Source organism: Maribellus luteus, assembly GCF_003576475.1.
In the GTDB taxonomy this organism is placed as follows: Bacteria; Bacteroidota; Bacteroidia; order Bacteroidales; family Prolixibacteraceae; genus Draconibacterium; species Draconibacterium luteum.
Genome location: NZ_QWGR01000001.1, coordinates 173,015 through 288,357, shown reverse-complemented (window position 1 = coordinate 288,357; position 115,343 = coordinate 173,015). Strand labels below are relative to the sequence as shown.

Here is a 115,343-nt window from a genome sequence, read left to right as displayed (position 1 = left end):
CAAAACCCATTGCCCCGTATGCCGGTGCCAATTAACACTACTTTCAGTTTTTCCACACTGGTGCTTATCGCAGCTTTTAAGGGAAATGAAATTGCTGCCCCCGCCGCTATTGCGCCAACAGCTGCTAAAAATTTCCTTCTCTCTAACATTTTGATTGATTTTTATTGTATTTATTCAGCTTACCTTCTTTTTCACGGATAACTATATTCATTTCAGCAAACGATATTTACTGCAGTTTTACTATTTCCGCAATTTTATCCCCTATTTTCTCAGCCAACCGTGTCATACCCAAATCAGAGAGATGTGAGCCATCGACTGTTGCTTCATGGTCAGAACCTATCAGCCCATCTGTTTTAAGATAGTATACATCCTTTATCCCTAATCTTTTGATTCTTTGTAAGTATCCATCAATGCTTTATTCTGGTCTATTATATGCTTTATGCTCCCAGTGCCTTTTACCCTTAAATATGACCTTTCGCGCATAATGCTTTCAACCATTAATATTGGGGTATGAGGCCTGCATTTTTTTATCTGCTGGATAAGCTTTAATGCATTGTTCTGTATAACTTCTGGGGAAGAGTTTGGGGTACAGTCCAACACAAACAGGGCTGCATCAATCTCACACAAGGCCTGCCCTACTGCTTCCTCAAACTTGCCATTCCCACTAAAACCCAAGTTGATAGTCTCAACATTATGCCTCCTTGAAAGGATAGAAGGATAAGCCATCCCTGGTCGGGAGGCACTTGCCCCCTGGGTAATGCTTGTACCATAAAATACAATGGGCTTGGGGTTTGTATACCCTATTTTTCAATGGTACACCCTTCTTCAATACCAATCTCAATATCCTTGATGCCATTGTACAATGGGAGGTGCAAACGGAATTCTTTATAGGTTGTGTCCATGTCGGAAATCAACTCAGCTTCATTTTCTATCTCGTTCCTGGGGATACCTGACCCTACATACTGCCATTTCCCATTGACATGGCAATATAAATCAAGCCCATTGGCCGAGATTTGTGTCATGTTCCTTGGCTTATAAACATCAAGCAGTTCCCATTTTGCCTTGATTATAGGGGAGTTTGTCCTGAAGTTAATGCATACCCCTGAAGAGGCTGTACTCAAATCCCAGACAACAGGCCTTACTTTCCCTTCAAACTTTGCCGGGAGCCTTTGGTAGTTTTTTTCCTGATGGTACCTTCCTTTGATTGAAAAATTAAACCCGTCAAAATATGTTATTTTATCTTTTAAACCCTCACCGGTCCCTTTCTCCACCTTGCCTGTCTTGTCTTCCGGTGTTTCTTTTCCATGGCATGCCAGCGCATTACCCAGGCTAATTACCTGGATAATTGCAAGCATTACTAATAAGCTCTTTATCTTCATGCTTTTACGTTTATTTACAAGCTGCGATCAAATCCCATAACTCTACATCTTCTTTATCGCGGCAGAAAAAGATTGCCGCATCCTTCAATACAGCCTCTTCCTCTGGTATACCTTCATAGGCGATAACCAGTTTATTCATCCCTTTTTTAACTGCTACCTGGTCCAGTTCAAAAATGAAAAGGTTACCTTCTGCCGATTGCTTATACCGTGCAGTTGTCCCGTTAATCTTTACAATAATATTTCCCGCTTTTACCTGGTCTGCTGATATAGCTGCATACACTTCAGCAGGTGTTGATTCATCCCCGATCTCTATATCATAACTAAACGGGGCTGCTTTAAATCTCACGAGCTCGTTTAACGAAGGCGATAACCTGGGCATTTTAAAATAGTTGTTATAACATATACCGAACAGCAGTGTTTTTAAATTTCCTCTGAGGTAAAAGAAGAAGCAGGCAGACCCTCTTTATTGAATAAGCTGGCTTCACTTTCGTTTTTCCATGCATCGCCTACAAACTTGGGCGAAATAATATTAGGATTAAACTTCTACTTTATCACCTGCAATCCATGCTTGAACAGGCATGTGCTTTTTATCTACTCTGGCAATTTCAAAAAGACCAAAAGTCACAATCTGGATCTACCATCCACTACCAATACAGTTAAATACAGACAATAATTTACTTCATGACTTTTCGTAGACCATAAAAAGATCTGAAACAATTAAAAATATTTTCTCAAAGATATCTGCACCAGAAATGGCGGGCATAAACCTATTTTTAAAATCCAAATAACGAGGTCGCTTTGCTAATTATAAGAACACTGTTTAAAGTTTATCCATTATTCAACAATGCATCCTTTTACTTATAGTGAATTGAATTTTCTACAAAAAAATGGTATCATTTGAGTTAAATTCACCTTTTCAAAGCAAAAAAACAACATAAATTTCTCTAAAATAAACTTAAAACAGTGCTCAAATTAAATCTGATTAATATCCTGGATTATTTTCGACAATCCCAGAGTTCCTATCAATTTCTGCCTGAGGAATTGGGAATACCAAATGTTTGCTCACATCGAATTTTACAGGCGACGACAGATTAGTGCTAAAATGTTCATCTCCGCCACTCCAATTTGTGAGGTCTATATATCCAGCTTCATGCCATCGCTTTAGATCCCACCATCTTTGACCTTCTCCAGCCATTTCAACAAACCTTTCATCCATAATCCATTGCATGATGATTGTTTTATTTGTTTCAGTAGCTGAATAATCAGCAGGGGAAATACCGTCGTTTATACCCACTGTTAATGCCCACTTTCTGGCACGCGTTCTTATGTCATTTATTTGCTGAATTGCTGCCTCCATATTATCATTACCTAAATAAGCTTCAGCGGCTAAAAGTTTAATATCGGCATACCTTAATACTCTTTCGTTATTTGCGGAATTAGAATATGGAGGTGTGTGGTGATCCATTCCCGACAATGTATATTTCTGAAATAGTAAACCTTGAAAACCATCATCCTGACTTAGAAATACTTTTATTCGTGGATCTGTTCCGAAATTGTTAAACAATTTTTTCGTAATAATAAATTTGGTTGGAGCGATATTAGCGCAAAATGTACCGTTTTCTGTACTTGCGCCCCTGTATACCCCCATATCTTCAACACCCCTCCATGGGCCATCATTGAATAGCCAGATATTATCGGCAGCTACTGCTTGTGATGCCTGAATTTCAAAGCAAGATTCATCATTATTTTCAACAGCTGCATTAAAATTATCAGTATATATTGGCATTAAAATCGCAGATATTGAATTAAATACAGAAATAGCTTGAGTATAATCGGCTTTATTGTTTGTGTAATTTGCACGAAAAACAAGAGCCTTAACTAACAGTGCCCGAACCGCATTTTTAGTAACACGCCCAGCGTATTCTGAAGACCAACTATCAGGAACAATACCAACAGCTAGTTCCAAATCTGAAATTACCTGATTTAACACTTCAATTTTATCACTTTTAGGAGTATTTGCCCCTTCTTTAGTTGTGATTCTTTCGATAACTATGGGTACACTACCATTAACATTGAACAATTTGAAATAAACATAACTTCTTAAAAATAGACATTCTCCTTCCATCATTGCAATCTCTTCAGCTCCATCAAAATTAGAAAAATCAACAGTCCTTGTTTTTTCTAGTGTAACATTTGCACGAGCAATTAATTCATAAGCCTTATCAAAAAACCACGATATTCGTCCATTATTAGGGTTTAAGCTACCATCAAATAATTCCTCGGCACTTCTTGCTCCTGTTGTCTCGGTAATATCATCGCCAGGTAAGTACCAAAGGCTATGAGTCCAATCGCCTGCCCAATTTGCATTGTAATGGTAAAAGTCATATAGTTTGCTATATGCTGAAACTAAATTATTCCTAAATTCAACCTGATTAGAGAAATATGAGGCTTCGGTATTTGAAGAAGAGGGCATGTCTATTCTTGTCATGTCGCAACTAAATTGCGCAGCCAACAATATAATTAAGAGAGCTTTTATATATGTTTTCATATTGTATAAAAATTAAAATTTTGCTTTTAACCCTACATTAAATGTCCTTGGTAGCGGTTTTCGGTCATTAACCGGGTCGATACCTGACCACTTAGATAAGTAAATATTATTTTGTCCACCAATATACACCCTTACTGATCTAACAGCATAATTTATTTTTTCGAACAAATTGTCGGGTAAAGAATAACCGAGTTGCCAATTATTTAATCTAAAAAATGCAGCACTTTCAATAAATCTGTCAGAATACCTGTTATTTTTAGCAGGGTCTCCAATAACTGCCCTTGGTATATCTGTAGATGTGTTTTGTGGTGTCCACCTGTTGAGAATAGCAGTAGTAAAATTATTACCTAAACTACTCATACCTTCCAGCCTATTTTTAACTTCATTGTATCTGTCAACATCACCTTCACCATAGAAACTCATTGAAAGGTCAAAGTTTTGCCAAGAGGCATTAAGACTTAAGCCATAAGTGTACCCCGGAATGGTATTTCCAATTTCGGTTTGATCATAGTCATTTATGTTTCCATCAGGAGTTTTGCTGTAAAACTTCTCATCTTCAGTTGGGGCACCTCCAATATCCTGAAAGTATAAATCACCAGGAGCAACATAATCAGTATTAATAATTGTTTTATCAGTAATCTGGGTATAATACGCATCAATTTCTTCCTGAGTTTGGAACATACCACCTACTTTATATCCCCAAATATGGCCAATTGACCGGCCTTCTTCCACTCTTCTTGTATTACCAAACTGGTCTGTTACATAAAACGGCTGATCATCGTATATATCAACAATTTCATTTTGAAGGAAGCTTATATTTCCAGAAATTCCATAGGTAAATTCACCTATTTTGTTATTAAACCCAAGAGATATGTCGACCCCCTTATTTTCTAGCACCCCTATATTAAATGCAGGATCCTGAGTTCCAACAGTAAGAGGTAGATTAACAAATTGCTGAATTCCGTCAGTTTTGCGGTTAAATACTTCCACAGTCAAATTTAGCTTATTACCAAAAAACAACGCATCGAATCCAACATAAGTTGTAGATGCAATTTCCCATGTTAATTCAGCATTTGGGAAACCACTGACGGGAACTGCATGGTTGTAATTACCAAGAGGGTCACCACCACCTGATCCCCAACGATAAGATCCAGCACCACTTGCCTGAGATAAATAGGCGTATTTGCCTACTACAGTTTCATCATTGCCAGCTTCTCCCCATCCTCCTCTAATTTTAAGGTCATCTATAAAAGTTAATGATTGCATAAAGGACTCACTACTTATCCTCCAGGCGCCAGAAATTGAGTAAAAATCCCCCCATCTGTAATCTTTTGCAAAACCGCTACTGCCATCCCTTCTATAGGAAATATCAAGGTAATACTTTTCATCATAAATATAATTTGCACGTCCTACTATACCAAACCAGTATTTATATCTTTTGAAATAAAAAGAATTGTTATTGGCTAAATCACCATCATAATTTATTTTGTCAAGGTCATTGAGATTTTCTGTCAGATTATCTCCTTGCATATCTCTTACTTCGCGAACATGGTATTGATCTTGAACTGCTGCAGTTAAAGTAAGCCTGTGTTTTTTAAAAAACTTGTCGTAAGTCGCAGTAAAATCGGATTGATAATTAAAAATATTGTTAACTCTTGAAGAATGCCTTCCTAAACTAAATTTAGCAGTTGGAGCTTCTTCAGCAGGGTTTCGGCCAACCGTTCTGAATACATTTGATCTGGAGTACGTTGTAACAGAGTTCCTGTCTTGGGTCGTATAGTCAATGTTTAAACTACCCCTAAGAGTAAGTCCTTTAATTGGTAATAACTCTATATGAGCATGCCCCATTTGCCTCATAAGGTCAAAGTCATTTTTATCCAGCTCAGATAAAGCCAGATAGTTGTCTCTTGATCCTTGTCCATATATCTTTCTGGCATGCCAATCTTCGGTGCTATGGGCATCAATTACGGGAGCAAATCCATATTTATTATTGGGGTCTTTAAGTGGTTGCCAAGGAGCTACACCTGCAATTCCCGGTAAATCATCATAATCATCCATTGATATTTCTTGCAATGCAAATTTATAGTTGACACCTGTTTTAAGCCAAGGTTTTACTTCTGTATTTAAGTTGAATGCAGCGGTATATCGTTTAAGATTGTTCCCGTGAAAAGCTCCATCCTGATTTTTGTATCCTGTGGACAGGTAGTAGTTGGTTTTTGGAGTGGCTCCCGATACCTTAAGGTCGTAGCTTTCATCAATAGCATTGGAACGAATTAATTCATCCTGCCAATTGTATGTTTTTCTGGAACTTATGTAAAAAGGGCTTTGAGAATCGAACTGAGGAGAATAACTAATTAGCCTGACATTCTCATCATTTTGATTTCTGCCGTATAGTTGATTCTCAATTGTAATATCTGGATTTAAATTATTGGAATACATTTCCTCAACAATATCGATATATTGCTGTGTATTAAGCATCTTGAAGGTTGGTATGTTTTGAATTCCCCTGTAAGCTTCAAATTCTATTGTCGGCCCTCCTGATTTACCTTTTTTTGTTGTAATAAGGATAACGCCGTTTGCACCCCTGCTTCCATAAACAGCTGCAGCTGATGCATCCTTTAGCACAGAAATTGATGCAATGTCATTTGGGTTGATAAGTGTCCACAAGTTTGGAGGAGTATCCCTATTGGGGGCTGCAAGAATGTCCATGTTTCCATCGTCTGGAGGTGTGATTATTTGCCCATCGATAACATATAAAGGTTGGCCTGAACCTTGCCAGGTTCCAATACCTCTTACATAAATTTGTGGAGCAGCATTCGGATCACCACTGGTATTGACAATACGGACTCCTGTTGTGTTTCCTTGTAAGGCAAATTGTGGTGAAGCGGTAGAGAGTTTTTCCATCACCCCAGCACCAACTGTTGAGATGGAGCCTGTCAAATCCTTCTTTCTTCTTTCTCCAAATCCCACAACCACAACTTCTTCAACTCCTATTGTATTTTCTTCTAAAACAATTGAAATAGTTTTTTCCCCTTGAATTGAAATTTCAACTGTTTTCATTCCAATAAAAGATACTGAAAGTATTTGTTTTGTGTCAGAAACAGTCAATTGAAAATTACCATCAGTATCGGTAATGGTGCCAGAGTTAGTTCCTTTAATTATAATAGAAGCCCCAGGAATGGGTTCTCCCAGTTGATTGGTTACATTTCCTTTAATTGTATTTGATTGTTGCTGGATACCTGGTAAAAATACGATAAGGTTATCTTCTAAAACTTTATAAGAAATTGATGAATCTGTGAAAATACCATTAAGGATATCTTCAATTTTTTGATCCTTCACATTGAGTGTTATTTTTCTTTCTAAATCGAACAGATCGTTGAAATAAACAAAACGGAAGTTACTTTGATTTTCTATCTCTGTAAAAACCTGAGAAATAAAAGCATCTTTCATATCCAGGCTGAGTTTTGTGCTTTGAGAATAAACGGATGCCTGAACCCATAACCCTGAAATTAGAATGAAGGCAATAGTGATTTTCATAATTAATAACAATTTACAAAGGCTTCTATAAAATATAAGAAGCCTGTTTAATCGATTTTTTTTCATACTTTTAAATGTTTGATTAATATTAAATTTATGACCTGTATCAACAGGTTGTAAAGGAATAAATTACCAGAGGATTGCCGTCCTCTGGTTTTTTTGTGGCGATTTAGCCTGATTTTAAAAATATTCTTCTCATTTGTCGGTTTTTAATTTATTATTCATTGGTAATTCCTTGAATGTATATAGTGTTTTTATCGATGCTGTATTTAAACGATGCAGTCAATTGAAGTGCAAACATTACTTGTTCAATGCTTTCATTTTTGAAATTGGCTGTTATCTTTATCTGGTTAACGTGCTTATTATCTGACACAATGGTGACGTTGTATTTTCTTTCAAGAACTTTAATAATCTTCTCTAAAGATTCGTTCTTGAAAATTAGTTGCCCCTCTTTCCATGAAGTATAATGAGATGTATTTACATGACTTGCAATAATAATATTGGCTTTTCTATATTCAATTACCTCATTTTTGTTTTGTATTTCAGTTATTTCTTTTTTGATGTCGGATGTCAGAATTTTACCTTTTTCTTTAATGTAAGAAGCTTTTTGGTTAGGTTCTAATGTCAATAATTGTTTGTCTGCGTTTTTAGTATCAAAAATCTGTATACTCCCTTCTTTTAGGGTGGTTTCAATTATATTATCGTCGGGGTACGATTTTATATTAAACTGAGTTCCTAGTACCTTGATAAAAATATTGGACGTATGTACAATAAAATGTTGTTTTTTGTTTTTTTTAACATCAAAAAATGCTTCGCCTGAGAGATATACTCTTCTTGATTTCTGATTAAAATCAGGCGCCAATTTTAGTTTACTCCCGGCATTTAACCAAACAATGCTGCTGTCTGCTAATAAAATACGCGAAGTTGACCCCATTGATGCTTGTACTTCATACCAAGGCACAGACTGATTTCGGTTCGAAATAGAGTTAATAAGGAAAGCTGTCAGGAGTATCATAACAATAATTGCTGCAATCTTGAAGAAATTTACATATGCCGCATTGGTGTTTTTTTTGCGAGTTATTTTAGTCAGGCTTTTTAATTCCTGCCATATTTTTTCTTTATTATACCTTGAGTTAATATGTTGAATCCCAACCGAAAGGTAAATGTCTTTACACTGATTGAATAAAACGATGTTTTCAGGATCATTGTTCAACCAATCTAAAAACTGTTTGTTTTCAAATTCTGTCGTTTCATTGGAAAGATATTTATTTAACAGGATGTAATCTTTTTCATTATTCATAGTAAAGGCTTTTCATATTAATGACGAGATTTTATTGCCTTACCACAACAGCTTGATGTTCTTTTTTTAACATAAGTATAAATAGTTAATTTTGAACATCGTTTTTTTTTGTAAATTGATGCTTCGGACAACTTACAGAACAATGAAGAATTAGACACTATATCGCCCGCACTATATTGAAAATATAATTAAGAGCCTACTGAAAGTGGAATAAAGAAAATCTTGAAAATTGACTACCTCCGTGGCAAAGCCAAGGGGTATTTCGCCATGTGGTTTTTCAGTTTATAAACTGAAAACCAGATTTTCTTTATTTTATGCCTCTGCCAGCTATTAGGCTAGACATCTCCCCTGAAATTCAGAGGAGAATATATGCAACCCTCATGGCAAGCCACTAGGAATTAGTTGATTAAAACGTGTAATATGTTAGAGAATATGAAACACATGAAAAATATATAGAGCAGCAACTAAAAAAAACAGGAATTTCAGGTATTCATTCAATGAAATTCTGAGTTTTTTTAAGGCACGCCCCATTTGCATTTCTACAGTATTAACTGAAACATTCATACGCAAGGATATTTCTCTATATGTTAAATCCTCAAAACGGCTCATTTGGAATGTTTTCCTGCAAGCTTCAGGTAATTGATAGATAGCTTGATGTATCTTTGAGTTTAATTCTTGCAATTCAATGGCGCCATTTGCAGTATAACATGAAGTGCTTAATCGAAGCATTGATAGGTCCGCAAATTCTTCAATTTGGCAAATAATATTTGATGATTTTTTTCGGAGATGGTCGATACATTGATTGTGAACTGACCGTAACATATACGACTTAAGATTCGAATTAATATGAATATGCTCGCGTTTCTCCCATATCTTTATAAAAAACTCTTCTACAATATCTTCTGCATCATGCTTATTTTTTAATATATTTTCAGCATAATAGCAGAGGAAAGAAAAATTCTGTTCAAAAATTTCATGGAAAGCGACTTTATCTCCTCCCTTTACTTTATTAAAAATATTATGAGAATCTTTATCCATCTAATGAAACTAAATCAAATGTAAAGAAAGGAAAATCCTCTGATAATCATCATGTTTCCAACAAATTATTTATTTCATAATAGCTTAGGAAATATGCAGGGATAAATCATACTAAATTTAAGTAGTTTAGTATGCAGATTTAAATGGGCTTTGACTATTATTTTGGTTTATTATGTTTATTTGACATAAGCTATTCCTGCAATACTAAGAATCAGCAGATTAAAAAAAATAAACATTCCGTTCTATCCAAGTACTATAACTCAAGTATATTCTATTGTAAATAAATCAATTACCTTCCGAGTTAAAAGTTGAAGCTGGCAGACCCTCTTTATTAAATAAGCTGGCTTCGCTATCGTTTCTCCATGCATACCGGACAAATTCAGGCGAAGTAATATCAGGATTAAAAACTTCCACATTATCACCAACTATCTTTGCTTGGGCAGGAAGGAAACTTTTATCTTCTCCGGCAATTTCGAACCCGAAAAGCCCCTTCTCTGATGCAATTAATCCGCTTCCGATATAGTCGAATTCAACAAAAAGTTTATTGCCCGATTTTTCTACTCCTTTATACAATGGACCTGAAGTAACCAGATTTCTACCATAATCGTTGGCAAGAGCAAGTCCTGCAAGCCGGTCACCCACTTCCTGTTTTTTGGCAGGATGTATATTTGTTGGATTACCAATATCCAGGGTAACTACCATGCCTGTATTTGGTGCTTTTAAAGCAAGCCTTTGGGCTTCTCTTAATTCATAAGAAAATCGTCCTTCTCTGTAGTTATATGGCGCAATTTGTACATAATAGAACGGGAAGTCGCAGTTCCACTTGTTTCTCCAATCCTGAATCATTGCCGGAAATAACCGTTTGTATTGCTCATATCGGTCTACATTGGATTCCCCCTGGTACCAAATTGCTCCTTTTATTTTATAGTCAACCAACGGGTTGATCATTCCATTGTACAAAAGAGTTGGTAGATTTGGATGAAATTCAATCAAATCAGGACGCTCAGAAAAATCAGTATCCAGCTTGTAAACATAGATGTTGTCCATAAAAATTTCGGCAATCAGTTTGCATTTCCATGTTCCTTCAATTGAAATAGTATCTCCTTTGCCATTCGATATTATCATTGGACCACTGAAAGTGCCTTTACCGCGCCGATCGATTGCACGAATGGCAATCGTATTGGTTCCGGAAACCAGTAAACTTTTAGGAATAAGCATTTCCCGGGGAGTTTTCCAGAAATTCTCACCTGCCAGTCCTCCAATTTTTTGCCCGTTCACAAAAGTGGCATCCATATCGTTTATCGGACCCGTTTGTAGCACATAATCAAGGTCTGCATTTTCAATCGTAAAGGTTTTTCGAAACCACATTGCACCATCAAATACTCCCGTTCCGAGTTCATCGAACCTCCCCGGAAGCTCAATAGTTCCCCATTCTGAATCATTAAAATTAACCTGAGCTGCGTCCAGGTCAGAGAAGCTAATTGTATCCCATTCTTCGCTGGATGCAGGCATCTGCTTTCCTGGCCACTGATGTAGCCAACTATCGGCCTTTTTACGCACTTGCGATATCGATAATTTATCAATAGCCTGATCGAAATCCCCCAGCTTTCTTAACTGAGTTTCGCTGGTCCAGGCTTCAGCAACGGTTCCTCCCCAACTCGAATGAATAATTCCGATAGGTACGTTTAATTCTTTATGAAGCCGTTGAGCAAAAAAGAAAGCGGTTGCACTAAACCTTCCAACTGTTTCGGGAGAAGCTACTATCCAGTTACCGGCAACAGTATCAACAGGCTGATCAGAAGGATTGCGTTCAACGGTAAACATTCTGAAATGAGGATAGTTGGCTTCAGATATTGCACGGGCCGAATTCAAAATAGTATCGCGTGGAGGCCAGCCATATAAAGTCATTTCCATGTTTGACTGCCCCGAAGCAAGCCAAACCTCTCCTATTAGCACGTCTTCAATAACAATTGCAGTATCTTTTGTTGCAATTTGAATTGAATAGGGGCCACCTGCGACAGGGGTCACCAATTCAAGTTTCCACTTCCCATCAACTCCGGTTTTTGTTGAAACCTCCATTCCCCAACCAGCAGAAACGATCACTTCTTTGCCGGCAGTATATTCGCCCACAACCAAAATATCCGCTTGTTGCTGAAGAACCATGTGGTTGGAAAAAAGCTGATGTACCGTTAGTCTCTTATTTTGATTTTGCACACATGAACAAAGCAACACTATTGCAATAGCAACTAGCAGGATTCCCTTTATTTTTAATACCATTGATTCCTTCATTTTTTAGTCAGTTTAGTTCTCTTCCTGATAAAAGAGTTAAAACAATTTTCCTCCTAATTCCAGGCTGTCTCCGGTATCTATTAGTTTGTATAATTGCATCCGTTCATTGGGTCTTGAATTGGGTTGATGCAGAGTTATTACCAATTCTCCATCGAAAGTTGTGAAAATCATTCCGTGCCCTCCATTATTTCCAAACAGGCACTTTGGCTGATGTTTCCAGGGACCTTTAACGCTGCCGCTTTCCGAAGTCGCAATACCGATGGCATATCCGTCGGCTCCCATGCTCGACCAGATCATTAAAAGATTACCGGTTTTCGTTTTATACAAAAAACAACCATCGGTTACATACCCCGGCTCGTATTTAACTGCCTTTACCCAGGGAGCAGCAGAAGCTTTAAAGAGCACCTGGCTATCTCCGATTGTCTCAGAAAGATCCTCTTTCAGAGCAACCAAATCCATTGTTCCATTTTCAATTTGTACCCATTCATGGCAATAGACCATGTATGGATGAGCATCTTCAACCCAAAGAGTTCCATCAAGAGTCATCCAATCAGATCGTGTATGTGGCTTGTTACAGAAAGGTTCAAAAGGGCCAGTTGGCAAATCTGAAACCAAAATCTGACTGCCTCTTTTATAACGGCGAGGCCATTTTAATGAAGGTGCTTCGGGTTGATTCGATAAGGTATCGTTCGAGGTAAAAGTGGTGAATAAATAATATTTACCCTTATAAAAATGAACTTCAGGTGCCCAAACGGCACTGGTTGCCCAAAAATCATTCGGCACTTTAAATACAACCTTGGGCTGAGTCCAGTTTTGTAAATCTTTACTGGTATAAACTTCAACTCCCTGTCCTTCGCTTTCATCTTGCGTACGATTATGAACCGATGCATACAGATAATACGTTTGGGTAGATTTATCAGCAAAAATAAAAGGATCGCGTACCCTTATTTCTTCTGTCTTTAGTGTTTTATTGGCAGTCTTTATTTGCTGAGCAAATGCAACATCAACAAATAAGAAGAAAAGAATGATTTGAAGTAAAAAATACACTAAAATCAACTTTCTGAATCTTAATAATTCGATTTTCATTTTCTTTTAATTAATTAGTTCATCATGCCAATCAGGCTTTGACTTTTGTTTCACTTACTTGCTTTTTTGTAATTCTTTCAATCAATGCAAAAGTGATACAGATATGAGCAGCGTAATAGGTTGGCAGAATCAGGAAGTTCAATTCCGGGTATGACAGAAACTCCTTAAATGCGATGATTGTATCTGATATTAGAATGAAAAGAATACCAATCAGGTAAGCCCGCTTTGTAACTTTCGAAAAATTTGTTCCGGCTGCTGCAGCCACCGACACGCAGGAGATCAGTAAATACACAAATGAGAATAACGAAAGTATTTTTTCGTCGATCGCCGGATAAAGTGCAAAAGCATAAAATGTCAGGTAAATAATCAACAGAATGTATAAAACTGCTCGATGTAACTTTCCGTTAGCCAGTGCAAAAATCAGATATCCCAAATGGGCAAAAAAGAACAGGCCAATACCTGCTGCAAATAGCATAAAATTATCTCCTTTGTGAGCGAGAAATGAATCTCCTCCCATGGAAAAAATCAGCGCAGCAATAATGTAGAAGATATCGCGATACTGCTTTGTTTGACCACGGTATGCGACTAAAATAATTAAAGCTGAACTAGCTGCAACCGCCAATTGAAATTCGAAACCATAGCCTGTATAGGCCAATACAGAACAAACCAGTGGAATTAATAGTGATAAAAAAAGATATCTACTTGACATACGAATAGGTTTAATTGATTTCTATAAAATTTGAGTTCAATATATCTCTGGGGAATTTCCCCTAAAACACTTTTACAATAAGCTTTTTCTAACTATAGCTTTTTCACTGCTCTAGTTCAATAAACTTCAATAATCTCCTGACCAAACTTATTTAGTGAAAGATTTAGTTGCCCATCTTGAAGTTGTTGCCCCGTGTATTCTCCTAAATCTTTTTGAGCAAACAATGCTTTCAGTTTATAATTTTTACCTGTTTGAACCCATGGAATATTAATACTCCTGGAATCAGCACCTGAACTTCCCCGCAAAACAATTACTGCACCACAGCCCTCATCGTTCAGCTTTCCCCACCAGTGCCATTCTTCGTCGGTAGGTGCAGGTACTCCACTGTATTGAAAATGGGAATAAATATCGTATTGCTGATTGAGCCTTTTCAACATAGCAAAACGGCTACGGTATTGTTCTTTATTTTCCGCGGTTAGCGAAGTTAAGTCGCCGGAATACGAAAGTGGTGCCCCCATTAGCCAGCTGCAAATCTGGCGATCGATAACATCTGACGAAAGACTGCCTTTAAAGTTGGTTGTAGCTGCCCCAAATACTTCAATTCGTTCCAGCGGTAATCCCCGATGGTTGTACATAATTTTCCGGGCACGAAAAGCTCCCAAACGCAACTGCTGCTTTAAACTGTCCGCATCAAAATTCCAGGTATTGTCGACCAAAATTTTACGGTTACCTGCGCCCCAGTATTCGTTAGGCGAAGCATGGTACGAATCAACATGTTTTAACACCGCTATGTCGGCTGCCGGACCGGGAGTTTCCCAGTAAATTTCGTGCGACAACTGAAGCCATGTTTCGGGTGACTGCCTAAGGATTTCATCCTGAGTTGCCAACAAGCCGCGTAACCCGCGCAGATAGGATTCTTTTTTTGTACGGCTTTCGTGAGCGCGGGCAATATCTCCGTAACAGATGTTACTTAAATCCTGCTTAAAATAGGTGGCCCCGAATGTTTTATTCAGATAGACAATTTCATCAACATATTTTTTACGCGACTTTTCGCAGCAGAAACTCAGTCCCAATCCACCAGCACGACGAATAAGCGGCAAGCTAAACAATCCGGGTTCTGAAGCGGAAATATCAGTCTCCTGCTCGTTTATAAAAACAGAATACCACATTCCGGTTTTCATGTTTTTCGATTGAATATAACTGCTTAATCCTTTCATATCCGGGAATTCCTCCGCTTTGGGATTGGTCGTTGATACTGCCCAGCCTCCGCGGGGGCCGGTATCCGACCAACCGGCATCCAACTGAAAACACTCAAATCCGATTTCGGAAGCGATGTCAGCTGCTTCGCGCATGTTTTTATCGTTAATATTGGAATTGTAATTTGTCCACGTACAAAAAACAGGGGCAACGTTTTTATTTTCGGCAACCGGCATAACAATGTGTTTATCCATAAAAGAAGCGAAACCACTTTCCACACAGCGGTCGAGGGCTGTCGATTTAGCAGAGACAGTTTCGTAACTTTCGCCCGAAAAGGCATATTCAAATACCGGTTCCGATTCAAAAGTTTCGCCGGGTCCCAGTACCCATTCAAAATAACCGGGATTATAACCACTGCTGCCATCAGCCGACAAATGCCTTGTTTTTGAAGGAATTTCGCTAACCGAAATAACTCCCATAGATTTCGCGGCATCACTAAACGCAATGATACTGGGGTCAATTTCGCGAACGGCCGGAGTCAGCAAAGTAGCCTGAGAAAAAGAAGCTCCCAAATTCAATTGTTTTAGCGTCAGGTCGGATATTTTAATCCATTGGTTACCCTGATTTTTAAATTCCACCCATTTACGAATAACCGGATGACCTTCATAGATTTCATAATTTATTTCGAACAAAAAATCTTCCGTTATTTTATTTGATACAAATTTTACCACCAATCGTTTTACCCCTTGTTTTGGACTGGAAATTTTATGGCTTTCAAATGCAAAAACATCGACAAAAGTTTTACCTGCGATATGCATCGAATCCACCCACTGCACATTTCCAGCAATACCTTCCTTTGCTTTTTTCACCGATAAAGCATCGGTTTGATTCTGCTCTGCATTTGATTGTTCTACGCCCGATTCTGAAGAATAACGAATCCCTTCAGGTTTTATATTTGGTGAAGCTTTGTGGATACTAAAACTTATTTCATCGGAACAAGTCTTCAATAGGTTTTCTCCTTTAACCACATTTTCCGAAATTTGAAGGCCTTTATCTGAAATGCCAATCTTTTGTTGCAATAATCCGGCATTAATAATAATCTCATTATCCGAAACCTTAAAAAACCAGCGGTTGGATTCTTTTTTTGAAAGGCAACTGCCTAAACAAAGAAAAGAGACAACTACCAGAGCCAGCAAAGTATTTTTACTGATGCGCATTGTGCTTTATTTTGACATGAAAAATATGGTGTTCAACACAAAACCTAATTTATTAATCCTACAACTTTCCCATCCAGGCTCCATTCTTCTTTTATCTCCATTCCCAGATGTTTCATTGCCGTAATACAAACATCAACAACATTTACCTGCTCTGTAATCTCTCCCCGGGTAGCATTTTCGCCCGAAGCAATGTAAAAGATGGTGGTGTGTTCCGGGATATTCTGGCCATGTCCGAAATTACTTCCCCCATGGTCGGTAGAAACAATAACCAGCCAGTTTTCATTTTTGTAGTTTTCCCTTTTCTTCAACGCATTTACCATTCTCCCAATTTGTGAATCGGCTTTTTCTACCGCCTGAATATAATTTTCACTTTCCGGCACGTAGTCGTATTTATGCCCGGCATGGTCCACATCGTCGAGTTGAACAAATATTACATCCACATCCTCATTTGTCAGGTTTCGAACCACTTCATCGGTTACCAGATCATCATTACCAAAAGTTTTCACCACATCTGCATCACCTTCCTGAAGAATTTTATGAATGGCAGTCCACTGAATAACCGAATATGTTTTTAACTCAGGATTAAATTGTTTTACCCTTCTGAAAAAATGCGGGTACTCTCCAATATTGGGATTTTTATAGCTATTGGTAACCACCTTGTGTTTATCGTGCCAAACCCCGGTAAGCATGCCTGTCCAGCAAATTCCACTGGAACTTATTTCATCGGTTTTTGCATTAAAAGTGTAGGCTCCGGTTTTCATCAAACTATCGGAACTGGGCGTATTTGCTTTTATGAAAGAGTCGGGACGGCAACCGTCAATTCCTATTATCAATACCTTGTTCTCTTTTACATTGCAGGATACAAATAACAATGCCAGGCTAATTATGCCGAACATTTTTCTTGAAAGTAAGTTTGTTTTAAATTTCATCTTAATCTTTTTAAGGCTTATGTTCCCATAATACCTGTCTTTAATATTTCTAATCAATAATGTATTCTATAGTATAAATTTCCTCTGGCACTTTTTTAAACCTGAAAGCATCAAGTTTTTTAACCGTCCGGCCTTCTTCCAGCTCAATATCTTTGTAGATTTTCTTGTCAATTGTTTTATCCTCACTGTTTTTAAGGAGAACGGAAAGATTAACTTTTGTGGCATCGCCCAAATGATGGATTACCGGACTGATTTTATCCTCCGGTCCGTAAACTACATCCACGTTATCGCTTCCGGCCCAGGTACGTTTGAATACCATTTTGTTGGTATAATAGGCCAGTTTCGGGTGGCGCAAGTTATCAATCAGAGGTTTCTTGTAGGTTCCCATATTGGCACCGCCACGCAGACAGCACCACGAAAAACCATCATAGCCCAGCAGCATTTGCTTTTTCATCGATTCCCAGGCTGAAAAAGCCTGCCAAGCCTGGCTTTCCCTCCATTCTTCTGCCGTTAAATGCCGCCCAACACTCTGTGCATTATAGTAATACTCGTACGATTGCAACAGATACCACGGTTTTCCTTTGCACAGTTCCCAGTTGGGCTGCCCCACTGACTCTTCGTGTTCGAAATTAAAATATGCCCGGGCACTGTCCTTCAAACAGGAAGCCGCCCATTGGTAGGGAGCTTTACGTAATTCAGTCCATTTTTTCCCGTACCCGGTATAAGCATCCTGGTTACCACGGGTTACGCGATGCGCAGTATATTGCGGCACTGCTGTTATCGGGTTGCCTTTATGATCGATTGTTCCCTTGGTATTTCCATAATGGGTAAGATCCCATGCCGAGGTCGGAGAAATAATACGGCTTTGGTCGGTAGAATAAATTGTATGGTAAATCTTTTCCACGTAGCCATGGGTAGCCGAAATATCGTGATTATGGAATTTATTCGGGTGGTTCGATGCTTCCCACATTACAATGCTCGGATGATTGTACACCTGTTTGATATATTTTGGAAACCCATCGAAATCGACATTCCAGGCTTCACCTTCACGAATAAAAGCAGCAGTTTGCCAGATAAACATGATTCCCATCTGGTCACCAAACTCTGCAAAACGGGGATCGTTTATGCCGTCCACGGTATCTTTTTCAGCATGCACATGCAAGCGCAAAAGGTTTGCATCCATCTTCTTCAGCATCAGCAATTCTTCGGCCACAGTTTCCCATGGTGCACAGCGATTGTATTTGGCGGTTGTTTCAATGGGTGTGCGGAAGCCCATAATTTGCGCCCCGTTTAGCATTTCGGGTTTGTTGTTCACATAAAAATCGCTGTTTTTTTGCTCAAGGGTACGAATGCCGGTAGTAGTCACAAAATCATCAACCGCATTTCCCAGCGTATCTTTTAAAATAACCTCAACTTTATACAACGAAGGATTATCAAAACTCCAGAGTCTGGGAGAAGGAATTTCGCATTCTATCGTGTATTCATTTTCAATCCTTGCCGGTATGCTCAACTTCCGGGAAACCGTTGCCACCTTGTCGCCTTCTTCTGGAAACCATGGATAATAGTTTATTTCAACACTGCCCTCGAAATAATCGCGGGTAGGATAATGAATGTTGACCCGGTGAACCTGCGTTGCTTTTCCTCCAATCTCTTTTGTATGCACCAACACATCAGTTATTTTACAGCGGTGCGAAAGTTCAAGCGTTGTGCGCCCCAGAAACCAGCCAATATAATGGTCGGTAGGGCTGTGCACCATCGGATAATTCATTTTATAAGGGTTCACTTTTACAGCAATCATATTTTCGCTGTTCTTTTTAAGCTGCCTGGTAATATCCAGTTCAACCGGATGCCGATTTGTAACCACGCCGACCACCTGCCCGTTCACCCAGATTTCACCGCCAGGGTCGAGGGTTTCGAGTTTTAAGACTGCCCGTTGAAAATCACCCGTTTCAACTTTATTTCTCAGGAAATAGGCTTCCTCTTTTTCGCGTAATCCCCCGTGTACTGAAGGTAATTTTACGGTTTCCCAGTGTTTGTCGTCGAAATCGAAACTGTACCAGTCATCAACATTGGGCTTTTCCTGAAAATTTTCATCCAGAACAACTTCGGAAACATAAGGATACCGAACCTGGTCGGTTGGTGTATGATTGAAAATAAATACATCATCGATAAAAGAAATCCCTTTCGATTCAATAGAAAACTGCGTGATAACTTCTACAGAAGTATCCATATGCGGAATGTAATATTGAATGCGTTTGTCGTTTATATACAGGCTAAAACGTTTCTGTGTCAGGTCTCCATCGATTTTTAATTTTACCCAATCAGTGTTATTTGCGTTTAATTCGTCCCTGATTTTGTTTTCAGAACCATAAATCAACTTATTTCCGTTTAGCCCGAAAACAATAGCTTTATTATTTCTATCAAGAAGACTAATCGTGCAAGAACTGCCTTTTTCTATTTTAACAGATGTTTCCAATTTAAACCGCCAGCTAAGCGAGTCGATAACACGTGTTATTGTTGAATTTTCCACCATCAGTGCTCCATCACTAACAGAAGCCCCGTAGCTGCTTTTCCATTCCTGCAGGCCCCGTTGTTTTTCTACATCCTGCCCTTTCCGGTAACCGTAGGCTTTCCAGTTATCGAGTCGAAGGGTTTTTCGCACAGAAGTTAATGGTTGCGGTTTAATTTCATTCAACAAATCGTTGATTTCACCGTCGGTTACTATCTGTTTATCCAGCCCTGGATTATCAAAAAAATTGGAGGCAACCTGTGCATATTCTTTTAAAAAATCAATGCGTTGGTCTGTTGTCATCCATTCGGTCTCGCCCAAAAAATCGGTTTCGCCGTTGGCCTGTGAATCATTTGTGAAATACCTCATTTCAAAAGAACGGGAAAGGTTCTGCCCCTTCAAATCAAATATTGACATGCAAATGAATGTAATTACAATTATCTTTTTTATCCGTTTCATCTTCACTTTCTGAATTGTTAGTTATTGTTTGTTCCCCACTGCTTATTGGGCTCAGGTCCCATTTCAAACTCTATTGTTCCACCGTCGATAATTGTTGAATAATCAATCCAGGGCTTATTATACGGCTCGCCATTTAGTTTTGCCGATTGAATGTAAAAGTTGTCTTCGCTCACATTATTGGCTATAATTTTAAATTTCGTTCCGCTGTCGTGATGAATGGTTAACTCAGGAAAAATTGGAGAACCAATTAAATACTGGGGTTGTACCGGGTCTAACTGGAACAGGCCCATGGCGCTCATTACCCACCACGAAGCCATCGTACCGGCATCGTCATCCATCGATTCGATATAACCTTCCGGGTCAGCACGGTAAATTCGTTTCACAATTGGCTCGTCGAAAAAGCCATGATTGTGATACAACTGCGTAACTTCTTTGGTGGTAAAAGTGCGTATCCATTTCTGAGTCAGGTAAGGCTTTCCTAAAAGATTAAATAAATAGGGATAATGAATATCCGGCTCATTCAGGTGCATGTAAAAATCATTCTCAAAGAAATATTCCAAATCATCAGACAAAGCCTCTTTACTTCCGCGCAGGTCGATTAATCCATCTATATCGTGAAGAACAAACCAGCGGTAGTGCCACAAATTACCTTCGTAAACATAGAGTTCAAATTCTTCCACATCGGGCACCGGATTTCCATCGGGAGTAAAAAATCCGCGAACATTCCCCTGGTTGTCTTTTTGCTGGTTACACCAGATGTTTTTATAGGCATCGGCTCCGGCTTTTAATTGTTCGATATGTTCAGTTTTCCCTAACGCTTCAGCCATTTTCAGGGCAACATAAGCATGGTAGGCTTTCTCAAGTTTAGCACTAACGTTGCCTGTAGCGTATTTTTCGTAATCTCTCAACATTCCCTGGAAAGCAATTTCTTTATCAAAATCGCCCAAACCTTTGGCATAGGCATCCATAATTACCGGACTGGTAAATTCCATACGAATGGTTGGTGTTGGCCAGCTTCCGTCGCCTGCATTTGATGTGGTAATCCAATCGGGGCGGGTTCCATAGTAATCAACCAGCGAACGGGCAATATTTTTCACCACATCCGGTTCGAGCAACGAAACCAGGGTGTATTTTCGAAAATCGTCCCAAAGGCTCCAGCAAGAATAGTACATAAAATCGGGGGCTGTGCTTTTCGTTTTACAAACAGAATCGAGGTGATGGGCCCTGACATATTCGCCCGTGGATGAAGTGGCATTGTTCGGAACCAGGTACGAATGGTACAAATGCGTGTAGAACAAAGTCTTGAATTCTTCAGAATCGCTTTTTACTTCCACTTTCGAAAGTTTTTCTCTCCATACTTCAGCAGTTTGATTTCTGACTTTGTTGAAGTCCCAGCCTTTAGTTTCATTTTTGGCCTCAAACATGGCCTGCTCTTCGCTTATTGGCGACATTCCCACTTTCAGCCTGACTACATTCTTACCCTCCTCCGGAAATTTTAACCAAACACCAATGTCATTTCCGTTGCGAGTGGCCTGACCTTCCCCAACATTATCGCCCTGCCAACTGGTAAATGATTCAAAAGGAACATCTGCAACAATAGCAAAAAACAAACGGTGGTGTCCTCCCCCATTGTTGTGTTTCGATTTAATCATCCCCGTGATTTCATTATTATTCAGGACATTCAGGTTAGCGTCCAACATCCCCACATAACTATGCGACAAGTCAACCGCAATATACCGGTCTGTCTTTTTTTCTTTAGGAAAAGAATACTGGTGAAAACCAACCCGCTCGGTTGCGGTGAGTTCTGCTTTCACTCCGGACTGTAAAACCGTTTTATAATAAGCAACCTCTGCTTCTTCCTCGGATTTTATATAAAGCTCACGAAATTCTTCAATCTTATTCGAAAATTTTCCAACACCCGGTTTTATCAATAAACCGCCGCCTTTTCCTCTTGAGCCGGCTCCTCCAATACGCAAATGCGAAAAACCTTCGATAAACTTATCTTCGTAATAGTAACCCACATGTGAATCGCCCTCGGTTTCGGGCGACAGGTGTACCAAGCCAAACGGATATACGGGCCCGGGATATAACTGGCCATTGTCGCCTTCTGTGCAAATAAACGGGTCGACATATTTCAGCGGGTCGATTTTTTTATCATCGACATTAGAGCATCCTATTAAAAATAAGATCGTCAAAAAAATAATTCCTTTTCTAATTATTTTATTCATGTTTCATTCTGATAATAGGTTGATATTTTCATGCGTATACATTTTCGTTTTGTATGAGCTTTTGCTCTTGTGGATTGTTTTATATAAAATCTTTCTTATACTAAAAGGATTTAATTAGAATTGTCGCGGGATGCCAATACGCGCACGTCCCTTTATCTTTGCATCCATGTTTTTGATACCACTAATCACCTGAAGCTCAAATGAAGAAACTGGTTTATTTACTCGATCAATAATGTAGGTTTTTCCTGCCTCTGTTTTAAAGGTCAATTCGTTTACCTCCGTTTTTTTGAACAGATTTTTAGTTGAACCAACCTGTCTTACCCGCACTTCCTGACCATCGTCCCACGGATTTACAACACGGCAGTTTTGACCTTTTAAACTTTTAACAACAATGTATTTGACTTCTCCGCCGGCACGCTCCGAAATCACCTCGAAACCACCTCGTGCATGTAATTTAAAACGACTTGTCCAATCTTCAGGAACTGCCGGAAAAACACGGATTTTGCCACCGTGGCTTTGTAACAACATCTCATTGATTGCGGCTTCCAGTACAGACCCCGGTTCAAGAGCCATATGTGCAAAGGGCTGTCGCAACAGGCCTATTTTTTCTTCCGGGTCGTTAAACATAACCCTGACATTATTGGTCAATCCCCTGATTGTATGTTCGGCTGAACTGTACAATTCATCGTGCATCCCTTTTTCGACATAATCGATAAAGTCACGTTTAAAGTAACAAAAGTGCCCTTGTGAAAAGAGTTGGAATTCATCGACCCATCGTTCCAGCAGATCGGGCAAAAATTCACTCATTCCCAAACGAGCATAACTAATCGGAATAAGCGAATGCCCGTTATTTGGTAGCGGATCGAAACTTAAAGCCATGTTGCGGCAGGCATTAAAAAGCGGAGTTCCTTTATCATCCAATGTAATAAGGTTGGCCGGAAATACCGGCGATAGCTGCGCATTTATCGGATGGAAACTACAAGGCATTTCGATTGGAGCATTTGGCAACCAATAAGGGCGGGTTACCCAGGGTTCTCCGGGTTCTCCGGTTCTCAATCTGGTACCATAGGCAATTATTGTATCTCCAACATTAACAGGCCCCCAGGGTTTGGCTTCTTTAGGAATGGTGGTTAAAACAAAAGGAGCAAGATTGGCAACCATTTCCTGTGCTTTTAAACGAAGTTGCTTGTCCTGTTTTAGTTTTTTGGATGCCTCTACAAATGCAGGAAACAAATTTCTGATGGAAGCCAAATCATTGGTTGTATTTTTGCTGAGACGGTCTTTGGGAGACTCAAACGGCAGTGCCTTCGGAATATGGTACATTCCATCGTCTTCTTTCTGAAGGATATTGGTATATAAACGTACTACCTCCCTCATTACCGGGTAGCCGTATTCTTTCAGATACTCATCATCGAGCGTGTATTGATAATGACGCCAAAGATCCATTGCCATCAGTCCCGACGAACCAAAACTGTTGCTTACTTCACTTGCTCCTTCTCCCACTCCCTGATTTCCGTGCCGGTCGGATACATCGCTGTAAAAAGCCCCATCAACGCCGTGTGCCAGCTTTGCGGTTTTAATTGCCTTTTCCAATCCTTCTCGTTTCCATTTTGCGTAAGGCATCATCAGCTCAGGATGCCCCGATGTATGCAACGGCCAGGTATAAATTTGCTGGTTCCACTGGTAGTAATGGTTCCAGGGGCGCACGTCTCGGTTCCACGACCAGATGCTGTTGATAAAATGTGGAGGATAATCGCCCCGGGCAGAAGAACCAACCTGGTAAAGGTTCATATACCAAAGGTTTTCAATGTAATCATCAGGAATGTCGATAAAACTTTTCGCCCAAAAATCAGCCCACCTTTCTTTATGTTCCGCATACATTTTCCCAGCACTGGCTTCTGCTGCTGCCCGTACATTTTCACGGGCTTTTGCCAGCGGGTCGTCAGCCTCTTCGCTGGTCACCACCGAAATAAATACATCAAATGAACAATTATTCCCGGGATTCATCACATAACCAGCTTCGCGGTTGTTAAACTTTTGTGCTGTTATATTTTGCCCCACAAGTTTTGCTGCCATGGCAAACTTCAGACTGCGGGTTGGTTGTATTATCCAGATTTCGTCGCCTTCGTTCCCAACTTCAGTTCCTTCATTTCCCAAATGAAAATCGCGCCTAAAAAACTGATACCAGTGTTCAAACACCCGGCTTCCCCAACGTGCCAATTTTACCCGCCGTTCAACAGCTTCGCTCAGCTCATCTTCATAATGAACCACCATTACCGGAATATCACCTCCGGCAACAAACGAACGGCATTCGATTTTACCCAACGGACCTTCTGCTTTCCACGATGCCTCTGCATCAGCCAATGAAAGCCGCCCTTCAAAATCTTCAAGATACATCCAGTCGAATGCTGGTAATCCAGGTTCAATCATCAATTGTCCACAACTTCTTAAAGAAGTAAACATCTCCGATTTTTCAGGATTATTCCGGTCTTCCCACGGACTGAACATCCCATCAGGCGCATCGTCCCAGGTATTGGTTTTATTTATCTGAAAATGAATCCGATCAGCCGGAGTCCAGCTCATGGCACCTAAATCTCCGTTACCGATGGGGAAACCATTGTAACCTTCGGTGGCTGGCGACCGATAAACAATATCGTGCTGAGACAGGAAAGCCGACTGATCAATCCTTAATTCTTTTCCATCAAACGCGATAGTATTTTGCATTCCACTTTCAGGCGTCTCAATTTTATGTATTTGCGCTACTGCAGTAATTATAGTCAGATTAACGACCAGTAAAAAGATATACCTCATTAGTTATCCTCCGATTTTAGTTTTTAAAGAATCGTACTTTTATATTTCTATTGATGTATAATGATTTTCTTACTTATATGTGTACTTTAATAATCAACCAATTGAGTAACAACCGGCACATGTTCAAGAACCTGGTCTAAAAAATTATAAGCTTCAGCACGAACTTGTTCCGGAAAATCATGTTTATCATCCGGATAACGCACCTGAAGCTTTTGTTCTGCTCCATATAAGGCATACACTTTTCGGGCTTCAGTAATGGCATTTTTCACTCCCTGAACCTCAAAATTACTGTCATGAATCGGGGAATTCGAAAAAAAGGCGCGGGGAGCCAATGCCCCAACAACTTCATAAAAATCAAACGGAACCAGATCAGGATCAAGCTGATATACATCGCTTAATAACGGCATATATACATCCGATGTCCATCCTTCAATGTTGCCATTGTAATAATTATGAAAAGGTGTCCATCCACAACTGGCAACAATAGCTTTAAAACGCTGATCGAAAGCAGCAACAAACATGCTGTTATGCCCCCCCAAAGAATGACCAATAACACCAAGCCTGTTTTCATCTACAAAATCCAAAGAAGATAAATAGTCTGCGCAGCGCATATGGTTATAAATCCCCTTCATACTCCCCGAAATGTACTGATCGGTCGCAAAATTATAGGTTGAATCATCGCCAAAGGAGGGGTAGTCAGGAGCTATTACTACATACCCGCGACGGGCAAGTTCCAAGGCACACGAACGATTCTTTTTTGAAGTTAAACCCGCTGTAACATCTTTACCTTGCTTATGTGTTGAATGGCAAACCAACATAGCCGCGAGCTTTTCTCCCTCTCCAAGAATTGCAGGAACATACAGGTATGCATAAAGCCGGTGGTCTTCTTCAACCTGTAAAGAAATTTTACGACGTTCAAACAAATCCGTTTTAACTGTCTCATGTATTTTTACATCCAGTTCCGGAGTATTTTTATCGATTACCGGCAAAGGTCCCATTGCCTCTTGCATTCCCTTTAGAATATGTTCTTTACGTTTTTCCCAGTCCTTACTACTTTTAATCGGCTGTTCTTTTCCATCATCGTCATAATAGACCATCAGGTTTTGATGATTTATATTTGCCTTATTTAGTTCTTTGATTGAAGATAAGTCAGTATTGTCATCTGTTCCCCACAGCTTATTTGGTTCCGGTCCCATTTCAAGAACCAGCTCTCCACCTTTTGCAATTTCATCATGTTTGATCCAACAGCGGTTAATTGGTTCTCCATTTAAGGTTGCCGACTGAATAAAATGATTGTCTTTACTGAGGTTTTTAGCCTTGATGACAAATGCTTTTCCATCCTTCACTTTCGGGTCAGCCTGAATTGTTATCTTATCAAAAATCGGGGAGCTGATCTGGTAAACCGGATCTCCGGGACAAACCTGAAACAAACCCATCGCGCTCATATTATACCACGATGCCATACAACCATAATCGCAATCCATTTCCTGCAAATACCCATCGGGAGTAGCTTTGTAAATGCGGCTGTAAATTGGTTCCGGAAAAAAACCATGTGTCGCATAAAGCTGCACCATTGGCTCTTTTAATATTTTATGCACCCACTTTTGGGTTAGCCAGGGGGCTCCAGCGAAATTGTACAGGAAGGGAATGTGCAAATCAATTTGATTTCCTGCTGTATATAAATCATTTTCAAAAAAATAGTTTAACGAATCCACAAAATTTTCTTTGCCCTCGAATAAATCAATCATGGCATCAACATCGTGTAATACATTCCATCTGAATTGCCATTTTGTTCCTTCATAGGTGTATTTTTCCCGGTTTATAGTGCGATCTTCAGGAAAATCGAGCCAGGAACCATCAGCGGCTCTTGCCCTGAAAAATTTGATGGACGGATCCCAGGTATTTCGCCAATATTCCGAGCGTTTCATGAAATACTTATAATCGTCCTCATTCCCCAGTTCTTTTGCTAATTGTGCCACACTCCAGCTATCCCAACTGTATTCACCGGTTTGGTCAGGACGAGCAGGAATATATCCTATTTCGTCATACTTTTCCGGCATCTGCAACATGGTTTCTTTACGGATATGCGGATAAACCGTCTCAAGTTCGATATCGAATAAGTTTTTAAAATAGGCATCAGTCATTACCATCAGCATGTGCTCGTGGCGGCACGAACTATGTGCCAATCCTCCGGTCTTTCCTCTTACTAAAAACCCACTGCTATGTGGTTTGTGCGTACTTTCCGGGAATGGACTCCAGTCGCCTGCCTGGAAATACATATCGCGCAAGGACTTTACAATATCCCTGTAAACATCAGGAGCAAAAAGACTGTAAAGCGGATATTTTGACCGGAACGAATCCCAAAACGCATAACCATTATAATGCTTATAACCTTCAGCTTTATGAACTTCTCTATCAATGCCCCTATAATTACCATCCACATCAGACTGAATAATTGGGAGAAAACAAGAGTGATACAATGCCGTATAAAAAATGGTTTTGTCTTCCTCATTCTTACCTTCTACAGTAATTGCACTCAATTGCTTATTCCACAAATCAGAAGTTTGTCTTTTTATTTTATTGAAATTCCAATCAGGGCATTCCGCCAATAGGTTTTCCTGAGCAGCCTCGTTACCGGTCAACGACAAGCCAACTTTTATTAAAAGAGCTTCCCCTTTCAGGTCTCCAAAATCGCACACAACACCACCATCATTTTGTTTATCAATGGCAGAATGCTGTTCCAGTTTTTTCCCGTCCCATGTTTTAAAAGAAGTTATTGGCTGATTAAATTCAACGGTAAAATAAATCCCTGCGTAATATGCCAGGTAACCTTCCAGACGGTAATCATTCACCTTTTTTACTGAAATGTATGCACTGCGTTCTTTGTTACCTTCATTCAGGAAAATTTGCGCATTCTTTCCTTCTTCAAAAATGTATTTATGAAAACCAACATGAGTAGAAGCAGTAAGCTCGGCAATGATTTCGCGGTCGGCAAAATTAACGGAGTAGTACCCCGGACTTGCTTTTTCCGTTCTCTTATCGATTGAAGCCAGAGGATTTGAAAGAAATTCAGAAGTTGGCGTTTTGGTAAAAGGCATAATTGATAACCTTCCGGCACGGTCGCATATGGGGCCACCACCAGAACTACCTTTGTGTGAATGCGAAAATCCACGCACCATATCATCTGAATAATTATAGCCCGATTTTCCGAAATCGCCATCAGCTTTTAAACTTCCAGGGTAAGTATCTGGTCCCAATTTAACCAAACCAAACGGAGCCAATGCCGAAGGGTGCCAATGACCGTGATCGTCTTGCGTACAAATAAAAGGATCGACATAATCAACAGGCTGTTTTTCTTGTTGAACGCAAGAAAGAATCTGTGACGCAAGTATTATCGCAAACAGTATTAATATTTTGGGTTTAGTTATATTCATGTTAGTTTAGTTACACTAATAATTTCATTTTATATTTTTATATGCGGAGGAGGAACCAAAGCTGTACTCTCCTGAACCGACCTTGAAAACAGTATAATTATCTTCTTTCCATAGAAATTCGACATTTTCTGCCTGCTCAACAGGATGTCCACTTTCACTTATATTATCCGGATTATCTCCAATGATATATACAATAGCTTCGCTACCAAAAGGAACCTGAATGTTAAGATGATAATTCCCATTTTTTATGCTCCATTCTGATTTTACGGTACCTTTTACTGTTTTCACCGATGCTTTCACCCATGATAAATCTTCAGGCATAAAAGGCTTAATAACAAACTCACTAAAACCGGGAGCATCTTCCTGCACCTGAATACCAGCCAATGTTTGATAAAACCAGGAATCGATACTGCCCAACATAACATGATTGCTTGACCCGCTTTTATCCCATTTTTCAGACAGCGTAGTCCGGTCTTTGAGCATATCAATCCAACTTGGAAAAGTTGTTTGGGTAGCCAGCGCCCAGGCAACATCGCTCCTGCCCTCGCGCGACAACAGTTCCATTAAATATTTTGTTCCAAGAATGCCTGTCGTTAGATGTGTATCGTGTGTATTTACAATATCGTTCACCAGGTTGTTTAAAACAGCTTCTTTTTCACTTTCAGGAACAAGCCCAAGAAACAACGCAAACGAATTTGAAAACTGGCTTCCCTCTTCATAATTCTTTGTTTCAGCATTGTAAAAATGCTGATAAAAAGCTGTTTTTATATTTTCAGAAAGAGTTCCATATGTTTTAGAATCTTCATTGTTCCCTAATATTTTAGCGGCTTTTGCTACAATAGAAGAATTATAATAATAATATCCGGTTGAAATTGACGCCGGAGTTCCCCGTTTCCATCCATCAAGAGGAGAAACCCAATCGCCGTATTTATCATTTGGAAGAATATATTTGTCGGCCAATGTCGAAAGATAATCCACATATTTTTTCATTGCCTCATAATTTTCTTCCAGAATTTTTTTATCGCCATAATACAGGTAATGGTACCAGGCAATAAGATGATAACCACTACTCCACGAAAATGCAGGATCGCCATTTGAAATCGGGCGGGGCGCTATGTAAGGAATATAGCCGTTGTTTTTATCCTGATTAACACGGATGTCATCCAGCCATTTGTTATAAAACTGGTTGACTTCAAAATTATAAATCCCGGCTTCTGCAACCACATGTGCATCACCAATCCAACCAAGCCTTTCTTCGCGCTGCGGGCAGTCGGTTGGGTAGCCCATCAGATTTGACCTGTATGACCACAACACGGCCTTGTGGATGTTGTTTATTTGCTCATTGCTACATTCGAACGAACCGGTTTGCTCAACAGCCGAATGAACCACAACCGCCTCAATATCTTCTGCTTCTAATTGATACGGCAAGCCACTAACTTCAACATATTGGAATCCGTGATACGTAAAACGCGGTTCGAAAATTTCTTCTTTTTCGCCTTTGGCAATATAGGTATCAGTTGTAACAGCTTTATCATTGCTTTTTGTATCAATCATGCCATCTTTACTATTTTCAGCAAACCGGATTATTGTTTTCTGTCCTCTTTCTGTTCTTACTTTTATCCTGACCCAACCGGAAAAATTCTGCCCGAAATTCACAACAGAAATACTGTCGTTCGGATACGTAACTGAAAGAGGTTTTATGGTTTCTACACGTTTAATTGCTGGCATTATTTGGGCTGTAAATTTTCCTTTAGGAGCCTCTACATTTTTTGCTGATTCCCATTTCGAATCGTCAAAACCAGGCTTGCCCCAATCGGCTATTTCTTTTGTGGCATCATAAGTTTCGCCATCATAAATACAGTGATGGCGTATCGGACCATCTGCTATTTTCCATGTATTATCGGTAGTAATAACTTCGGTGCTGCCATCTTTATAAGTAATGTGCATATTCAACATTGCCTGTTTTTCGCCGAACCATTGCATCCGCCAGCTCCACCATTTTGGAATCGGGTCGAACCAGCCATTTCCAACCATAATACCCAATACATTTTCTCCTTTATCCAGAAGTTCTGAAACCTCATAAGTATCGAATAAAACAAGCTGGGTATAATTTGTTTTTGCAGGATTCAGTACTCTGTCGCCAACTCTTTTCCCGTTTATAGAGAACTCGTAAAAACCAAGTCCACTCACATTTACTAAGGCTTTTGAGACTGTTTTTGCAAGCTGAATTTCTTTGCGAAGAAGTAATGAAGTGCCATTGTATTTTATTGAATCACCATCAGCATCAACTTCAATTTTCTCCTGATAAAAACCTTCTTCATTTAATGGTGCTTTTGCTATTCCACGACCAATCCATTTGCCTTTCCATTCATCTGAATCGAGGATTGAAGTTGTAAAAAATGTCGTTTTGCTATATTCAGTTGGAACGTCCTGTTCATCCCAAATTCTGACCTTCCAATAATAAGTTTGATTACTTTGCAGGGCTTTCCCACGATACATTACAGAATGATTTTTCTCAGAAATAATCTTTCCGGAATCCCAGTAATTGCCGCTATTTCGATTAATATCATCTTTATTGTCTGCTAAAAGAATTTGATAAGCAATTTGCTTTTTACCTCTTTCTGTGCTTTCTACAATCCAACTAAAAGATGGCTGGTTTACATCAATCCCAATGGGATTAATTATTGATTGACACTTTGTTTCGGTTACTAGATTTTGAGGACTTCTTTCACAACTAACATTTAGCAGAAAAAAGAAAATGAAAAAACTTAGGCTGATGATTGTAGACCGTTTCATTAATAATGTTTGTAGATATTTTATTAAAACCCAGAATTCAACATTGCCCTAAAAAGGGCAATGTTGAATTAGAAAATTACTTACACTAATCTTTTAACTTCTGGTTTTAAACTTGTCAGTTTTTCAATGCGAACAGGTTTGCCAGTTTCAATACTCTTTCTTGCACCAATCCCAATCAGAACCGACATGGCACCGTCCCTTAAACCGGCAGCACGGTCAAATTCATCTTTTTTATCAGGATGTAAAAATACTTTGTCGTGTAAGCGTTTGTCGCCACCACCGTGTCCTCCACGTTCCATCTTGACTTTAATAATTTTAAAATCTTCCCAAAGATTATGGACAACAACAGGTTCAGCACTAACAATATCAGCTCCCGACTGATCCATTTCGCGGGCATGCATTTCAGCCTGGTCAACCGACATTTTTTCCTGGTATGGGATATCAATCCATGCTTCAATCCGGCCATCTGTGCCGTTAAAGCAAACCCTCCAACCTTCGAAAGGCGAATAAGTAGTCAGTGAATAATTTACGACCACGTTGTTTTTGTATTTAACCTGCGCCGACATTTTATCGTAAATGTCAATTTCGTTGCGGAACAAACAATTGTCGCGGATATATCCGTCGTATTTTTCATTGTTGGCATAAAGATCCATCATGAATTTTTCCCTGGTTATGTCCCAATAAAAATCACATTTGTTTTTATGCTCGCAAACCCTGCAATTTTTGCCCCTGAAAGGACCGTTTTTACCGTAAAGTTCCAAATCACCGTATGCAAAAACCTCTTCCGGATCAGAATCGATCCACCAGTTTAACAAATCGAAATGGTGAGTAGCTTTGTGCACCCAAAGAGACCCGCCCTGATCTTTTATACCGTGCCACCTTCTGAAATAAGAAGCCCCATGATAGGTGTTCAGATACCAGTGAAAATCAACCGAGGTCAGTTTACCAATCGCATTATCGCGCAGCAATTCTTTCACTTTTGTATTGTAAGGGCTCCAGCGGTAGTTAAAACCAACAATCAGGTTTTTGTTCGATTTCTTTTCGGCATCAATAATTGCCTGGCATTTCGTTTCATCGGTTGTAAGTGGTTTTTCACTTAATACATCGCAGCCCATTTCCAAACCTTTAATAATAAACTCGTGGTGGTTACAGTCGCGGGTGGTTACAATTACCAAATCGGGTTTGGTTTGGTTCACCATTTTTTCAAAGTCGGAAAAGGTAGGACACGACACGTTCATAAATTTTAATGCATGTTCGAGCCTTCCCGGATTATTGTCGCACAAACCAACAAACTCCAGAATATCGGAGTATTTATCGACTAATCTTTTCCCCCAAAAATCAACACCACGGATTCCAACTCCAATGAGTGCAACTTTTAATTTTTTTGATTCTCCCAATCCAAAAGCATTTCCCGGAAGAACAGCTCCTGCTGCCAACATACTTACAGCAGTTAAAAATTTTCGTCTTGATAGTTCCATTGTTATTCAGTTTTAATGTTTTTATTGATACTAGTCTTTCAGTAGCTCATAAAAGGCATATTCGCTAAGCATTTCATGCCTTCCTTTAAATATTACAAGTTTGAGGTTTCCGTATCTTTTTTGCAGAAATACGTCACGGTCACCAATCATCCCAAATTCTCCCAGCGAACTCCGATGTTCCAGCAAATGCAGTTTTTCTTTATCAGAAACATATCTTGATTCATCCTGAACGCCAAGATCTGACAATACCTTGTTGTAAAAATTTATGGAATGGGTAATCGGGACACTTCCCTGCAACCCGTCGTAAACACCTGCATGAATATGCAATTCAGTATTGGCAAGTTTTTCAACCGGGGTTTCCCAGAATAAAGGAGATTTCTCCCGTGCAACCTGTTCGTTTAAAACCCCGTTTTCTGATTGAGTACATCCTAAAATATCATCAGCATAACTTTCGTTTCGAATAATATTTTCACTATACCACGCAACCAAATTGGATATGGGAACCCATGCACTGAACTTTTTAATAGCATGTTTCGACTTCATAAAACAACTTAATGTGGCATAGCCACCACCGCTTTCACCAATCACATAAATTTTATCTTTGTCAACATTCCCGTTTTCGATTGCGTAAGTAATTGTCTCGTCGATATCCTTTAGCGCCAAACAGCTGCAACAGGCATTCTTTGTCCGATTAGGCCCCCTGAAATCGGGATGGATATAATTCAGGTCTTTTGCAAGACTTAAATTGGCAATCGGATCACTTTGCCGATAGTCGCCACTCCATGTATGCAAGCTTACCACAAGAGGTTTGGGAGTTTTAGATTTGCTCGGATAGAAATACGCTTTGTGCACATATCCATCGGAATGTGAAGCAATTTCTACCACATCGAATTCTTCGCTCCAGCCATTTTTTGAAGTTGTTTCGATCGGCTTTTCCGGAAATGCTTTTACTGGTTCATACACCGAAAGAATAATTGCTAGAACAACGATTGATAATATGCATTTATTCATCCTTCTTACCTCCTAAATTTTTATGAAAATTTTACGTTTATACAGCCAGTAGCAGATGTACCACAAGCCCATCGCCGCCATAATGCTTGCCACTATATTTACTGTAAGTTCGCCAGCCCAGCTTAATCCTGAATTAGCAACAGGAAATACAACTTGCCGAACCAGTTGCGCACCTCCAACATGAGCGAATAGATAGATTAACAAAGGGTTCATTCCTACAATGGCAAAAAATTTCACACCCTTTTTTACTTTCATCATATCAATTAGCCAGAATGAAAATGACAGTGCCAGGAAAGTCCACCCGCCGCTTGCAAAAACAAAAGTTGAGGTTGATATTCTTTTGATAATCGGAGTTACTGCATCCAAACCATATCCAATGGCCAATCCGGCTATTCCGGCCAATACCAATACCTGCAATTTATACCGGTATGTTTTGTCGCTCATTAAAAGCTTTCCGGCCAAAACACCCCAAATGGTATGAGCTGCCGTTGGAATGGCATTAAACGACACCCAGTGCCCGCCCGACAACGCCCCGGAAATTTGCATATCCACCCAGGCACCAAAGTTCTTAGCCGGAGTGAAAGCCTGATCAAATCCTTCCACCCAGAAGAAACGGTAAAGTAATTCTGTAACAACCAATAATCCGATAGATATCAGAATTTGAGTAACCACCTTTTTGCGCATAATCAGAAAAGCAATCAGTATGGTTACTGCAAGCTGTGCCAGTACATTCTGGAAAAAGAAAACAATTTTCCCGGCCGAAATACACGACAAAAACCATCCTAGAAAAAGAAGTAAAAAACAACGAAGAGCTATGTGTTTAAAAATTTGGGAGTGTGTTTCTCCTTTCTTAATTCTTTTGGCGTATGACAAAGGCATAGCTACCCCCACAATAAACATAAAGAAAGGCTGAACCAAATCCCATGCATGCAAACCATGCCACGGATGATGGCGCAATTGATTCCCAAGGAAATAAATTACTGTCCCTTCCAACTCAGGAACGTGCATGTACCAAAATAAACGGGTAAACTCGGCGATTAGCAAAAACATGGTTAGTCCCCTGAAAAAATCTAGAGATAGTAGCCTTTCTGATGCTTGATTGTTCTGAGTCATTTAATTTTTAGTTGCAGTTATTAGGTATTGCTTGTTTTTTTCCGTTTGAAGAGTCAAAACAGTATCATCCGCCGTTTTTGTATTTGCCCCCGATATTGAAATTGCTGTATTTGCACGTATTCGACAGGTTTCTCCCCGGGCGGAAGTAATGGTTGCTTTTACCAATTTTCCTTCTGCCCATTCAATGTCAACACTAAAACCACCCCGCGCTTTTAAGCCCGTTACTTTTCCATCAGGCCATTCGGTTGGCAATGCCGGAAGTAAATGGATTGCTCCATCATGACTTTGGATTAACATTTCTGCAATAGCCGCAGTGCCAGCGAGGTTTGCATCAATCTGGAAAAAGTTGACACATCTTCCCAGCAGGTTATTCCAGCTAATCCCGATAACATCTTTGCTTAGTTTTTCGTGTGCTTTGTCGCCCTCACGAAGTCTCGCCCAACAAGCAACTCCCCAGGCAGCTGCAGCTCCCCAATACATGTCTTCCGGTTTTGAATATCTGCGATTTAGTGTAACCTTAGCTGCTTCCATCAATTCCGGCGTGTCATTGAAAGTAAACTGAGTTCCGGGATACAGCGCAAACAGGTGAGAAATATGGCGATGATTAACATCGTACTCTTTGTAGTCTTCCAGCCATTCCTGAATTTGTCCGTGTTTTCCAATCTTTTCCGGCGCGAGTTGTTTTTTCATTTTAATCATTTCGCGACAGAAGTTTTTATCTATATTCAGAATCCGACTGGCTTCAATGGAATTTGCAAGCAATTCTTTTATAATTTGTGTATCCATGGCCGGCCCGGCGGTATTTGCATATTCCTTCTTTTTATCAGGAAATGGCATAAAATTATTTTCTGGAGAATTGGCCGGACAAGTAACCAGGTAACCATATTCGGGATGCTCCACCAAGTAATCCATATAAAACAATACTGCCCCTTTCAGAATGGGATAAATGCGTTGTAAATATTGTTTATCACCATTAAATGCGTAGTGATCCCACAAATTCTGGCAAAGCCAGGAACCTCCGGCTGAAAACAAACCATAACTGGTGTAGCGATGCGGTTCTGAAAATCCCCAGACACTGGCCAACGTATGTCCCACCCAACCACGAGAGCCATACGTTTCTTTAGCTGTAACAGCACCTGTTTGACTAAGCAGTTTGGTGTAACTTTCAAGCGGTTCGAAACATTCCGAAAGATTGACCACATCCGCAGGCCAATAATTCATCTGAAGATTGGCATCCAAGTGGTAATCGGACTGCCACGGAGCATCTAAATCCTGGCACCACAAGCCCTGAAGGTTCATTGGCAATTGCCCGGGACGGGAACCACTAATCATCAAATAACGACCTAATTGAAAAAACAAAGCTTCGAGTTCTGGATCGTTGTAATCTTTTCGGTACTGTTTTAAACGAATATCAGTTGGAAGCAAACCTCTGTTTTTATCTGTTTTTCCAAGATTGAGACTTACACGGTCAAACATTTTCTGATGACTTGCAATATGATCTTGCCGAATTTTATCATATCCACGAAAAGAAGCTTTGTCCAATTGCTTTTCGCATACAATTTCAGGATCATCAAAATCAGAAGTTTTGTTACCCAGAAACTCTGCCATACGGGACCTGTAATTTGTAGCTCCTGAGATATAAATCGTAACCGTATCGGCTCCCTGTACTTCGATGGCTGAAGTACCCGAAGTAAGTTTACCTCCACTTGTTAATACCCGGACCCGGGCCACATATTTCAACCACTTTTCCCCTTTACCATTATCCGGCCAGCCAATCATTACAAGGTCGGTATTGTCGGCAACACTGGACTGATTGTATTCCGTATTACCCGAGTAATTCCGTTTTATTGGCCGGGGCAAATCTTCTTTCATTCTGCCCGGCCGATCCATTGAAACAGTTAAGTCAATACTTCCGGGTTTGGTGCAAGTAATCCGAACAGCAATTACCTGATCTTTTTCTGAAACAAAAACGTCCCTGTTATATTGGGTTTCAGGAGCAGCGAAATAACTGGTTCTTACCAATCCTTGTTGCAGATTCAATTCATTTCTATAATCCGTATCGCAATATTGAATGGGGGCTAGTGTCCGGTATTCTTTTGCCGAAGTAAAATCGAGCCAAAGGTTGCCAAGCAATTGGTACGATCCAAAACTCAAGAAATTCTTTTCTGTTAGTGAAAGAATATCTTTACAAATATTGTTCGCCTCTTCATATTCGCCTTCAAAAATTAAAGCCTGAGCTTTTTTGATAGTTTCCTGCGCTTTTGGATTATTAGCATGGTGCGGGCGTCCGGACCAAAGTGTGTTTTCATTCAACAAAATCCGCTCTTTTCCGGCTTGTCCAAAAACCATTGCTCCTAAACGCCCATTACCAATAGGCAAGGCTTCAGTAAACTGTTGGGCAGGTTTGTTGTACCACAATTTCAGATCATCCTGTCCTTGAGCTACTGACCACAATAAACTTGTTAAAACAATCAATATGAAGATTATACAGTTCCTCATTATTTTCGACTAACTCTGTTAAATTGTTCCAATAATTCTCCCATCTGCTTTCTGTAATTCATTAAAACTTCAGGGTCTTTCGTGTAAACACTGTCATTGGTAAATACCTCTGTACCGAAACTCAATAACTTTCTGGCTTTACTTACCAGTCCCTTTTGACCGGAGTCAGCATTTTCAATGCACTTTTCCAACAGGATCATGTAATCGTAATCATCAATGCCTTCGCGCATTATTTCCAGGCGTAGTGACGGTACCGGTCCTCTGAGGTACTTTGTTTTATCGTTGTTCGGATCGCGGTTGGGAGGATAAAAGAACATACCATCACCATTTCCAAACTCCATTCCACCACCTACTGGTGCACCATAACTGTCTTTGTAAGTCATCGGATCTTCCCAAATATTTTGCAAAACGCCGGGAGGAGAACACCCTTCAGCATTCCACACATTTGACGACCAAACCAAAATGCCGGTTAAATTGTAACGATACGACATCCACAACCACATTCGCATGTTTATGGCATCCGCATCGATAAACAGGTTGACATGTGGATTTTTAGGCCAACACATCAAATACGACCACATTTCGCGCCCTTGTTCCATCCATTTTTTTGATTTCTCCGGATCGAATTTCACAAGCACCGGGCAACCAATATCTGTAACATCCATAATTTCCGGCCCTGGATTATTTTCAGTAATAAAACGAGTTAATTTGGGAGCAACCGTCTGGATTGTTTTCATGCCCTCACGTACAAATTCGTAATCTTCGTGTTTGGGTTCGTCAATCCAGTAGAGGTATTCTTTTCCAAGCCAGCCATTTTCTTCCAGGTGATCCTGCAATCCACCAAGAAATAAGGTCATTAGTTTTTTGTATTCTTCGGTCCCGTTTATAAAGCCGTTAAACCATCCTGTTTTGCGCCCCAGATAAGGCCCCTGACGTAATTCCGGCACTTTAAACCTGAAGCCGGTAAAACCAAAATCATCCAAATATTTATGTGCAGCAAAATCAAACTCTGAGAAGTCTATTTCCAGATTCAATTCATTAATGTCTTGTTCAAAATCACCGTAGGGCAACAAGTTTTCACCAGTCGTTACATCCACAAAACTTAGATTATCGAACCAAACCGTTCCTGTTTGTTGTCCGTTTTTTAAAGGCATGTGTGGATATAAATGGACACTGACAAATTCTGCATTATCCGGGATAGGCCGGGAAACAATCAAACCTTCAACATCGAGAGGATTAACCGGATCGAGAAACAAACTGTCCTGTTTCCACTCAGTGCTTCCGCCATAAATCAAGCCTTGCAGTTGCCAGTAAATTTGCTTTCTATTGGCATCGTAACTTTTAACAGTAACCACATACTGCTGTCCGTTTTTAGGTGTTTTAGCCCACCATTTCAGCAGATAAGGATGTTTCGGATTAACTTTTATCAGCTCTGCTCCTGTGCCACAAACATTTGCCCGCACACTGTTATCATTCACCTGATACGAATATTTCCCGGCAAACACCGTTTCCGGATCAAAAGTTCCACCAGTCCACTTAACCCCTTTTACTGTTTTTCGGATTGGATATTGATCAAAGATTTCCTGAGGAGAAATCCGGTACTCTCTAAAACTCTGAAAATAGTGATCAATCACTTGTTTCAGCTCTTCTTTAGTTTCAAGATTATGATATTGTTTTACCAATCCGGAATACAGATTAAAAGCAGAACGCATGTAAGGAACGTCGGGAATTGCAAAGTCCCAAATTTCGAGTCCAACGGGTATTAACATTTCTCGTTCTGCTAATTTCAGGCTTATCGTTGCTGTATATTTTCCAGGCACTGCATTTTCCGGCACTTTAACAGTAAACCACAAAGGCCTGTTTTCGCCCGCTTTTGCATCGAATGGTTTTTCATACAAAGGCAGCGGATCAGGATACCAACCTGCATGGTGATAAATTCCTGAAGGTTTTGCAATATTTACATACTCAACCAGCCGGATTGTAACATTCTCAGAAGAAATGGAATTCCCTGATTGATCGTTGAAATCAGAAATAGAAACAGAAATATTATTCAAATCAGTTTCAGGGGACAATACAAGCTGAAAACCTTCAGCTTCGTTGCGTGCGGATTGAATTACGACTTTGCCTTTTTTTGTTGGAACAGGGTCATCACGCATAACTTTATAGGTGTTTCCGGTCCACCAAACTTTACACGGACTATCTTTCTCTAATAAGTAACCATTATTGGCGGCACTTGCCGACACAAAAGCAATAAACAATATTTGAATAAAAATAAATCTTAACATCATATCAATTTCTCGTTTTATAAAACAATGGTTTTTGTCTGGTTAGAGCCAGCTGAATAGCTTACCGTTAAAACACCTCCCGTTTTAAGATTTTCCCATTTCCAGCTTTCTTCTTTTAAATCTGAATTCTCTTTTATTTTGCGGTCACCAAATAATATTTCAGAAGGTTTTTTTTGAAGTCTGAATTTTTCTGTTGATGGTCCGTCGAAGGTGGTATAGACAATTTTGTTGCCTTCGTAACTAATTTGTTGAATCACTGACGAAGACCTTAACAAATGGTTTTCATCAGCAGGAGCCCATTCTGGTACCGCAGCCAAAACATCAATAAAATGACGGACATAATCGCTGTAGCCATCCGAAAACCACGAGGCCAGATAATCAGGTCCTACGGCTACCACACCATTGTCGTAAGTCATATATGTGGCTGTGTTCAGGTAACGAAATGCCTGGTCTTTAAACCACTCGTTGCCAGTTTTTTCGTACCAAAGTGCACAAGCCGATGCGTACCGGGCCGAATGACTTCCCATCGGTCGGTAACACCACAACTGCTCATTCATGGCATCCATTCCTTCAGTTTTAAATGCCGATACTGCATAGTATAAAAGAGCCGGTATATGTATTTCCGGATTCGTGTCATATTCCGGATTAACGGTAAGATATTTAGCCAGTTCTACCGGCGTAATCTGAACACGGTTTGCAAGTTGAGGATCATAATCTACATCTTCAAAATAACCATTCCAAACGAAGGTTCGAAGAGGACCATTTTTCCCAAATAACCAATTCCAGGCAATTTCAGTTGCGTTTTTATAGCCTGTAGATTTTTCTTCTGAAAGATTAATCCATTCTTTAATTCTTATCAGTTCCCTGAATAATTTAACCGGCTCCAAGACATTTGAGCTGTACTGGTCGAATATTTCACCGGTTCGCGCATTTACCCGAAAGGGCCAGGGCGACTTTCCAATCCGTACTTCATAATTTTCGAGATCGGATGTAACAGGCTTGATTTCGCGTATATTTTTTGCCAATGCATCAGCGCACTGAATAGCAGCCTCCAGGTATTTTGTTTCTTTAGTAATCTGGTAAAACTTAAGATAAGCATAGCCCAACTCCCCAACTTTATCCGGCTCAATAGTATTGTAGCCATCTCCCCTTTTCCCATGCCACCAGGTAGCTCCGTAGTATTCTGTTTCAAAAGGATTGGCACTTGCATAAGGAACGTTCGCCCATTTATAATTTTCAGGTGTTGTTCCATGTTCCAACTGATAATCGAGCATTTCACGCACCATTTGAATGTACCGTCTGTCGCCTGTATAAGCATAATATTGAACTGCAAAACTTTCCACAGAACCGGCAAAAACACAGGCCGGATTATGAATCCACCTCCGGGCTTCAAAACTTTTATCCGGAGTCATGTGTGGCCCTTTAAAACAACAGGTAACAAAATACATCGGCAGTCCTGTTTGAGGCTCAATGGGCGTTTCAAGTAAAAACTCTGAAGCAAGTTTAATAACATGATCGTATCCGGCTCCCGGAATTTCTGGTGAAAACCAACTTAATATTTTTCCTGAACCATCGTAAATAACTTTCCGTCCACAAATGGAGTCCGGCTGTTGTGCATTGCCGTAAACACCAATAAGCAGTAACAGTATAAGTATTCTAACTCTATTTCCTTTTTTAAATGTTCTCATTGTTTGTCAAAATCCATCGTACTTAAATAGCCGGGTATGATATCCTATACTTTCCGCTTCCTATTCCTACAACTGAGTCTTTTGAGTCGGTTATATCATATCTTTCCCCATCAAGAGTGTATTCTCCGATACCTTTGGGAATTATAACTTCCGCATCTACTCCCACTGGAATTTCAACTTCCAGCTCCAGTTTATTCTTTACAAACTCCCAGCTTACTGACAATCTCCCGTAAGGTGTTTCCTTCCATGTTTTTGCCCATGTAATACCTTCCGGTACTTGTGGCTGAATTATCACTTTCCGGTAGGCTGAACTCCCATCGGCCTGCCGAATACCTCCCAATGCCTGGTAAAACCACGAACCAATTCCGTTGTAGCAATTATGTATCCGGCTCCGTTCGCCGTTCCAATGTTCCCATGTTGTTGTTGCACCCTTATCGATCATGTGCAAATACCCCGGATAGCCTTTCGTTTTTAGCATGGAGTACATTAAATCGACTTTTTTACTACTGGTTACCCACTCGGTAAAAACAGGGATCCCGACCAATCCGCAGGCAAAATGCCCATTGTATTTTTGTTTGATTGAATTAGCCAAACTAGCAGTAACCGAATCGATTAAATCTTCAGGAACGACATCTGCCAGTAGCGGATATGTCAAATCAATTTGAGAGCCAGTTGCATAAGTGTTTTGTGATGCTTCAAAAAATGTTTGATGTATTTTGGTCTTTAAGTGTTTACTTTTCTGAGCAAACAAATCAGCTTGAACTTCTTCTCCCAACAATTTTGCTATATTTTGCATTTGATCGTAGCAAACTGCAATAAAACAGTTATTCACCACATCAACAGAGGCTTCTGCCGTTTGATTCACACCTTCGGGGCTTGCCCAATCACCCAGGTACCAGCCCCGGTAAGCGGTATCTTCCCACTTTTTCAGCAAACCATTAACCATGTTATCTTCGACAAAGCCAAGCCATTTATTCATCAATGGGTAATATTTCTCCAAAACAGAAACATCTCCGTAATTCAGATAAGTATTCCACGGAGCATTGATAATAAAACCACCCCAATACGGGCCACCACCGGCATCAATCGGGCTAGGGGCTGTGTGGGGCAAATCGCCGTTGGGGCGCATGCAATCGCCCCAGGCCTGAAGCCAGTTGCAGTACAGAGGATGTAACCCGAACATCGTTTGCGCAGTAAGGGTCGATGCGTTGCCATCACCTCCGTATCCCAACCGCTCGAGATGCGGACAATCAACCAAATATCCTCCTAAACTCAGGCAACGCAACGTATAAAAAAGTAAATCGTGAATCCTGTTTATTTCCGGATCGGAACATTGAAAACCCGATACCAATTCAAAATCGCTATGAATAAGGTGCGCCTTAACAGAATTTATATCGGGTGCCTGATTGAGATTTGAAACACGGACATACTGAAAGCCATGGTAATTGAATTTGTTTTTAAACATTTCCTGTCCTTCCCCGGAAGCAACATATTTATCCACCTGTTTTTGGTTAACAATCTCCCCGTTTTCGTCCAAATGGTCTGAATATTCCAGCGTTATTTCCTGAGACTTTTGCAGTTTTGGGAAACTTATTTCAAACCATCCGGTGAGGTTTTTTCCCATATCAACCAAAAATGCTTTTTCTGACAGTTGCTTAATTTCAACCGGATTTATGGTTTCAGTAATTTTGTTTTGCTCGACCATTTGCGGGCTAACATTATGATCTGGTATGCTTACTTCAGAAGCAGGAAGCCATGCATTTGTCATGTTTTCAGATGATAAACACTCCCCACCATAACGCCCCGATCTCCATCGTCCGATGCGGGTATATTCGCTACTTCTTCCAACCCATGTCGAATCAGTAGCAAGAACAAACTCTCTTTTCGAATCTGAAATTTGTTCTAACTGTGCTTTTACAACAGGGCCGGCATTTGTAACGCCCGGATATCCATCGCTATACCACCCACTTCCCAGCCAAAACATCAGCTCATTTGGCCCTTCTTTAAAAAAAGAAGAAACATCGTAAGTAACTACCAACGATCGTTTATCGAACTGAGAAACTGCGGGAGAAAGAACACTTTCTCCCACTTTCTCACCATTTAAATACACTTCGTGGTATCCCAATGAATTTACATGAAGAAGCATTTTCTTCCCGTCTTTATCGAAATTGAATGATTTTTTTAACTGTGGACATTCACTATCCCCGGCCTTTGAAGGAAAGCCAATATAAGAAGCATGCCAATCAGTTTTACTTAGCAAACCAATGCTAAATTCTGCAACCTGACTCCAGGGCGAAACATTACCTGCATTATCCCACACCCGCACTTTCCAATAGGCTGCGATCCCAGGTTTTAATGGCTTACCTTCATAAGCGACCCAAATACTGGCAGACAAATCTATTTTGCCGGAATCCCATAGGCCTGCATCATTTTTTTTAAGTTTTGATAAATCGTCTGAAACTAGAATCTGAAAAGCTTTTTGTTCAGCTCCTTTTCTGCTACTCGAAATCTGCCAGCTAAAACGAGGTACTGTCGTATCAATGCCCAAAGGATCGACCAGGTTCTCACAACAGAGATTGTCGACAACGATCTGTTCCTTTGGCTCACATCCGGAAATCAATAAAACAGAACACAACTGAAGAAAAATAAACAGGCGCATGGTAAATGTGTTATTTCGGATATTTGATAAGTGAATTGAAATCAACCATTTTATTGTCTTGCTTACCTACTAAGAGGTTCAACGTTTCCCGTCTCGTAAAGTCGAAATATTGGACTTCGAAATGATGAATCCCTTTTTCCAGAGCTACATAATTCTCTTTGCTTATCTCGTAATGAACTCCATCGTTATCTATTATTTCTTTTCCATCAATAATTAAGCGGCTACCGTCATAAGATTCAAGGAAAAAACGATATACATCAGTTTCGGGAACCTCAAAACTTCCTTTAAACCTTACTGCAAAATGATCTTTTGCACGTGGTACAACACCCGTTAGCGTTAACGAATCCAGCGAAAAAGAATTGGTTGGGTTCAATGCATCAAAATCCGGCAGTTCAGTAAAATATCCTTCATAATAATCTGCCCGAACTTCTTTCTTTGCCGATTTTTGTTTAGGCATTTCCGGAAGTTTAACTACTGTTTTTACAGCTTCTCTACTTCCATTGTTTACTCCATTCACCATAGCCGAAATAGTGGTTGTGTTATCAACATTCACTGATTTTTTCTTCGTTACTACCGATTGGTATAACCCTTCGTTCAATCGAAAACTAATAAGTCCCCCTTCATTAATATTCTCAATGGTCACGGTCGTAGAATCGATAAAATATTTATTGGTTGAGCTAATCAATGGAGATAACAGATTAGTCTTTTCTGCCACTTTTTCTTTCTCCCAAAAGTCAAATACCTTACCGGTAGTATCAATGGCTTCTACAAATAACTTTCTCCCCTGTATCCGGACATTCAAAAAGTGATATACGTTTTTAGCTTCCACAGAAAACCAGTTTATGTCGTTTGGAGTATTCCTGAAACTTCCGCCACCTCCCCCGGTAACAATATGAGTCACTCCGTTTTCCAGATCAACATGGTTTTTAAAAATTGGCCAGGTTCTTTCGTAGTTATGCACATGGCCGCTAAGCGTAAGATCCACGCCATAGGTTTCATATAAATTATTTAAATGAAAAAGGTTGGGATCGCCTTTCGTTGGTGTTGCCCTTAGCGAGCTCCGGTACGAGTATTTATCGGAAGTAAACAAAGGATGATGGTGCACAACAATTTTCCAGGGCTCGTCTGTTATTGCCAGTAAATTTTCAAGTTTTCGGTACTGTGCCGATCCGGGAAGAATATCTTTATTTGTATCAACAAAAAACAGCCTTACATCGCCTTTTTTAATCGTATAGAAAGCGTCGTCTTCAGGTAAATTGAAATACTGATAGAGTTTCTCATCATTCATTTCGTGGTTTCCGGCTGCCGGATACAAAGGAGTGTAACGGAGCAATTTGGTTGCCGGATTAAAGAACTCATCTGTCCAGTCATCTTTGTTTGGACCGTACTGAACCAAATCGCCAACATGAACAATAAACTGTGGTCGTTCCTGCTCCATTAGCCCAACAATTTTACCCCAAACAACAGGATTTCCCTGCGTGTCGCCAACTACCGAAAATGATACAGGTGACTGATTGTAGTCTGAAGTGGTGACCTGAGTTACCGGACCTTTTATGGTATCTCCGCTCTGATTAACATTTACCACCTGGTAGAAATAAAGATCATTGGCATTTAAACCTGTTATTGTATGATGATGCAATACTTTGTGTGATCTGTCGCTGCTAATCACTTTAAATTCCGGACTTAAAATATCATAAGTACTTTTTGCAAAATATACCTCCCCCCGGGCAGCCTCAGATGTTTCCCACATAACCTGAAAAGAATTGCTGTTCAGATCGATCAAATAAGGCTCTACAACAAATTCAAACGCTTGTTTTTGTTGTCCAAAAACAGGATTGCCCAACAAGCAACAAATACCAAGGAACAGCTTTACATAAATTAATTTCTTCATATCATAATTTTTAACTCAGGTAGAAATACATTATTCAGTTTTAGAAATAATACCGGATGGATTTCACTCTCGGTTTTCTATTAAATATGACGATCAAAAAACGATCAACACATATTTTAACACCCTAGATAATAAGACTACTTGGACTTTGAACATGTCTGACAAAGGCTTCAGCATATTGTGTACGATATTCCAGTCCCCTAAAAATTTCCATTTGCCCGTGAGATTCCTGATACCATTTTTCTGGTTCTTGACTTTTGTGCTCGTAACAAGCTTTATGCTTTTGATCGATAACCGGAGTAATATCGACATAATCAGTCGGTTTAAAATTTTGCGACTGTCGTCCCGACATCACCTCGTAATAATACATGACCGATTTTTGGCCAAGATTGTACCAGGCATCATAAACCAGAATTGAACAAGCCCTGTGGTCGCGGTGTCGGTCGATTGGCCAGTGATTAAAAACAATATCCGGTTTTTCTTCCTCAAAAAAGTCAGATATAGCTTTGTAATGTTCTTTTGTAACCTCACAATTTCCATCTATCTGTCCCAGAAATCTTGGTTTAGCATTCAAAATTTCACATGCTTCCAACGCCTCTGCTGTCCTTATTTTTGCTGCTTCATCATACGCTACTCCTTTTATCCCAGCCTCTCCTCTTGTTAAATATGCAGAAATCACCTCGTGACCTTCGTTTGCCAGAAGTGCCATGGTGCCTCCACATCCTGTTTCCGGGTCGTCGGGATGCGCACCAAATACGATGATTTTCAGCTTTTGGCGCGGTTCTGTTTTGTTTTGTTGATTTGCTGAACTAAGCACCGGAACTCCCAGCAAAGAGCCAATTGCTGTCGGAACCGCGATCTTCAGCACATTACGGCGAGAAACATTATCCTTCGTTATGCTCATTTGTTTAATTGATTTAATTCATTAACTCACTCTCTGGCATCAAGACAATACTGAACTATATCATTTCTGCCACAGAAACAATAACAAACTAAAAACTAACGGAATATGACTTCCAATAGATAAGATTAAGCTGAGATGAAATAGACTTTCATCCCAACTTAATCCTTTGAACTATATATTCTTAATTACCATTCGGGTTTACGTCCCACCACAATGGAACATTGTCTGAGTCTTCATTGCCGTTCACTAATAACTGAACTGCTTTTTCAACCTCTTCCGATTGAGCTGATTTTTCGCTGTCAGCAAACATAAATCTTGTGAGAATCATTCCTTTTGACAGATCTATTCTTCCATTCGCAGATCTCTTTTTTGCATATATTTGGGGCAGGCGTGTCCGTCTGTATTCAGCCCAGGCTTCAAAGCTGATAGGGAAAAGTGCCAACCACTTTTGAGTAATAATCTGCTCGTATTGTTTATCCTGATCAGCTGAGAATTTAACCGGGATATCCGTCATTGCGGGGTCGTAATACCCAAAATTATTGGGGGCAACAGGCGTATTCATACTGTTTACAAGATTCTGAATAGAATCCTGCGAGATTCCAGTTCCCCTCCATTGCTTAACGGAAACTTCAATACCTTTCTCGTAAAACGACTGAGCAGTACCTCCCATGTTCCATCCTCGCCATGCTCCTTCTGCTTTCAGGAAATAAGTTTCAGCCGAATGCATAATATTAATAGGAACTTCATGGTTATCGTTTTCAAAATAGGTTCCAAAATTTGAGTAGGATTTGAAAAAATTTATTTCACTTTCATTTGCATAGCCGTTGGCCATTCCATGAAAACCTCCTGTATTGGCTTTCAATTCTTCCGGATATCCCGCCATTGAAAAAACAGGATCGTCTTTAACCGGAGAGAAAAATTTCTCCATACGCGGATCAGCATACCCTTTAAGAACGCTTTCCATACTTGAACTCATTACCAATGCATACCAGGGGAGCACACGACAGATTCCATTGCCTCTATTTAGCCCCACAACATTCATAAATGCGTCGTCGTCGTTCGAGTCCATTGTGGCTTCGGCTGCTGCAGCCTCTGCTTCCTGTTTGGCTTTTTGAGGATCAATATTTGAAATTCGCATTGCTAAACGTAAACGCATGGTATTGGCAAGTTTTGTCCATTTCGAAACATCCCCCTCAAAAATCAGGTCACCAGCGCCAAATGCATTTTCCCCCTGATGTGATTTCAGTATATTGACAGCTGTTTTTAAATCCTCGAACATCAGGTAATAAACATCCTTTTGGCTCTCGTATGGAATTGTTTTTTCTCCTGAGCAAGCCTTTGTATAAGGAATTGGTCCCCAAATGTCAGTTAATTGGTGCATAAGAAATACCTTCCAGATTAAAGCAAGCCCATATTCTGCCTGATAACTTTCATCATCCTTTGTCATATTCAGGATTGAGAAGAGTGGAGGAAGCCCCTGGGAATACATCTTTTCAAAACCAGCATCACACCAGCCTTTCCTTAGTTCATTGTGTCCACCATATGAAGATGGTACAGCCATATAGCCACATAAATGTATTGCAGCCGCCGCTGACATACGGACATAGTTATCGGTTGTAAGCCAATTGCTTCCTTCATACTGAGTTTTTGAAAAAAGGGAAGGCAACTGTTCCGGCCCTATCTGCATCACCTCTGTTTTGTCGGTATTGTATTCAGCGAAATTATCGGTACAAGAATATAACATGGTTACTCCCAAGAGAATACCTGCAATTATCACGTATCCATATTTTTTTATCTGATGTATATTTTTCATGTCCTTAAGTTTTAAGTTAATCATTACAAGGTGAATTTAACATTAAATCCAAGCGTTCTTGTTCCCGGCAAGAAAGCGCTTTCTGACCCTTGTCCGTTTGTACCTACGTCATAAGAAACATCCGGGTCAAACCAGTCGCAGCCATTATAGATATAAAACAGGTTTCGTCCAACGGCCGATACTTTTAATGATTTTACAACAGAATTTCTTATGGGGAAATTATACCCTAAAGAAAATTCACGTAAGCGGGAATTGGTAGCATCATGGCTAAACAATTCGCCAGTACCACTATTAATCCTTCCTCCGACAGATTTGTAATAGTCTTCGGCACTGATACGGATATCATTCACACTCCCGTCCTCTTTTACTCCATCAACAATAATTCCGTCTTCTCGCCCAACCAGAGAGGCTTTACTTGTGCCTGCACTTAGCATCATCGCCTCGGTAGCTGACTGTCTTACTCCACCATAGTTCAAATCAATTAAAAATGACATGTGCCAATTTTTATAATTAAAACTATTAATAAGCCCACTTCTCCAATCGTAATTGAAGTTTCCTAAATAAACGTCAGCTTTTCCATGATCGATAAGAGGAATACCGTTGGATCCAACAATAACTTTTCCATCGCCGTTGCGCTCAAAACCATAAGTAAATATTTCGCCAAATGGCCTACCTTCGATAATCCATGTTTCGCCCATTGACAAATTGGGTGATTCAACTTCATACCGGTCCATAAATTCGGTAAGTTCAACCACCTCATTCTTATTCCGAGCAAAATTAAGGCTTACATCCCAGTTAAAATTGTGTGTTTTAACGGGTGTAACATAAAGCATAATTTCAACTCCTGTATTTTGAATATTTCCACAATTTAACCATGCTGAACTATAGCCTGATGTCGGAGGATTGGTAATCCGCACTAACTGGTTATAAGTATTCGATTTATACCAGGTAAGGTCGACTCCTAACCTGTTATCAAAAAATTTCAGGTCGGCCCCGGCTTCCCACGATTTGGTCTTTTCCGGAATAAGTTGTTCAGCAACCTTAGTGCTTTGTGGAGTAATCATTCCTAACGGACCACTGGAATCACTGTTATATGCCTGGAATATACTGGCAAATCCGGCATCATTACCTACTTCAGCATATGAGCCACGTAACTTAACAAACGTAATTGCATCGGGTAATTTAACCATGTCACTAATAATCCCCGACAGCCCAACTGACGGGTAAAAATAATCATGAGGTTCCGGCAAAGTTGAACTCCAGTCTTTTCGTGCCGTTACATCCAGAAACAAATAATTTCGGAAACTGAACTGTCCCATCCCGTAAACAGATTGTTTTTGAATCCGTGTTTCAAGATCCTCGGTAATGACATTTTTTGCAAAGTTCAAAGCAAACTTATTCATCATCGAGAGGCCTCTTGCTTCTGCCCACTGACCTCTTCGTTGCATATCTTTAACCTCTGCCCCCAGATTAAATCCAACCCGGAAATCTTTATTAAGCTCTTTATCAAATGCCAATAAAATATCACTATTCAGGTTCTGAATTTTATCAAATGAAGTTTTATAATTTCCGAAGCCTGAATAAATATACGGCGTCCCCCAATATGTTCTTTCTTCGTTGTCTGAATTAGATATATTCATTCCACCACGAACTTGTAAAAACAAATTCTCGGAAAAATTGTAGCGCAAACTCAAAAAACTATTTACTCTGTTAAGCGTACTAGGCAGTTCAAAACCTTCCATCGCCCAATACGGATTAATATTATCTGTTGATTCCGGTGCCCAGGTATTTTGAGTAAGTTCTCCCTTGTCGTTTAAATATGAGCCATTTTCAATGTCGGCAGTCCTCATACTTCGGGGCATTTTAACCAATTGCCACATAGGACTAAAAAGATTATCTCCTGAAGTAGGTTGATCTTTTACTGTTTGGCGGAAGTGGGTAATTTTAAAATCCAGGTTCAGGTTTTCCAATAACTCTGCAGTAAGTCGTAAATTTAAATTGTGTCTTACCATTTTATTGTCTTCCAATACTCCCCTCGCCGTAGTATTGCTGTATGAAAAATACGAAGAAGACTTTTCGGAACCGGCACTGTATGAAAAACTATTTGTAAGGTTATACCCTACTGAAAAAAGATCTTTAACATTATCAGGCTGAGGGGTTAACGCTACGGTTTCCCCTTTCCAGTTTTGAACACTTTGCCCTGTCATTTTTGGGCCCCAACTTGTATTGGCAGCTGTGGCCTGATAAATTCCGCCGGCACCTTGCGCATACTCATTCTGAAACTCAGGATATAGATACGGCAGGTCAAAATTGGTAACAGAATTTACAGTAATTCTGGGCTTACCTTTTACTCCTCTTTTTGTCGTAATCACGATAACACCATTGTTCGCACTTGAACCATATAAAGCTGAAGCAGCAGGGCCTTTCAGCACATTCATACTTTGAATGTCATCAGCGTTAATACTGGATAAATTATCTAACGGCGGCCTGGGTTGGCCTTGCATATTAGGGGCAATACTCTCGGCAAAAGCCTGGGGTATCCCGTCAATTACAATAAGAGGTTGGTTATTATTTTGTATTGATCGATCACCACGGATGATAATACGTGGGTCGCCGGAAACGCCGCTTGCACCAGAAGAAGAAGTAATTGAAACTCCCGCAACCTTTCCTGCCAATGCATTACCAAGGCTAAGGTCTTTGATAGTCGTCATCCCTTCCATATCAACCTCTTGCGTTGAATAGGTTAGGGTTTTCTTTTTCTTTTCAATCCCCAAGGCAGTAACAACAACTTCTTCTATCGATTTTGAATCCTCGTATAAGGTTACGTTAATTGTATTTTGCTCCCCAATCAACACTTCCTTTACTTCGAAACCAATGTAGGAGAACTGAAGAATTGCCTGGTCATTTGGAACAGAGATTTGATATTCTCCATCAACATTAGTCACACTTCCCTGCAGCGTTCCTTTAATTATTACATTCACTCCAACCAGGGGCTGGTTATCCTTGTCAACGACTTTTCCAATAATGATCCTTTCCTGATCTGCTGAAATCACAATCAGATTGTTTCTCAGATGGCTGTAAGTTAAGCCTTGTTCTGGCAGGACATTGGTTAAAATCTCGTCAACAGAAGCGTTCTTTATGTTAATGCTGACGCGTTTCCCTTCAATATTTTCGTAACGATAAAGGAATTTCACGGAAGTTTGTTTTTCAACGGCAGACAGAAATTCTTCCAGCGGAGCATTGTTTATTTCAACACTCTCTACTACGTCCTGTGAAATTCCTGCAAGTGCGTGAAAGACACAGAATAGTGTAAATATTACAGTTAATTTCATAATCAACCACGCTTTTTTAAAGAGAGAAAAAAACAATCCTCTCTCTTGTAAATGAATATTTTTTTTCATAAGATTGAAATGTGTAAATGATTTTAAGTCGAATGATTTTTCACAAATTCAGGGACGAGGAATACCGCCATATTTTTCGTCCCTTTTTTGATTAGCTTAATGGTTTATCTGCATAGGCAAATCTGTTTATTAGTTAGATATCACAAATTGTTTAAATAATGCTTTAGTTTCGTTTAATGATCACTGTCTTCTTTTTTATTGAATAGTCAAACCTGGCAGCCTGCTGCAGCGCATACATTGCCTGGTCAAATGTTTCCTCATCAAATGTCCCGGTAAACCGGTAATCCAGTATTTCACTGTCTTTTACGATAATATTTACACCATACCAACGCTCCAGCTTGACTTTCACATCACGGAACGATTCTTTGTTAAAAATCAATTTATCTTCTTTCCATGAAACTTCCGGTTCAGTATCTTGCAGTGTTATTACCTGAGCCTCCTTTATCTTTATCCCTGGAACAGCTTGGCTTCCTGCTTTTTCATCTAAATTTTTCTCAGTAGCTTCAAACACTTCATGCATGCTTTTGTCTTTTAACAAAACCAACTTTTGCCCGGGTTTCAGTACCAAGTTGCTTTCATCTTCTTGGTCCGACTTCAGCCCCAGAATTTCAATAGCTCCTTCAATCAATGTGGTTTCAATGCTGTTTTCATCGCCATAAGCTTTGACATTAAACTGAGTTCCAAGAACCTTTATATTCATTCCGTTCGTATTCACGAAAAAAGGTTTTTGTTCATTCTTCGACACATCAAAAAAAGCTTCTCCGGTAAGAAATACCTCCCGCTGATTTTCCTGAAAATTTGTTGGATATTTTAATGTTGCACCTGCGTTTAACCAGATTTTTGTACTATCAGCCAGTACTATATATGATTTCGACCCTTTGGGCACACTGATTTCATGATATTGCTCAACCTGCACTAAAGGTTGTACCTCTGGGGTCTTCCCCGAACGTGTGATAACGTACCATTGAATTACGCAGGCCACAATACAGGCTGCAGCATATTTTAAAGTAGTAATTGTAAACTGCCTTAATTTAGAAGAAGATTTGCGTCCGGAAGGCAGAGATTTAAGGTTAATATTTTCATGTATTTTTTCCAGCATAGCTTTTGATGAAATATTTAGCTGGCTATAATCGATATTCTCCCAATTATCCTTTAACCAAGCCTCAACAAGCTCTTTATCGCTCTCGTTGTTAAGCAAAGCAGCAAGCTTTTCTTTTTCATTGCTGACAGCCTGATTTGAAAGTAATTTCTCTAACAGTTCTACTATTGTTTTCTTCCTTTCCATATTATAGAATTCGAGGTATGATTGTATCAGAAAGACTTTCAGGAAAAATCCTTTAAAATTTAATGATCCGTCCCTTTTGCAGTGTCAAATAACTAATCATACACTAATTAATACTGGCTAATTTTATTTTTCCGTGAAGCTAAATTTGATAAATATGTATTTTGATTTAAAAAATGTTTAAGAGGAACATTGTAAACACCTTAAAATACTTCGGAAGTTCTTTACGCAAATAGTTTAAAGCATTGCGGATTTGAGTATCAACAGTATTCTCCGAAATATTCAATTTTTCAGCTATTTGTCTGTAAGTCAACCCATCATCTCTGTTCAACAAAAAAATATGCCGTCTTCTTTCCGGCATTTCATTAATGAGCGAATAAATGGTTTCAATTCGTTTTTTTGATTCCAAATTATCTTCATTATCCTCTACATCAGTAAAAATATAATCATTGTGGTAAGCGAGTAAAGCTCTTTTCTTTAGCAGGTCATAAGCTTCATTCTGGGCAATTGTAAACAAATAACTATTAAAAGATTTCTCAACATCGATTCCCTCTTTTCGTTCCCATATTTTTACAAATATTTTTTGCACCATATCTTCTGCGTCATGCCAGTTATCACACATCTTGTACAAAAACGCAAAAAGTCTTTTATGGTATTTATAGTAAAGGGCATCAAAAGCGTCAATCTTGCCCGACTTTAATGCCAGGCAGAGTTCTTTGTCAGTTAAGTTAGTCATAAGTAAAAAAAATGAACGATGATGCTGTAACAATCAGAAAAGCTCTTCTTGAAAATAATCGTAATATGAAGATCGAAAATCTACCATAACCATAGTTTCATAGGAATATAGTGTACTCAAACTTAGAAAAATTTCTTTTAACAAAAAGTCCTGACTAACTTAATTTTTAGTAGACACGGGTCTGAGTTACGGATTATATCCTCCCTGATTTCACATATTTAGCGTATAACTGAGTATCTTTGGGGGCAAATAAAAACCGACAAGTTTCCTCCTGTCCAGCACTCGAAAAATGAAGAATATTCTACCCTCGATAACAAAAAATTGCATACCGAAGCATTCTATCTTGAAAAAGATATTTAATATACCTTCGATATCCTTTTACTGACTAATCTTCAAATGGAATGCTACCGACATAAAGCTAATAATCAATTACAAACAGTATGAAAATCTCGAATAAAACAAAACATTAACAAGTATTACTTTGCTCCACAGAACACAATAAAGAAAGCGCTTAAAACAAATGTTCTAAGCGCTTTTTTTATGCTAAGCCAAATCTCATAAACAGTCAAACATTGGCTTTATAATCAGACATTAAAACCGAAAGCATTAATTCCAGCCCGGATTCTGTCCTAAATTTGGGTTCATCACCAAATCGTTGGCCGGAATCGGATAAAAATAAAGCTTGTTATGCCAGGTTCTTTTCTGGTCTTTCATAAAAACCAGGGTATGTCCGTCGTCGGCAATCTGTGAATTGTTATTCGCTCCGTTGGAGAGTTTTTCACCCACATAGAGATAATAAACCCCGGGAACCTTATCGCTTGGATTTAATTGTTTTGTAAAGCAAACATCCAGTTTTCCATCGTCGTTCATATCATAGGGAACTTCAAATTCAGGAATATAAATGCCTTCCCAATCTTTTGTTAGTTGCTCTCCTATTCCCCAGCGACAGACGTCCGACCATTCAAATCCTTCAAAAGAAAGCTCAATACCTCTTTCTCTCCGGATTTCCAGGATTTCAGGATTTGTTATTCCGGGGAAAAATTCGCCCTGCAAATACGGATCTACCGTTTTGGGTTTTGTTGTAAGCCCGCCTGTTATCCCTGCCCGGGCACGCAAAGCACCAACTGTTTTAGCCCAATCACCGTCGGTAAGTGTTCCCAGTTCGGCTTTGGCCTCGGCATAGTTTAGCAGCACTTCTGCATAGCGAAACAGGATAACATTGTTATCACAAACATCTACATTATCGTACTGGGTATCATCCAGCGTAAATTTGCTGGTTTGGTAGCCGGTAATCGCATATGCATAATCCGGAGCCGTGGGAACAACTGCCCCTCCTGATACTCGCGTAAAACCGGGAGTACGAATCGTCTGAGACAAACGATAATCACGGTTTTCACATTCTTCCACAAAGGATTTAGAAGCATAACCGGCATCGTTTGTAAAAGGTGTGCCATCCAGTTTGAGATAGGTATGAACAAAAGGACGCACCAAACTGGGGCAAGATCCAAACGTTACTGATGTCCATTGCCGGTTGCCCGAATGAACTACTCCCAAATCACTATCAAATGTCACGGCATAAAGCACCTCAGAAGAAAGAGGAGTTTTTGCGACAAATAAAGCCCGGTAAGAATTCTCAACTCCACCACCGGTATAAAGTGAGTAACCTTCATCCATTACAATTTGTGCAGCATCGGCCGCTTCCTGAAGCCACTGATTGGCAGTTGACTGCAAACCCTCTTCGCTATGGTATTTCCGGTAGGTTCCTTCCCAAAGGCAAACCCTGGATTTCAGGGCAGCAGCCACCGTTTTGGTGATTGTTGAGCAGGTAGCATCTCTCTCGTTACTGATATGCGCAATCGCAAAATTCAGGTCGGCTTTGATGGAATCTGCAATCAGCGCACGGGGATCCCTTGCACTGTAAAGCAAGGGGTCATTCACATCCAGCGGATGGCCTACCCAGGGAAGATCACCAAAGCGTTTCATCATATCGAAGTAGAAATAAGCCCTGAAAAAGCGGGCTATCCCCAGGTAATTATTTCGCGTAGCAACAGGTACTGATTCGTTGTCGCAATTGGCAATAAAATAGTTGATATTGCGTAATGTCCGCCAATTCCAGCCACTACTCTCCTGCGAACTAAAACCATTCTCTGTCAGGTATTTGATCACCGAGTTTACAGCAATGTAATATGAATTGGTATAAAGGGTTGTCCGGGTCGGTAAAACCTCGTAAAAGGAGTTGGTGTACATTTCAAGTCCCGTTTCACTTCCAAATACAGGTTCTACGGAGATCTGTGCCTCAGGAATTTCTTCCATATTGCATGCCCACAAAACAGCACAGGCTATGATTGTATATAGTATTTTTTTCATGTGTTTAAATTTAGAATGTTAATGATAATCCTAAACTGATACCTTTTAGCACAGGATAATTATACGCTTGTCCGCCATTGCTTATGATCGAATTCTTACCTCCATCATTCGCAGCCGATTTGGCCTCTCTGTCTTCTCCGTAAATATTGGCAACATCAAAGTTTTTGGTACGCTTGTACAACGGAGACCAGCACCAGAGATTTTCAGCAGAAAGATAGAGCCGGGCAGCCTGCATACCCACAGGAGCAATCAGGTCTTTGGGTAAACTATATCCGATCTGAAGATTTTTCAAACGGATGTAAGCCACGTTTTGCAAATAGCGTGTTTGAACCACCGAAAGCTCACGTGTACCTTGCAGAGCAACATATCCTCTGTAGCGCGGGAAATAAGTATTGGGATTATCTTCAGACCAGATTTCGCCCAACATTGATTTTGGAATATTGTTATACGGGCGGTTATATTGCCCCCAGAACAATGCATTATCGGTTCCCGGCCACCAATCCTGCTTACCTACTCCCTGAAAAAATGCCGAAACAAAAATGCCTTTCCAGTCGGCTCCCAGATTCAAACTGTAGGTATAGCGCGGGGTAGAGTTCCCAATTATTTTTCTATCGCCCGGGTCCTTAACTTTGTTGGTACCGTAACTAATTACATCATCATCGTTCAGATTTTTAAACTTTATATCGCCCGGCAGCCATTTGCCTGAGTTGGATGCAAAATAAAGACTTTGCGACGCATGGTTTGCAACGTCCTCTTCGGAAGTAAAAAACCCTTCGGTTACATATCCCCATATCTCACCAATGGTCATTCCTTCATAGTAGTTTGTGCGGGCATCGTTGTAATTACCAAGGTTTTTCTCCGGGTTATTGTACTTATCTATTTTCGATGTATGATCGGCCATTGTGAACCGTACATCGTAATTTAACGGACTTCCGGCAACAACAAATTTATCGCGCCAGGAAAGCGACAATTCCCAACCTTTGGTAGTCATATCAGCATAGTTTCCATAAGGAACTGTAGCCCCAAACAAGGCAGGAAGTTCAGGCCCCACGGTAAACATATCAACCGTTTTGCGAATATACCCATCGCCCGAAAAACGCAGACGTCCATTTATGGCTCCCAAATCCAAGCCAACATTAGCCATGGTAACTGTTTCCCAAGTCAGTCCGTCGGGGATAATCGATGGAGAGGAGGTTTGCTGATTCAATATACCGTTCATGAGGTGGCTCATCTGCGAAATTGAAAACAATTCGCGGTAAGCATAAGAAGCCACATTCCCGTTGCCCAGTGAACCGTAAGAAACACGAAACTTCATATCGGTAAGAAGCTTTTTGTTAACCTTCCAGAAAGGCTCTTCCGAAATGCGCCAACCCGCTGAAACCGATGGGAAAAACGCCCATTGCTGATCGGTCGGGAATTTGGTAGACCCATCCAAACGACCGTTCACTTCCAGCAAATAACGATCTTTGAAAGCGTAATTTACCCTGAAGAAACCACCGGCAATACGCCATTTCTCATAATCGGATGCAATTTCAATTCCGTTTCCATTGGCAAGATTCAGGTTGTTGGCATCTTCAAAGATCAGCCCGTTTCGCTTGGTACGCACGTAGTCATAAACCGATTGTTCATAATTATACCCCACCATCGCTTTCAGGTAATGAGCCGCATTCCAGGTCTTCTCGTATTCCATGTAAACATTGGTAGCCAAATATTTGGAAGTAGAAGTTGCTTTACTAAAATCATTGGTAGATGACCCAAGATAAGCGGTTACCCCCTGAATGGAACTGTACGGAACCTGAACCCTGCGTCTTTTTTCTTCTCTATCGGTATTTGCAAAGGTAATATCCCCGTTGATTCGCAAGGTGTTGTCGAAAAACGTAGTTTTAAAAGAAGTCGTATTCCGTAATACTCTTTTTTCGGTATCCGATCCATTTTTGCCATACCATAAATCTCCCACACTGTAGGCAGCGGCCATTGTTAAGCTTCCATCCGGATTAAACATGGGGCTCATCGGTTCTGCCTCGCTTTCCAGTCCGTACCAAACGTTTCCATCAGCTACTGTAAGCGGATTATGATAGTTCATTTGAGAAAACTCCATATTGTTTTCCACTGTCAACCATTTGTATAGCTGGCCAGACCCTTTGGAGCGCATATTATACATTTTGTAATCGTCGCTGTTGTAGTTGAATATGCCGCCCTGGTCATAATACCGTCCTGAAGCCATGAAATCGAATTTTTCACCTCCTCCCTGCATGGTTACATTATGTTCTGTTGCAAAAGTATGATCCTTGTACAACAGGTCGTACCAATCAGTATTTGCATAATACTGATATGCACCGTTGCTGCCAACCTCCACTTCAGGAAGCCCCGAGCCCGGCCGGTGATTAGCCATATTATCGTACCACTCCTGCGAATATTTTACTGCCTTGTGAAAAGAAGAAGGCGTACGGGCATAGTCGTAATAAGCCGAATAAGCCTCAACAAAACGGGTCGCATAATCATAGGCATCGGTCACCATATCAGGTACCACTGTAGGCGATTTTACAGAAAAATTACCGCTATACGTAACGGATGTTCTGTGTTTATCGGTTCTTTTTGTGGTGATGAGCACCACTCCAAAAGCGCCTCTTGCCCCGTATATCGCAGCTGATGCCGCATCTTTCAGTACAGAAACACTGGCAATGTCGTTTGGATTCAACATAGCCGGGTCGCCTTCTACCCCATCAATCAAAACCAATGCGCTTCCACCTTGTCCGATAGAAGTGGTTCCCCGAATATTAAACTGAGCCGAACGCATTGGTTTTCCGTCAGTAAGAGATATGTTGAGGTTGGGAACAGCACCCTGTAAACCCTGCGTAGCATTGGCCAAAGGCCGGTTGTCCAATACTTCACTGGTTACCTGCTCCACTGCCCCGGTCAGGTTTACCCGCTTTTGCGTACCGTAACCAATGGCAACTACTTCTTCCAGCCCGATAGATTCTTCCTCCATCGTAACCGTAATATTTGCTTTACCTGCAAATGGTATCTCCTGGGTTCGCATGCCTACAAACGAAAATACAAGTATCGCATCATCAGGGATATCCGCCAATTCATATTCCCCGTCGGGATTGGTAATTGTTCCGCGGGTTGTGTTTTTTACCGTTACCGTAACTCCCGGCATTGGTTGCCCGCCCGAATCACTTACTTTTCCACGTACAACATTTTCCTGCGGAAGCAAGGTTTCACTTTCTTCCAACATATCTTTTGATGAAAGAACAATGATCCGGTCTTTAACGACATGTTTCACATTGGTTCCTGCAAACAAAATGTTCAACGTAGATTTTATGTCCTGATTATCAATATCAACAGAAACTTTTCGGTCGACATCTATCATCTTTTCACTATAAAGAAAATAGAACTCGCTTTGCTCTTCAATCTCTGTAAGAACATCTTTTATAGAAGCTTGATCCATCTCTAAGCTTAGCCGTTTAGTTTGCGAATAGGTTTCTCCGGCAATAACACTTAGCGCTGAAACCAGAAGAAAAAATACAGTTAGTCTCATTATCTTCAACAGTTTTAGTGCTTGGGAGTTAAGAACTTCCCAAACCGAATCTAATTCATTTTTTTTCATACTTTTGACGTGATTTAAGTTTAGAAACTTCCCTTTGGCGAGGGATTTTTTAATGCTTGGCAGGACAGTGTTGGCGCATTGTCCTGCTTTTTTTAGAGAAGATTTTACATAGGCAATTATGTTAGGTTTATAAGCTTTATTTTCTTTCGTTGAATCCTATTGTCACTTTCTGTTTTATAAAAGTTCCGTCAGGCAATTCTTTCCGGGGGTGGATCGTATAACTGATCGGGGTCGCAATCTGAAGCAACTCCAGCACTTGTGGCAGTGTTTCATCAATAAAAGTAGCCGTGTAGGTAAACTGCTTAACCCGCTTGTCAGTAAGTTCAATATCTACGTTGTACCACCGACTCAAACGATGAGCGATTTCTTCGATGCTTTCATTTTTAAAAATCAGTTTTCCTTCCCGCCAGGCAATGTACTTATCAATATCGCCATGATGGGAATACACCTTATCTGTTATCCGATTATAACTAATCTGTTCATTGGGCTCCATTTCACCAATAAACTGTGTTTCCCCTGATTTCAGAACTTTCTCAACTGCGACCTTCCCCTCCACCAATGTTGCTTCCGTGCTGATTTCATCGGGATAAGCAAACACATTAAATTCGGTTCCGAGTGCAGTAATGTTCAGATTTCTGGTTTTAACCCTGAATGGCCGTTTCTCGTCATGAGCCACAACAAAATAAGCCTCCCCGCTTAAAAAAATATCTCTTTTATTGTCCATGAAGCGCAACGGGTAACGCAGCTTACTTCCATTATTCAAGAATACCTGAGAACCATCAGAAAGAACAAAATTTGTTTTTGATCCAATGGGGGCAATAATTTCAAGCGTGTCGTTTTGCATGGCAACCAGCGAACTGATTTCAAAATTATGCCGCGAGAAAGTGTACAGCAAAAATGCCAACATCGGGAGCATGGCTATGGCAGCTACCTGTGTAATCCGGTTAAGCACTTTTTTTCGCTGCATTTTGCGAACAAAAGAGGCATGTTCGATATTGATGTTATGGTGAATTTTGTCGAGCAAACGATTAAAACGTTCATTTGCATTCTGGCTTGAAACAACCCCGTCCGTATTTTTCCACTCGCTGTACAACTCCTGTTCGGCTGTACCGCTCCATTCTTTCGACTTCACCCAGGCAATCACTTCTTTCAACTCTTCAGAAGTGCATTGATCATTTAAATACTTGTGTAATAATTCTTTTCTCATCTTGCTCAAAAGGTCCTCCACCGGCCAAAGGGCACATCCGCCTAAGCTAAATGGTGCCATCTTTGGACTTATTTTAAAAGTGATACGCTTAAGAGAAGAAATACCCCTATTCGGAATCCGAATTTTTTAACAAATAAACAAACTAATGAATAATGAATTCGCAACCAGCGACTTTCCCAGGTTATCTTTCATAAACCGAAGAGCCTTGGTCATGTGAATTTCTACCGTATTGACCGAAATATCAAGCCTCCCGGCGATCTCTTTGTAGGTAAGTTTTTCGTCCCTGCTTAGCAAAAATACTTCCCGTTGCCGTGGACTCAACTGTTCCAGAAGGCGAAGATAACGCCCCTGAATTTCCTGGAAAGTTAATTCATCGATGATGTCCTCTGCCTCGGCAATACGTTGTAAACCAGCCAGGTGATTCAGGTATTTTTGCTCATGCACGCGTTTCCGGAGCATACTCATGGTATGGTTATAGGCTATGGTAAACACGAAAGAATCGAAAGAAGTGTGCAGATCTATCTTATCTCTTGACCGCCATAGTTTTAAAAAAACTTCCTGAACTATCTCTTCTGCATCCTGCTCCTGTTTTATCAACTTTAAAACAAAGCAGAAGAGTCGGTTACTATAACGTAAATAAATTTCGTCGAAAGCAAGCAGATCACCTTCTTTCAAACGATTAATTGTCTTAAAATTATGTTCGCTATATTCCCTCAATTCAGTCACACATTTGTTTAAACCACAAAAATGTCGAATTAAAGATACATTCCCTTGTTACTACGTTTGTACAACTTCCATCCCGGCCTACTTAAGCCATACATTAACAGAATCAAAGGAATCATTCTATTTCTCGCGGGTTCGACCTTCACGAAAATACAGATTTCTTTTTAATCAGTGATTTCTTCGTCTTTGAATATTTATGTTTTTTTGGGGACAATAATCATGGTGACAGGGGTGATAAAATTTCTGTGAGACTGCCAATGAGAAGCATTAAAAGACGTTTGATAGTGAAGGATTTGATTCTTGAAAATGCACGAACCAAATCCTTCACTCCAGGTAAAACGTCATAACAATAAAACCATTTCAAACCGTCCGCCAAGCAAGAATCAATCTGCGATTCCACAAACTAACACGAACGTTTACCATCAATGTTTTTAAAATCGACCAGGTATTTTTCGCCATTATTTAGGGTAATGGAAGCTCCCAGCGGTGCCAGCCCGGGGGTGATATCCATAACGTTCAGTTCTTTTATGGGCGACAATTCCTCCTCTGTCCATTCGCTATCGGTTGTTTTATGAAGCATGGCCACAACCATCAGCTCCATGGGCGGATTTTTCTCCATTCGCTTTTTACGGACGTAAATCACGGTGCTTTCGTCTGCCTCGGCATTTCGGTTGGCATGTACCAGCGAATGCAAACTATCCCAGCCAGAATAGCAAATCAAAGCAACCTGCCGTCCTTCAATCTTCGCGGTTATAATCTTGCGTCCGTTCATTTCAAACTGTTTCACTTCTGCTTGTTTTCCGTTTAAATGCGGAAGGCCAAAATGCCCCAAAGTAAGCTCGTACTCAAAAGCCAGGCGCGAGCGGTCTACGCGGATAAGCCCCCCTGGAAGCGTTATTTCAGCAAGATCGATGATGTAACCAACCCCGTTATTGGGTGGTTTGCGCATAATGGCCTGCCGGTATAAAACGCCTTCTTCCACCCCATTAAAAAACATGCTTTGCGAAATCGTGAAAGCCCGGTTCTTTTCCGAATCGTTTGCCACCGTTAGCCCCGTTAAATAGAAATTCACATCGTCGCCGCGAACGTCCCTCGGGTCCTGGCTTCGGTAACTGTATTCCATCGATGTTCCGCCTTGCGGGTCGTGATCTTCCCAGGGAAAATGCGTGTTGTAAACCAGTTTTGAATAGTTGGGATCGTCGTAATAAACCTTGCCCGGAATAATCTCGGAAGCGCCGGTTTTCCCGTGATTTACCAATACCAACCCCGGACTTTCCAACACTACTTTGTGCGAAGCATCTCCCAATGTTTCCCACATGCCCTCGTTTTCTTTGGCTGTCCAGAATGGCGAATCGTCGGGCAAAGCCAGGCAAATAAACGGCAGGAACATTAAAAACGGGCTGCCGGCGCAACTATAGTTTTGAACCATGTATTCTTTCTGCCCGTAAAAACCGAGGCTTGGAACATCGTTGCAGAAAAACTCTTCGCGCGTTACAAACTGCAACAATGATCCCGAACATAAACGACGTGCCCAACCCGCATCGAGCGTTGTTTCTTCCTTCAGCATAAAAGCCACCGGGAAAGCTCCGGAAACCCAGGTCCGGTAACAAATGCTTCGCGACCACATATTGATGTAACCATCACGGCCGAAAAAGCTCGTAATCGATTCCATCAGTTTTTTGGCTGAATTCTCAATAATCCCGGCAATCTCAGGGTAATATTCGTCGCCAAAAGTCCGGTTCCAGATAGTAGTGTACACAATAAACAAACTTATGGAGTAGTAATTATAGGTTTGTTCGAGGTACCAACCATCTCCGGAATGATACGATGCCACCCACATCAAATGACTTTTCAGCAAATCGTCGTCGATTTCATAGCCATATTTCTTCAGAAACGACAAAGTAACAATGTTAAAAATACGCCAGTTGTTTTGCGTAGTCCGGTGGTGGGCCCATTTCGAAATGGTCGGAATCATTTCGGCTTTTTGCTCTTCCGTAAAATGATTCCAGACGGTGTCGGGCATCAGGAGCAATGTTTTAAACAGCCCTCCAAATTCGCAGGTAAACTGGTAATTTGAATCGGGCAGATCTTCCGGAAACGGCAAGGAATTTATATTTCCGGGAGTGAAAGCCCGGAACAACTGCAAGCAATAATAATCTCTCAGGTTGATTCCGTTGATGGTCGTTTCCGGATCGACATGAATAAGCGGCCCCGCCAGGGTAAAGGTTCTTTCCAGCGCCTCAAACTCTGCCGAACGGTAGCGCCAGTCGGGCGCATTGGGTTGCGGATATGTTTTACCCGGAATAATTGGAAAATTCAGCGGCGTTTCAATACTGTCGATATGCGTAAAAGCCCGCTCCAGCATGTATTTGGCCAAATCAATATAGTGCTGTTTGGTCATTCCCGTAAGCGGGCTCAATTCAAAATCGGGGTCTTTTACTTTAAATGCGTTTTGCATACTCTTACTATTACAGGTTCCTAACGGATTATTGACGTCCTGAAAATAATACAGGACCTATCTTTTCAATCGTTTTAACACGTTCAAAAATAGACCAAGTTTTTGTCCCTCGCTAATACTTAGTTTGCATGTGAGAATACAATGTTTGCGTGAATACCATAAGTGTTTTTGCTGAAAAGAGAGAAGAATTTTTCTCTTTATCAAATACCCAAAAGAGGAAACGGAATGATTTTCAGCAAAAAAGTTAAAATCAGCCAAGCAATACTTCTCCCTTACAATAATATTCAATAAAATTTCGTACTAAACCGACTTGTAAAAACAGGCTGCACCAATCGGCAAAGTACTCCGTCATTACAATCTTTGGCTTATCAGCCGGATTTTACTCTTTGTTTTGGCACAAAGAGTAAACACGAGGAAGGCATTTCCGAGCCCAAGGCTGCGTCCGCTTCGCTCGAAAAAACTACGTGTTGCCGGCTAAGAGAGCGGGAAGCTCTCTAACAGGAGAAGTAACATAAAACAAAACGGGCTATCTGCAACCAGTGCAAATAACCCGTTACAAACAAACTGTTAAAAACTAATTACTTATTATTTACATGTGGCTCAACTAATTCTTTCCATTTTAAATACCCTTCGCCCATCAAATGCAGTCCGTCGTTTGTATAGCCGGGATTTAGTTTTGCCCCCGACTCATCCGTAAAATGACTGAAAAGGTCGATGTAAGTAATATTCTTATCCAAGGCAAGCGCCTTCAGTTTTTCATTTATTCCGGGCACCATCTCCCACCGCGAAACATGTTTTTTGTAGTTATCAAACGCATCGTTAACGGGCAGTACACTTTGCAGGTAAATGCGCGTTTTAGGACTTTCCTGCTGAAATCGTTCAATGATTAAACGAATGCTACCCACAATGGAATCGGCCGAAATACCGCGCGAAACATCGTTAATTCCGATCAACAGAAAAAGCTTGGCAGGCTTTCCGTCAACAATGGGATCCAAACGATCTAATACCCCCTGTGTAATATCTCCGCTTATTCCCCTGTTTTTTACCCGGGGATTGTCAAAAAGCTCGGCCCATTCGGCCCCGTCAGTGATACTGTTTCCCAGAAAAATAATATCTTTTTTACTGGTTGGCAGGTTTTCAAACAAGCTGGCCCGGCGCTCCCAATAAACGGAATACTTTTGCTCCTGCGCCAACGACGCTTTCACTCCTGAAAAGGCTATAATTATGATCAGTAAGCGAATAAATCTTTTCTTCATTGTTCTTCGTTTTTAGTTGACAATCATTGTACTTATCAAGCTGTTTTTTCTTCTATGTATCCGGAATTCCAGGTAAAAGCAAAGAAAATGGTAGCCGCAATACCGGAAACGACCAGAATAAGGAAGCCCAGAGACCAACCATAGTGGGTTACCAGGTAACCCAATCCCCAGCCTGACAATACGGTACTTAAGTAAGCAAACAGGCCGGTAAGCCCGATGGCAGTAGCCGCGGCTTTCTTTGTTGCCAGGTTGGCAGCAATAATTCCGACCAGTGCCTGCGGCCCGTAAATAAAGAAGCCCACAATGCAAAGCAGGATGCCGTAAAAGAACGGACTTTCGTTGGGCAATTTCCAGAAGAAGAAAACGGCTATTGAACAAATCAGCATATAAATAAGGGCAGCACGACCACCGCGGCCTTTAAAAACTTTGTCCATCATCCACCCACTCGAAAGCATTCCCAAAATCCCGAATCCTTCGTAACCAGCCACCAGCCAGCCGGCTTTCTGTAGCTCCACATCCTTCATTTCGGTCAGAAAAGTTGGTCCCCAATCCAGAATGGCATAGCGAATGGTGTACAAAAAGAAGTTAGCAAAACAAAGAAACCAAATGGCCGGGTTGCCAAAAACATGTTTCCGTATAAAGCGCTTGAAATCGCCTTTCTTTTTCTCGCCTTCCTCCGACTTCACTTCTGCTTCTTCGTTTTTATACACTTCAACAGATGGAAGCCCCAGTGACTCAGGTCTGTCGCGATGACGATTCAGAAGAAACAGTACCCCCACAAACGCCAAAGCAGCCGGTACGATGAAACAGTAACGCCAGTCGTATACCACCAAAAAGCTGTTTAGCACTAAAACCAACGCAGCCCCAACAGAGTGCGAAGTATTCCAGATGGCGAATTTAACCCCCCGCTCGGAAGGGGCGAACCAGTTGGTTAAAGTGTTGGCACAAGGAGGAAAACCCATCCCCTGAAACCAGCCATTCAGCAACCAGAAAATACCAAAGGCCAATACACCGCTACTTAAGCCAAAAAGCAAACTCATGCAAGCAGAAAAGAACAGGCCCAGTGCCATAAAATACCGCGGGTTGGTTTGGTCTCCAAAAAAGCCATTCACAAATTTTGAAATCCCGTACACCACTCCATGCAGAGTCAGGAAAAGCCCCAGATCTGCCTTTGAAATTCCCAGATCCGCTTCAATGGCAGGCATTGCAATCGAGATGTTTTTCCGAACAAAATAAAACATCACATAGCCAATCATAGTGGTGTACAACACCCGCGTGCGCCAATACTTGTATTTGGCATTCAACTCACTTTTATCAGTAATGGTCTGCTCTTTTTCCGGAGCCGGCCTGAGAAAACTCAATATATTCGTCATCGTTTTAATTTGTAGTTCTATTTGGTTCTGTCACTTCTATTGATTTGTTCGCGAAAGCTTTAATAATTTGCCAAATGTTTCAATCGTAGGCGTCACCAGATTGGGTTTTGGCGCTGCTTTTTCAGCATCTTCCATTGTGGCTTCACCCGACAATACAAGCACTCCTAAACTATTGGCCCGATGCGCCATCAGAATATCGGTATAAATCCGGTCGCCAACCATGGCTACTTCCTCGCTTTTCAGGTTGTGAAGTTCCAGAATGCCATTGAGCATTTCGGGTTGGGGTTTACCCAACACTCTATCGGGCTCACGACCTACCGCCTTTTCAATCGCCGCACAAATAGACCCGCAGTCAACCAATACAACCGGTTCGTCTGTCGGACAAACATAATCAGGGTTGGTTGCCACATACAGTTTTTCTTGTGAGACCCACCAGGCAGCACGCGACAAGCGATCGTATGTCAAGGTTAAATCGAAACCGACTACAACTGCATCCGGCTCCTCTTTCGGATCGTCGGGAACAGATACGAATCCCGCCAACTCAAATTCATGGATCATACTTGGAGTTCCCAGTATGAACAAACGTTTTACTTCCGGATGATTGTTCTGCAAATAATCAATTGTTGCCTGGGCTGTGGTATATAACTCGCTTTTCGTAGCTACTATTCCCATTCGTCGCAAATGCTCCAGGTAGTCGGCAGTACTTTTCGAGGGGTTATTGGTTAAAAATGAATAGCCGATTCCCATTGCTTTCAGATCTGACAGAAATTGCCCGGTAAAAGGGAATATGGTATTTCCCCTGTAAATGGTTCCATCCATATCCAGTGCCACATGCCTGATCTTTTGCAAATGGTTGTACAAAGCCTGCTCATCCGGGAAGGATGATAAAAACACATTCTCGTCTACCATAGTTTCTATTCAAATATTTCGTTCAACCACCGGTCCAGGTTCCCCGTTCTTAAGGCAATATCCAAAACCGTGAAACGGGAACGGATGTATGAAGCCCGGTAAAACGATTCTTTCAGGCGCTCGCGGGAAATACCGATTTGCTCAGACTCAACCGGAGCTCCAACAGCCAGCAATCTTTTTTCGACTTCTTCTGAAGGAACCAATTGTTCGGTCAAACGCTCCTTCAATTCCGGCCATGTTGTTTTTAGCGTCATCAGTTGCTCCCTCAACGCATCCTTACCAATGTATTTATTCTGAGTTTGAGTTAAGGCTGTTTCCAGAAAATCAGTATCCTGAAATTTCTCTTTTATTTTTTGTTCCCACACGGGCCATTCATCCCATTGCTCGCAACAAGCTTCCACATCCAGCAAATCCAAGGGGGTTTGAAGCATTTTTTCGTACAAACGGGTAACAGCCAAAGTGGCAATTCCTACCTGAAAACCGTGCGATGGCGTCTCTCCTTCGTGCGTATGGTGCTCCATGTTCCACAAATGGCTGAACTGGTGCTCGGCCCCTGAAGCCGGGCGACTGGTTTGCGACCACTGCATGGCAAAACCTCCTAAAATCAATCCTTCAACCAAAGGAGTAATGGCTGTCAACTCCCCATTTTTAGCACCTTCCGGATCGGCCAGCGCCTCTTTCAATCCATCCTGCACAATTGACCACGCCCGCGGATCAATTGGCTCCACCTCCAACGCATCTGAAATGATCCAGTCGGCACCAGCCGTTACTTTCGCAAAGAGATCGGCATATCCTGAAGCAGTCATTAACGAAGGGGCCTGCCTGATGATTTCAACATCAGCCAAAACAGCCTGAGGTGCCGGACAAGAAAAAGTTTGTTTGGCTCCCCGGAATGTAATGGAAGCACCAAAAGCGGTGTATCCATCCATTGAAGCTGCAGTTGCCACACACATGTAAGGCCTGTCGGCGCGGGCTGCCGCCAGTTTTGTCAGGTCGTTCAAGGTTCCGGCCCCAACCACCACCGGAATGGCGTTATGTTTTTTTAATGACGCTTCCAGCTTTTCTACATTTCCAAATTCAGCATACGGCTTAGGCTCATCATAAATGAAGGGCTCTATTTCGGTCATCCCCTCTTTCTTCATACACTCGTATACCTTTTCTCCTGCTACCTTCCAGGTAGTCTCATCACACACCACAACGGCTTTTCGTCCTTCAAAATTGGCCTTAAACAAACCGGAAACCTGTTCTAAAATATCCCGGTCTATCAGCAAGGCCCGCGTATCCCGAGCCGAATCCAGTGCTTCTTTTACATTCAATTTCATCTGAAATATCTAATTTGTATTACATTGTTTTTGCATTGTTCGGAAGGGTAATAAAACGAGTGAGAAAAGCACTCAGCAGATAAAGTGCTGCGAGCAACCAAATCACCCCTTCACTTCCGATTAACCGGTAGAAAACACCCACCAGCAACGGGCCTACAAACACAGGAAGCCCGGCCCCCAAGTTTAAAACAGCCATTGCTGCTCCTTTATCTTCTTTCACCAGCGACGGCACCAAAGCCGACAAAGGCACATAGCCTGCCAGCAAGGCTCCCCACAAGGTTCCGGCCGCCATCACAATCCAGAAATTACTGTTGCCAAACACCGGCGAGTAATAAAACAACAGCGTACTTACAGCACAACCAACACCTCCGAACCAAATTACGGTATTGCGCCAGCCAACGCGGTCGCCAACAAATCCGAAGATCAGGTTGAAAATAATATTACCCGTAAAAATGGTTCCCCATATCTGCAACCATTCTGTTGTGTTAAATCCATGTTCGGCCATGTACAAAGGCAAAAAGACCGGGAACGCAAATTGTGCAGTGGTATTGATCACCCGAACAATCCCACCCAGCAAAACTTTGGGTTCGTCACGCATAATGGTGATTCCCTTCATCAGGTCTTTCATTTTCGATTCTGCGCCTTTTCTTTCCAGTTTTGTGTACTTATTCAGCACCAAAGCAAACAGTGCCCCAATCAAAGCCCAGAACACACTTGTCCACAAGGTAGAGATGTGACCAAATTGAATAATGGCCCAACTCGAGTAATAAGCCCCCAGCACATTAAGACCACCGGTAAACACAAACCAGAACCATCCAACGGCGCGTCCCAGTTGTTCTTTTGGTGTACTGTAAGTGATCCACACCAAAAAGGCATAGGCAAACAAAGGATAGCCAAAACCACGAACCGCATAAGTTACCAGCATCACCGGATAATTTAGTTCCGGAATGCCGAGCCCAACAAATCCGACGGTTCCCAACAAATAAAGCAACAGCCCGTAAAGCATTGTCTTCCGGGCTCCATATGTTTCAGCCAGCACGCCCGAAAACCAGGACGAAATGGCAATGGTAATTCCGTAGACGGTAAATAACGCGGCTGAAGCTTCCAGGCTCAGTCCCCGTTCAATTAAATAAGGACTTAGCCAGCCTTGTTCAATCCCATCTCCCATCATGAAAATCAATACTCCAAGGTATCCCCATGTAAGATGTTTGGGTAAGCCGGCATGACTAAAAAAAGCGCTTGATCTGTTTTTCATCGTTTAGTTCTGGTTGGATTTTCTTTTATTATGACACTATTTTGTGAGAGAATCAAACATAACTACTTTTCTACGACCGATACTTCTCCTCTGGCTGTCTTTTGTATTCCCTCTCGCATATAATCAAAAAACGAAACTATTTTTTCAATATTTTTTCCTTTTCTTTCCTTTATTCGCTCAATGCGAAACAAACATACACAAAAAGAAAATAATAACAATTGTTTTTATTCTTTTTTCTCCAATAGCTACAAAACAATCATGAAAAATTATGATATGAAACAAAACACATCATACCAAATGCACAAAGCATCTCCGAAAAGCCTATATTTGCACAAATACTAATAAAAAATGCCATGCTAAGTATCGCTGAAAGACACAAGTACATCCTGGACATGCTCAATAAAAACGGGTTTATCAAAGTTTCTGACATTTCGCGCGAACTTGACGTAACACCTGTTACCATACGAAAGGACCTGAAGTACCTGGAAGAAAAGAAGCTTCTGTACCGCACACACGGAAGTGCCAGCCCGGTGAATCCGCACACTGCCGACATCAACCTGCAGGAGAAGGAGAAAATGAAAATTTCAGAGAAACAGCGGATTGCATTGGCTGCCTGTCAATTGATTGAAGAAAATGACTCCATCATTATCGCTTCCGGATCAACAGCCCACACTTTTGCACAGGAGCTCAACCCACAGGGAAACCTGACCGTGGTTAGTGCTTCGCTCAAAACATCGTTGTTACTTAGCGGCAAGCAAAACATTGAAGTAATACAACTTGGTGGAATTGTCAGGAAAAACTCATTCTCGGTGGTGGGCGACTTTGCCATCAAACCCTTTGACGACATGACCTGCTCAAAATTATTCCTGGGTGTTGACGGTATTGATTTTGATAACGGGATCACCAACTCAAATATCGAAGAAGCCATTCTGAATAAGAAGATGATGAAATCTGCCCTAAGAACCATCATTATTTCCGACTCGTCTAAATTTGGAAGAAGAGGATTTGGCAAAATCTGCAACCTCGACCAAATCGATGTTATAATCACCGATTCAGGAATTGCACAGCACACGGCAACCGCCATTGAAGAAATGGGGATAGAGTTGATTATTGTATAAAATTTGGGAAAAATAGGCATTGCTCTCATTCCGGAAGAAGAAGTCTCCCACCAATGCTGAGCAATTGCTAAATTTCTTTTTTACTGAAGAAGTTGATCTACTGATGTTTTTCCGGCAAAACAATTGAATGCCAAGCCGGGAATTTCTTATTGAACATCCACATGCATTAAAGAGTTTGCCGGACTCAACAGACCAAAACATTTTAACAGCTCAAGCAACTCTTACCTGTAAACGAGAATATTTGCTCTTCGCTTTTCATCTGTTGATTTTGAAGCAAATCCCAGGTAAATAGCTCCATTCTTTATTTTGATACCTTCAGCCTCCATGTAACCGGTATTGGTAATCCCATAATTGTCCAAATCATCCAGATTCGCAATGGCCTGAACTTTTGTTTTTTCTTTAACAATGGCCCCATCCATATTGAATACCGAGACGTATGCATTTGACGCTCCGATGGAAACAGAATTTTCATTTCCTTCTCCTTCATAAAAATACAAATACCCCCCAGCAACATCGAAACCCTGAAAAGCATAATAACCAATCCTGGCGGGATCAACAGTTTGCGCAACTTTAAACGATTTTACCGGCGCAAGCTTTCCAAGATTTTTAACACTCACGGTTCTGTTTTCGGTTTGCTCAAGAGGGCCGCCGGCTTCTTCTCCGCCGTATGTGATCGGAGATAAAGTAACCTGCTCCTCTGACAGAGCTCTGGCTTCGCTTAACTTATAAAAATAAAAATACCGAAAAGGATCTCCCCCTCCTGACGTAGTAACTGCAAGTATATCGTTTTCGATATCAATGGCCGGATGAACATTTGTTTTCCCGGGCAAGTAGAAATTTTCCCCGCTAAATTTCTCAGCTATCCCTCCCGGAACATATTTCAATCTGGAAAATGTTTGATTGCTTCCATAGGAACCATCACTACCTTTTGTCGCATTACTATTTATCCAGAGATACACCTCATTTCCTTTCTCCTCAATAGCCATATTGGTTCCATGTCCAAAATATTTCAATTGCATGTAATCGAGATAAGGTTGATTAGCCGCGCCTCTTACTACAAAAATCACGTGCGGCAACCCACCACCGAGTTGGTCATAAAAGATGGTTCCGTCTGATGCAACATCAAAACACTGAATCACGGTATTACGGACAAGATATATTCCCTTACTGTAGATTAATTCATTCGACAGCTGAGCTTCCAACCTCCTCAACCCTTTGATCAGCACGTGTATTTTGGCCGTGGCTGATATGGTGCTGCCTGCCAGCTGAACAGCGACTTCGGCACTTCCTGCTTTTCGGGCGGAAACAAGGCCCTTTTGATCAACTGCGAGCACCGACTCATCCATGGATCTCCAGGTCAAGTCGACATCAGCCGGAATGGGCTCTGACAACTCAAGCTGCAAAGTCTCTCCTTCGCTTACAGCCCACGTTTCCTTTGCAAAACTTAAAGAATCGACACCAGGATCCTCCCCTTTACTGCAAGAAACCAGCAGCCAACACTGCAAAACACACCAAACAAAACCAATGCTATTTTTTACCATAACCCCGGAATATTTTAAAAATTAATAAGTCTGGGCTGTTTCGAAGCCCGACACAATTTGATCCTGCTTATAAACATTCCCAAATCCATCAGTAGCCCGTATTTCAATGGATGCATTTGAATTTTGAGGCTGATAAAGATACAAGTGCTTGCAGGCCGGGCTGTAATTATCGGGATTTCGGTTCAAGACCCCAATATGGTATCCAAGCGACCACGCATCTTTCAATGACTTAGACAAAGGCTCCAGGTCAGCCACCTTAACCCCGTCTTCGTACGCTTCTACTTTCCAGTTACTATCAGCATTCCACACATTCGCGACAATTGCATTTTCGCTTTGGTTAAAGCTATAATATCCGTATTGCCCGCCAAAAGCAACATCTCCCTTGTGTAAACGTATCTGAAAATCAGCAGTCATCCTCGTTGGTTTATAAAACCAATCAGAAATAGTGTTTCCATTAACCCGGTAAACTGCATAACCATTGGGTGTTCCATCCCCGTTAATAGTTGACCGCCACCACGAACCGCAAGCAGCGGCATGCACATGTTCGTAAATATTATCGGACGAAGTATGAATATAATTCTCACTGTAATGAGTATGCCCACACATCAGATGCACCTCTGCAAAACCTTTAACAGCCTCAAAAAGCTTTGCCCTGTTTTTAATGCTGCTTGCCCCCCTGATCGGAATGTGATAATAAACAATTACCATTTTACTTTTAGGAACATAGCTCAGATCTTTTTTCAGCCACTCCATTTGTTGATCGGTAAATCCTCCTGAATAATCTGAGGCATTTTCAAAAATGATATTATCCAGGCAAACAAAATGAACTTCGCCCCTGTTGAACGAATAATTCAATGGCCCGAAAACTTTGGAAAAGGCCTCAGCAGTCCGCGGTAAATTTTTATCCACCCCTGCCACTTTATCGTGATTTCCAATTGTTGTAAACACGGGCATCGGGCTTGAACCAGCCAATATTTTCATCTGATTGAAAAAAGCAGGTTTATCTCCTACCACGTCGCCCATTAACAATCCGTAACAAGGAGACGATTCTGCTCCTACCTGCATCTTTATATCCTCCATGGTTTCCGTTTTAAACCGGTTGAACTCATCCATATTGGTTACCTGCGGATCCCCGACACAAATTAAAGCAAAACCCGATTCAGCACTGACAAGCCTTTTCAATTCAAAATCAAACCTCTTACCTGTACCTATCTCAGAATAAAATGATGCCATATTTCCTGACTCTCCCGAAGTATTTACAGCAAATTCTTCCGGTGTTGAATAATATACAAATTGCGCGGCGGCATTTTTTTTCATCTGATATATTCCGTCAGAATCGGTTAAGGTACACGAGTAACCATCACTTACAACCACATTCGAAACCGGATTTCCGGCATCATCCGTTATTAGCCCATACAAGTCCATTCCCGCAGCGGGGGTAATTTCAGTTTCGGGAGGCTCCGGGTCTTCAGGAATACCTGTAGCGCTCTCGCCACAACTCCAAAATACAAATGCCAACACCCATAAGCCCAAAAACATCCGGACCAGATCTCCTACTTTTCTATCGTTATTCATTTCTCGTATTTTAAATTCTTTATACCAAGACCATTCTATTCTTCCATCAATCGCAAATCCGTATTATTTTTCACATACACATCGTAATCTGCCGGAGCTTCATAATGATAAATCAAGCGATTTCCCTTTTTCTTCCAACGAAGATGAAAGGCACCCTTCGCCAGGGGCATACTTCCCTCACACCAGGCAAGGTCAACTTCATTCAACTCAACACAAATTCGCTTATTTACCAAGTCCACATCTTTTACACCCAATACATCCCGGTAATAAGCATGTGCAATATGTGAAGCAAAACCATGATTCAAACTTGCCCGGGTATGAACATTCTCCCACAGCGTTCCTGTGAGCTGAGCCATCGGCTCGAAGTACTTCACCGACTCACGCACCATTTGATCCGCCTCACCATAACGAGAGAGCAATTCAAGTCTTAAGTAATTTCCGATAAAGGCATTCGAAGGATAAATTTCTTCATAGAGCTTCTTAGCCTCCCGCTCAGGCCCAAAATCACCAACCAAGGTCTTCCACAATTCCGGATAGCTTTCAGGTTTTGCGGTTTCGAAAAAGAATGCATAATACTGACACGTTTCTGTTCGGTTTTCCGGCTGAGGAACAAGCACGCCATCAACCCGAACAGCATTATCAATAAAGAACTGCCCATCAAAAGCTTGTTCCCGGATAACCTTTCTAATTCGACTTGCTTTTGTTACAAGCTGAGGCCAATCATACAAGCGGCCAGCCGTTTCGAGCATGGAGGCATACAACATATTGGTCGGATAATTCACATCCTGCACAAACTTGTTGGCTTTTGACCATTCAACAAAAACCCACTTCTCCAAACTTTCCAACAAGCCGAATTCATTCTCATACGGAACAAAAAAATCAAGCAGATCGGCCACACGCTGACGAGATTCAACGATCATCTGGTGATCGCCACTTCGCTTCACATATTCCTCCAGCTGCAAAATATACCACATCGCCCAGTTGGGAATGTAGTTTGCATTGGAATGATCTGCCGGGTAACACATTGGCAGCATACCTTTGGGCAAAAACTCAAAGCTTTCAGGCAACAGAAAATTTTCCAGAAAATTCGTTTCAATCAATGTATTCCCGGAGAAATTAAAGGCTACGCGAGCGGTAAAATAGCTATCGCACAACCATCCGGCCCGTTCCCGATGCGGACAATCCATAAAAATATCCAGGGCATTCTGCTTGTAAGTTTCCAGAGCGGCATCAAAAATCCGGTTCATCGAAGTATCACTGCAAGCAAAACCTGCCTGAGCAACATCCCCGTTCACATATTGCCGAATATAAGGTTCGCTCACCACTCCATCACCCGATTCAATTCTCACTTTCAAGTATTGCAACGTGTAGGGTTCGAAAGATTCAAGATGATAGATCCCCGGTTCCAGCTCGTAACTAATTTCGTTTTGACATCCCAAGCGGTAAGGGTGAATATCTCCGTCGCCATTCAAAATCTCATCCCAAAAGAAACGTAATATTACAGGCGTATTCGCCACAACCTGAGCTCCGATAAAACCGGTTGAGTTGCATTCAAACTTATAAATACTGTCATTGACCTGATGCTGAGATTTCCGAATCGAATAATCAGGATATTTAACACGTCGTTCAATCAATTTTTTGGCAGCTGTCTTTTCCAGCTTCAAAGCCCGAAAATCGGTATCATCCCCGCTTTTTGTCCATGCCCGAAAATCAGGAGCCAACCGGTAAGACTCTGCGTGGGCACGCTGAAAGCTATAACGAGGCACATCCTGCTTACGCTGCTGCAAAATGGCAGCTTCAAACAATTCCGCCCTGTTTTCCGTGCTGGTATAAGCAATAACCCGATTGTTATTGGTTAACTCAGCCTGCAAAAAGGCGGGTTGATTGATCTGAAAATAGCTGTCGACATTGTAGCCAACAACCTCAATCGCAACAGTGTTATCCCCCAAATGCAGTTTGTCCTTCAAATTGTATTCATCAACCCGATAATAACCGTGACCAGCAACGCAGGGACCATGCCCCAAAAACTCACCATTGATAAATACCCGGTAACGCGAAGAGGCTGCCAGCTTCAATTTCACATCAAAGAAATCTTCTATTTCAAACTTAGCCCTGAAGCTGACTGTTAGGTTTTCTTCCTGCTGCTTTGAATTGTGTCTTCCCGAAGAGGTTAAAACATATGCCCCTTTATTGTTTTTCACATTTCGGCTATCTATCCAAACCGGAACAGCTTTTTGAAAAAAGCGGGATCCGTCCGATCCCTGAACATTTCGGGCCAAACTACTATTATTAATCAGCAGTAAGAAACAGCCCATAAGCACCATGTAATCTTTTATCGGTTTAATCATATCGTGTTAGGTTTATTCTGAATTCAGTGTTTCACACTGGTTATTATCTGATATCATTAAATGCAAGTGAGAAGAAGGAGAAATTCCCCTTCTTCTCAAAAACTAAATACTACCTATCAAAGTCAAGCTCAATTACCTGACTTCCCTGAAAGCGTCTAAAACATATAGCGCACTCTAACTTTTTCAAGACTACTCCCATCCCTCATTTTGAGGCAAAAGATTCGGATTCAATGTAATCGCGGTTTGCGGAACCGGCCTTAAGTATTGCCTATCCGACCAATTACGGGCAACTCCCCATGCCCAAATCAGATGCCCTTTATCTCCTTCTGACAATTTAATATTTGTTCCGAGGATGACATATTTCACCCCACTTACCGTAGGAGAAGGCTTGGCATCAACAATACAAACATCAGGCTTGCCATCGCCATTCAAATCATAATTAACGTCTTTTGCCGGGATGTATATCCCCTTCCAGGGCATATTCGCCGATGTAAGCAAATCTCCTTTTTTCCATCTCATTAAATCCTGATAACGCAAGCCTTCAAAGCACAGTTCAATTCCTCTCTCCCTTCTGATCTCCAACAAGTATTTATCTGAAATACCGGGGAAAAACATACTTTGCAAATAGCTATCGGCCTCTTTGGGTTCTGCACTTGCCACTCCTGCACGATCTCTCAAAAGCTTTATCGTTTGGTTCCATTCTCCTGAACCAAATTCACCAAGCTCTGCTTTGGCTTCTGCATAATTCAACAACACCTCGGCGTACCTGATAACAGGAATGCTGTTTGTACACTGTCCCTGGCCATCGTGCCACGAATCATCAAGACTCCACTTTTTAATATGATACCCCGTTAGTGTTACGGCAAAATCGGGAGGAGCAACCGTACCATCTGCCCTGTAATATCCTTCGGTACGAATGGATTGACTAAGGCGGTAATCACGGTTTTTCATTTCATCGTAGAATTCTATTTCACTATAATTTGCCTTGTCGGTAAACCTGCTGCCATCGCGCATAAGATAGGTATCCACAAACTGCTTGATCAGCGACCACCGGCTACCATTTGTAGGCGAGTTGAAGTTCCATGTAAGATCGTGCCATACCCTTGAATCGGTATTCATCACTCTGGCAAGGATCACTTCCCTGGCAATCTTCGGCATTCCGGCCAAATCTTCTGCAACAAATAAGTCACGGTAATCACTTTCGGGGTTCCCGGTATTGTACAAGCCATACTGGTCCGAATCAATCAATTCTTTCGCAGCACTGGCAGCTTCCCGCAACCAGGTATTTGCATCCGATAATCCAAGCCCGGCATGATACTTTCTGTAAGTACCTTCATACAAACATATTCTCGATTTCATCGCCAACGCAGTAAACCTGTTAACCAAACTACTGTAAGTATCTTTGGTTTCCTTCATATGCGTGGCAGCGAAAGTAATGTCTTCCAATACTTTCCCCATTACAAACTCACGACTATCCCGTGCCTTATTTAATTCAGGATCATCGGGATCCAATGCATTCTCGTACCAAGGAACTGCACCAAAAGTCTGAACCTTGTCGAGGTAAAAAACAGCCCGCCAATACCTAGCCAGGCCAATATAATGGTTCAGCACATCCTCAGAAACAGGAGCTTCAGACACATTTTCCAGAAAATAGTTAATGTTTCGTAAGGCACTCCAGTTACCAACTCCCCATCCCGACTGATCTATCGAACTCCAGTCGCCGGTAAGAAAGGTGGAAGGGCTATTAATTGCGGCATAATCCGAAGTTCCGTCTCCCCTGGCAATATCATTGGCCGAAGGCAGGTTGTCTTCGTAAAATGAATAAGAGTATATTTTCAGATCATTTTCAGAACTAAAAAATGTAGAAGCATTTAACTGATGTATTGGCTCCTTTTCCAACATATCCTCACAAGCAGTAAAAACAGTGCTTATGGCAACCAATATATATAATACTTTTTTCATAAGTCTTTTATTTAGAATGTGATATTAACTCCAACAGTGACACTCTTCAGCATTGGATAGCTATAACCATTTTCAGTATTTGTATTATTTGCCTGATCCGGGTCACCGGACTCAATTACTTCCGGGTCAAAATTGGTGGTATGTTTTGTCAAACCTGTCCAGGTCCATAGATTTTCACCTGTCACATAAAATTTCACAGCTGTAAGTTTCATTTTAGAGACTAAATCGGCCGGCAAAGTATAATCAAAAGTGACAGCCTTTAAGCGCACGTATGCCGCGTCCTGCAAATATCTGGTATTCTTAACCCCCATTGGCTTACTGGTTGAATTCGACATATAGGCTCTCAACCTTGGCCAATAGGCATTGGGATCTTCATTTACACCTTCAATCCACATATTTCCAACCTGGTCAGTTGGATAATACCCGTACTGACGATTGTATTGTCCCCAGAAATATCCGGATTCAATGTCAGGATACCAGTCTTTTTTACCAACTCCCTGGAAGAATGCGCTCACTCCAAACCCACGATAATTGGCTCCCATATTAAACCCAAACTGGTAACGTGCCTGATCATTCCCAATAATACTTAAATCACCATGATCATTCAAAGTATTGGCTCCCCTGTAAATAATATCATCATCATCCAGGTTTTTGAATTTCAAATCGCCGGGAAGAAGCATTTTACCTTTTGACACCGGAATTTTTGACTGATCGGCATGGGCTGCAATCTCTTCTTGACTTGTAAACAAACCCTCAACAGTATATCCCCAAATATCGCCCAGCTTCTGACCTTCATAATAAGAACTGAGCAGCATGTTTTCATTCCCCAGGTATTTAGTAATCCAGCTCTGACTATCCCAAAGCATAAACTTCACGTTGTACGAAAAATCACTTCCGGCCAAAGCAAACCGGTCTTTCCAACCTACCGTCAATTCCCATCCCAGTGTTTTCAGGTCGGCGTAGTTTCCTTTCGGAGCACTTGCCCCCAACACCTGCGGGAGGTCAGGACCGGTAACATACATATCCGTAGTATTCCTTCGATACCAATCGAAACCTACGTTTAATTTTCCCTTAAAGAGATCGGCATCAAGACCAATGTCGTAAGTTGTTGCTTTTTCCCATGTCAGGTTGTCCGGGATAAGTGTTGGCAATTCAGTAAAAGTCTGGAAGCCCCCATTTAACAACAACGATGTTTTTCCCACATCCATTAATTCGAGATAAGAATACGGGTTTACGTTACCGTTTCCTAATGTACCGGCCGAAGCTCTTAATTTCAGGTTGTCAAGCCAGTTTTTGGTCCCTTCCATAAAACCTTCGTCAGAAATACGCCAGCCAAAAGAAGCCGACGGGAAAATACCCCACTGCTCATTGGAAGGAAATTTGGAAGAACCGTCATAACGGCTGCTAACCTCAAACAAATATTTTCCTTTATAAGCATAATTGGCCCTGAAGAATAAACCGATGAAAGCCCAGTCAACACTTCTTTCTTCCATCACATAATTTATCCCGTCCATTAAAATAAAATTGGGTTTATCGGGATACAAATATCCATCACGCCTGTTATACAGGTTTCTTCTTTTCGAGGACTCGACGTTTCCTCCCACCAAAATATTCAGCGAATGATTTTCGCCCAGATTCGGGGTATAATTACCTGTCAGGTTCGAAGCAAAATAATTTGTTTCCTGGTTCCACATCCTTCTCAGCGACTGTCCCTTTTCTGCAAAAAGCTCAGGGCCTTCACTGTACGGTGCATACCGGTTAACCCGGGTACGTTGATAATCTTTATAGCTATAGGTGAAATCTCCTTTGAACGTTAACACATCTTTCACCGGCACATAAGTAGCACCCACTGTATTTCGCACATTCAATGTATTATCATCCTGAAAAGAAGTTTTATTATGAAAATCACCAACCCCGTTATAAATAGACGAGTATGTATAGGTTCCATCCGGATTAAACATTAACGCCATAGGATATCCCTGGTGTTCAAGATTTCGCTGCACCAACTCATCGGCATAAGACATCAGCGGGTAATGATACTCGTTATAGTCCATCGAGAAGTTATTGTCTATGGTCAATTTCGGGCTTACCTTGATCTGTCCTTTCGCCCTAAAATTGTACCTTTTCATATCGTCGGAGTTATATCGATAAATACCATCCTGCGCAAAATATCTTCCCGACACGTAATAACTTGCCACATCGCTTCCACCATTAATACTCAGTTTATGATCGGTCCCCCGGGTCCAGTCTTTGTAAAGGAGTTGATTCCAGTCAGTATTTCCAAAATACTCATATTGCCCGTCACTGTTTACTCTTACACGGGGAAGCTCCGGATTATCATTCCTTCTTTTCAATTCTTCGTACCACGAACGGGTAAAAGGAAAAACGTTATTAATGGAAGTTGGATCAGCAGCAGAGTAATCGTTATAGCCGTAATATGCATTTAAAAACGAAGTCGTCCATTCATATCCGTTTGTTACAAACGAAGGTTCCACCGTTCTCGTCAGGAAAGATGCACTCCCATCGTAATTTACTTTTAGTACTCCCTTGTTTGCTTTTTTGGTGGTTATAAGAACAACCCCAAACGTACCCCGTGCTCCATAAACAGCGGCAGAGGATGCATCTTTTAACACCGATACACTTTCAACATCCTGAGGGTTTAATGTACTTGGGTCTCCCTCAACGCCATCAATCAGAATCAAGGCGCTTCCACCAGCTCCGATCGAAGTCTCCCCCCGAATGTTGTAACTCGTTTCCCTGTTAGGTTTTCCGTCTCTCATTGTGATATTAAGGTTCGGAATCTGTCCCTGCAAACTGCGGGTTATACTCGGTGTTGAACGATTTTCCAAAGCTTCTGAAGTAATCTGATCAACGGCACCAATCAAATCCCTTTTCTTGGCTGTACCATACCCAATTACAACAACTTCGTCAATATCAGACAATGCATTCTCAAGTGTCACATTAAGCAAGGAACGACCAGCTACATCAATCGTAACTGTTTTATATCCGATATACGAAAAAGATAACTTTGAATTTTTATCAGGAACCTGGATACTATATTTTCCCTCCAAATCGGTAACCGCACCAATGCTGGTTCCTACAATCTGAATAGATGCCCCCACAAGTGGTTCTCCCTTATCATCCGCAACAACACCTGACACTGTTAGGTTTTGCTGAGCTACAGCCGTCGACGGATAAGAATATCCATTCTCTTCAGCACGGAGCGTAAAACTCCCTACCAGCAAGATGAAGATAGCTGAACCAACTATTATATTATTTATTTTACTCACTAATTTCATGATGTTAAAAAATAGAATTTATTGATACTACTTATCTACGAAGACTGTACAGTCTGCTGAATTCTCAATATCGGCAGTAGATGCCCCCGGGTAATCTTTCATGTTGAATAAGAAAACGGTTCCACTTCTTGGGGTAAGCCATTCAGATGCTGTAACCTTTCCTCCGAGTTTAATAAAAGTACCTACATCCTGAGCTCCAACCGGGAACAAGTAAGTATTCGTGCCCTCGCCAAATAAAGTCTGCTGCTCACCGGTGTCCGAGTTTGTCCGGCTATAAACATCATTGTCGGGCATTTGATAAGCCTGATATGTAACAGACGTCCCGAAGAAAATCGCATCAGTTGGAACTGTATTTTCATCCACGTTTATTCCTTTGAAAACAGCTATTCCATCCGGAGCACTTTTCTTAACCGAAGATTGTGATTTTCCGCTTCCATTACCTAAAAGTCCACTTCCGTTCTTCGCAGCTCCGTTACCATTTCCGCCGGCCTGTGCAGCATAATCAACTCCCCAAAAAACACCCGGATCTAACTGAGGACTAACCGTTAACTGATAATAGCTACAGATAGCACGCGCACTACCTCCGACATAGAAATATTGCCCTTTACTCACCGAACCTGTTGTCAGGTTAATCTGATACACTTTTTTGCTTGCTTCATCGTACAAGCCATCAGCCCATCCGTATTCAGTTGGCGATGTAGTATTGGTAAATACCACACTGTAATTGTTCTCCGCAAAATTGATGTCTTTCAAAGCCATAAGCTGCACATATTCATACTGCCCGGGATGAACAAGGCCATCTCCGGAAACCGCACCTGTTATGGGGCTATCCGATCCTCTCGGGTCATGAACAAAACCTGTAATAACAATGTCAGAATTGTGATAGATCTTCTGAATAAGGAAGGTTTCCGAATTGTTTTCGCCTGCTCCGACAGTTGAAACAATCTGAGCAAAAACCGACGTATTATTATCGTCGTAAACATATACATTATAGGTTCCGGCAACCGTTTTGGCAAACGCTACTTTACCCTCTGCATTGGAAAGCCCCTCTTTTAAAGAAACCGGATCACCTCCGTCCATCGTTAACAATTCCACTTTACGCCCAACAATCGGTTTATCTTTATTATCAACCAATATTACCGTGAAAGTGTAATTGTCGACAAAAACATCGAGTTCCCATTCGATATTATTCGAGGTGTTATCACTGGTTACAACAATTTCTGTTGCCCCCAGCTCTTCTCCATTTTCTCTAAACGCTTTCAGAATATAATCTCTTGGCTCCAGGCTCTGAAGACTTGCTTTGCCAAGAACCGACGTAAATGTCGAATCAACTACAAAACCAGGCTTTTTATCAGAATAATAAACCTTTACCCACACATTCGACAACGGAATTCCTTCCGCATTTGTCAAAGACAAGCTGCAATTATTAATCTCCGGAATTGCCGGATCATCAAAATTATCGCAGGCATAATACAGCAGTGCTGTAACTAATAGAATTAACACAAATGCTCTCTTCATAAAAGTTCAGATTTAATTTTTATTAGTCAATAGAATACCTGGATGCTGTTTCCCGAACAACATCCCTACTTAGTCGACATTAATCTCTAATACTTATTCGCCTGGGAAGTCTATATTTTTTTATCTACCGGTATACAATCCAATAATCGCTTACTTAAGCAACCCAAACACTTCGGTCGGAAAGTCTGACTCCACAATATCCGGGTTAGCTTTTAACGATTCCATATACGCCTGCTTGCGCTCTTCGGCTGTTTTCAGTTTATCATGAGTTGGAGAATACGAAACCATGCAACGAATTCCTTTTGCACGCAACTTTTCTACAATTTCTTTATTTGATTCATCAATTGTACGCCCCACATAAGCAATCATATTACTTGCAGGAACACCCGAAGCCATCATGTCTTCAAACTCTTTTTCATTTCGGGAAAAAGCAGAAAACATAATCGTGGGGAAACGATCGTAGTAAAACCTTGCCTGCTCGCCGTTATGCACCGTTAGCATCACATGAGTTTCGGCACGGTGTTTTTCGATCAACTCCGCAATCATTTCCAAAGGCACATCTTTTTTATCCAGGTTAACAACCGTTTTTCCCTTACTCCACACAATCACCTCCTCCAGGGTCGGGATGCGGCAATCAGTAACATTGCCTTCACTATCTTTTAAACGAACATCCTGCAATTCCTCCCAGGTGTAGTCTGCCAGCCGGCCTGTTGCATTTGTCGTGCGGTCCAGCGTAACGTCATGCATCAAAACAATAACGCTGTCTTTTGTCAGTCGGGGATCAATTTCAAAAAATGCAGGCATGTGCTCCAATACATTCTGAAAGCCCTCAATACTGTTTTCAGGGAAATGTTTTTCACGTCCTCCGCGATGCCCGCTCACAATAATTGAACTGCCTTCTTTGTAGCGGAAAAACTCCTGGATCTCTTTTGCCGATTTGAACTCAAGATAATTGTGCTTAACCGGACGCTCTGTAGCTGAACATCCCGCCAGCAACAAAATGCTCACAACAAACATCTTTGAAAGAAAAGCTTTACTGTCTACTATTTTCATTTCTGATTACTTTTTGGTTTCAAGTTGCAATATTAGTTTCGATTCATTACACTTCCATTAAAACTGGAATAAAAAAAGCTTAAATAAGATAACATTTTGCGAGCTGGTTAAATACAGCAACCTGTTCGCGGGCCCATTCATTGTTTTTACCCAATTCTTTCGCCAGAATTGAAGCAACACGGGGAGCCATCTCGATGGCAGCACGCGCATCCAGAAATAATGCTCTCACGCGCCGCGCCAACACATCTTCCACCGTTTGTGCCATCTCTTCCCTCACTGCCCACAACACATGCGAAACCCGGAAACTGTATTCAGGGTGCAATAATTCTTTATTGGCAGCATCATTCTGCTCCAGCTGGCGCAGCTTTTCCCGGTCGCTTCCGTAAACGTAATCCCAGCCACTCTCCGGCCCCTGAACCGCATAACCGTGCAGCTTCATATTGGCCGTAACACACTTGCGCCGCGAAAGCCCACCGATGCCAATCGCGCGATCAACCACTTCTTCGGCCATTTCGCGATAAGTGGTCCATTTCCCTCCGGTGATGGTTAAAAGACCTGAATCAGCCTGGTAAATCTTATGACTACGAGAGATTTCTTTCGTTTTCTGACCGTCTCCGTTTGTAGGAGCTGCCAACGGACGAAGACCTGCAAAAACAGAGAGTACATCTGAGCGCGTTGGCTGTTTGGCCAGGTACTGCCCTGCCTGATCCAGAATAAAATCAACTTCCTCCTCCAGGGCACAAGGTTCCAGCGATGCCTCGTTCAAAGGAGTATCCGTCGTTCCCAACACCACTTTGTCATGCCACGGAACGCCAAACAATACCCGTCCGTCTCTTGTTTTCGGGATCATCAGCGCTGAATCGCCTCCCAGAAACTTTCGGTCAACAACCAGGTGAACTCCCTGACTCGGACGTACTTTCTTATTCGCCTGACGGCTGTCCATACCCATCACATCGTCAATAAAAACACCCGTAGCATTGACTACCACCCGGCTGTTGACCGTAAATTCATGGCCATCCAGCAAATCCACTGCACGAACGCCGCAAACCCGGCCACTGCTGTCTTTCTCCAACCCGTTAACACGAACATAATTCAGACAAGCACCCCCATGATCGAAGGCTGTCTGGGCCAAAGTGATGGCCATCCGCGAATCGTCAAACTGACCGTCATGATAAACCACGCCGCCCATCAATCCGTCCTGTTTTAACCCCGGAATTTCTTTTTTTATGCGTGAACTTGAAAGCGGCAGGGAACGTCCCAACCCCAACTTACCGGCCAATAAATCGTAGCAGGTCAGGCCAACTGTATAAAACGAGCGCTCCCACCATTTGTAGTTTCCAATAATAAAACGCATATCACGAACCAGGTGAGGCGCATTGCGGCGCATACGACCGCGCTCCCGGAGGGCTTCAATCACCATACGAACATCGCCCTGTGCAAGGTAACGCACTCCGCCGTGAACAAGTTTGGTACTTCGGCTTGATGTGCCCTTTGAAAAATCATCCTGCTCAAGCAACACAACGCGATAACCGCGCGCGGCGGCATCAACTGCTATCCCTAAACCGGTGGCGCCCCCACCGATCACCAAAATATCACTTTTATACTTTCCTGAACCAATCTTTTCGGCCAAGCCTTCTCTTTTCATGCTCACTGTATTTTTTTTCAAATAAAATATCCCAAAAAACGAAACGAAAGATACTTTAATTTTTCCTTTTCTTTCTTTTGTGATTCAAAAACGAAACAAACATACACAAAAGGAATAATAAAGAATACATTTTATTCCATTTTTTTCTTCATTTTCTATTTTAATTTAATTTTCGATACAAATCGAAACACCCGATTTAATCAAAACAAATAACAACCCCTTATTTAAAGATAAAAGAAGGAACCAGAATATTGGGTTATTGACAAAACATCGTCTCCCCCAAAAAACATATAGAGAAAACAACTTTGACGAAACAACAGAATGCAGTGCTTCAGTTTTGACTTTTCCTGATGAAATCCGTAATTTACGTCGCATAAACACGAACTTATCCTTTTTTCACCATGACCGTTAAATCAATCAATGCAGCTTTTATTGAACAGGAACTTCAATGGTTTCAAGACCTTATAATGCTTCGCGGAAAAATAACGTTTGAAAGATCGGCAAGCGAAACAGCCATCACAAACCTTCCCCTGCCATCAGCCGATAAATACCCGTGTCCCTATACCGACCTGATAAAAAAGCACAGCATGAGAATGGAAGAAAGGCTGATTCTTATTTTGGCATTAATTCCACACATAAAACCATCGTTGCTCGACTTGCTGTATATGAAAAATGAGTTATACGACATTCCTTTTACCGAGTTTGGCGGGGTACGAAACGAAAACTTTAAAGGATACCTTCCGACGGGTGAAACAGCGCTTTTCCTGTTGGCCGGACACGATTTGGGAAAGCGGTTTGATCTGCTTCATTTACTGGATAAAGAACATTACCTGAGAAAGCACGACATTATTAACCTCGAAAAAAAATCGAGCAACGCTCCGATGGCTTCCGGTCTTTTGTCTGTTACGCCCGAATACCTATTCTATTGTACCACCGGAGAAAAGTACAAGCCGGATTTTAATGCCGATTTTCCGGCTAAAAGGATTACCACCAGCCAGGAATGGAGCGATCTTGTTTTGCCCGGAAATTTGTTGCAGGGCCTTGAAGAAATAAAAGATTACATCGAACACGGCAAAGACCTGAAAAACAATTTCAGTTTTGGCAAAAAGATCAAACCGGGATTCAAAGTTTTGTTCACCGGTCCTCCGGGAACAGGAAAAACACTGACAGCCAGCCTGCTTGGGAAACAATTCAACATGGATGTTTACAAAGTAGACTTATCAATGGTAGTCTCGAAATATGTCGGAGAAACGGAGAAAAACCTTTCCCGCATTTTTGACCTGGCAGAGTCGAAAGACTGGATCCTGTTTTTTGACGAAGCCGATGCTCTGTTTGGAAAACGGAGCAATACTTCCGATTCGCACGACAGGTACGCCAACCAGGAAGTTTCATTTTTACTTCAGCGCATGGAAGATTATGACGGCTTGGTCATTCTATGTTCCAATTTCAAAAAGAACATTGACGAAGCATTTTTCAGGCGCTTCCAGCTAATATTGGATTTTGAAATTCCGGATGTTTATCTCCGGCATCAGCTTTGGGAAAAATCAACCACCTCTGATTTTACCTACGACGAAGATATCAATATCGATCTTTTGGCTGAACAGCATGAACTAAGCGCAGCCTCTATCATCAATGTATTGCATTATTGTATTCTGAAATGCATGCGAAGAAAAGACAAACTCATTCGCTGGCAAGACATACAGGCAGGTCTTAAAATGGAGAAAATGAAAGAAGGCAAAAGCATTGTTTAGCACTCTCAGACATCAGGAGTCTGAATTGCCCATGTAATACTCCACTACAATATCTTGTTTATCATCGTTTTTCTCCCCTGGCAAAGAGGAGCTTTCATCTTCCAGTGCTTTTAAGCGGGCTTCCAACGCCAGCAGCTTTTTCTGAAATTCATGTTTATCGTCCTGTCCTTTATCGATATTGATCTTAAGAACCGCCACTTCATCCTGAATCTCTTTAAACTGCACGTTTAGCTTATTTAGCATAATTTCCAGCTCTTTCCACTTGAAAGAATAGTTGATCACTGCTTTCAGCCGAAGCCAAAACACCGTCGCGACAACTATTGTTACAAGCACTGAAATTATCAATACCAATAACACATCTGTAGTAAAAAAAGCAAGCGTCGTCATTGTAATCAGGTATTGAACATTTATCAAATATATAATCAGCATTTCTCTTAAAAAGCAGTATGTAAGTTAACCCATAAAATGATCAAAAGCAAAACAGATACATAATGCTAATTAAAAAAGATAATTATATCCTCATATAGGTTTTAATATATATTTTCTGTAACTTACTTCAACTTATTGAAAAGTAGAACCGAGTCACACTCGACTACACTTAATTGACAATCAAGACAATAGACCATTAAATCAATCCATTTCTTGATTCTCACAACATTTGGGCATTAATCCTTGTGGAACATGATAGATGTTACGCTAACGTATATTAGAGACCTGTTGAATGAACATTTGAGGAATGAATTCTCCATCTCGGAAAACAAAGTGGTTCTTTCAAACATTGTTAAACCGGATGGTTCCGAGGCTCAAAATGTAAGCGGGAAAATCGTTTTTTTTCTCGTGGGGCTGGAAGAAGAATCTACCCTTAAAAACAGCATTAACCGCAACCAACATTCCGGCGGAGGAGCCTACGCATACCGAAGCTCCTCTTTACCTGTTAACCTGAGATTACTTTTCTGCTCCAACTTCGACAGCAATATTTACATCGAAGGACTAAGCTATTTGTCTGCCCTTGTCAGATTTTTTCATGCCAACAAACGCATTCCTCTCGATATTCCCAACTCCAACAGTCCTAAATACATCAGTTTTGAGCTGTGCAGCCTGGGATACGACGAACTTAGCCACCTGTGGTCGGCAATTGGCAGCAAACTTATGCCATCGGTTTTATACAAAGCCGGAGTTGTGATGCACGATGATATTTCGATTCAGAAAATTACGCCGGCAGTCAGCAAGCCCGAAACAGCTAATTGAACAGGTCATGAAACAAAGCTTTACACACATACTCACCGTTCAATTTGACCACAGTTACTTTCATGACAATAAGTTTAAACCCATTCAAATAAGCTACGAAGCGCCAACCAGCCAATTACTCAAGAACTACGAAATCATCATCAAACCATTTCCGGGAGGATTTCACCTGCTGACAACCGATCCGGACCTGCTGCAATCAGACAATGAATCTGCATCACTCAAATTCAGATTTACTTGCAGCGACGCGTATTTTATTAATTACTCAGACCTCCCCCGGTTCGACCTGAGAAACCATCTTTTCTATTTTAACAACCTCGCTCCCCACCTCGAAACTCCCGACACATTGTTTTTACATGCTGAAAAATATGTATCAATAAACGATATAGTTGTGATTACCTCCCAAACCATTCAAACAAAGGAAAAGGAAGGAGAAGTTAGTTTTCAGGACGTCAGGGGAACACCGTTGGCTCCCTGGAGATCCAACCAATCTCCGCCAGGAACAGCCTACCAGTTTACTGATTTACCGGAAGGAGTTATTCGAATGCGACTCAAATCAAATGAAGAACATAAGGTTTATTACACCGGCGAAGCGATGTGGAAAAAGCCGTTGGGGATACTCGAAATCTTTCCGGACGAGCTACACAAACAGTTTGCAAAAAACGGGAAAATCAATTATGTCATCCAATTTAACAACCGCTCTACGGTTTGGAAATACTTCATAGTAAATCCGGTTTACCAGAAGTTTCAGAACCTTGCCATCATCAATAAAAAGAAAGAACAGGTTTTTAACGACCCGCAAAAACAAACGTTACACGAAAACACCGAAGCCTGGGTGTTTGAATCGAAAGAGAAACTTCCTATTGCCGAACTTCAGGACGACTCATTCCAACTTATAGAAGCCGAAGAACCAACACTGAAAAAAGGACGAATCGTGATTAAAAGGCTACGCAACGCAAGCCCCGATTTCATCTACAACGACGAAAAGCAATTGACTGAAATTCAATATTCTCACATTTATATATAAACCATTAAAGTAGTAAGATTATGGCACAAAAATTAATGACTCCGGGAGTTTACATTGAAGAAATCAATGCGTTTCCGGGTTCTGTCGTTGAAGTAGCGACAGCCATTCCTGCATTTATTGGGTATACACAGAAAGCCTCCAGAAATGGAAAGTCTATCTCAAAAATGCCCACCAGGATTACTTCATTATCAGAATACAGGCAGTGGTTCGGCGGTCCCGCAGAAACGCTATTCGAGCTTGCTGATGTAAATGAAGGAGAACAAGCAATGCACGAGATCACAATTGGCGACAATACCAAAGAGATCAAACAAACCAAAGGTGAAGGTTTGTACATGTACCGCGCCATGCAGCTGTTTTTCGACAACGGCGGCGGAGCCTGCTATGTGGTTTCGGTAGGTACCTACAAAACCATGCAGGATGTAAAGAAAGAAGAACTGGTAGCAGGAATCGACACTTTGCTAAAAGAACAGGAACCAACCATGGTGCTTGTTCCCGATGCAATAAAACTAGGCGACGAAAGCTACGACGTATACAAAAAGGCCTTGGCTCACTGCGCGAAAATGCAAAGCCGCGTAGCCATTGTTGATCTTTGGGACGGATACAGCACCCGCGTTAATACCGACAACGTTGATATCATCGACAAATTCAGGGAAAAAATTGGTACCGAAAACTTAAGCTATGCGGCCGCTTATTATCCCTGGATGAATACCAGTATCGTTCAAAAAGGAGAGATCGATTTCCAGATATTGGATCCGAAAGTTGAACTGGGCACCGTTTTAACTGAAAAAGCAGCGAAGCCTCTTATCAACGATTTTCCCAAAGATGAAGATGGCTTCAAAAATGCACTCATCAAGGAGAGGCCCGATGAATTGGCAGCAGCATTAACTGCTGACAATCCAACGGATTTAGCTACAGTTGTGGAAGAAGGAAAACTAAAGGAAGGTATTACTGCTGAAACCTTAAACGGCTTGGGAGCATTGCCCGAAACAGAAGCTTTGCTTGAAAAGTTCGTTGAGAACAAAAAGCGAAATTTCCACCTTGGGTTGATTGCAACCAGTCCGACTTATTCCGACTTGCTGGACGAAATCAGGGCAGTCATGAACATTTTGCCGCCGTCTTCGGCACTGGCCGGTATTTACACGGCCGTTGACAACAGCCGCGGAGTTTGGAAATCGCCCGCCAACATAAGTTTAAACAGCGTGGTAAAACCAACGGTTAACATTACGCACGACGAGCAGGAGAACCTGAATGTAGATGCTATTTCCGGAAAATCGATCAATGCAATACGCACATTTCCGGGGATTGGAACGCTGGTTTGGGGAGCACGCACACTCGACGGGAACAGCCTCGACTGGAAATACATCAACGTCCGCAGAACAATGATCATGCTAGAACAGTCGATCAAACTTGCGCTTCGTTCATATGTGTTCGAACCCAACGACGCCAACACCTGGATCACCGTAAAAAGTATGATTGTCAACTTTTTAACCGAAAAGTGGAAACAAGGAGCATTGGCCGGAGCCTCTCCCGATGATGCTTTTGAAGTACAGGTGGGTCTGGGTTCAACCATGACTGCACTGGACATTCTTGAAGGGAAAATGCTGATCACAGTAAAACTGGCCATTGTACGACCCGCCGAATTTATTGTGGTGACATTCGAACAGCAAATGCAAAAATCATAATCAGAAATAATCATAAAAATAGAAGATCATGGCAGGAGAAGCACAAGACAAGAACTGGCCCTTACCAAAGTTTTATTTTATGGTAGACTGGGGAAGCACCACCAACATTCCCTTTCAGGAAGTAAGCGGATTGGACGTGGAGGCTCAACCTCTTACCTACCGACATGGCAACAGCCCCGTATTTTCGGAAATAAACATGCCCGGAATGGTTAAGAACAGCAACATAACCATGAAAAAAGGAGTGTTTGCCAAAGACAACAGTTTCTTCGACTGGTACAACAAGATAAAGATGAATACCATCGAACGAATGAACGTTGTTATCAAACTACTCGATGAAAGTGGTAATCCGACGATGACATGGACACTTACCAACGCCTGGCCAACGAAGATCAGTTCCACTGATTTGAAATCGGAAGCCAACGAGGTAGCCATTGAAAGCATCGAGATTATGCACGAAGGACTCACGATTTCAAACGGATAATTCTATGGGTAGCGACAGCTTTTTTCAGACCGATTATGCCCCGCCAACAGCGTTCTACTTTTCAGTAAAATTCGATGGATTTTCGGAAATGGATGCCAGTTTTCAGGAAGTTTCCGGTTTGAAAGTAACCTTAGATACCATTCCAAAGAAGGAAGGTGGTGACAATAATTTTGTTCACCACCTTCCTGTTCAGCCAAAGTACGAGAACCTGGTGTTAAAAAGATGCCTGGTGGCAAATTCCGGTTTGGATGACTGGTGCAGAAAAGCCATCGAGGATTTCAAATTCTCGCCCAAGGACATAACATTATCTCTTTTGGGAAACGACGGAACACCGCTGGCCTCGTGGAGAATAATGAGGGCCTACCCCATTTCTTGGGAACTTGGAACCTTAAACAGTACCAGCAATCAACTCGCTATCGAGTCGATTACACTGAAATACAGACAGTTTAAAAAATACGCCTGATGACATTAATTGTAAAAGAACTGGTTATCCGGGGGGTTGTTACCGACAACCATTCGCAACTGCTTGATTCGTCGATTGAAAAAGATCTGATTAACCGACAATTGGAGAAGTTTCGGAAAGAACTGGAAAGAGAGTGCACAACCAAAGTATTGGAAAAGCTTGAACGTAAATTGATTCGCTGACCATGGGTGAAATGACCAAACTGAAAATACTCGCTTATACCGATCCGGATTTTAGCAGCCAGGTTGGTGAGTTCGATGCGCCGGTTAACCCGGAATCCTTTCAGACCAAAAACGAGCAAGAGTTTTGCACCCGCGATACAACCGATGGCTCGAGTGCAAAAACAGCACGTTTCAAAGGAACCGGTAACAGCTATTTTGAACTTGTTTTATTCTTTGACGGAACGGGAGTCATCAACGAAGACGATGTAAGCCAGAAAATTGATGAAGTTAAAAAGCTGGTTTATACTTACAACGGCACCATCCACGAGCCAAATTACATTAAAATTTTGTGGGGCACCCAATCACTTTTCCAGGGAAGGCTTCAAAACTGGAACGTGAATTATACCATGCTGGATACCGACGGAACGCCGCTTCGTGCAGAAGTTACCATCGTTCTCCTGGCTTCGGTCAGTGCCAAGAAAAAGGCACTCGAAGAACAAAAAAATTCGTCTGACCTCACCCACGTCAGAACAGTTATGGCCGGCGACAGCCTTCCGCTGATGTGTTACCGAATCTATGGCGACAGCAGTTATTACATCAAGGTAGCGCGTTACAATAACCTGACTGACTTTCGCTCGGTTAAACCAGGCCAAACAATTGTTTTTCCACCGGTAAACTAAATATTATGCCACAATTACAGCCAGTAGATGGCCCAATGACTTTTGAAATCCTGGTGAACGGGAGTCCGCTGAAAGATACAATCGAGATCGGGGAATTTTCGATTATGCAGGAAGTAAACCGGATCAGTTTTGCATCGGTGGAGTTGATTGACGGCGCAGCCATTGGCGTTTCCGAAGATGGCTTCAGCAACAGTGAAGGAGAAGATTTTATTCCGGGAAATGAAATAGAAATCAAGGTCGGTTACAGCAGCAACAATACCACTGTTTTTAAAGGCATTATTATTTCTCAAAGTTTGTCGGTTAAAAACAGCTGCTCGCAACTACGAATTGATTGCAAGGACAAAGCGGTTAAAATGACCCGCGTTAGATCGAATGCCATTTTTACCCAAAAGAAAGATTCGGATGCAATTACCAGTATTATTGGCAACTATGGCTTATCCAGCACGGTAGATGCCACCGATCTTGAACATCCGTTGTTGATCCAGTACAATGCCACCGACTGGGATTTTGTGGTTACCCGCGCCGAAGCCAATAACCTGATGGTGCTGGCCAACCAAAACGAGGTGAAGGTGAAGAAAATTGATTTTAGCGTGTCGCCGGTGGTCACACTAAATGCCTCGGAAGTAATTATTGACATCGATCTGAAACTCGACAGCGAGTACATTGCCGGCAATTACGACATTGATACATGGGACAATTCTCAACAACAAACAGTCAACTCGAGTAGTCCGGTTTCTGCCGGTACCTCGCAAGGGAACCTCACTACCCAAAAACTATCCGAAGCTTGTCACACCAAAAACAACGCACACTTTTCATCGGCGTTTATTACCAAAACCGAAAGCGATGCATGGGGCCTGGCCATGGGAAGCAAGGCGGCCCTCAGTAAAATCAGGGGAAACATCAGCGTACAGGGAAGCAGCCAAATCATTCCCGGAGATATTATTGAGCTGAGTGAATTCAGTAGCCGGTTTAACGGAAATGCCTTTGTTTCGGGAGTTACACACACCATTTCGGAAGGTAGCTGGACAACCAAACTTCAGATCGGTGCATCGCCCGAATGGCATGCTTCGCTTCCCGACGTACAGGAATTACCGGCTTCGGGGCTTTTGCCGGCGGTTAACGGAACACAAATTGGTACCGTAAAACAGATTCACGAAGATACGGAAGGAAACTACCGCGTATTGGTCAACCTGCCTGTTTTTTCGGGTACCGACATGGATAACGGCTTATGGGCACGGCTTGCATTCCCGTATGCAAGCAACCAGGCCGGGTTCTTTTTTTTCCCTGAAATAGGCGACGAGGTGCTCGTCAACTTTATCAACAACGATCCGCGCTTCCCGGTAATATCGGGTTCTGTCTACAGCCAAAAGAATACGCCTGTTTACGACCCCGATCAGGAAAATCAATTCAAGTCGATCTATTCGAAAAAGAAGATATTGATTGAATTTGACGATGTAGACACCATACTTACGCTAAAGACCCCTGCCGGCAATACCATTCAAATGAGTGAAAAAGACAAGTTGATCAGTTTGGTCGACCAAAACGGGAATTCGCTAAAAATGAATGACTCGGGAATCACAATAAACAGTTCCAAAGACATCAGTATTACAGCAGGCGGAAATTTAAATCTGTCTGGCTCCTCAGGAGTTTCCATCAAATCGGACGCTGATGTAAAAGCGGATGGCATGAATGTTCAGCTGACAGCCCAGGTAGGGTTTACCGGAAAAGGAAGTGGAACAGCCGAGGTTTCGGCCTCTGGACAAACCACCATAAAAGGTGCAATGGTAATGATCAATTAAAAAATTAGAATTATGGGAATGGCAGCCAGATTAACAGATATGCACACCTGCCCGATGCAAACACCGGGTGTGCCGCCGATACCTCATGTTGGCGGGCCGGTAATAGGCCCAGGAATGCCCACAGTACTGATTGGCGGAATGCCGGCCGCGGTTATGGGAGACAGCTGTGTTTGCGTAGGACCTCCTGACTCCATCGTTAAGGGATCGGGAACTGTGATGATCGGCGGAAAACCAGCAGCAAGAATGGGCGATACTACCGCTCACGGAGGAAGCATTGTTTTGGGATGCCCAACGGTAATGATAGGAGGATAAAACATGGCAAAACACAATTCATTTTTAGGCAGAGGATGGGCTTTTCCCCCTTCGTTCAACTACGAAATGGGAACCACTGTTACCGCTGAAGACGAAGACGACATCCGGCAGAGTATTCTTATAATACTGGGTACAATTCCGGGGGAAAGGATCATGTTCCCGGCTTTTGGCTGCCCGGTCCGTAAATTTGTGTTCGAAAGCAACGACCCCACGCGAAAAACCATGTTACGTGATGCGGTTTACGATGCCCTGCTCTTTAACGAACCTCGCATTAAAATTGAAAACATTGAAATAAAAGACGACACTTTTGAAAACGGAATCCTCAACATACACATCCTTTATACAGTGATCATCACCAACACGCGCAGCAACATTGTCTATCCTTTTTATTTCAAGGAAGGAACCATGCTCTAAAAAACGAATGGCAGTACTATGAACAAAGGCTCATCACAAGATAAAAGAATTCAGCAGGCACTAAGCAACTCCTACCTCTCAATCGATGGGAGATCAGTTCTTGAAAAACTGATCCAAACCCTGGAGTTTGCCGGGCACCTTCCGTTTGTTGATACCGACAATAAAATTGTGGGCAACTGGAAGACCTTTCTGATGCGGGATCCTCTTTTTGTGATTGCCTCCATTGTAAAAATTGATCTTGATGAGTTTAAAAACCTGGCTAAAGAAAATGAGCTCATCAACGACCAAAGCGCCCAAAACAAAAGGCTTACCGAAGCCAACCGTTTAATGCGTGACCTGGTTATTCGCTGGCTGCGAGGCCTGAAAAATTCGGGATACAGCGGGGCCTTGCTTTCCGAGCTGGAAAACATTTACTCATCTGTTATTCATTTTGAGGAGGAGTCGCCGGACAGGCACGCCGAAACGATCAGCGAACACTTTGAAAACCTTTACGGGCATCTTCTGTTTTTGCAGGAAAAAGCAGCTGTTTATTTCAAAGCTGAGCTGGAACACGCCGGGCATCAGCCGCACATTGCGCTTTTACTCGCCTTTTTCAGGTTAACTGAATTTGCCCAGGCAGATATGAATGCCTTGCCTCAGGAGCATCTTGACTTTTATTACAAAAAGATTTTACAACAGTCTCCAAGAAATCAAACGCACAGCAATGCAATTCTGGGGCTAAAACTTCAACAGGGCATTGAATTCAAAGATATTCCGGAAAACGAAGTGTTTCACCTTACTTTTCCAAACGGCCCCTCCTACCCGTTCAAGACCGGTTCAGCAAGCCGGTTCACCCAAACAGAGATTACCGAAATTAAAACACTGTTTAAAAGCGACTATCATCCTTTTGGAGAATCGGACCAAAACAATAACTTCTCCATCAATCTGTTGTACCAGAACGACATTCGATCGAACGGAAAAAACACCGTCGAAAATGACAAGGTTCTGCCAGCCACTTTTGGCGAAGAAAAAACAATGTTAAACGAAGCTGTTGTTCCCAGCAAAATCGGGATACTGTTTTCCTCTCCCGCCCTGATTCTTGAGAAAGGAAACCAAACAGCCATTCTAAGCCTGAAATTTACCTCCGAATCGTGGCAAGAGTCAAGATCACTCTTCGACGGGTTAATTTACGATGAAATAATTGAGACACAAGACAAAGCAGAATCGGTTAAATTCAGAGACAAAATTGTCTCCCAGTTCTTTGCCGAAGCTTTTCAACTTCTTGTTACCTCGCACGAAGGATGGGTAGAGCCCGAGCATGTAAAAGTACAAATCAACCGGGAGAAGCATTCGCTGATCATCACCATTCCATTTACGGATCAGGAGCAAACACTGATCCCCTTTACCCCTGAAATTCATGACGGCGACTACGACACAACCTGGCCTTGCATCAAAGTAATGCTCAACAACAATGCGCGCTACCACCCTTACCGGATTTTAAGCCAGATGGTAATGGAAGAAGTTATGCTGGAAACGGAAGTAGCCGAAGTGAGCGATCTCATGTTATCCACGTCTTTGGGAAATCTCGATAGCTCCATTCCTTTTGCCCCCTTTGGAACAGCTCCGGTTTTGGGGAGCTATCTGAAAATACAAAATCCCCTGGTTTTGCAACAAAACCTGAGCGAGTTGGATATAAAAATCAATTGGCTGGGGCTCCCGCGCATGAAAGGAGGTTTCTCTTCTTACTACCGTGGTTACCCGCTGGATGTTTCCAACGATGGATTCCGCTTTAAAATAAAACAAAGCAGCCAAAGCAACGATCGGTCAGGTATAAAAATGCAGGAAGAAAAGCTATTCAATACGAAGGATAACTATCTCGAACCGTCCACCGAAATAAACGTTGCCCTTGGTAACCTGAACTTCGACCAGCAAATCAATCCTTTGGGAAATAAAAAGTTGCCATCGTTATTGCTTGAGCTTTCGGGGCCCGAGTTTGCGTTCGGGCACCAGCAATTCCCCGAAATATATGCCAATGCAGCTCTTAACCGAAGCCGCTTCAAACGAAATACCGATCCGCTGCCGAGCCAGCCTTTTACGCCCATGGTTGAAAAACTAACGTTGCGGTACAAAAACGTGGCAAGGGAAATTATGCACCGCAAACTGGACAATAAATCAGCCGACATCAAAATAGTACATATCCATCCCTTTGGAAAAGTCCAGGTTTTTCCGGGGCCGGTAAAATCACAATCCTATTTTTTGCCTCAAATAACCGGCAAGGGAAGTTTATTGCTCGGACTGGAAAAAGTCACTCCCAACGAAATACTCAACCTGGGCTTCGATCTTCAACCGGCCGTATACAGCCACACGGTAATCAAACCACCCCGGGTAGAATGGCACTACCTGAGTAACAACGAGTGGATATCCATGCACAATGATATTTTGGAAGACGGCACACAAGGTCTGCTAAAATCGGGGATCATCAGACTAAAATTACCGGGGATCATCCAAACCGACAACCCCAGAATGCCCAAAGGAAAATTCTGGCTGAAAGCATCGTATAAAAAATCGCCCGATAATAATTCCAGAATTCGGCATGTATTCTCGCAGGCACTTCAGGTTGTATCATCCGAAAACCTGGAGCCTGACAATACACAAAGCGGAAAGCAACAAAAGCATCAAAAAGCCAGTTTCAGTTCCAAACCCGGGATAGCAGAAATCAAAGGTCCCTTTGCATTGGAAGCCACCAATAAACAAGACAGCGAAGCCTTGTTTTATGGGAGAACAGGAGAAATGTTGCGGCATAAGAATAGAGCCGTAAGCAACTGGGACATTGAGCAGCTGGTATTGGACCGTTTTCCTCAGGTTGAAAAAGTAAGGGCTTACGGGCGCAACACCCATCCCAAGGAACTGGTAAAAGGCAGCAACCTCCAAATTGTACTGATTCCCAAAACCGATTCGGAAACCACCGGTAGTCAGCAAAGCCACAAAATTGATTACAGCACGCTCGTTAATGTGAAACAGTACATCTCGCAATTTTTGTCGCCCTGGGTAAAAGTGGAAGTTGCCAACCCGATTTACGAGCTATTGAAAATAAGATGCACAGTCAAGTTCAAAGATCCGTTCAAAGCAGGCTACCTGAAAACGGCTCTTAACCGAGAATTGGTCAATTACTTGTCACCGGGTGTCAAAAACGAATCAACCGACAAAGGATTCGACGAATCTTTCTCAAAAACAGAATTAATAAACTTTATCGAAAGCCGCCCATACGTGGAATTTGTAACCGGTTTTTCGGTTTTGCAGCTGGTGGAAGTGCTGGGCCGTTATAAAATTATCGACACAGCCATAATTGAAAGAATAAACGACCTGCGCACCATTTCGCCCTATGCCATACTAACCTCAGCACCCGAGCATCAAATTACGGTGATCGGCGACGAAGATGCCCACAAACCTCAAAAATCAGGGATTGGCGACCTGGCGGTTGAGGCAGATTTTGTAATAAGCGACGGCAAAGGAAATTATACATAACGCTTCATGAAGAATCAAAAAAACATAACGGATAGAAAACAACTCAAAAGCTTCTTTACCAAAGGCAGTCTTCCCGACCAGGGAGCCTTTGAAAAGTTGATCGATTCGACCTTTAACAAAGCCGACGACAAGCTGGATATCAACGAAAAAGGGTTGATGATTTATCCTTCCGACAACGGAGAAAACCGCTTACTCAGCTTTTTTCAGGATAAAGATGATCCGGAAGCTACCTGGGGACTTTTTCTTACTCAAAAGGATAGTGGCGGTATTTACATCCACAAAATTTCCGCATTCAGAGAAGAAAGCGAAGACTCTGAAGTTCCCCGGGAACCTGCTTTCTACATTCAGAAAGACTCGCACAATATTGGACTTGGCACCACAACTCCGGTTGAAAGACTCGATGTTAACGGGATTATTTCGTCGGAAGGCAGAGTGGGAAATTACCTGCAAGGCGAACTAAAAGCCGACGGACTTTGGCACAATGTGTTTGGTGACAAATTATTAAACGGCGCCAACGCTTTTGAGATCATGGCCTATGTACAGGGCGAAAAGGGCGAAGGGAAATACTCGTTGATGCACGCCATAGCGGTAAGTACCTACGGAAATTCGAAGTCGAAAATTACCACAACCACCGCACATTACGGAAAATGGTGGAACAAGGTTGCCATTCGTTGGGAGTCGCGCCCGTCGCAACTAAACGAGGAGCAGGAACAGAAAACGGGGCTGGCCCGCCTCTGGCAAATAATCAGTTCATGGTTCGAACCACGCGATCCGTTTCGCTATTCGCTTCAGCTAAAGACAAGGAGTAACTACGGGAACGACAAAAAAATTCACTTTAAGGTGAGCGTATTGTGGGACGATCGTTTTTCACCTAAACGAAAGGATGAGCAATGAAAACCGGCGACAGTTTTTCAAAAAACGATATTGAAAAAACAAGCCTTAATTTTTCGGAACTAAGAAATAAAGGCATTGAATACCTGCAAGAGTTGGGTGGTGATATCTGGACCGATTACAACCTTCACGACCCGGGACTAACCATCCTTGAACAACTTTGCTACGGCCTTACCGACATTGGCTACCGGACGGCTTACCCGTTGGAAGACCTCCTGGTAAAAAACAAGGATCTACCGATTGATGCCCGCGCCAATGCTTTTTTCTCCCCTTCCGATATTTTCAGCAGTCACCCGGTAACCAATACCGATTTACGAAAACTGATCATCGACCGCTTCGATGAAGTACAGAATGTGTGGATCAGCCGGTTAAAAAACGAAGGTTTCCACGAAGAAATCAGCGGTCTCAGTCGGATAGAGGTTCTACCCAAACTGCGTTTTATCCGCAAATTATCAGCCGACCAGCATGCCCGGGAAGATTTCATCAACCGCCTGAAGAAGTTTTTGAATGCCAACCGAAACATGGGTGAATACTTTTCCGAGGTGTGCCTGCTCCAACCCCGGCCGGTTGAAATCAAATGCAACATTCATCTTCCGGAACAAAACGACATTGAGCAAACGCTTTCCCAGCTTTTTCTGTCGCTTTTTGAATACATATATGTTCCGGTAAGATTTCGCACACCCGATGAGATGTTAAGTGAAAATCAAACCATCGAAGAAATGTTTGCGGGGCCGCGCCTGATAAAAGGATTTCTTCCGGACGAACCCGCCAAAGAAAGAATCCGCGTCCTCGATGTCGACATTCTTCAAAGGCTATTTTCGAAAGCTGACGGTGTGGTAAAATGCGAAGTTAAAAGCATTGTTTGCGGGGATACGGAGTCACAAAAAATGACAATCGATCCCGATCATTTTTTTCATTTGCTGAAAGACACCGGCCAGTACGATTCAAATGCCCGTTTTGATTATCTGTACAGCCAGCTAAAGGTTTTCATCAACGAAAAAGAAATAAACCTTCTGCACAAAGATGTGATCAATAACCTGCTTTTTGAAAAATGGTCAAAGAAATACCGGGCCTATTCAATGGGAGATCAAAAGGAAAAGACTTTTAACGAAAAGCTCGAAAAGACCTACCGTGATCCGGGAAACTACCACTCCCTTCAACGGCATTTCCCATTGATCTACAACATTGGCCCCGAGGGACTGGCCGACAGCGAGCCCGAGGAGAAAAAAGCAAAAGCCTCTCAGTTAAAGGCATTTTTAATGCTTTTTGAGCACCATCTTGGCGGCCATTTATCGCAGTTAGCCAATCTCAACCATTTTTTTGACATCGATTTTAGTTCTCCAAATGAACCGGCCTTCCGAAACGAGTGGATCAACTCGGTACCCAACTGGGCAACTTTATTTCCGGATCATCAACTTCCTGCCAGTCAAACAGAATCGCAAGAAGCGTATCTGAAAAAGAAAAACGCTGTGTACGATCATATGCTAGCCCGCTTTGGTGAAGAGTTAAGCGAAGTGCCCTGGAAAATTTCAGCGCGCCTGCATTTACTGAGAAACGAAAAAGAATACCTGCTAGCCGTTATCCGCCACAAATCGCTTTTCCTGAAAAATGTGGACCGGCTGGGTTACAACCGCTCGAAGGGTGAATCGATTGGTGCACCTGAAGTACCCGGTGAAAATGAAATCGCAGGCCTGGAAGAAATTATTTGTCTGAAATCGGGGATTCCCCTGCGCAACAAACCGATCGTTAAAAAGCTGTCGGAGCAACCTGCAACATTGCTCGCTCCCGGCGAACACTACCACAACATTGAACAACTCCATCATAATTACCGTCCTGTTCGCTTGACTGAACTACCGGAATTTTCGGAAAATGAAAACGTCAATCTTTCACCGTCTTTTCTGGGAGGTATTGAAATTAAATTACTTTTCCGCGAAACCGTCAATCCGCAGAACTACCGGATTTCCAGAAAAACCAGCGATGATCAAAACAAGATCCAGGTAATTTTCAGGAAAGAAACAAGAAAATGGGTGCGTTTATACGAAGGTAAAAACGAAGCCGATGCTTTACGTTTTGTGGCACAGTCGATAAACTATTTTACCGAATTAAACCACCATGCCGAAGGTTTCTATCTCTTGGATCACATCCTCTTGCTAGACATGTTAGCCGATAGCCAGTTTGGATTTTCATTCAAAAGTGAATACGGAGATAATTTTTTCGGTACAATGGCGGATGAATCCTGGAGCCAAACAGAATCGGAGCGGCAAAACAGCTTGCAGGAGTTTTTCCTGTGCGCACCTGATGCGGATAACTACCGCTTTGAAAACAAGCAATGGCTGTTACAAAACAACGAAGGCAAAGTAATTGCTACTTCTGCACCGCTTCCTGACACCGAAAATCCTGTTGTTGACCGGCAGGTAGAAAAAGCTAAAAATTACATCCGCTTTTTTAGCTCCCCCGAAGAAAAAAACGGCGCTGAAAGATATGCCGAAATGGAAAAGATCCGCTTAATGGGCTCCATTGCCGGAAGAAATTTTGGACAACGCAGGCTGGTGTTTCAACGCAGGCTTTCCAATGGGCAAATCATTAACGAAGACTTTTTCGATTTCCAGGTAAGTTTTCTGTTTCCCGACTGGCCGGCCAGGTTTCAGGAAGCCAGGTTCCGCGATTTTATAACTGAACTGATCCGCGAACGAATTCCCTCGCACATAAAAAACAACATTTTATGGATCGATCGTAACCAGATGCAAAATTTTGAATCGGTTTATCAAAAATGGAAAGATGCCAAAGCCAGGCAAAAGGAACAATCGGACAAACACCACCTGGCAAAACTGGCCTTCGATGTTTACACGGAAATACAGACACTAAAAGCAGCCAAATAAAATGGGGAATTCGGAACATATCATCCATAATTCGTCCATTCAGCTGGAATACAAAAACAAAGCAATGGCCATTCGCTGCAACCAGCTCATTGAGTCCATTTTTCATTCGCACGTCTTACCGGAAATGGAAGCTGCTGTTTCGGCGAGTATTCCGGCCGGAATTAACATCGAACTTTCAAAACTGGAGATCAACATTGGCGACATACCGGAAAAGGAGCTAAGAAACGTATTGGGGCAACGCATTCGGGCCGAGTTGGAAAAATCACTCAACTTTAGCCAGTTGATTGACTTCAAAGGTAGTCTCAAAAATGGCAGCAAAACCAAAAGGCTGACTTCGGATAATGCCTTGTTGTATGCCCTCGATTTTTTCCTGCAAAACGGATTTTTTCCTTATTCGCTGGCCAACAATCCATCCATCGACGATCTTTTGGCCGAACTCGTTGGTTCGCATCCCAAAGAACTGTCCGAGGTTCTGCTAAACCACAAATCGGGCAAAAACCGAATCCTGCGCCTGATTCACCACCTAAGCCCTCAAAACTTAAACAAAGTGGTGGTTCTGCTGGAACCTGCCAATGCAGTGTGGATTGAAAAACTGGTTCCGAGGCTGCTTGGTTTTGCCGAACATTTAAAGGTTAACCACAGTCAAAAAGAATTGTATGGTACGCTGATGGCTTCCATTTTTCACTACCTGCTAAACAACCGCAGTCCGGGCTTTTCGCGCCAACGGTTTATTGAATCCGTACTGAAAGACTGGCTCCGAAAATCGGTTCAGTCCTCATCTTTGGCAGTTAACGACTTGCCGGCGAGTAAGTTTAAGGATCAGGATGAAAGGCTCATCTTCGAGGCTTTTGAACAAATCAGAAAAAATAAGACGTATTCATTGGAGGAAGCCCGTAAATCAGGGACAAATATCATTGATTCAGAAAAGGAATTTCGGGAACAAAAACAGTTATCGGTACCGGAACTGATCCATATTTTGCACAACGGAACGTATATAAACCATGATATAAGCTGGCTGCGCTTTCAATTGGTTTCCATCATGCAAAACCCGGAAACCAACAAAATCCTCGGGACAAAACTGGATGAACGGAGCACACACCTGCTTCTCCGCTTACTGGAAAAAGAGCAGGCCGACAATATAAGCGGGCTGTTGCATCGCCTTTATCAAAAAACCGCAAAAGACTTTGACACAAAAATCAAATTCAATCATCTCGTACTGAACACGTTGAAATACCTTTCCGACACCGGATATCATCCCAAAAACCAGGAAGAATTTGTTGCCCACCTCCTTTCGCAAACGGGTGTGGACCTACCTGCACTCACAAAAAGTAGTTCTTTTCAGGAATTCTTCCGCGACGAAAAGTTCAGCTCCATTAAATGGGCGAAAGCTTTACGCGAAGCTGAAGTCTTCCCGGACGACCTTAAAATACTACCTTCCGATAAGAGTGAAACTAGCATCAAGCAGCCGCAATCGAAACAAAAGTCCATCGATGAGAAGCCGGAAAACTATTTGCTGGTTTACTACCGGAAGATTCTGGGAATCTATCTCCAACAAGGATATTTGCCCGCCGGTTTTGAGGCCTTAACTCGAAACGATCTCCAACAGGCATTGATGATTTTATGCGAAAAAAACGATGACCTCCTGGCAAAGGTGATCCGACCGGACAAAACTTCAGAAGATGGCAACTTTAGCCTGTTTAGCCTGATAGATGCCAACACAGCCACTACGATACAAAGCTACCTGAGCCGTTTCTTTCAAAAGGAAAATAAAGCGTTTACACAGATCATCAGCGAGCTGTCCAAACACTCGGGCGCAAAACCGGATACGCTTCTCTCCGACCCGGTTTTCCTTGTAAAACTGTTTATTGCAGCAATGAAAGAAGGTAATGAATCAAAAAATCCGGAGGCCTTCAGCCTGAAAGTTATATCTGTTTTATTCGCAAAAACAACCGACAAACAAGCTGAAAAACACCTGATCGATTTATTAAAAAAGAGACTGAACTACAGTCGTTCCGATACTTCCCAAATCGCAGATACAGAATCTGTTTATGAAAGAATAAAAAGCTATTTCAGTCACCACCTTGAACTTCTTATCACGCAGCTAAACACATTCAGACAAAAGACTCTTACCAACAAAAAACTAAATGAAGAAATGGCGGTTTCAAGTATCGCCTTTCCCACTCATTTTATTGATTGCCTGCTTCAATATCCGCATCAACTTACAAAGCTGCACCGCTTTTTCAGGCTAAACCTGGATGAAAAACTTTGGGAGAAAATGGAGGAACGTATCTGGTCTGATTTCCGGGTAAAAGATTTCGTGATGCAGTCTACAATCCAGGCTCATTGGGGAAATTCGTTGATCAATAAAACAGATGCTCCAACATCCAATACGGAGAAACCCGGGAAACTGTCGGAAAGCGAAGTTAGCGCATTAATTGACCGGGCAGAGCAAGACAGGTCGCTTGTTGGCAAGCTGGTGGCAAGTGAAAAAGGACTGGAACTGATCAGGCAGCTAAAGTTTTCCAACCAAAAAATAAATACCCTTTTAGTGGCACTTTATGAGTTTGGATTAAGTATGCCGGAAGCAAGAATAGCGTCGCAAACATGGAAGTCCATTCAGCTAAAATTTGCCTTTTTTCTGGTTGAAAATGAGCTCCCGGTTACATCTTCTGAACTTGGCAAAACTTACACGCATTTCCTGTTTGAACAATTAAAGACACACCACCGCGCGGACCACTTCTTTGACATTCTAAAACAACTACAGAATTCGCACAACTCCGAAATACAAAACCTGGTAAAACTTTGGTACGCAGCAGAACAAATTCAACCTGCGAAAAACAGTAAGGATGAAAACCCAACCATTGTTTCGCCGGAGAAAACCCTCGCCGAAAAAACAGACTTTTATCTCTCTGTTTTGCGTTTCTATTCGCATGCCAATCATCTGCCCTGGTGGTCTGGCGTGGCATCGGCAACGGAACTTCTTTTCGAATTGAACCGTATCTGGCAGGAATCTCCTTCAGCCTTTGCTGAACATTTGCTGACACTGGATAAGGACGAAAAAATATTTGCTTCCCTTACGCAAAACGCTTCTCCCCTTTTCATCCAAAATTTTGAAAGCATTGTCCACAAACATCCCTCTTTATCGGAAGCCTGGGAACAGGCTCAACAGGAAGTGAAAAAAGAACCGCATTTTGAAACAAAAGACACCGCAAAACAAGCCATCAAAGCAGATATAGCGACAAGCAATGCAAAAGACTTTTTACTTGCGGCGCGTACTGACGAAAACCTGCTTCGCAAGGGGCTTTATTCCATGGGTGACAGCGAATTAATTTCCAACTGGCCCGATCAACGTTCTGAAATAAAAACCCTGCTCAGCGAATACCTGTCGTTGACACCATTTTTCTATTTCAGAGAAATAACGCCTGTGGTCTGGCGCGAATCAGTGTACAAATTCTCGCTTCGTTACTTTACGCAAAATTCATCGGCCTCCATCCGCTTATTTCACAACAGGTTGCTGGCCTTTTTACAGGAAACCAAAAGATCTGTTGATTGGAAAAATATCCTGCGCAGCGTTAATGCCAGGGTTGAACAATACGGAGCGTCCAAAAATGTTGTCTTCCCTGCCGGATTACTGCGTATTCTATACGACGAAGAATCTCAGGCAACTAAAAATGAGCAACAATTTATCCGAAACAAAATGGAAACAAGTGACTCAATTTCAGGAGTAAGCACAAGAACCACCAATTCGGGTCTGGTACTGGCCTGGCCTTTTATGTCGCGCTTGTTCGAATCGCTGCAATACACAGAACAAGGCAGGTTCGTAAGCGAAGAATACCAAAACAGGGCGGCTTACCTGTTGCAGTACCTTGTGTTTAACGACACCGGGTTTCCGGAATACGAGCTCGTACTTAATAAATTACTGACCGGAATACCTGCAGAAAAACATCTAAGTCCGGTTGAAGAACTAAGCGCCGAAGAAAAAACGACTGTACAAAGCCTTCTTTTCGGAATGATCCACAACTGGGAAAAAGTCAGCAACTCAACGCCCGAAGGAATTCAGGAAACCTTTCTGCAACGGGAAGGCATGCTTTCCTTCAACGAAGATTTCTACCAGCTGAAAGTAGAGAAAAAAGGAGTGGATGTTCTGATGCAAACCATTCCGTGGAAGTTTAATACGATAAAACTAGCGTGGATGGATAAGCCGATCCATGTTGACTGGATCTGAAATTTATAAATACTGAACAGAAAAAACGTGAACAAAATAGTAGCACATACTCCTACATTGAAGCGAAACTTTGGCATTCTTTTCCTGATGCTTTTGTTGCTGACGCTTGGAAAAATCTCTCACGCCCAGCAAACCATTCCTCCGTCAACAATCCAGTTGCAGGATACGATTAGCTTCCAGGATACGACCCAAGGTCTTCTGCAAAAAGTGTTAAGGCCTTTCAAATTCAGAGACAACAGAAACCGCAACGAAAAAGAGCGTGTGTACAATTACATGCTCGACCTGATCGACAAGGGCGAATTGAAAATAGACAGTACAACGGTTAAGCAGATTATCGTCCAGCTCGACAGCCTGGACCGGCAAGGAAAACTCAACGAAAATGATATTCAGGCAATTTTTAAAAAAGCCGATTTAAATGAACAGGCTTCAAAAGAAGCCCGCGACTCGCTCAAAACCGTTCTTTCTGCTGTTATTCAGGCAAACGACGAACAATCAACCGCTGAAGAACAGGAATTTGACGACAAAATTGCAAAGCTCCTGGTGCCAATAAAAAACTGGCAAAACAGTCCGGAAAATCAGATATACACCGATACAACAGTTAGCAACGATACCACTTTTTACAAAGAGTATGAGCTAAAACTGCACAAAAAGATAAAGACCATCGGTTGGCACAATGCCTGGATGGAACAGGAATTTCAGCGTTATTCCTACCAGTATTTGTCGGTTTTGAATTTATACGGGTATGAACTTTCGGCAACGGGAGAATGCGCCCGGCCCGACTACCTCGAAAATTTTGAAAAACCACAGGGAGTAATTGAATATGCCCACGCATCGAACTGCGACGTTCACCTGACTGTTTACAGCAAACTTCCGGGCGAAATCAGTCGTTTTCTGCGAAATGAACAGGCATGGAAAAGGCTCACCACGGAACTGGACACCCTCATCAAACGCTACGATTTGCGGGGAATCAACCTCTACCTGGAGGATGTTTCAATCAGCGACAGCGAGCATTTTACTGCTTTCATGAGCCAACTTACCACACACCTCAGGCAAAACAACGACTCTTTTGTTGTCTCGCTTTCGATTCCTTCCATAACCGACCAAGCCAGCCTTGACAAGGTTAGCGCCTACAACTTCAACGCCTTGAATCCCTATGTCGATTATTACTATGTTCTCACCGACAGAATGCTCAATGGAAGAATTGGCATCTCAAGAGCGCTGAGTCCGCTTTTTCCCAGTAAAAAATACGGCGACCGATCGATTGAAAGCACCATCAATAGCTACCAAAACAGCGGGCTTCCTTCCTCCAAACTTATTGTTACCTTATCGTACCTGGGAATTGGATGGAATGTTGCAGACTTTGAGGGAAAACTCAGAAATACAAACATTCAGAATTTGACTTACCAAACGGTGGTTGAGAAGTACCTGAATACCGACCGGTTGGGAACAAGTATCATTCCCGGATTCGACCGGCAACAAGTGGCAGCCTACCTGAACGTCATCGGCGAGAGCCCCGACAGAAACCTGCAAATATGGTACGACAATGCCCAAAGTTTATACGAAAAGTACTTGTGGACTTTGGAGCAGAACCTGGGCGGAGTAGCCGTTAGAGGCCTTGGTTACGACGATGGAAGACCCGAACTCTGGGACGCAATGGGTGCTGCCCTGGTTGAAATCGATACGCTTCTCACCCATCAAAAAATCAGTATACAGGACACACTCCCTGACATTACCTGGCGCCAGTACCTGAAAATATTCAGAGAAGACTTTAAATGGGCGGTTGCTGTTGATTTGGAGTATTACCAGAACCTCGATGATTCAACCACCTGCGATTGCAGATTCAATCCCGACTCGGTTGCTGTTTACCACGATTCACTGATTGTATGGCATGCCTGGCAGCCGTATTCCAAGTCTTCCGACAATCATCTCAGCAACAAATTAAAAGACTCTCTCGTTTGCAACTCGATGTTTGTTAGATGGGATTTTTATGCCCATATCTTTCGGTGGTGCTGGATCGTGGCTGCCGGAATCATTGCCTTGTTTTACTTTCTTTCGTTGTACCTGGAACGATTCAAGATCGGAGGTAAATCAGCACTGAATGCCATAAAAGCAATCCAGGTAATTTCCTTTGTTTTCTTTATACTGACAATAAGTTGCTGGTTCTATTTGTCTCCTACAATCGACCTGATAGGAGCTTCCAGTGAAGGCTCAAATATTGGACTGCTGTTCATTTCCCTGATTTTTGGCGCCATTCTTGGCTGGCTTATCCACTCGTGGTACAAAAGTGGCAAAAGCGTTCCCAAGAACCGGCCTTAGACCCATGCTTCCTTATTTACTTTTATGAAACAGGAAATACAGGGAAAAGATGGCCACCAGGAAAGCCACCGGAAAAACAAAACGCAAAATCCGCAACAAGGGGCTTTTTTCCGATTTTTCGGTTTTACCGTAAAGCCGGCTGTTGACAATTACCGCCAGGATCCCCAGAAAAATAAAGACGTAACCAACAATGATGATGGTTTCGATAAACGTTTGGTACGGCAACTGAGGCAAAATGGAAGCCGAATAAAAATTGAAGGCTACCACCGTAAGCATTAAGGTAAATCCGACACCAAGCTGGGTGCTGAAATCATGAATCCAGAAAATAACAAACGAAGCCATTATGATAATAAACAGAGGAAAAAGTACCTGCCACAGGTAGTACCCTGTCATTCTTTCGGCCTTTATTTCAAAGACCACTTTTGAATACGTTAGTTTTGGGTTTTCAGGATCTTCCGGGTTATCATAAACATCTTCTTCCAGCAAGGTTCTCATATCCTGAATAACCCAGGAACTCAGCAATTTTGGTTTCTTCTCCAATTCCGGAAGAATCCGAGGCTTCTTAAAAACCATGTAACGCACATCAAAAGTAAATGGCTCCAGAACAACCTCGAAAACCTGCGTATCAAACGGAAAACTTCTGAAATTCATTTCGGTGCTGAAAGTGCCAAAGAACCGTATGTCGTAAATCACTTTCCCGCTTGGATGCAGTTCAATACTCCGGTTCGGGATTTCAATACTTCCCTGGATATTCATCAGTTCGAAAGCCGGCACCCAAATCGTAGAGTTCATCACTTCAACGGCCACGTCGTTTTCGAAAATCAGGGTACTGGTAAGTTCCTTGCCTTCAAAATTCCGTACCCGCTCATCATGCCAGGCAAACTCCAGGTAACCGTCAATTTGATAGGTCTCGTCAACCGAGTTGATATTAAAAATCTTGTTGATGAATAAGCTCACGCTCATTTCCAGCGGCTTATCACTTACAGGAGGTTGCAGTACTCCATTGCTCCAGCCACTGGCTGACAGCAGAATAAATAAGCCAGCCAAAAGAAAAGGGTTGATAAATTTCATATTATTTAGGGTTTTGTTTTTGCATTATTCAGTTATTAACACCATTCAATACATTCAGAAAGTGCTTTTAAAACAAGTTGTTAAACTACTTTTGTTATTTCACCAATTAGCACAGTTTTCACACTGCCCGTCTCCTTCCTCCATGATACTTACTGCAAGGATGGTTCTCTTGATTCATTGCCGCAATTGACAATTTTCGATAAAATGCTTTTGCCGAATGATCTTCAACAATCAGATAAAACAATATATTGAAAGTACCGCTATCAGTTTGTTCCATTTTCGCGGAATAGAAGTTGGATACATTTTTCATACAAATGATTTATGTATCCTTGTTTCCCGAGAATAATTACTAGGGTATATTTAGCCCAAGCGTATTCCGTAAATAATTACGATACTGATTGAGCCTTCCCCGTAAGACCTGACGGGTAACATTGTAGTTGGGCAATGGGTTATTGTTATTCATGCCTGTTGGTCTGTCAGGGTCTCCGCCGGTTGAAGCAGGCCAGTAAAACAGATTTTGCGGATCGTTTGCCAAATTAAAAATAATATCATCTATTTCTTGCTCAACAGTAAACTCATCATACTGAGCTCCCCCAAATCCACCGAGGTTGGGAATATTTGCCGCAGGAAATCCACCAAACGTAAAGCCAAATACCCCATTATGATAATTCCTCTGCCCCTGAAGATTAGTATTATATGTATTGTTTATCCAAGCCACAGCTTCATCCAAATTTTGATTAGGTGTGTTTGTATATATTTCGTCTAAAACCGCATTCGCAATAGCTGCATATGAGACATGATGATTGCAAATTCCAGTCCCCAAATTTGCAGCCTGTACATAATTTATATAGCCGCTATGATAAGCTGCTAAATCCCGTTGTGTAGAATTATGCAGATTCCGTTTGTGATTTGCTCTGTTGATTACAGAATTTCCTGCCCTGTTATTAGGTGGAGCATAATAAATTCTTGTCTGAAGTTGATACACCGAATCTGAATTTCTCTGAACTAAAGGCGAAGAAGCCTTTTCCTTCAGTTGTCTGGAAGCAGCTAAAGCAGAACTGGTTAATGTAGTCTCCACATCCTTTTGTTGCATTGCCTTTATCGCTTTTGCCCCCATCACATCCGCTTCCGTTTCAAGCCCCGGGTCATCGTTGACATTTACCTGTCCTTTCATCTGAAAGGTAGGTTTTACCCTTCCCTGTTTTTGCTGAACCACATGCCAGGCTTCGTGAGGCAAATGTTTTTCCTGCCCCGGCGCCAAATGAATATTCGTGCCTTGCGCAAATGCGTGCGCCTGCACTTTGGCCGGTTCATCAGAATTCCGGTGCACTTTTACATCATCCATGCTAAATCCGGACAGATTCTCGATCCCCGATTTTAGATTGTCCGGCAAACCGGTATCGTTTTCCATGGAAGAATGCTCAAATTTTCCCTGCATCAGTTCCTCCTCTTCCAATCCTTTTTTTTGCACGGTAAGGAATTTCCCCTGAAGTAGTTCCTCTTCTTCATCCATTCGTTGAATTGCATTGGGGTTCAGCATTTGCTTTAGCTGAACTGAGGCCGAATGATCCTGGCTATGCCTTGTCATCTCGTGGAGCTTTCGCTGCGTCACGGCTTCCGGACGATTATCCGAATAAGTAGATGTTGCTTTTGATTGGCGCACAACCGGCGAATGTAACGCATCCGTGCGCCTGGAAGTTTTTACTTGCAGGGATTTCATAATGGTTGACTTTATTTACTTCTGTTTTAGATAAACACAAAACTGTCTTTAATTTACAACAATTGCCTGACTTATACCAGTTTGATTGGATTTAATTGAAAAGAACAGTGTCTTTTTACATCCAGCATTGCAGAATCAGAAGTTTCTTTTGAAAAAGGTGCTTGCACGAAAAAAAGGCCGCTGATTTTCAACGACCTCTCATGCTATAAGTTTTAATCCTTTGTTTTCTCAGAAGGGTTAAGTGAAGTTGGCCTTTTTCTTTACACCAACCAAGATCCCGTAAAAAGCCACCACCAGAAATGCAAATGCAGGAACCCAGTAGGCCAGTTTTATACTTCCTGCCTGATCGGAAACAATTCCCTGTATTTGCGTAAGCACTGCCGCTCCGGCAATGGCCATAACCATGCCGGCTCCGCCAATTTTTGTGTCCTCGCCCAATCCGGTAATTCCCAGCCCGTAAATGGTCGGAAACATTAACGACATGCACCCCGAAACACCCATTAATGCATAAACGCCTGCAAAACCACTTCCGTAAATGGCAATAATACAAAGCAAGGCAGCCAGCAAACCAAGTGCGCTTAGCATTACCCGCGGTCTAAAAAAGCGCATCAGCCACGTACAGATAAACCTGCCCGCAACAAACAATACTAACGACATAATGTAGTAGGTAGCACCTGCCTGCTCAGGTGTCCGGGGCAACAAAGGATCCAGACCGATCTTGTCGACCAGGTTGTAAAAGCCGGCCGCCACGGGCTCAACATTCCGCAATGCATAAATGATTTGGTCGGCTGTTGCTCCCGTTCCCAAAGCGGCCACAACGGCGTCGAAATTCAGCTGTTGCATTACATAGCGAATGATAAACGACCAAACCGCTATTTGCGCGCCCACATAAAAAAACTGGGCTACCACTCCCCACACATAATTCCGGTTCTTTATCAGTCTGCGAAATGTTCCAGCAAAATCCAGCCGCTTGTCGTCTTCTTTCAGATGGGGCATTCGGGTTAGAAATATCATCAGCAAAATTGTCACCATCACAAAGCCTACTGCCAGGTAAGTAGTGGTCACCGCATTTAACTCCGCCCCTTGTATTTTGGCCAGTTCTTCAGCCGAAAGTGCTGTTCGTTCGGCCGGGCCGAGTGTACTGAGTTGCGAAAGCACAAACACCTGGCTGATCACCACTCCGGTAATGGCTCCGAAAGGATTGAACGACTGGGCAAAATTGAGGCGACGTGTGGCTGTTTCTTCCGGACCAATGGCATAGACATACGAATTTGTGGAGGTTTCCAAAACCGAGAGCCCGGCAAACAACACAATAATGGCAAAGAGAAACATGAAAAATCCGATGCCAATGTTTTGATTTGCAATCAGCATGGCCGGATAAAACAAAAAAGCGCCGGACGCATAAAGCCCCAGTCCAAGCATTACCCCCGACTTATAGCTGAACCGTTTGATAAACAACGCTCCCGGAATGGCAAAACAACCATAGCCAATCAGGTAACATGCTACCTGTATCCAGGCCGTTTTGGTATCACTCAGGCTCATGATCCGCTTAAAAGCCGCCAGCATGGTATCGGTCAGGTTATTGGGCACTGCCCACGCAAAGAACAGCGATGTAAGCAGAATAAAAGGCCACAAAATGCCTTTCGGAATCACGCGGTGTTTTTCCATGTTTAGTTCAATAGCAGGTGATTGAAATTCGGTATTAAAACGCTTCTTTTATTTCGTCAATTGTAAGGTTAAACATCGATTCAGTGATCTCACTCAGGTATTTTTCGTCGCCGGTAATATGAAAAATGCGTTGTGTATGCGACAACTTCTCTCCCGATTTTAACATGGCTGCGGGCGATGAACTTTCGATCTCATAAAACGGCCCCATTACCGAACCGTCGTCCGTTGGCCCATCGTTGTACGAATTTACAACATCTCCGCTCAATGGGTCGTCCTGATCGCCCCAAAC

General features: G+C 41.8%; 70 protein-coding genes and 1 pseudogene (2 of these 71 running past the window's edge). 17 read left to right on the top strand and 54 right to left on the bottom strand.

From position 1 onward, the window contains the following. From D1614_RS01040 to D1614_RS00835, 41 genes and pseudogenes are all read right to left on the bottom strand, one after another. Window positions 1–149, bottom strand: partial view of a Gfo/Idh/MocA family protein gene (locus D1614_RS01040; RefSeq protein WP_119436023.1) — the beginning only. Its footprint begins 1,255 nt before the window's first position; only the first 149 of its 1,404 coding nucleotides appear in the window; the start codon lies at window positions 147–149; its stop codon lies off the left edge, out of view. A gap of 77 nt (window positions 150–226) precedes the next feature. Beyond that, window positions 227–726 (bottom strand): annotated as a pseudogene (locus D1614_RS01030) (SGNH/GDSL hydrolase family protein). Between the two features lie 74 nt (window positions 727–800). Then, window positions 801–1,379: an SGNH/GDSL hydrolase N-terminal domain-containing protein gene (locus D1614_RS01025; RefSeq protein ID WP_119436021.1), complete on the bottom strand. Its 579-nt coding sequence runs from the start codon at window positions 1,377–1,379 to the stop codon at window positions 801–803. Window positions 1,380–1,389: 10 nt separating this feature from the next. Then, on the bottom strand, window positions 1,390–1,725 hold the full coding sequence (locus tag D1614_RS01020) for a hypothetical protein (RefSeq protein ID WP_147383958.1): 336 nt from the start codon (window positions 1,723–1,725) through the stop codon (window positions 1,390–1,392). A gap of 636 nt (window positions 1,726–2,361) precedes the next feature. Beyond that, a complete protein-coding gene (locus D1614_RS01015; protein WP_119436019.1) occupies window positions 2,362–3,927 on the bottom strand; it encodes a RagB/SusD family nutrient uptake outer membrane protein in 1,566 nt (521 codons plus the stop codon). A 12-nt stretch (window positions 3,928–3,939) separates the two neighbouring features. Next, window positions 3,940–7,530 carry a TonB-dependent receptor gene (locus D1614_RS01010; RefSeq protein WP_119436018.1) on the bottom strand — a complete coding sequence of 1,197 codons (3,591 nt, stop codon included), beginning with the start codon at window positions 7,528–7,530 and terminating at the stop codon, window positions 3,940–3,942. A gap of 151 nt (window positions 7,531–7,681) precedes the next feature. Continuing rightward, window positions 7,682–8,764 carry a FecR family protein gene (locus tag D1614_RS01005; RefSeq protein WP_119436017.1) on the bottom strand — a complete coding sequence of 361 codons (1,083 nt, stop codon included), beginning with the start codon at window positions 8,762–8,764 and terminating at the stop codon, window positions 7,682–7,684. Between the two features lie 423 nt (window positions 8,765–9,187). Further along, on the bottom strand, window positions 9,188–9,802 hold the full coding sequence (locus D1614_RS01000) for an RNA polymerase sigma-70 factor (RefSeq protein WP_119436016.1): 615 nt from the start codon (window positions 9,800–9,802) through the stop codon (window positions 9,188–9,190). Window positions 9,803–10,087: 285 nt separating this feature from the next. After that, window positions 10,088–12,091: a sialate O-acetylesterase gene (locus tag D1614_RS00995; protein WP_119436015.1), complete on the bottom strand. Its 2,004-nt coding sequence runs from the start codon at window positions 12,089–12,091 to the stop codon at window positions 10,088–10,090. Between the two features lie 36 nt (window positions 12,092–12,127). Next, window positions 12,128–13,177 carry a glycoside hydrolase family 43 protein gene (locus tag D1614_RS00990; protein ID WP_119436014.1) on the bottom strand — a complete coding sequence of 350 codons (1,050 nt, stop codon included), beginning with the start codon at window positions 13,175–13,177 and terminating at the stop codon, window positions 12,128–12,130. Window positions 13,178–13,208: 31 nt separating this feature from the next. Beyond that, window positions 13,209–13,886: a lysoplasmalogenase gene (locus tag D1614_RS00985; RefSeq protein WP_119436013.1), complete on the bottom strand. Its 678-nt coding sequence runs from the start codon at window positions 13,884–13,886 to the stop codon at window positions 13,209–13,211. Window positions 13,887–14,002: 116 nt separating this feature from the next. Next, window positions 14,003–16,300, bottom strand: coding sequence for an alpha-galactosidase (locus D1614_RS00980; RefSeq protein WP_119436012.1), 2,298 nt, complete (start codon window positions 16,298–16,300; stop codon window positions 14,003–14,005). 44 nt (window positions 16,301–16,344) lie between these two features. Next, window positions 16,345–17,229: an alkaline phosphatase family protein gene (locus D1614_RS00975; RefSeq protein ID WP_147383956.1), complete on the bottom strand. Its 885-nt coding sequence runs from the start codon at window positions 17,227–17,229 to the stop codon at window positions 16,345–16,347. Window positions 17,230–17,278: 49 nt separating this feature from the next. Beyond that, window positions 17,279–20,197 (bottom strand): glycoside hydrolase family 2 TIM barrel-domain containing protein, encoded by a 2,919-nt coding sequence (locus tag D1614_RS00970; RefSeq protein ID WP_119436010.1) that lies wholly within the window; start codon window positions 20,195–20,197, stop codon window positions 17,279–17,281. Window positions 20,198–20,214: 17 nt separating this feature from the next. Beyond that, window positions 20,215–22,425: a GH92 family glycosyl hydrolase gene (locus D1614_RS00965; RefSeq protein WP_119436009.1), complete on the bottom strand. Its 2,211-nt coding sequence runs from the start codon at window positions 22,423–22,425 to the stop codon at window positions 20,215–20,217. Between the two features lie 114 nt (window positions 22,426–22,539). Beyond that, complete coding sequence (locus D1614_RS00960; protein WP_162304369.1) at window positions 22,540–25,149, bottom strand: glycosyl hydrolase family 95 catalytic domain-containing protein; 2,610 nt, start codon at window positions 25,147–25,149, stop codon at window positions 22,540–22,542. A 173-nt stretch (window positions 25,150–25,322) separates the two neighbouring features. Then, a complete protein-coding gene (locus tag D1614_RS00955; RefSeq protein ID WP_119436007.1) occupies window positions 25,323–28,670 on the bottom strand; it encodes a GH92 family glycosyl hydrolase in 3,348 nt (1,115 codons plus the stop codon). A 24-nt stretch (window positions 28,671–28,694) separates the two neighbouring features. Next, entirely contained in the window at window positions 28,695–31,466 is a 2,772-nt protein-coding gene (locus D1614_RS00950; RefSeq protein WP_119436006.1) for an alpha-L-rhamnosidase, read from the bottom strand. An 80-nt stretch (window positions 31,467–31,546) separates the two neighbouring features. After that, the gene (locus tag D1614_RS00945) at window positions 31,547–32,944 is read right to left on the bottom strand and encodes a Gfo/Idh/MocA family oxidoreductase (RefSeq protein ID WP_119436005.1); all 1,398 of its coding nucleotides are present in this window, start codon (window positions 32,942–32,944) and stop codon (window positions 31,547–31,549) included. Window positions 32,945–32,974: 30 nt separating this feature from the next. Continuing rightward, window positions 32,975–33,955: an alpha/beta hydrolase family protein gene (locus D1614_RS00940; RefSeq protein ID WP_119436004.1), complete on the bottom strand. Its 981-nt coding sequence runs from the start codon at window positions 33,953–33,955 to the stop codon at window positions 32,975–32,977. Window positions 33,956–33,967: 12 nt separating this feature from the next. After that, window positions 33,968–35,005, bottom strand: a complete 1,038-nt coding sequence (locus D1614_RS00935; RefSeq protein WP_206609883.1) for an acyltransferase family protein — start codon at window positions 35,003–35,005, stop codon at window positions 33,968–33,970. 63 nt (window positions 35,006–35,068) lie between these two features. After that, window positions 35,069–37,567 carry a glycoside hydrolase family 95 protein gene (locus D1614_RS00930; protein WP_119436002.1) on the bottom strand — a complete coding sequence of 833 codons (2,499 nt, stop codon included), beginning with the start codon at window positions 37,565–37,567 and terminating at the stop codon, window positions 35,069–35,071. Further along, window positions 37,567–39,855, bottom strand: coding sequence for a DUF4091 domain-containing protein (locus D1614_RS00925; RefSeq protein WP_119436001.1), 2,289 nt, complete (start codon window positions 39,853–39,855; stop codon window positions 37,567–37,569). Before D1614_RS00925 ends, D1614_RS00930 begins: the two co-directional genes overlap by 1 nt. Before the next feature lie 14 nt (window positions 39,856–39,869). Next, entirely contained in the window at window positions 39,870–41,540 is a 1,671-nt protein-coding gene (locus D1614_RS00920; protein WP_119436000.1) for a hypothetical protein, read from the bottom strand. A 22-nt stretch (window positions 41,541–41,562) separates the two neighbouring features. Further along, the gene (locus tag D1614_RS00915; protein ID WP_119435999.1) at window positions 41,563–44,199 is read right to left on the bottom strand and encodes an alpha-L-rhamnosidase; all 2,637 of its coding nucleotides are present in this window, start codon (window positions 44,197–44,199) and stop codon (window positions 41,563–41,565) included. 10 nt (window positions 44,200–44,209) lie between these two features. Next, window positions 44,210–46,090 (bottom strand): metallophosphoesterase, encoded by a 1,881-nt coding sequence (locus D1614_RS00910; protein WP_119435998.1) that lies wholly within the window; start codon window positions 46,088–46,090, stop codon window positions 44,210–44,212. A gap of 124 nt (window positions 46,091–46,214) precedes the next feature. Further along, on the bottom strand, window positions 46,215–46,994 hold the full coding sequence (locus D1614_RS00905; RefSeq protein WP_119435997.1) for a PIG-L deacetylase family protein: 780 nt from the start codon (window positions 46,992–46,994) through the stop codon (window positions 46,215–46,217). 181 nt (window positions 46,995–47,175) lie between these two features. Next, window positions 47,176–48,831, bottom strand: coding sequence for a SusD/RagB family nutrient-binding outer membrane lipoprotein (locus D1614_RS00900; RefSeq protein WP_119435996.1), 1,656 nt, complete (start codon window positions 48,829–48,831; stop codon window positions 47,176–47,178). Further along, window positions 48,831–52,208: a SusC/RagA family TonB-linked outer membrane protein gene (locus tag D1614_RS00895; RefSeq protein ID WP_119435995.1), complete on the bottom strand. Its 3,378-nt coding sequence runs from the start codon at window positions 52,206–52,208 to the stop codon at window positions 48,831–48,833. Before D1614_RS00895 ends, D1614_RS00900 begins: the two co-directional genes overlap by 1 nt. A gap of 163 nt (window positions 52,209–52,371) precedes the next feature. Continuing rightward, window positions 52,372–53,493 (bottom strand): FecR family protein, encoded by a 1,122-nt coding sequence (locus D1614_RS00890; protein ID WP_119435994.1) that lies wholly within the window; start codon window positions 53,491–53,493, stop codon window positions 52,372–52,374. A 166-nt stretch (window positions 53,494–53,659) separates the two neighbouring features. After that, window positions 53,660–54,259, bottom strand: a complete 600-nt coding sequence (locus tag D1614_RS00885) for an RNA polymerase sigma factor (RefSeq protein ID WP_162304367.1) — start codon at window positions 54,257–54,259, stop codon at window positions 53,660–53,662. Between the two features lie 573 nt (window positions 54,260–54,832). Continuing rightward, entirely contained in the window at window positions 54,833–56,593 is a 1,761-nt protein-coding gene (locus D1614_RS00880) for a RagB/SusD family nutrient uptake outer membrane protein (RefSeq protein WP_119435992.1), read from the bottom strand. Window positions 56,594–56,603: 10 nt separating this feature from the next. Further along, entirely contained in the window at window positions 56,604–60,134 is a 3,531-nt protein-coding gene (locus tag D1614_RS00875; RefSeq protein ID WP_119436341.1) for a TonB-dependent receptor, read from the bottom strand. 205 nt (window positions 60,135–60,339) lie between these two features. Then, a complete protein-coding gene (locus D1614_RS00870) occupies window positions 60,340–61,470 on the bottom strand; it encodes a FecR family protein (protein WP_119435991.1) in 1,131 nt (376 codons plus the stop codon). A 66-nt stretch (window positions 61,471–61,536) separates the two neighbouring features. Then, the gene (locus tag D1614_RS00865; RefSeq protein ID WP_162304366.1) at window positions 61,537–62,136 is read right to left on the bottom strand and encodes an RNA polymerase sigma-70 factor; all 600 of its coding nucleotides are present in this window, start codon (window positions 62,134–62,136) and stop codon (window positions 61,537–61,539) included. A gap of 400 nt (window positions 62,137–62,536) precedes the next feature. Then, window positions 62,537–64,591: a DUF2264 domain-containing protein gene (locus D1614_RS00860; protein ID WP_119435989.1), complete on the bottom strand. Its 2,055-nt coding sequence runs from the start codon at window positions 64,589–64,591 to the stop codon at window positions 62,537–62,539. A gap of 578 nt (window positions 64,592–65,169) precedes the next feature. Then, on the bottom strand, window positions 65,170–65,847 hold the full coding sequence (locus tag D1614_RS00855) for a GDSL-type esterase/lipase family protein (protein ID WP_119435988.1): 678 nt from the start codon (window positions 65,845–65,847) through the stop codon (window positions 65,170–65,172). Between the two features lie 35 nt (window positions 65,848–65,882). Further along, entirely contained in the window at window positions 65,883–67,220 is a 1,338-nt protein-coding gene (locus D1614_RS00850; RefSeq protein ID WP_119435987.1) for an MFS transporter, read from the bottom strand. Between the two features lie 36 nt (window positions 67,221–67,256). Next, complete coding sequence (locus tag D1614_RS00845; protein WP_119435986.1) at window positions 67,257–68,129, bottom strand: HAD-IIA family hydrolase; 873 nt, start codon at window positions 68,127–68,129, stop codon at window positions 67,257–67,259. Window positions 68,130–68,134: 5 nt separating this feature from the next. After that, window positions 68,135–69,451, bottom strand: coding sequence for a sn-glycerol-1-phosphate dehydrogenase (locus D1614_RS00840; protein WP_119435985.1), 1,317 nt, complete (start codon window positions 69,449–69,451; stop codon window positions 68,135–68,137). 19 nt (window positions 69,452–69,470) lie between these two features. Beyond that, window positions 69,471–70,706 carry an MFS transporter gene (locus tag D1614_RS00835; RefSeq protein WP_206609882.1) on the bottom strand — a complete coding sequence of 412 codons (1,236 nt, stop codon included), beginning with the start codon at window positions 70,704–70,706 and terminating at the stop codon, window positions 69,471–69,473. Between the two features lie 353 nt (window positions 70,707–71,059). Here D1614_RS00835 and D1614_RS00830 point away from each other — a divergent pair, with 353 nt between their 5' ends. Continuing rightward, a complete protein-coding gene (locus D1614_RS00830) occupies window positions 71,060–71,824 on the top strand; it encodes a DeoR/GlpR family DNA-binding transcription regulator (protein WP_119435983.1) in 765 nt (254 codons plus the stop codon). A gap of 221 nt (window positions 71,825–72,045) precedes the next feature. Here D1614_RS00830 and D1614_RS00825 read toward each other — a convergent pair whose 3' ends face one another. The 8 genes from D1614_RS00825 to D1614_RS00790 all read right to left on the bottom strand — a co-directional run bounded on the left by D1614_RS00825 (window position 72,046) and on the right by D1614_RS00790 (window position 86,765). After that, window positions 72,046–73,365 carry an Ig-like domain-containing protein gene (locus D1614_RS00825; RefSeq protein ID WP_119435982.1) on the bottom strand — a complete coding sequence of 440 codons (1,320 nt, stop codon included), beginning with the start codon at window positions 73,363–73,365 and terminating at the stop codon, window positions 72,046–72,048. Window positions 73,366–73,386: 21 nt separating this feature from the next. Next, a complete protein-coding gene (locus D1614_RS00820) occupies window positions 73,387–74,940 on the bottom strand; it encodes a calcineurin-like phosphoesterase C-terminal domain-containing protein (protein WP_119435981.1) in 1,554 nt (517 codons plus the stop codon). A gap of 35 nt (window positions 74,941–74,975) precedes the next feature. After that, window positions 74,976–77,288, bottom strand: a complete 2,313-nt coding sequence (locus D1614_RS00815) for an alpha-L-rhamnosidase-related protein (protein WP_119435980.1) — start codon at window positions 77,286–77,288, stop codon at window positions 74,976–74,978. 189 nt (window positions 77,289–77,477) lie between these two features. Further along, window positions 77,478–79,250 (bottom strand): RagB/SusD family nutrient uptake outer membrane protein, encoded by a 1,773-nt coding sequence (locus tag D1614_RS00810; RefSeq protein WP_119435979.1) that lies wholly within the window; start codon window positions 79,248–79,250, stop codon window positions 77,478–77,480. Window positions 79,251–79,261: 11 nt separating this feature from the next. After that, window positions 79,262–82,549 (bottom strand): SusC/RagA family TonB-linked outer membrane protein, encoded by a 3,288-nt coding sequence (locus D1614_RS00805; protein WP_119435978.1) that lies wholly within the window; start codon window positions 82,547–82,549, stop codon window positions 79,262–79,264. A gap of 27 nt (window positions 82,550–82,576) precedes the next feature. After that, window positions 82,577–84,067, bottom strand: a complete 1,491-nt coding sequence (locus tag D1614_RS00800; RefSeq protein WP_119435977.1) for a hypothetical protein — start codon at window positions 84,065–84,067, stop codon at window positions 82,577–82,579. Between the two features lie 150 nt (window positions 84,068–84,217). Further along, window positions 84,218–85,120 (bottom strand): glycerophosphodiester phosphodiesterase family protein, encoded by a 903-nt coding sequence (locus D1614_RS00795; RefSeq protein WP_119435976.1) that lies wholly within the window; start codon window positions 85,118–85,120, stop codon window positions 84,218–84,220. 79 nt (window positions 85,121–85,199) lie between these two features. Continuing rightward, a complete protein-coding gene (locus tag D1614_RS00790; RefSeq protein ID WP_119435975.1) occupies window positions 85,200–86,765 on the bottom strand; it encodes a glycerol-3-phosphate dehydrogenase/oxidase in 1,566 nt (521 codons plus the stop codon). Between the two features lie 401 nt (window positions 86,766–87,166). On the opposite strand from D1614_RS00790, the gene D1614_RS00785 reads away from it, so the two are divergent. Further along, window positions 87,167–88,516 carry an ATP-binding protein gene (locus D1614_RS00785; protein WP_119435974.1) on the top strand — a complete coding sequence of 450 codons (1,350 nt, stop codon included), beginning with the start codon at window positions 87,167–87,169 and terminating at the stop codon, window positions 88,514–88,516. Window positions 88,517–88,528: 12 nt separating this feature from the next. Here D1614_RS00785 and D1614_RS00780 read toward each other — a convergent pair whose 3' ends face one another. Then, window positions 88,529–88,945: a hypothetical protein gene (locus tag D1614_RS00780; RefSeq protein WP_119435973.1), complete on the bottom strand. Its 417-nt coding sequence runs from the start codon at window positions 88,943–88,945 to the stop codon at window positions 88,529–88,531. Window positions 88,946–89,197: 252 nt separating this feature from the next. Between D1614_RS00780 and D1614_RS00775 the strand changes: the two genes are divergently transcribed. Genes D1614_RS00775 through D1614_RS00705 form a run of 15 tightly spaced genes read left to right on the top strand, consistent with a single transcriptional unit; the run spans window position 89,198 to window position 110,595 of the window. Further along, complete coding sequence (locus D1614_RS00775) at window positions 89,198–89,764, top strand: Pvc16 family protein (protein WP_119435972.1); 567 nt, start codon at window positions 89,198–89,200, stop codon at window positions 89,762–89,764. A 7-nt stretch (window positions 89,765–89,771) separates the two neighbouring features. Then, on the top strand, window positions 89,772–90,788 hold the full coding sequence (locus D1614_RS00770; RefSeq protein ID WP_119435971.1) for a hypothetical protein: 1,017 nt from the start codon (window positions 89,772–89,774) through the stop codon (window positions 90,786–90,788). A 20-nt stretch (window positions 90,789–90,808) separates the two neighbouring features. Beyond that, on the top strand, window positions 90,809–92,470 hold the full coding sequence (locus D1614_RS00765) for a phage tail sheath family protein (RefSeq protein WP_119435970.1): 1,662 nt from the start codon (window positions 90,809–90,811) through the stop codon (window positions 92,468–92,470). A 28-nt stretch (window positions 92,471–92,498) separates the two neighbouring features. Beyond that, window positions 92,499–92,951, top strand: coding sequence for a phage tail protein (locus D1614_RS00760; protein WP_119435969.1), 453 nt, complete (start codon window positions 92,499–92,501; stop codon window positions 92,949–92,951). A gap of 4 nt (window positions 92,952–92,955) precedes the next feature. Next, on the top strand, window positions 92,956–93,414 hold the full coding sequence (locus tag D1614_RS00755; RefSeq protein ID WP_119435968.1) for a phage tail protein: 459 nt from the start codon (window positions 92,956–92,958) through the stop codon (window positions 93,412–93,414). Next, the gene (locus tag D1614_RS00750) at window positions 93,414–93,596 is read left to right on the top strand and encodes a DUF5908 family protein (RefSeq protein WP_119435967.1); all 183 of its coding nucleotides are present in this window, start codon (window positions 93,414–93,416) and stop codon (window positions 93,594–93,596) included. The genes D1614_RS00755 and D1614_RS00750 overlap by 1 nt, the downstream gene beginning before the upstream one ends. An 11-nt stretch (window positions 93,597–93,607) precedes the next feature. Then, window positions 93,608–94,255 carry a CIS tube protein gene (locus D1614_RS00745; protein ID WP_147383954.1) on the top strand — a complete coding sequence of 216 codons (648 nt, stop codon included), beginning with the start codon at window positions 93,608–93,610 and terminating at the stop codon, window positions 94,253–94,255. 5 nt (window positions 94,256–94,260) lie between these two features. Next, entirely contained in the window at window positions 94,261–96,054 is a 1,794-nt protein-coding gene (vgrG, locus tag D1614_RS00740) for a type VI secretion system tip protein VgrG (protein WP_119435965.1), read from the top strand. A gap of 18 nt (window positions 96,055–96,072) precedes the next feature. Then, window positions 96,073–96,366: a PAAR domain-containing protein gene (locus D1614_RS00735; RefSeq protein ID WP_233377902.1), complete on the top strand. Its 294-nt coding sequence runs from the start codon at window positions 96,073–96,075 to the stop codon at window positions 96,364–96,366. Between the two features lie 3 nt (window positions 96,367–96,369). After that, window positions 96,370–96,780, top strand: coding sequence for a GPW/gp25 family protein (locus D1614_RS00730; protein ID WP_119435963.1), 411 nt, complete (start codon window positions 96,370–96,372; stop codon window positions 96,778–96,780). Window positions 96,781–96,798: 18 nt separating this feature from the next. Next, complete coding sequence (locus tag D1614_RS00725; RefSeq protein ID WP_119435962.1) at window positions 96,799–100,284, top strand: baseplate J/gp47 family protein; 3,486 nt, start codon at window positions 96,799–96,801, stop codon at window positions 100,282–100,284. 6 nt (window positions 100,285–100,290) lie between these two features. Continuing rightward, entirely contained in the window at window positions 100,291–101,178 is an 888-nt protein-coding gene (locus D1614_RS00720; RefSeq protein WP_119435961.1) for a hypothetical protein, read from the top strand. Then, a complete protein-coding gene (locus D1614_RS00715; protein ID WP_119435960.1) occupies window positions 101,175–104,054 on the top strand; it encodes a hypothetical protein in 2,880 nt (959 codons plus the stop codon). Before D1614_RS00720 ends, D1614_RS00715 begins: the two co-directional genes overlap by 4 nt. Before the next feature lies 1 nt (window position 104,055). Beyond that, window positions 104,056–108,279, top strand: coding sequence for a contractile injection system tape measure protein (locus D1614_RS00710; RefSeq protein WP_119435959.1), 4,224 nt, complete (start codon window positions 104,056–104,058; stop codon window positions 108,277–108,279). A 27-nt stretch (window positions 108,280–108,306) separates the two neighbouring features. Further along, window positions 108,307–110,595: a glycosyl hydrolase family 18 protein gene (locus D1614_RS00705; protein ID WP_147383952.1), complete on the top strand. Its 2,289-nt coding sequence runs from the start codon at window positions 108,307–108,309 to the stop codon at window positions 110,593–110,595. A 12-nt stretch (window positions 110,596–110,607) separates the two neighbouring features. Here the strand turns inward: D1614_RS00705 and D1614_RS00700 are convergent, their stop codons facing one another. The 4 genes from D1614_RS00700 to D1614_RS00680 all read right to left on the bottom strand — a co-directional run. Further along, window positions 110,608–111,666, bottom strand: coding sequence for a ligand-gated ion channel (locus D1614_RS00700; protein WP_119435957.1), 1,059 nt, complete (start codon window positions 111,664–111,666; stop codon window positions 110,608–110,610). A 349-nt stretch (window positions 111,667–112,015) separates the two neighbouring features. Continuing rightward, entirely contained in the window at window positions 112,016–113,386 is a 1,371-nt protein-coding gene (locus tag D1614_RS00690) for an eCIS core domain-containing protein (protein ID WP_206609881.1), read from the bottom strand. Between the two features lie 237 nt (window positions 113,387–113,623). Beyond that, window positions 113,624–115,054 carry an L-fucose:H+ symporter permease gene (fucP, locus tag D1614_RS00685; RefSeq protein WP_119435955.1) on the bottom strand — a complete coding sequence of 477 codons (1,431 nt, stop codon included), beginning with the start codon at window positions 115,052–115,054 and terminating at the stop codon, window positions 113,624–113,626. Between the two features lie 34 nt (window positions 115,055–115,088). Then, window positions 115,089–115,343, bottom strand: the 3' end of a protein-coding gene (locus tag D1614_RS00680; protein WP_119436339.1) for a DUF6786 family protein. 903 nt of this gene lie beyond the right edge of the window; the window shows 255 of its 1,158 coding nt (coding positions 904–1,158); the start codon falls outside the window, past its right edge; its stop codon occupies window positions 115,089–115,091.

Excerpts from the sequence above, each read along its gene's own strand:
- D1614_RS01015 (WP_119436019.1), bottom strand. The coding sequence starts at position 3,927 with ATGAAAACATATATAAAAGCTCTCTTAATTATATTGTTGGCTGCGCAA.
- D1614_RS01010 (WP_119436018.1), bottom strand. The coding sequence starts at position 7,530 with ATGAAAAAAAATCGATTAAACAGGCTTCTTATATTTTATAGAAGCCTT.
- D1614_RS01000 (WP_119436016.1), bottom strand. The coding sequence starts at position 9,802 with ATGGATAAAGATTCTCATAATATTTTTAATAAAGTAAAGGGAGGAGAT.
- D1614_RS00950 (WP_119436006.1), bottom strand. The coding sequence starts at position 31,466 with ATGAAACGGTCTACAATCATCAGCCTAAGTTTTTTCATTTTCTTTTTT.
- D1614_RS00860 (WP_119435989.1), bottom strand. The coding sequence starts at position 64,591 with ATGCAAAACGCATTTAAAGTAAAAGACCCCGATTTTGAATTGAGCCCG.
- D1614_RS00880 (WP_119435992.1), bottom strand. The coding sequence starts at position 56,593 with ATGAAAAAAATACTATATACAATCATAGCCTGTGCTGTTTTGTGGGCA.
- D1614_RS00710 (WP_119435959.1), top strand. The coding sequence starts at position 104,056 with ATGGGGAATTCGGAACATATCATCCATAATTCGTCCATTCAGCTGGAA.
- D1614_RS00830 (WP_119435983.1), top strand. The coding sequence starts at position 71,060 with ATGCTAAGTATCGCTGAAAGACACAAGTACATCCTGGACATGCTCAAT.
- D1614_RS00745 (WP_147383954.1), top strand. The coding sequence starts at position 93,608 with ATGACCAAACTGAAAATACTCGCTTATACCGATCCGGATTTTAGCAGC.
- D1614_RS00805 (WP_119435978.1), bottom strand. The coding sequence starts at position 82,549 with ATGAAATTAGTGAGTAAAATAAATAATATAATAGTTGGTTCAGCTATC.
- D1614_RS00765 (WP_119435970.1), top strand. The coding sequence starts at position 90,809 with ATGGCACAAAAATTAATGACTCCGGGAGTTTACATTGAAGAAATCAAT.
- D1614_RS00895 (WP_119435995.1), bottom strand. The coding sequence starts at position 52,208 with ATGAAAAAAAATATTCATTTACAAGAGAGAGGATTGTTTTTTTCTCTC.
- D1614_RS00760 (WP_119435969.1), top strand. The coding sequence starts at position 92,499 with ATGGCAGGAGAAGCACAAGACAAGAACTGGCCCTTACCAAAGTTTTAT.
- D1614_RS00920 (WP_119436000.1), bottom strand. The coding sequence starts at position 41,540 with ATGAGAACATTTAAAAAAGGAAATAGAGTTAGAATACTTATACTGTTA.
- D1614_RS00995 (WP_119436015.1), bottom strand. The coding sequence starts at position 12,091 with ATGAAGGAATCAATGGTATTAAAAATAAAGGGAATCCTGCTAGTTGCT.
- D1614_RS00990 (WP_119436014.1), bottom strand. The coding sequence starts at position 13,177 with ATGAAAATCGAATTATTAAGATTCAGAAAGTTGATTTTAGTGTATTTT.
- D1614_RS00810 (WP_119435979.1), bottom strand. The coding sequence starts at position 79,250 with ATGAAAAAAGTATTATATATATTGGTTGCCATAAGCACTGTTTTTACT.
- D1614_RS01025 (WP_119436021.1), bottom strand. The coding sequence starts at position 1,379 with ATGAAGATAAAGAGCTTATTAGTAATGCTTGCAATTATCCAGGTAATT.
- D1614_RS00875 (WP_119436341.1), bottom strand. The coding sequence starts at position 60,134 with ATGAGACTAACTGTATTTTTTCTTCTGGTTTCAGCGCTAAGTGTTATT.
- D1614_RS00940 (WP_119436004.1), bottom strand. The coding sequence starts at position 33,955 with ATGAATAAATGCATATTATCAATCGTTGTTCTAGCAATTATTCTTTCG.
- D1614_RS00965 (WP_119436009.1), bottom strand. The coding sequence starts at position 22,425 with ATGAATAAAATAATTAGAAAAGGAATTATTTTTTTGACGATCTTATTT.
- D1614_RS00935 (WP_206609883.1), bottom strand. The coding sequence starts at position 35,005 with ATGTTTTTGCTAATCGCCGAGTTTACCCGTTTATTTTGGTACATGCAC.
- D1614_RS00725 (WP_119435962.1), top strand. The coding sequence starts at position 96,799 with ATGAACAAAGGCTCATCACAAGATAAAAGAATTCAGCAGGCACTAAGC.
- D1614_RS00845 (WP_119435986.1), bottom strand. The coding sequence starts at position 68,129 with ATGGTAGACGAGAATGTGTTTTTATCATCCTTCCCGGATGAGCAGGCT.
- D1614_RS00770 (WP_119435971.1), top strand. The coding sequence starts at position 89,772 with ATGAAACAAAGCTTTACACACATACTCACCGTTCAATTTGACCACAGT.
- D1614_RS00790 (WP_119435975.1), bottom strand. The coding sequence starts at position 86,765 with ATGAAAAGAGAAGGCTTGGCCGAAAAGATTGGTTCAGGAAAGTATAAA.
- D1614_RS00735 (WP_233377902.1), top strand. The coding sequence starts at position 96,073 with ATGGCAGCCAGATTAACAGATATGCACACCTGCCCGATGCAAACACCG.
- D1614_RS00795 (WP_119435976.1), bottom strand. The coding sequence starts at position 85,120 with ATGAAAATAGTAGACAGTAAAGCTTTTCTTTCAAAGATGTTTGTTGTG.
- D1614_RS00960 (WP_162304369.1), bottom strand. The coding sequence starts at position 25,149 with ATGCAAAATACTATCGCGTTTGATGGAAAAGAATTAAGGATTGATCAG.
- D1614_RS00905 (WP_119435997.1), bottom strand. The coding sequence starts at position 46,994 with ATGAGCATAACGAAGGATAATGTTTCTCGCCGTAATGTGCTGAAGATC.
- D1614_RS00970 (WP_119436010.1), bottom strand. The coding sequence starts at position 20,197 with ATGAAACGGATAAAAAAGATAATTGTAATTACATTCATTTGCATGTCA.
- D1614_RS00850 (WP_119435987.1), bottom strand. The coding sequence starts at position 67,220 with ATGACGAATATATTGAGTTTTCTCAGGCCGGCTCCGGAAAAAGAGCAG.
- D1614_RS00925 (WP_119436001.1), bottom strand. The coding sequence starts at position 39,855 with ATGATGTTAAGATTTATTTTTATTCAAATATTGTTTATTGCTTTTGTG.
- D1614_RS00815 (WP_119435980.1), bottom strand. The coding sequence starts at position 77,288 with ATGATTAAACCGATAAAAGATTACATGGTGCTTATGGGCTGTTTCTTA.
- D1614_RS00870 (WP_119435991.1), bottom strand. The coding sequence starts at position 61,470 with ATGGCACCATTTAGCTTAGGCGGATGTGCCCTTTGGCCGGTGGAGGAC.
- vgrG (WP_119435965.1), top strand. The coding sequence starts at position 94,261 with ATGCCACAATTACAGCCAGTAGATGGCCCAATGACTTTTGAAATCCTG.
- D1614_RS00890 (WP_119435994.1), bottom strand. The coding sequence starts at position 53,493 with ATGGAAAGGAAGAAAACAATAGTAGAACTGTTAGAGAAATTACTTTCA.
- D1614_RS01005 (WP_119436017.1), bottom strand. The coding sequence starts at position 8,764 with ATGAATAATGAAAAAGATTACATCCTGTTAAATAAATATCTTTCCAAT.
- D1614_RS00980 (WP_119436012.1), bottom strand. The coding sequence starts at position 16,300 with ATGCGCATCAGTAAAAATACTTTGCTGGCTCTGGTAGTTGTCTCTTTT.
- D1614_RS00785 (WP_119435974.1), top strand. The coding sequence starts at position 87,167 with ATGACCGTTAAATCAATCAATGCAGCTTTTATTGAACAGGAACTTCAA.
- D1614_RS00915 (WP_119435999.1), bottom strand. The coding sequence starts at position 44,199 with ATGCGCCTGTTTATTTTTCTTCAGTTGTGTTCTGTTTTATTGATTTCC.
- D1614_RS00900 (WP_119435996.1), bottom strand. The coding sequence starts at position 48,831 with ATGATTAACTTAAAACTTAAGGACATGAAAAATATACATCAGATAAAA.
- D1614_RS00820 (WP_119435981.1), bottom strand. The coding sequence starts at position 74,940 with ATGAATAACGATAGAAAAGTAGGAGATCTGGTCCGGATGTTTTTGGGC.
- D1614_RS00730 (WP_119435963.1), top strand. The coding sequence starts at position 96,370 with ATGGCAAAACACAATTCATTTTTAGGCAGAGGATGGGCTTTTCCCCCT.
- D1614_RS00975 (WP_147383956.1), bottom strand. The coding sequence starts at position 17,229 with ATGAAATTTAAAACAAACTTACTTTCAAGAAAAATGTTCGGCATAATT.
- D1614_RS00800 (WP_119435977.1), bottom strand. The coding sequence starts at position 84,067 with ATGAAGAGAGCATTTGTGTTAATTCTATTAGTTACAGCACTGCTGTAT.
- D1614_RS00715 (WP_119435960.1), top strand. The coding sequence starts at position 101,175 with ATGAAAACCGGCGACAGTTTTTCAAAAAACGATATTGAAAAAACAAGC.
- D1614_RS00945 (WP_119436005.1), bottom strand. The coding sequence starts at position 32,944 with ATGGAACTATCAAGACGAAAATTTTTAACTGCTGTAAGTATGTTGGCA.
- fucP (WP_119435955.1), bottom strand. The coding sequence starts at position 115,054 with ATGGAAAAACACCGCGTGATTCCGAAAGGCATTTTGTGGCCTTTTATT.
- D1614_RS00750 (WP_119435967.1), top strand. The coding sequence starts at position 93,414 with ATGACATTAATTGTAAAAGAACTGGTTATCCGGGGGGTTGTTACCGAC.
- D1614_RS00955 (WP_119436007.1), bottom strand. The coding sequence starts at position 28,670 with ATGAATATAACTAAACCCAAAATATTAATACTGTTTGCGATAATACTT.
- D1614_RS00985 (WP_119436013.1), bottom strand. The coding sequence starts at position 13,886 with ATGTCAAGTAGATATCTTTTTTTATCACTATTAATTCCACTGGTTTGT.
- D1614_RS00690 (WP_206609881.1), bottom strand. The coding sequence starts at position 113,386 with ATGAAATCCCTGCAAGTAAAAACTTCCAGGCGCACGGATGCGTTACAT.
- D1614_RS00775 (WP_119435972.1), top strand. The coding sequence starts at position 89,198 with ATGATAGATGTTACGCTAACGTATATTAGAGACCTGTTGAATGAACAT.
- D1614_RS00825 (WP_119435982.1), bottom strand. The coding sequence starts at position 73,365 with ATGGTAAAAAATAGCATTGGTTTTGTTTGGTGTGTTTTGCAGTGTTGG.
- D1614_RS00755 (WP_119435968.1), top strand. The coding sequence starts at position 92,956 with ATGGGTAGCGACAGCTTTTTTCAGACCGATTATGCCCCGCCAACAGCG.
- D1614_RS00855 (WP_119435988.1), bottom strand. The coding sequence starts at position 65,847 with ATGAAGAAAAGATTTATTCGCTTACTGATCATAATTATAGCCTTTTCA.
- D1614_RS00930 (WP_119436002.1), bottom strand. The coding sequence starts at position 37,567 with ATGAGGAACTGTATAATCTTCATATTGATTGTTTTAACAAGTTTATTG.
- D1614_RS00835 (WP_206609882.1), bottom strand. The coding sequence starts at position 70,706 with ATGAAAAACAGATCAAGCGCTTTTTTTAGTCATGCCGGCTTACCCAAA.
- D1614_RS00780 (WP_119435973.1), bottom strand. The coding sequence starts at position 88,945 with ATGCTGATTATATATTTGATAAATGTTCAATACCTGATTACAATGACG.
- D1614_RS00910 (WP_119435998.1), bottom strand. The coding sequence starts at position 46,090 with ATGAAGAAATTAATTTATGTAAAGCTGTTCCTTGGTATTTGTTGCTTG.
- D1614_RS00700 (WP_119435957.1), bottom strand. The coding sequence starts at position 111,666 with ATGAAATTTATCAACCCTTTTCTTTTGGCTGGCTTATTTATTCTGCTG.
- D1614_RS00840 (WP_119435985.1), bottom strand. The coding sequence starts at position 69,451 with ATGAAATTGAATGTAAAAGAAGCACTGGATTCGGCTCGGGATACGCGG.
- D1614_RS00720 (WP_119435961.1), top strand. The coding sequence starts at position 100,291 with ATGAAGAATCAAAAAAACATAACGGATAGAAAACAACTCAAAAGCTTC.